Consider the following 95,333-nt stretch of genomic DNA (forward strand, 5'->3'; position numbering starts at 1 on the left):
CACACTAATCTGGACTTGATCACAAAGGAGCCGCTTTGATTGATGGAAGCGATCGACCGAAAATTTATGGAAGAGGCTTTGCGGGAAGCGGAAAAAGCTTTAGCCCGTGATGAAGTGCCGATTGGTGCGGTCGTGGTCTACCAGGGGGAGGTTTTTGCCCGCGGCCATAACTTGCGGGAAAGCCTGGGGGACCCCACGGCCCATGCCGAAATTCTTGCTCTCCGTGCGGCCGCGGCCCGGCGGGGAAGTTGGCGGCTCCATGGCATGACGCTCTATGTAACCTTGGAGCCTTGTCCGATGTGTGCGGGGGCAATGGTCAACGCCCGGCTGGACCGGTTGGTTTTTGGCGCGTTTGACCCAAAGGCGGGAGCGGCCGGTTCATTGATGAATATAGCCAATGATGGGCGACTTAACCACCGGTTAGAAGTGACCGGCGGAGTCCTGGCCGAACCGGCCGGCCGGTTGCTTACGGATTTCTTTCGGAGGAAGAGGGAGTTTCCAGGGAAAGAGACTTGACCATCGGCCGTCTTATGTGTAAAATATACAAGTGGAGTTTTCATCAAATCAAAATTACGAAATAAAGAAAAGCAAAGTCCAACTGCTGTAAAGTCAAAAAGGAGAGATGGCTGAGTGGTTGAAGGCGCCCGCCTCGAAAGCGGGTAGGGGTTTACGCCCCTCGCGAGTTCGAATCTCGCTCTCTCCGCCACTTAATTTTTACAGACTTTATTCCATTTTTGCTTCAGCTTTTACGGAGAGATGGCCGAGTGGACTAAGGCGCACGCCTGGAGAGCGTGTAGACGTTAACGCGTCTCCTGGGTTCGAATCCCAGTCTCTCCGCCATAAAAAAATAACCGGTTGCGTAACCGGTTTTTTTAAACCCCTTTTGGTCCGGGAAATTTTGGTTTCTTGTTTTTGGGTACGGAAAATGCTATAATAAATAGACTGAGTTAGATTTTGACCGTGCTAGACGGGGAGGTAGCGGTGCCCTGTAACCTGCAACCCGCTATAGCAGGGTTGAATTCCGGTGGGAGGCGGCTCTTTGCGGTGCCGGCTATGACAAGTGGTGTTGAAGATCAGGTCCTGCGCAACGGAGACCGGTGAACCCCGCCAGGTCCGGGAGGAAGCAACGGTAAGCCGATTCCTTCGTGTGCCGCGGGGCAACCTGGTTGGAGCTAACGATCATAGTACGACCGGGGGGAGTCCGTCGAAAGCCGGTGCACGGTCAAAAATAATTTACCCGCCTTTCATAGGCGGGTCTTTATACATATAGATATATTTATATAAACATATAGATATATTTACAGAAAAACGCCAAAAGCAAGCAGGTTTTTTGTCCGTGATGGCCAATGAAAAAAAGATGAGGAAAGTGAAGATTAAAGCGTTTGCCAAAGTTAATCTGGTTTTGGATGTAATTGGTCGCCGTCCGGATGGGTATCATGAAGTTGAAATGATCCTCCAATCGATCGATCTCCATGACGATCTGGTGTTTATCCCGGCGTCCACGGTTACTTTGGAGATCAAGGGTGAGCGGCTGCCGGTTGATGACCGGAATATCATCGTCCGCGCGGCAAATAAACTGTTGGCCCAGGCGGGTTTGAACGCCGGCGCACGGATTTTGCTGCAAAAAAGAATACCGGTGGGCGCGGGATTGGGCGGCGGTAGTGCCGATGCCGCCGCCACTTTGGTCGGGTTGAACCGTCTGTGGGGTTTGGGTTTATCCCGGTTGGAGCTGGAAAAGATCGGTGCAACACTCGGGGCGGATGTTCCCTTCTGTCTACGGGGAGGGACGGTCCTGGCGACCGGGATCGGGGAGCAATTGACCGATCTGCCACCCTTACCGTCCCTTCCGGTTTTCCTAGCCAAGCCACCTTTTAACGTTAGTACGGTACATATCTACAGAAATCTTGTTTTGACGGCAGCGGACCGCCATCCGGAGGTGCAGAGAATCGCCACTCTGATCCGGGAGGGCGATTATCAGGCAATTCCCCGGTATTGGGGGAACCGTTTAGAAGAGGTGACTTTAAACCTTTACCCGGCGCTTAAAGAAGTGATGGATTGGCTGCGCAACAAGGGGCTGCCGGTACGGATGTCCGGAAGCGGGCCGACCCTCTTTGTGTTCGGGGCCGACTGGGCACCAGAGAGCCAGGCGCAAGTAGTTGCCGATTTACGGCGAAAAGGATGGTGGACCTACAACGGATGCTTAACTACCGCCGGCCTTGAAGTAGATGAGTAAGCGTGAAGGGGGGATAGACATGGGAAGGGAACCTTTGGTTCCAATTAAACTTGATAGCTATAAACCCCTGCGGGAGCTGGTCTTTGAAACCCTGCGCGAAGCGATTATCAAGGGACAGTTAGCTCCGGGGGAGCGTTTGATGGAGATTCAATTGGCGGAGGAGTTGGGAGTCAGCCGGACGCCGATCCGGGAAGCCATCCGCAAACTGGAACTGGAAGGGCTCGTCTTGATGGTTCCCCGGAAAGGGGCTTATGTGGCTAGTTTCTCCCTGAAAGATGTGGTGGAAGTCTTTGAGATCCGGGGAGCGTTGGAGGGATTGGCGGCGGCGCTGGCGGCGGAACGGATTACCGATCAGGAGCTGGAGGAGTTACAGCGCCACTTGGTCCGGTCGTCGGAACTAATTGGCAATGCGGATCTCGACGGAATGGTTGAGGTGGACACCGGTTTCCACCAGATTTTATACCAAGCCAGCCGGAACGAGCGGTTAGGCCAGATTATCAACAATTTAAGGGAACAGATTCAGCGTTTTCGTCAGACCTCGCTTTCCTATCCGGGGAGAATGAAAAGAGCCTTTGAAGAGCACCGGGAGATCGTTGATGCAATCTCCGCCCGCGATCCGGAACTGGCGCGGAAATTGGCACAGGAACACATCGAAAATGCGGAGAACAGCATAATGCAAGTTCTACGGTTGGAAAAACCCAATGCGCCGACCGAAGAGTCCTAGGGGTGAGCAAATGGAGGCAATTGTGCTTGGCGGCGGGCGGAATACCGGGGCCCTTAAAAGCGTCGACCCAACCCCTTATGAAGCCGGGATCCGGATCAACAACCGTCCGATGGTGGAGTATGTGATCGAAGTGCTGGCCGGGATGGAAGAGATCAACCGGATTCTGGCGGTGGTTCCTCCGGGAATTGTTCCCGCGCAGAAATGGACGAAAGTCCAAATTATTACTCCGGGCGAAAGTATGATCGACAGCCTGATCCGGGCGGGACAACATACGCAAACGGACGACCATGTTTTGGTGGTGGCTTCGGACATTCCCTTCATTACACAAGAGGCGATTCGGGACTTTATCGACCGTTGCCGGCGGCGACCGGCGGATGTTTACTACTCGTTTGTGCCGAAAGCAGCGGTGCTGGCGAAATACCCCTCCACCAAAAGAACATATGTCCGCTTAAAAGAGGGCGTGGTCACCGGTGGCAATATCTTTTTGGTCCGCCCAAAAATTCTCCTTGACCTTCGGGACCGGATTGAACAGGCCTTTGCTTTACGGAAGCAACCGCTTAAGCTCTGTCGTTTACTGGGGATTAGGTTTATGGTGAAACTCATTGCCGGGCAGTTGGGAATCGAGGAAATTGAAGCGCGGGTCGGCGCAATCTTTAACGTGAAGGGAGCGGGGATCCGTTCCTTATACCCGGAGATCGGGGTGGATGTGGATAAACCAAGCGACCTCAGCTTAGCCCGCACGCTGCTTGGCAAAGGATAAAGCCGTTAGTCCGTAAAGAATAATTTTCACCTTTTTTACCAAATGTTTAGGATTGGCAGGATTTCCAGATCTTTTGTCGAAAGAATTATGCGCTGACTTTATTTCCAAAAAGAGGTGAAAATATGAACATCACAGATATACGGCTGAAAAAAATTGACAATGGGAGCAAAATGAAAGCGATTGCTTCCATAACCTTCGACGACGCCTTTGTTGTCCGGGAAATCAGGGTGATCGAAGGTCAGAATGGTCTGTTTGTGGCAATGCCCAGCCGCAAAACGCCAACGGGAGAATTTAAAGACATTGCCCATCCGATTAATGCGGACGCCCGCCAATTGATCCAGAACGCCATCTTAGAAGAATACAGAAAAGCCGAATAAGAACCAAATAAAGTAATTAAGCAAGCTTTGGTTGTTGACAAATCCCTGTTCTATTTGTTATAATAAACGTTGCTTGTTGGGGCGTCGCCAAGCGGTAAGGCACGGGACTTTGACTCCCGCATGCGTTGGTTCGAATCCAGCCGCCCCAGCCATTTTATTTAAGTCCAATCGAGAACTCTGCTTCGGCGGAGTTTTTTTATCTTCAGTCGTCCAAAATATGATTGGCTTCCAATTTTTTTAAGGGGGAAACATTTTGTCCGAACTAAGAGTTGTTATTTTAGCCGCGGGGAAGGGAACAAGGATGAACTCCGAGCGGCCGAAGGTCCTTTTCCCCATTTGTGGTGTGCCGATGGTCCAGTATGTGCTATGGGAAGCCGAGAAATTATCGCCCTTACCACCTTTGGTGGTGGTTGGTTATAAAGGGGAGCAGGTTATCGCGGCCCTGGGTGACGGGGTCGAGTATGTTTGGCAGAAAGAACAGTTGGGAACGGGCGATGCCGTCAAAAAAGCCAGTGCCCATTTGACCGAGTTTGATGGCGATCTTTTGGTCCTTTACGGTGATACCCCTTTAATTACCACTCAGAGTCTGCAAACCTTGGTTGATGTCCACCGCCAAACCGGGGCGGCCGCTACCGTTTTGACCGCCGAACTACAGAATCCCACCGGTTACGGGCGGATTATCCGTTCCCCGGAAGGCTGGTTGACGGCAATTGTGGAGGAAAGGGATGCCTCCGCTGATGAAAAAAAGATCCGGGAGGTCAATACTGGCATCTATTGTTTCTCGATGCCGGTTCTCCGTTCCGCCTTGGCGAATTTAAAACCGCAGAATGCGCAGGGTGAGTACTATTTGACGGATGTCATTGCTTTGCTTGCGGCGGCCGGAAAAACTTTGGCCACGGTGAAGAGCGACCGTCCGGACGAGATCATGGGTCCGAATGACCGGATTGCCCTGGCCCAAACCGAGGCGAAAATGCGGTGGCAGATTTTAGAACGGATTATGGCGGCGGGGGTGACGGTGATTGACCCGGCGACCACTTATATCGATCCCCGCGTACAGATCGGCCGGGACACCACGCTTTACCCCGGCGTGCTTTTATGGGGAGAAACCAAGATTGGCTCCAACTGCCAGATTGGGCCCTTTACCCAAATATCTTCGTCTGTGATTGGAGAAGGATCCCGGGTGGCCTTTAGTAATTTAACTGACGTTACGTTGGGCCGGGCGGTGGAGGTCGGTCCCTATACATATTTGCGGCCGGGAACGCGGGTGGCGGATGGAGCGAAGGTCGGTAGTTTTGTGGAGATGAAGAACTCAACGGTGGGCGAAAAGAGCAAGGTTCCCCACCTTAGTTACATTGGTGATACCACCATTGGTTCGCGGGTTAACATCGGCGCGGGAACGATTACCTGTAATTATGACGGTGTCCGGAAATGGCCTACGGTCATCGAAAACGGTGCCTTCATCGGAAGTAACACCAACTTAGTCGCGCCGGTGACGGTGGGTGAGGGGGCGCTGGTCGGGGCCGGCTCCACCATCACCAAGGATGTTCCCGCCCATTGCGTGGCCGTGGCCCGGGCGCGCCAGAGTTTCCGGGTGGCACCGGTGGCTTTCCAAGAGGAATACGTAGCGGCGGAAGATGTTTACCATATCCGGATCAACTGTCCAACTGCGGAGGTTGATATTCACTACACCACCGACGGCAGTGAACCGACGGAGACGAGTTTGCGTTATCAGGGAACCCTTCGTTTAGCAAGAGGAACGCTTTTGAAGGCAAAAGCGTTTAAGGAAGGGTGGATACCGAGTAAAACCGGGGTACGGAAAATCGGTGAATAATTTGCCCGTGATCGGATCTAATGATATAATAATTTAATGTTATGGTTAATATAGGTTCAAGATGATGCATATGGGGGTGGATAACTATGGATTGCGTACTGACGGCGACCGTCCGGGAAGAAACCGGGAAAGGGGCTGCCCATCGCCTCCGGCGCGAGGGATTGCTGCCAGCGGTCTTGTACGGAGAAACCCAAGCTAATCTAAGCCTAAATCTGCGTGAAACCCAAAAGTACTTTAACACTAAAGGTCTAAACCAATTAATCAACCTGCAAGTGAAAAAGGGAAAAACAACCAAAGAAATACCGGTTTTGGTGAGAGAAATCCAGTATGATCCGCTGAAAGGTACGCCATTGCATGTGGATTTTTACCAGGTCTCAATGGAACAGAAGGTTGTGGTAAAGGTCCCGGTTGTTCTGGTGGGTGAGGACCAAAGAGAAAACGACGGCTCGCTCATCGAAACCATCCTGCATGAAGTGGAAGTATCCTGTCTGCCGGCGGATATCCCGGCCAAGATTGAGGTCGATGTCTCCGGGCTAACAATGAATAACAGTATAACTGTCGGGGATTTACAACCGCCGGCGGGGGTTGAATTTGTAACGGAAGCGAGCGAACCGGTTGTGGTGGCTGCGGCACCACGGTCGGAAGCGGAAGCGGCGCCGGAAGAAGAAGCCGCGGAGGGAGCGAAAGCCGAACCCGAGCAAGAGACGGAATAGTACTGGAGGACAAGGGAATGAAGGATTTTCTCATTGTCGGCTTGGGGAACCCCGGCGAACAGTACCAGCTAACCCGGCACAATGCCGGGTTTTTGGTATTGGAGGAGTTAGCCCGGTTCTACCGGGTCCGGTGGCAAAATAACAAGCTTTATGGCAAGGCGGTGGTGACCGATGGTGAACGCCGTCTTTATCTTGTTAAGCCATTAACCTACATGAACCGTAGCGGCGAAGCGGTAAAGATTTTTTTGGATCAGTATCACTTACCTTTAGAACGGGTAATAATAATATCTGATGATATGGCCTTACCCTTTGGGAAGATCCGTTTGAAACCGAGGGGCAGTTCTGGTGGGCATAATGGGTTGGCGTCGGTGATCGCCGTTGCCGGCCCCGATTTTCCCCGGTTACGGGTGGGGATTGGTCGCCCGCCCGACCAGGAGGGGATGGTTGATTATGTTTTAGGTTGCTTTACGGCGGAAGAACAGGAGTTCCTCCCGGCGGTTACGCGCCGGGCCGCCCAGGCCATCATCTCCTGGTGCGAAGAAGGAATCGAAAAAGCAATGAGTAAATTCAATGGTCCGGTCCCGCTTGAGTAGAATATTACATCGCCTGGCGCCATATGTTTTTATGACAAGAGGTTTGGCGGTTTAAGCGTGGTGTCATAAATAAGACATCATATAGAATAATAAAAAGCACGGCCAAGGAAAGAAGGGGGTGCCTCTTCTTCCGCTTGGTTGTGTTTTCGTGTGTTTATTGTTTAGGGGGTAATTGCTTGTTCGAACAACTGCTTGCACCACTTCGTGCCTGGGCGGAAACAAAAATACTCCTTACCGCTATGCAATCAAGACAAGGGACGGTTTTAGGGCAGGGGGTCCGCGGGACGCCCAGCCTGTTCCTGCTGGCCACCCTGTGGCAAACGTTGAACCAAAAGATGTTAATCGTGACCAGCACACCGTCGGCGGCGGAACGCTTAAGCGCAGACCTGGCTGCCCTGGTCGGCACCGAAACGTGCTTGTTGTTTCCCCCTTACGACCTTTTGGCCCACGAAGAAGCCTACGAAAAAGAAGTGGCCGGACAACGTCTTCTCGTCCTCAGCCGACTTCTGGCCAACGAGCAACTGATGGTGGTCACTTCTTGGCCGGCCCTGGTGAGAAAAGTATTACCCCCCAAGGAATTGACGGCGTTCATCACCCGGGTGAAGATGGGGGAGGAGTTGGGACGGGAAAACTTCCTCCAGAAGCTTGTAACAGTTGGTTACACCCGGGTGCCCAAGGTGGAGGCCCCTGGGGAATTCAGTGTTCGCGGTGATATAATCGATCTTTACCCATTAGACCAACCCGATCCCTTACGGATTGAGTTTTTTGGGGATGTGATCGATTCAATCCGTACCTTCAATACCGAGACTCAAAAATCCATGCTGAAACTGGAAGCAGTCACAATCCTGCCCGCCCGGGAAGGATTATGGACCGCGGAGCAATTCCGCACGGCCCGCCACGCCATTGCCTCCGTCGTTCAGCAACAAAGTGAACGTTTAAGTAAACTGGAGACGAATCAAAAGTCCCAAGAAGGGGCCGCTTTTTTACAAAAACGTTTTGCCGAGTTACTGGAGAAGATCGAGAACGGGCTGAGTTTTCCTGGGATGGACCGCTTTATGCCGTTGGTCCACGACGAGCTTGTACCCTTTTGGGCTTATCTGCCGGATGCCCTTTTAGTCCTGCATGAACCGGTGCGGGGCAGTGAGTACCTGCGGTCCCTGGAAGAGGAAAACACCCGGATTATCGGGGGCTTTCTCGAACGGGGACATCTTCTTCCGGAAGAAACCCGTATTTATCTGTCTTTAAATGAAATCCAAGCAAGCTTGGCCGCCCGGGCCCGGCTTCATCTTTCCACCGTAAGCCGGACTTTGAAAGGGAGCAGGATCGATACCGTCCTAAGTTTTCCGATGCGGATGCCCCCCGACTATGCCGGCCAATTTAAAAAGCTGGTTCAAGATTTAAAGAAGCGGGTCGAAAAACGCTGGACCGTTGTGCTGGGGGTACCGGGAACGGAACGGCGGCGCAGCCTGGCGGAGGCGTTAAGAGCGGAAGATCTTTTGACCAATGACTGGCCCGGCAGCGGTGAGCTGGTGCCGGGACAGATCTATCTGGCCCCCCTTTCCCTTGGGGAAGGGATCGAACTTCCCACCGATCGACTACTGCTCTTAACCGAAACTGAGCTTTACGGCTACCAACGCCGGGTGAAAAAAAGCAAGGCCCGTTTCGCGAAAGAAGGCTTGAAACTCTCCGATCTAGAGGAATTACAGGTTGGGGATTATGTCGTCCATATCAACCACGGGATCGGGAAGTATCTTGGCATCAAAAAACTGGAGATCAATGGGGCCATCCGCGAATATCTGGAGATCGAATATGCCGATGCGGACCGGTTGTATGTACCCACGGACCAGGTGGGGATGGTCCAAAAATATATCGGGTTGGAAGAGACCCCGCCCAAGATTAACCGGTTGGGCGGAAGCGATTGGCAGAAGGTAAAGACCAGAGTTCAAGAGTCCATTAAAGAAATGGCTGACAAGCTACTCAGACTTTATGCCGACCGATTTGTCGCCAAAGGTTATGCGTATCCCCCCGATACTGTTTGGCAGCATGAGTTTGAGGAAGCATTTGTTTACGAGGAGACTCCCGACCAATTAAAAGCCATTAATGAAATTAAAAAGGATTTGGAATCCGACCGCCCGATGGACCGGCTCCTCTGCGGGGATGTGGGTTACGGCAAGACCGAGGTGGCGATGCGGGCGGCGTTTAAGGTCGTGACCAATGGGAAACAGGTGGCGGTCCTGGTCCCCACGACCATCCTGGCGCAGCAGCATTTCCAGACCTTTACCCAACGGTTCAGTGGTTATCCGGTGAATATCGGTCTGCTAAGCCGTTTTCAGTCCCCTGCGGAGCAGGAAAGAGTGGTGAAAGGGTTAAAAAACGGGACGATTGATCTGGTGATCGGCACCCATCGCCTCTTATCCAAGGACGTCGCCTTTAAAGATCTGGGCTTACTGATCGTTGATGAAGAACAGAAATTTGGCGTCTCCCATAAGGAACGCCTCAAGGAACTGAAGAAAAATGTGGACGCGTTAACCTTGACGGCGACTCCGATCCCCCGCACTCTGCACATGTCGCTGATTGGGATCCGCGATATAAGTGTGATCGAGACGCCGCCGGAAGACCGCTATCCGGTGAAAACCTATGTGATTGAATACAACGAAGAAATAATCGTCGAAGCGATCCGGCGGGAGTTGGAACGGGGCGGACAGGTCTTCTTTGTTTATAACCGGGTCAAGACCATCGACCAAATGGCCAGCTATCTGCAGCAGCTTATCCCGGAAGCGCGGATTGATATTGCTCACGGGCAGATGTCGGAGGACCAATTGGAAGAAGTGATGCTCAGCTTTTACGAAGGAGCCAGTGACCTTTTGGTCTGTACGACGATTATTGAAAACGGTTTGGATATTCCAAATGTAAATACCATTATTGTCTATGACGCGGACCGGCTGGGCCTTGCCCAACTGTACCAACTACGGGGGAGAGTCGGGCGAAGCAACCGGGTGGCTTATGCCTACTTTACTTTCCGGAAAGACAAACTCTTAAGCGAAGTGGCGGAGAAAAGACTGGCCACGATCCGGGACTTTACGGAACTTGGGTCCGGGCTGAAAATCGCCCAACGGGACTTGGAGATCCGTGGCGCCGGAAACCTCCTGGGTGCCGAGCAGCACGGCCATATTGCGGCCATTGGTTTTGACCTTTACTGCCGCTTGTTGGAGGATGCTATTACCGAGCGGCGCGGGGAGAAAAAACCGGACACCCCGGATCCCACCATTGAGGTGGCCATGGATGCCTTTATTGGGGAAGACTACATTAGTGACCCGGCCCAAAAAGTTGAGATGTACAAGAAGATTGCCGCCATCACCAGCCTGGCGGAGGCCGATGAGGTTGAAGCGGAGATGGAAGACCGCTTTGGCGAACTGCCGCCGGCCACCCGTAACCTGTTGGAGATTGCCCGCCTGAAAGTACTGGCCAAACAGCTGGGGGTCAGTACAGTGACCACGGAACGGGGTGATCTGGTTGCCCGTTTCCTACCTGGTCTGTCCTTGAATGCGGAGCGGATTACGGCGTTGCTTGTTGGTTATAAGGGTCGGGTTCGCTACCAACCGGGCCGCCAACCGGTTATGCGCTGGCGGACGGCCGGATACGAAACGGCGGATAATTGGAAATTGGTCAAAGATTCCCTCCTTTATCTGTTAGGGGAAAAGAAGTCTGTTTAGGAAGTATATTCATAGCTGGACAGGGAAATCTAATCATGACAGTTTTCCATCCGGCGTCAGTTGCAGACCGCAGCAGCAAATGAATATTCCTGCTCAGCAAGGTATATAATATCAATAAATAGCAATAAATCCTGAACAATGAAGGAAGGGTTGGCTTCGGAAACATTGACGACATTGCACCAAAAATGGCGGATGGAAGACTTAGAAGAAGGAGGGAAAAAGGATGAAGGCAACAGGTATAGTTCGGCGCATCGATGATCTGGGTCGTGTTGTGATTCCAAAGGAAATTCGCAGAACCCTCCGGATCAGGGAGGGGGACCCGCTGGAGATCTTTGTTGACCGCGAGGGTGAAGTGATCTTAAAAAAATACTCACCCATCGGGGAACTCGGGGACTTTGCCAAAGAATATGCCGATTCTTTATATGAATCGACCGGACATATTTCCCTTATTGCCGACCGGGATCTGATCATTGCTGTCGCCGGTGCCCCGAAAAAAGAGTTTATTGATAAACCGATCTCTAAAGCGGTCGAAAACGCGATTGAAGAGCGGAAGGTTGTTCTGATGCCCTCGCCCGGCGACCATAAATACTGCGAAACTTGTCCGATCCTCGAGGAGGAGGGCGAGTGTAAGTTTACCGCGCAAGTTATTGCGCCGATTATTGCCGAAGGGGATCCGATCGGGGCCGTGATTTTGGCTTCGAAAGAACCCGGGGTGACCATGGGGGAACTGGAGATTAAAGTGGCGGAAACGGCGGCGGGCTTCCTCGCCAAACAAATGGAGCAATAAGAACAATCAGCAACGAGGCTACCCCGGGTGTTCCCCGGGGTTATTGCCTAGTCCCGCGGGCGACTGGCTGCCAGCATACTGACTAAACTGGCGAGGACCGTTGGGTTTAGGCCCTGGTTACTCAGGGAAGATGTTAAAAGTGGCAACATGCTGATGAGCGGCGTCAGATTCGGATTGGCCGGGTTTTTTTGCGCGTGGTTTTTGACCGGGGCGGCATAGTTATTGATTAGTTGCAAAAGCTGCTCCGTATTGAGTTCACCCTTTTCGTTGAAGACCTTCAGTAACAGGGCAATTACTTCTTGCCCTTTTGGGCTCAGCTTTGGTGCCAATTCCTGAAAAGCAGCCAGGTCTTCCGGGGGTAAACCCTTTGCCGGCGTGGACGGTTGCGGTTTGGTCTGGGCCGCACTTCGACGGCGGTAGATCCGTTTTTTCGGGATATTTTTCACCTCATGATCGGACATCTTCAATGTTTCCTCCTTGCCCCAGTTTTACGATAGATTATGCGCTTGGCGGAAAGGTGGTGCCTGTCTTGTCACCAAGCGACCAAACTTTTCTCGTGGGGCTTCAGGTTCCAAACCGTGCCGATCTGGCACCGGCGGTCCAATCGATTATTACCAAGTATGGTGATAATATTATGGGCCGCTTTGGCTTGCCCAGTCCGGATAAGGAAAAGGGTCTGATTGTCCTGTTGATGCAGGAAGCGGCAGCGGTGGACCGTTTAACGGCCGACTTGGCTGAGATGGCCGATTTACAAATAAGAACTGTTGCCTTCGATTAACGTTAAAAGCCGGGTTTCCGGCTTTTTTTTGTTTGGTTGGCGGGCAGGGGATTTCCGGCCGGATCGCGAAATAACTCAAAGCGAGGGAAGGTGTTTGGGATGAACCCGGACGAGCTGAGAGTTATTCTATCCCGGTTGACCGCCATCGGTTACCAGACCAGAGAAGCACCGACGAAAGAAGGCTTTGTTCTTCTGGCGAAAGAAGAACCTTTTCACCGGAAATTGCTGTTGATCGGGACAAACTTGTCTCCGGCAGCCCAGTGGCGTGATTTTATCATCAAGACCGTCCTGGCGGAGCGTAACGACCGGACCCAGTTGTCGCTGGCTATTTTGTTGCTGGCGGCCGGGGAGGAGGCCGGGGAAAAGAAGTTCCTGGATTATCTGGGGGAGATGCCATGGGTGGAAGCGATCTGGGAAATGGCCGGGCCCCGGCTTTCGACGGTCAAAGACCATTTTCGCTGGCAGGTCGAGGCAAGGGTCCTTTTCTTGGCGGTCCAGTTGGCGAATGCGGTTGTGACGGAACAGCCAAGCATCCCAGGCGGTCGCCGGGAGGCGGCGGGGGGCCGTCCGCGGCTCACCTATATTCTGCTCTTCATCAATCTGCTCGTTTTTCTGGGAGAAATGCTCCGCGGGGCAACTAACCAGACCAGTTTTCTGATTGGCATGGGTGCGAAATATAATCCCCGTCTGTGGATGGGGGAGTATTGGCGGTTGCTGACCCCCCTTTTTTTACATGCGGGGTGGGAACATTTTCTCTTCAACTCTTTCGCCCTCTTTCAGTTAGGAAGTCTGGTCGAGCGCTTTTTTGGGGAAAGACGGTTTTTCTGGATTTACTTTGGGGCCGGGCTCTTAGGAACGGTGGCCAGCGTTCTTTTCCAACCGGACACGGTTTCGGTTGGCGCGTCGGGGGCGATTTTCGGACTGGTGGGGGCCCTTATCTACTTTAGTATCCGCCGGCCGCAAGTGGCGAAGGGGTTGTTCGGGCGTAGTTTTTGGATAGTGTTGGGTTTAAATCTGGTGCTTGGTTTTGTGCTCCCCGGGATCGATTACATGGGCCATCTTGGGGGCTTAATCGGTGGCTTGCTCTGGGCTTACGCTTTAGGCCTGGGGACAAGGGACCAAATCGCCGGGCGCTGGTTGTGGCGGGTTCTCCTCGTCTTGGTCATGGTTTTTACCACCATAAATGCGGTTACGCCGCCCCCGAACAAGTGGTATCTACCGTTGGAGACCGGCCGCCTCGCGCTGGAACAGGAGGATTTCGAAAAAGCCCTTGGGTCTTTGGAGGAGAGCTACCGTTTAAATCCGGAGTCATTGTTGACCAGCCGGTTACTGGCCGGTGCCTATTTGGCCGAAGGCGGGAAGGCGTTGGTGGACGAAGCGTGGGATAAGGCGGTGCATTATTTGGAGCAGAGTCAAAAGCTGCACCCCGACCTTCGTGAGACCCGTTCTTTACTGGCCCGGGCTTATCTCTACCGCAGTTTTCACCGCTATAACGCCGGTGATTTGGCCGGTGCCGAGGAAGATTGTGTCCGGGGGATTGCGCTGAACCTGAAGATTGAAGGGTTTCATTATATTTTAGGCGTGGTTTATTATCAACAGGAACGGTGGGTGGATGCCGTTAAGGAACTGGAGACGGTATTGCAGCTCAACCCGGAGAACCAAGCGGCGCAAGCCCTTTTGGCGGAACTGAAAAAAGCGGGTGAAAGTGTGAAGTAGAAAACTTAATTATGTTATTGTGAATCAACGGCGGTACGGGCCGTTTTTTTTATGCCGTTGCCAGGCGGGCGTGCGTCCGGGAGAGTAATTGACACCATGCCTTCTGACCTTTCATATCATAATAAGACCAAACACAAGGGAGATGGGAGTCATGCCCCGTCTGGCGATTTTACCGGTCAGCAAGTTACCTTTGGGGCGAAGATGGCTGACGGTGGGTGTGTGTGGTCACGATGTCCGGCAGTTGCAGATGCTCTTAACCGAGTTGGGACTTTACGACGGAGCGATTAATGGTGAATATGACCTTTTAACCCGGGAAGCGGTGAAAAGCTTTCAAAAAGCCTACCACCTTCCGGCTGATGGGGTGTGCGGTCCGGACACCCTCAAGCTTCTGGCGGAGAGTGGGATTCACAACCGCATCCTGATCACGAGCGGTGAAGGCGAGACCATTCAAACCCTGGCTGTACAGCACGGGGTAGGCGGGCAAGCCTTTAAGGATCCGGTGACCCGTTGTCGCCTCCGCCGGATTGTCCCCGGCCAGCAAATCATGGTGGAAAGGCGGGAATTGATCTGGGGTTTCGCCACCGACGGGTTGCCCGGGGCTTCGGGAGGCGAGATGCCCGGGGAAGCAAGCTTCATTTATGTAAAACCCGATCGGCTTTTGGCGTTGGCCGCGGGCTGTTTCCCCCCGGCCGGTTCGTCATTGGTGGTGGATTTGTCCGGGAAAAAACTGTCCCGCCGCGAAGGGAAAGCTCTCCGGCGGGTTCGACGGACAGTCAAGACCGAACTAATCTGGTGGCAAAACTTGGACCATTGCCGTTTGCCTACCAGTACGGAGGCGGATGCCCTCATTGTTTCCGTACCGGTCTCCATTTCCGACGCCGAAGCGCTGGCGGTTTGGCCGCGGCAAATTAAAAAGCTCTTAACCTATTATCCCTGTACGCGCTTGTTCCTCCATTTCGACCTGCACGGAAAAGGTTTGGACGATAAGGGCAGAGAGTATTGTTTAACACCGGTGGAGAAAAGGCTGGCCCGCCTCAACCGGATCGGGGAACCGAAAAGAATTGGCCGGTATGGGTGGCTCTCTTATCGTTACCGGTATAAAGACGAGACAAAAACGGTTTTCATTCCCGACCGCTTGACAATTAGAGGAATCCTGGACCAGATTGACCGTTTAAACCTGCGTGGGGTTGTCTTTACAGGGCTGGAGAATGGGTGGAAAACTTGGCAGGAGGAAGGGAACCGCTATTTTTCAGCTACCCCCCGGATGATGGTAATGAACAATGGCGGATTGGCATAAATATTCTTATAACGAAAAAAGGCGGCCTTAGAAAGGAGGGTAAGGCCGTGCGGTTTTGGCACGCAAATTTACACAAGGAGGGGGTAGCATGTTTACTTGCCATTATGGGCAGGCCGTGATGGAAAGAACCTTACACACCACCAACAAGGGACTGGAAGCGCAGGGTCAGCTCGCTTTGGCGGCCGATTGTCCGGACCTGGAAGCGGTTCTGGCGAACCACGGGTACTTGCGGGAGATTAAAGGCGAAATCATCGGGAACAAACTTTTTTTGTCCGGGACCGTTGACGTCCATCTGGTTTATCGGGGAAAGGAAAGCTTGGACCGGGTCCCCGTGTATGGAATGGTGTGGAAAGGGACGGAGGGTGCGGTTGTAAACGGCGAGGTTGAGCTGCCTGATCCGAAGGCGGACTGGGATTGGCAGGTGCGCCTGTTAAAAACAAAACTGCAACCGGAGACCGAACGAACAGTAAAATACCAATTGGAACTGGAAGTTCGGTTGCGGGCCCATGAACCGGTGGCGGTTGGCTTTGTCGAGCAGATCGAAACCGAAGCCCAGGTCCATACGGAAGCGGAGCATTTGTTGGTGGCGGAACCGCTATTACAAACCCATGTTAGTCGGGAGTTTAACAACACTTTGGCCCTCATCTATCCGCGGCCGCCGCTGAGTCGGATCATCAGTTGTCAAGCCTTCCCGGTGCAGACCGCGGTTTCTGTGGCCAGAGAAAAAGTCAACATCGAAGGGAAATTGGAAGTACATCTGGTCTACGTCACCCTGACTGAAGATGGGCTGGAGGGTGGTCTGGAGACCCAAAAATGGACCGAAGAGAACGGTGGGGCGCTCCCCTTCCAGATCTCGGTTGAAGCCCCGCTGCCGCAGGAGTCTTCGGTCTCCTATGAACTTTGGGTGGAGAGCGTGGCGTGTACTTCCTCGCATCCGGAAAGCTGCCGGGTACAGATCCAGCTTGGTGCCGACGTGTGCCTGACCAGAACCCGCCAGGTAAAGGCCATTACTGACGTGTCGGCGGAAAAAGGGATCATCGATCTTAAACGGGAAGTTGGCTCCTGGGTTGAAGTAGTTGAAGAAACGGAACGCTCCTTTGTGGTGGAAAAACTCCTTACCCTACCGGAGCAGCGGCCAAACATCAAAAACGTCTTGGAAGTGATGGTGACGGAGCCCAAAATCGAATGGGAATTGGACCATGACCAGTTGATCATCACCGGAGAAGCCCTTGCCACCCTTCTTTACCAAGCGGAAGGTGCGGGCGAAGAAGGGGACGTGATTACGGCGGCCGGTTGGGGGCAGGGCGGAACGGAAGCTTTAACCTTCGGCACCACCTTAGACCTTCCCGGGGTGGAAGCCGAGATGCAAGCCCGGGTTTTCCTCAATCCCCAGCGGCCCAAAGTGGAACTGGAGGACGAGAGAACGATCAAACTGGTTTGGGAGTTCAAGGCGATGATCACCATAACGCAAAACCGCGAGTTGTCTCTGGTTAGCGACAGCGCCTTGGTATTGCCGGAGGAAGGGCCGAAACCAAGCATGTTGTTTTACGTGGTGCAGCCGGGTGACACGTTATGGGGGATTGCCCGTCGCTATAATACGACCATGGCGGCCCTGGCTAAGGCGAACCAGTTGACCGGTACTGACCAAGAGCTGGTTTTAGGGAAAAAGCTCCTCATTCCAAAGGTCCCGATTGCCAACTAGAAGGAAGGAGGAGAAAGACACAAAAGACGCCGTAAGGCGTCTTTTTTTCCGCGCTTTTTACGGAGGGGACAATCCTTGACAAGCATCTGGAATTGGCGTATATTATTGAAATGTAGGTAAAAACCGAAGTTACATCGCCGAAACTTCTTAAAATAAGCGTTGGTGTTTAGTATGGAGGTGAGGAGATGCCAACCTACGACTATATGTGTGCAAAATGCGGCCGGTTCGAGTGGTTTCAGAAGATCACCGAAGAACCGTTGACGGTTTGTCCCCATTGTGGCGGAGAAGCCCAGCGACAGATCAGCCGCAACGTAGGGATTATCTTCAAAGGGAGCGGTTTCTATATCACCGACAACCGCAAACCCAGCCAAGACAAGGACAGTAACCAATCTTCGTCGACAAGCGAACAAAAGGTTTCATAAATTTCAGAAAGGTCCCTTCTTTAGGCGACCTTTCTTTTAATGACTATTTGCCTGTGTTCTGACTTAAAGGGGGGAGCGACGTGGCGTCAGTGGGGAAAAAGGAGCGGAATCTCTTTTTCATCTTCAAACAGACGGTTGTTGACATCTACCACCATTTAGGTTATTCGATGTTCATCAGTGTCCTTTGGTTTGGGTTGTTGGTGGTTTCCATCCTTTTTGCGCAGCCTTTCTTTAACCTATTGCCTGCTACCTTGGAAAACCAAACTCATCCATTGAACTTGTTTCTTTCTTTCCTCATGTTTGGGGTCCCTTATGCCGCCTTCATCCTCGGCCCGGTCCAAACCGTCCTGTTTTACCAGATGAATCAGGTGATCAACGACGAGGCTGAACTCAAGGGGTTGTGGGATGGGCTCAGGAAGCACTATTGGACAGCGGCGGGAGTTTATGCGCTCTATACGGGCCTCCTTCTTTTTTGCCTGGTTGATCTGGTCATCTGTTTTTTTGTGTTAAAAGATTTTACCCTGAAAATCTTAGGCTTTTTCCTGTTGTATCTTTTTCTTTTTTTGGTCTTTGCTACCCTTTATTTACCGGGGCTTCTCGTGTTGCAACGTAATACGGTGAAAAAGGTGATCAAGAAAACCTTAATTTTGTTCTTGGACAATACCCTGCTGACTGTTGGTGCCTTCTTCATCCTGGTTTTGGTTGGGGTGGTTTTCACGTTGATCGCCCCCTTACTACTGCTCTTTTTCGGCAGCTTTTTACAGGTGTTTATGATCCACTTGTTCCACGGCGTGATGGCGAAGTATCCGGATCCCGTCGTCCCGGCCCTGGAAGAATCAGCTGGAGGAAGTTTTGACCGGAATAATGGTTAGGGTTCACGAAAAAGTTAATGCTAAAACTGACTTAATAAAGATACTTTTAAAGCTAGGGGGAGAATAGTGGCTAAATATATTTTCATTACCGGAGGCGTAGTCTCCTCGTTGGGAAAAGGGATTACCGCAGCATCGATTGGACGACTTTTAAAGAGTCGAGGGGTGAAAGTCAGTATTTTAAAGTTTGACCCCTATATCAACGTCGACCCGGGAACAATGAGCCCTTACCAACATGGCGAAGTTTTCGTTACCGACGACGGCGCGGAGACCGATTTGGATTTAGGCCATTACGAACGGTTTATCGATGAGAACTTATCGAAGAATAACAACGTGACGACCGGGAAGATCTACTGGTCCGTCCTGAACAAAGAGCGGCAGGGTGCCTTTTTAGGGGGGACGGTGCAAGTGATCCCCCATATTACCAACGAGATTAAAGACCGGATCAGACTGGTGGCCGAAGAAAGCCAAGCCGATGTGGTGATTGTTGAGATTGGCGGGACGGTCGGCGACATTGAAAGTTTGCCTTTCTTGGAAGCCATTCGCCAGTTTAAATCGGAAGTTGGTCGCGATGATACCATGTATATCCATGTGACGTTGGTCCCCTACCTCCCCTCTTCTGCCGAACTAAAAACCAAGCCGACCCAGCACAGCGTGAAAGAGTTGCGCGGGATCGGGATCCAACCGGACGTGATCGTCTGCCGGTCGGAGCAGCCGATTCCGGATGACCTAAAAGCAAAGATTGCCCTTTTCTGCGATATTAAAAAGGATGCCGTGATCTCCAATCCCGATGTTGAGACCATTTATGAGGTCCCCCTTTATTTGGAAAAGGCCGGTTTGGACGAGTTTATCATCAAACGGCTCGGTTTAAACTGTGGGGAACGGGATTTAATGACGTGGCGCGCCTTTGTGGAGAAGATGAAAAACCCCCGGTTTGAGGTGAATATTGCTTTAGTCGGCAAATACGTTACGCTGCCCGATGCTTATATAAGTGTGGCGGAGGCGCTGCACCACGCCGGAGTAGCCCACGAAACGGCGGTACGGATCCACTGGATCGATGCGGAGAAGATCGAAACGGAAGGTGCGGAAAAGTTCCTCGCCGGAATGGATGGGATCTTGGTGCCGGGCGGTTTTGGTTACCGGGGTGTGGAAGGGAAGATTGCCGCGGCGGGTTATGCCCGGCGGGAAAAGATCCCTTATTTCGGGATCTGTCTCGGTCTCCAGTGCGCAATTATTGAATTTGCCCGTCATGTTTGCGGTTTGACGGACGCCAATTCTTCCGAGTTTAATCCGGAGACGGCCCACCCGGTGGTGGATCTCCTGCCGGAACAGAAAGACATTGAAAACCTGGGCGGAACCATGCGCTTAGGACTGCAACCCGTTCGCCTTCAGCCGGGGAGTAAAGCCTATGCCATCTATGGGCAGGAGGTAATTCAAGAACGGCACCGGCATCGTTACGAAGTAAACAGCCGCTATTATGAACAGTTTAAAAACCATGGCCTGTTGATTAGCGGGGTGTTGGTCGACAAAAACCTGGTTGAAATTATCGAACTACCAGAACATCCCTGGTTTATCGCGACCCAGTTTCATCCGGAGTTTAAATCAAGGCCGCACCACGCCCAACCGCTTTTCTCTTCTTTTATCGGCGCTGCTTTAGCCAAACGCAATGGAGGGCACTAAACTGGCGATAATCCCGAAAACCCGTTTTTCCCGCCTTTAACCTTTAGCAGGGAAGGGGCGGGGGCCGCAGAAAAGGGAAGAACGGGAGGGGTAACATGGAGACGCCATATCCGCTTCCTGGGAACAGGCCGGTGCGGAAGGTAAAGTCCCGGAAGGAAAAAGAGAACCTACCACTGCAAATGTTCCGGATCGTCTGCAGCCCGTTTTTACTTTTGATCGATGTTTTCCGGGCGCGGCCTTCGCGTCCGGTTTTCCGGGCTTTCCTCAGGCTGATGCTGGTGCTTTTTCTCCTCATGACCGGGTTGTTTTTTTTGGCTCGAACGACAGGAGACCCAGCTGAAGGAGGTTTTGGGGGCTTATTTTTCCTATTCAGCCGGGACGATTCCGGTAAGTACGGAAATGCACGAGATTATCCACCGTTATGCCCTCTTGTTTAATGTCAGTCCCCAACTGGTGACGGCGGTGATCCAGGTGGAAAGCAGTTTTGACCCCGAGGCTTACTCACCGAAGGGGGCCTGTGGTTTGATGCAGTTGACACCTGGAGTGTGGCAGGCTTATAACCCGGATTCGAAGTGCGACGGCCGGCACCGGCCAGGCGAAAAGAACCACGGCCGGGACTGTATTTTCAACATCGAAGCGAATATCGCCACGGGCGTGCGCTATCTAAAGGAACTGATCGACTACTATGACGGCGAAACCGGCCGGGCGCTCGAAGCATATAATGCGGGGTTGACCAATGTCGATCTGGATCAAGTCCGCCCCAAGTACAGGGAGACCCGGACTTATCTGGGGCGGCTCGGGCAGCTGCTGGCCCAAGATGAGCAGGCCCGTTTTGCCAACCTTTACGACTTGAGCCGGCGCGGCCGCACTTTCCTCCGTGGTCTCTTCCTCTGCACGCTGGTTTTGTGGGCCATCTTTTTGCTTTGGGTAAAAAAGCACCACGCCTAGTCAGAACAGTAGCCATTTCTTCCTTGTGGCCAGGCATAATTCCCGAACACGAACATAAAAGATTAAAAAAGGGAGGCGGGCACAAGGATGGAAGGAATTGGGTGGCAAATCAATGCCCTCATGTTTCTTTTTTTGACCGGTTTGGGTTGGGGGTTGCTCTACGATGGCTGTCTGTTTTTCTTTACCCGTCGGCGGCAAATGGGCGATTTCTTGTTCTGGGTCCTCTCGGTCTTTTTGATCTTTCCGGTGCTCCTCTTTACGACCGGCGGTGAACTTCGGGTTTCTTTAGGGGTCGGTTTAGTCGTTGGGGTGGCCTGCTACCGGTGGGTCTTTCATCCAACGATTCAGCTTTATTTAAAACTGTTAAGAAGAAAACTCCGTCGCCGACGGGGGTTTTTTTAGCAAAGTTTGGATCAAGGGCAGGAGTGGACGGGCGCGAAGCGAATTAAGTAAAAATGGGCCTTTTATTTTTACAGTGGCGGAAACGCTGGCGTCAAGGTCGAGGGAAGGGGAGTGCAGATGGACCGGATTGTTTATTTTCCGAAACGGGTGGAAACGGAAAATAGACGGAAACGGTTTAAGGTAAAGGGGTTGTCCCTTTTCTTGCTGTTCCTTTTTTTGATCTTGATCTATCAGATTGGGAGCGGCCTTTATAGTTATTTTATTTATAACCGGCGTTTACGCGACGCCCGGTCCCTCCTGCGGGAGAAACAAAAAATCATGGAGCAGTTAGAAAGGCAGTTGCGCCAGGCCGAAATTGACACTTTGGTCGAGACGGAAACTGGGCGGCTGAATTGAACGGCGGACAAGCAGCCTTTTTGCTTTGTAATAACAAAAAAGCCGGAAAAAGTACGAAGAAAGGGTGCGGTTAAAAACATTGGATCTGATTGCACAGTTAGCATCAGAACTGGGACTTGGGATTGAGCAGGTAAGACGAACAGTCAAATTATTTGATGAAGGCAATACTTTGCCGTTTATTGCCCGTTACCGCAAGGAAGTTACGGGCGGGCTGGATGAAGAACAACTGCGGCGGTTGGAGGAACGCCTGGGTTATCTGCGGAACCTGGAAGCGCGCAAGGAAGAGGTCCTGCGGAGCATTGCGGAGCAGGGGAAACTCACTCCCGAGCTGGAGCAGGCGATTAGAGCGGCCACGATCCGCCAGGAAGTAGAGGACTATTACCGGCCCTACCGGCCAAAGCGGCGGACAAGAGCAACCAAGGCGAAGGAACAGGGTTTGGAGCCTTTGGCCGCCTTAATCTGGGCTCAGGAACTGACCACTGGTGATCCGGAAGAGGTGGCCGCGGCCTATCTCAACCCTGAGCTTGGCGTGGAAGAACCGCAGCAAGCCCTGGCCGGGGCGCTGGATATTATTGCCGAACAGATCGCGGACCAGGCGGAGTGGCGGCGGATGATCCGGGATTACCTGTGGGAACATGCCTTGATTGCCTCGGAGTTGAAGACGGAAGAACCTGAGGCACAGGTCTACCGCCAGTATCACCAGTATAGTGAACCGGTGAAGCGGATTCCGCCCCACCGGGTGCTGGCTTTGAACCGGGGCGAAAAGGAAGGACATTTAAAGGTCAGTCTCCAAATTGACCAGGCTCCTCTTCTTCGCCGCCTGGAAGAGCTGGTTCTGAAGAACCGGGCCAGTATATTCACCCCTCACCTGATTGCTACCATCGAGGATAGTTTCGACCGGTTGCTTTTTCCCAGTATCGAGCGGGAGATCCGCGCCGCTTTAACGGAAACTGCCGAAGAGCAGGCGATTAAAGTGTTCGGCCTTAATTTGCGGCAGTTGTTGTTGCAACCGCCTGTCCGCGGTAAAACAGTGATGGGGATCGATCCCGGTTTCCGGACCGGTTGCAAAGTGGTGGTGGTCGATCCGATCGGCCGGGTGGTGGCGGCGACGACGATTTACCCTCACCCGCCCCAAAGCCAGTGGGAAGAGGCCAAATCAATCTTGACGGCGCTAATCATGGAACACCAAGTTGATTTGGTGGCCAGCGGGAACGGGACCGCCGCGCGGGAGACTGAGGAACTGGTGGCGGCGACTTTGGCCGGGATCGAACGCCCGGTTTATTATACCATCGTCAGCGAAGCCGGCGCCTCCGTTTATTCCGCTTCCAAAATTGCCCGGGAAGAACTACCCGATTATGATGTGGCCATGCGGGGGGCCGTCTCCATCGCCCGCCGTTTACAGGATCCCCTGGCCGAATTGGTCAAGATTGAACCGAAGGCTCTCGGGGTGGGGGAATACCAGCATGATGTGGACCAAAACCGCCTCGGTGAAACGCTAAAAGGCGTTGTCGAGTCTTGTGTAAACTATGTTGGTGTTGATCTCAATACGGCTTCGGCTTTCCTGCTGCAAAACGTGGCGGGTATCGGACCGACGCTGGCCCGTGCTATCGTGGCGTACCGCGAAGCAAACGGTCCGTTCCGGCGGCGGGAAGAACTTCTCAAGGTGAAGAGACTGGGCAACCACGTTTATACGCAAGCGGCCGGTTTTCTGCGTTTGCCGGACGGTGAATATAGCCTGGAGAATACGGGGATTCATCCCGAGTCGTACCATGTGGCCGAAGCCCTTCTGGCCGCGGTGGGTTACGGGAGTGCGGATTTAAGGAACCCCTCCCGGCTGGCCGCGTTGCGGGAAAAGTTAAAAGCCCTTGATTTGCCGGCGATGGCTGAAAAATTGAACGTCGGCCTGCCCACCCTGAAGGATATTGTTGACGGGCTTTGCCGCCCGGGACGTGACCCCCGTGAAGAGTTGCCGGGCCCGGTCTTCCGCCGGGATGTTAAATCGATGAACGATTTAAAACCGGGTATGATCCTAAACGGCGTGGTCCGGAATGTGGTTGACTTTGGCGCTTTTATTGACATCGGTGTTGAGGAGGATGGCCTTGCCCACATCTCGGAGTTGGCGACGCGGTATGTGCGCCATCCCTTGGATGTCGTTGCCATTGGACAAACGGTGAAAGTGCGGATTTTAAATGTTGATCCGGAGCGCAGGCGGATTGCCCTCTCCATGAAAGGAGTCGAATAGGCGATAAGATCTATCCTTATCCGTACAACCTTGACAACACATTTTTAACTGAGATATAATAGTATATATTACTTTGGAGAGTATTCTCTAAATCAAAGGGGAGGAAAAAACTGAATATGTCTTTTGCGGTGGGCCAGGTTGTAGAAGGGAAGGTCACCGGGATCACTAATTTCGGCGCGTTTGTGGAGCTTTCGCCAGGGATGACCGGATTGGTCCATATTTCCGAAGTCGCGGATGTTTATGTGAAGGACATCAAAGACTTTGTTCAACTGAACGACCAGGTTAAAGTGAAGATTTTATCAATGCAAGACGGAAAGATTGGTCTCTCGATCCGTCAAGCCCACCCGAAGCCTAGCCGACAAAGCCAGCAGTCTTTCGAAGATAAGCTGGCGAAGTTTTTAAAGGATTCTGATGAACGCCAATCCGACTTGAGAAGAAGCATGGATTCAAAACGCGGAGGAAGAGGAGGAGGGCGTTTAAGCCTTTTTAGGGGGAAATAATTGGTCAGTTGACCGGTCGCGGAAAAAAGATCTTGATAAACCAATTGATTTGTATTATAATCAGGAATGCAGTCGTTATTTGGCGGTGTAGCTCAGTTGGTTAGAGCATACGGTTCATACCCGTAGTGTCACTGGTTCGAATCCAGTCACCGCCACCAAATATGCGCCATTAGCTCAGTTGGTAGAGCAGCTGACTCTTAATCAGCGGGTCCGGGGTTCGAGTCCCTGATGGCGCACCACTAAAAAAGTTAAAGACCGTCCGGAAAGGACGGTTTTTTTGGTTTAGTTTGAGGGCTTTTTAATGGTATAATTAATAACAGGGGAAAGTAGGCAAAAGATAGAAGTATTAAGTTAACATAAGATACTCCCTCTTCAGCAGAAAAGATCTTTCCTGTGTACCTGACCCGAGGCAGTTTTCCGTGGAAAGAGTGGGAGGATTTTTAAGATGGAACAGCGTTTTACTCCATCGTCCTTTCCGGAAAAGGCCGTCCCCGAATTATTGGAAAACATCTTCACCTATGCAGGCGACGGGATGGTTTTGCTCGGACCGGATTATAAAGTAATAAAAGTGAACGACCATTTTATCCGGCAGAGTCCGACACCGGTCCGGAATTGGTATGGAGTCGACATCGACCAGCTCATTCCCGGTTTTGCTGTGAAGCTGCGTGGTCTTTGCGCCCAGGTGCAGGAGAGAAAGAAACCCTTTGTTACGGAGAGACTGAAGATTCTTCCGGTTTTCCCTCCGGGCCAGCCCTTTGCCGGGTGGTTGCTTTTGGTTTCGGCAGGGTGGGAAGAGAGTTTCGGCTTACCCGCCCGGCCTGAAGGCCAAAAGACAGAGGACCAAGGGCAAACCGGCCAAAGCTTGATCGACGCACTGCAAAAACGCCGGATTGAGCAGCTTCTCTCGGCGGAAGCGGTCCTTAATAATCTGCCGGTGGGGATTGCCGTGTATGACAGTATCTCCCTGCGGCTGAAATGGGCGAACTCGGTTTACCGGGGGTTTATGGAGGGAAACAAGGGGGCATTGGGGCGGACCCTCATGGAGACGATCCCGGGCGTACATGAGAACGGACTGGTCCGGGCGTGTGACTATGTGACGATGACGGGGGAGCCCTTTGTGGCTTCAGAATTTCGGATTGACGGTTTTCAGCGGGGCGTAGTTTACTGGCGTCTGACCATTATCCGTTTGGAGCTAACCGAAGCCGAAGCCCCCGCCCTTTTATTTATCGTCGTTGATGTGACCGAACAGGTAAAAGCCAGAAAGCAGCAGGAAGACGCGGAGAAGATTGCCGAAAGCGGCCTGGCCCAATTGGAGGCCGTGGTGAACAGCTTAAAAGAAGGGATTGTCATTACTGATCCCCGTTGCCAGGTAGTGTTTATGAACCCGGCGGGGATGAGAATGATGGGGTTCAACGCCACCGAGGAGACGCTGCGCCCGGTTGCCGAGTACAACCGGAGGTACCGGTTCAAAGAGCTTTCAGGGACCGCTTTGCCCCCGGAGGCTAGCCCGTTTGCCCGGCCGCTCCGGGGGGGAGCATTCTTTGATCTAGAACTGATCGTTGAAGATTTAAGCCAAGATCGGACTTGGATTGGGAATTTCAGCGGAACACCCGTGCGCAACCGGAAAGGCGAACTTACCCTTGGGGTGGTGGTCTTTCGCGACATTACCCACGCGAAACAAGCGGAGCAAGAGTGGGAGAAAATGCTGGCCATTGAGCAGAAGGCGTGGACCGAGGCCGAAAGGCAGGACATGCAGAAGCAGGTGCTCCTGGATAATATTGGGGAAGGGGTTTTGGTGCTCGCCCCCAACGGCCGTCTGTTGATGGCCAATAAAGTAGCGTTGGCGATCACTGGTGTTCAAGGGTGGCCGGAAACGATTGAGGAACTCCTGTCGCCGGCTGCTTTGTTCCGGAAAGACGGGTCGCGGCTGGCTCCGGACGAACTGTTGACGACGCGCCTGCGGGCGGGACAATACTTCACTGACGAAGAGTACCGGCTAAAAAGGGCGGACGGAACAGAACGGAGCCTTTTGATCAGCGGGAATGCGGTCAAAGACCGTCAGGGGCAGATTTTCATGAATCTGGTGACCATCCGGGATGTTACCGAATTGCGGAATTTGGAACAGATTAGAGAGGATTATTTACATATGGTCTCCCACGATCTCCGTTCGCCGCTGGCGGTCATCCTGTCCCATGCCCAGTTGTTGGGGTTAATTGCAAAGGAGGAAACCAAAATCGCCAACAGTGCCCAGGCGATCGCTGTTTCCGCCCTCCGTATGAATAATATGATCGCCGATCTTGTTGATTCGACACGGATCGAGTCTGGGCAGTTGGTCCTGAAGACGGTCTGTCTTGACCTGGACCGGTTTATCAACGATTTTTTACTACGGATGCAAGGCGTCATCGCCGTTAAGCGGATTCGCCTGGTCAAGAAGGAACCTTTATTGCCGGTTGTCGCCGACCCCAATCGTCTGGAACGCATCCTGGTCAATCTTTTATCTAATGCTTTAAAGTATTCGCCGCCGGATCGCCCGGTCGAGATTGAATTTTGGGTGGACGGGACCCGGATGGTGGTCGCCATTCGGGATGAAGGCCAAGGGATTAGCCCGGACGACTTGCCCCGGATCTTTGACCGGTATTACCGGGCGCCGGCCGGCGGGGAAGAAGGAATCGGCTTGGGTCTCTACATCGTGAAAAAGTTGGTGGAAGCCCATAACGGAGCGGTTTGGGTGGAGAGTACACCGGGGCAGGGGAGTACTTTCTATTTCACTCTGCCGGTGGTAGCCCCGCAGGATGAGAAGTAAGCTCAGGCTAAAGTGTTTTCAAAGGTGTCGCCCGCGCCGACCGTTGCGTCAATTATTATTTGGCAAAGGAGTTTCCCAAAAGATGAAGAGTCGTTGTTTTTACTGGAGCTTTTTTTTTTAGTATTATTTTGATGCTGGTCGTACCGGCACTTTCGGCCACCGAACCGGGCGGGGAGGAGTCCGGTTGGGGACCGGGAGTACTGGAGGGAGCCACCGGTCGCGACTGGACGGAAGCGGCCGCGGTGGAAGAGGTTTCCGCGGAGGTTGGTCCCCAGTGGATCGTGGAAACCGGACCTACGCTGTGGTACGGCCTTTCCCCGCGGGCGGGTTTTCTGGTTTCGTTTGATGCGGGTAAAACCTGGGAGGCCCGAAACGAAGGTCTCCCCGGCCGCCTGATGACTGGGGGGGAACAGCCGGCGCTGCTCACCGCAATCGGGGTGGATCCGGTCCGGCCTGAGCGGGTCGCCGTGACGACCACGACTCAGATCTTTCTTTCCGAAGACTATGGTGTAACCTGGCGGCGCATTCCCTTTAACAACGGCAGTGTGATCACGGCGGTTGCGCTTGCGCCGGGACATGAAGAAAGAATGATGGTTGGAACCTCATTTGCCGGTTTTTATGAAACAACGAACCTCGGACGCCACTGGACCAAGCTGTCCGGGGAGTTAAGTTTCCTTCAGCAGACACCATATGAGGAAGAGATTGCCGCTTTGGCCTACCATCCTGAAAATCCCGACAAGCTCGTTTTGGCCTGCGGCTTTGGTAATGGCCTCTATCTCTATAATAAGGCTTTGCAGATCTGGGAAGAACTGGAGACGGAACATGCCCGTCGCCGTTTGGTGAAGAACCTGTTGTTCCGGCCGGTGCCACTCCCTGCGGTGCCTGACGATTCCCCTTCGCCCGGCTCATCCTGGTGGTTACAGATTACATATGATGATGGGCAAGAGATCTACGCTTGGCCCGCTTTTGAACTGGTCTCGTTAACGTCCGCGCCGGTAAGACCGGAGGTCGACCGGGCGAAGGATGAACGAATGGCCTTGGCTGCCGGCAAATACGGGATTTATGTCCGTTCCGATTTTGCTTCCGGCCGCCGGCTGGACAACCACATCCGGTTTTTAAAGGAAAACGGCTTAAACGCAATGGTCGTTGACTTTAAAGATGACATGGGCTACATCACCTACGACACCGGAGTCGCCTTGGCCCACCAAATCGGGGCTGTCCAAAAAAGGTTCGAGGCCAAAACGCTGATCAAAAAAGCGAAGGAAAACGGGATCTATTTAATCGGCCGTTTGGTCGTCTTTAAGGACAGCCGTCTGTACCGGTACGACAACCACCGCTACGCGGTCTGGGACCGCAACGGGGGTGGACCCTGGCGTAATCTGGTGGCAACGCGGACGGCCGACGGTGAAACCACATATGTCCAGAGGGAACACTGGGTTGATCCCTTTGCCCGTGAGGTTTGGGAGTACAACCTGGCCATCGCCGAAGAGCTGCAGGCCTTGGGCGTGGACGAGATTCAGTTTGATTACATCCGTTTTCCCACCGACGGGGACCTCAGCCGTTGCTACTACCGGTACCAACCGGCCGGGGCCCGGCGGGTTGACGCCTTGGAAGGATTTTTGGCCTTGGCCCGGACGCGGCTTAAGGTGCCAATCAGTGCCGACCTGTACGGTTACCACTGTTGGTATCTGATGGAAGGATTAACCGGGCAGAATATTCGCATCTTCGCCCAGTACGTGGATGTGATCTGTCCCATGTATTATCCGTCCCATTTCCCCGCCTCCTTTTATCCCGGTGATTATCTGGAACGGGCCGAATTCATTTACCGGGAAGGTTCGTTCCGGGCGCAGTTTTTGACGGGGGGAGAAAGCATTATCCGTCCGTATGTTCAAGCCTTTCGCTTAACCGGGCGGGAATTAAGGATGACCGCGCCCGTTTATACCGAATACTTGCTTAAACAGGTTACGGGAACGCTTGCTTCGCCCGCCTCCGGTTTTACCTTGTGGAATAACACCAACGATTATTATATGGTAAAGAGACCCTTAACCGACATAATTTACCAGAATGGCGAAGAGAGGGAAATCCTTTTCGATTAACGAATCTGGCATATAATCGGCGAAGGGAGTCGCGCTAAAGAAAGGAAGGAGGAGACAACCATGAGAAAGTCCTTTTTCGTCGGTTTACTGGTTGTTAGTCTGTTGCTTATCCCCCAGGTCGCCCTCGGTCTGAACTCGCCCGAGGTCCAGGCACGGGGTGGCGAGACCACCTTAATGTTTATTGGGGATAAGGGTTTGCAACTTGACACCGAGTACGGCATCACTTCGGAAGTCGGCTTATGCGTGGCGATTAGAAAAGACGCGACTAAAGTCGGGGCGAAGTATGAATTCGATTCCAACCTGGCCTTGCTTTTAGGGGTGATTGAACAGGCCCCCTTTATCGGTGCCAACATCGCCATGCCGCTCGATCAATACATGGGGTTCGTCGGCGACCTCAGCCTTTCTCTGGCCAGTAACCGGCTAGCCGCCGTCTTGGAACTGGGAATGGTGCTCGCCTTGGCTGACAACCTGGATCTGCGGGGCGGGTTGTTGGCCGAAACCGACCAGTACGGGAAGAATTTCAGTTTTCAGATCGGCTTGGGTGTGAACTACTAAAGCACCGGATTTTCTTCGTTCGCTAGGCTTGTCCGATGTTGGACCGTAAGTGGCCGGGCGTTGTATTCAAGTTTCCAAAGAAATAAAAGTCGGGAAAGAGCGTCGTTTAAAGTAAGCGAAGACAAAAAAGGGGGCCTGGCTAAGGACCCTTTTTTTCGAGCATAATGGGAGTAGTGGGCGGGAGGATGGAACTTTAGATTAACCTCTGCGTTTAACCAAGGGATATGACGTTTCAGGCCGGCGAAATGAGCGCTGGGAAACGGGTTCAAGGCGGGCCGGGAAGAAGGCCTTTTGGTCCTGGTGTAGAAAAGGAGGATCGGGATGAACATTTTAATCGCCATTTTGGCTTTGAATTTAATTGTGATCTTGCATGAATTGGGCCATTATTTAGTGGCAAAAGCGGCAGGGATTAGCGTCTTGGAGTTTTCGCTCTTTTTTGGACCAAAGCTGTTCAGTACCAAAAAGGGGGAGACCACCTTTTCCCTGCGGCTTTTCCCGGTCGGTGCTTATGTGCTCCTCGAAGGGGAAGAGGAAGCTTCCGACAGTGAGCGTTCTTTCAGTAAGAAACCATTGGCGGTCAGAATGGCGGTGGTTGCCGGTGGCCCGGTCATGAATTTCCTTGGGGCCCTGGTCTTTATCTGCGTGGTCTTTGCCGTGATCGGGTACAGCTCAATGGTTCTGGGGCCGGTTCCGCCCGGCTCCCCGGCGGCCGAGGCCGGCCTGATGGCCGGAGACCGGATTCTCCGGTATGACGGGCGGCGGGTGTACCAACCTTCCGACTTATATTCTTTTATGGCAATTAACAATGGGAAGCCCAGCGTGATCCAGCTCCAACGGGGGAACGAAAAGAAGCAGGTGTTGTTTGTTCCGGATGTTATTCCCGCGGAACGTTATGTTCTAGGTTTTGGGGCCGTCGAACCTTACGGCGAAGAATCCACCCTAGTCCAGTATATTGTACCCGGTTCCCCGGCCGAGGAAAGCGGGTTGTTGCCGGGGGACCGGATCATCCGCCTTGATGGACAGCCCGTATCGACCAAAAAAGAGATCAGCCGGTTGGTCCAGGAGAAGCAGGACCAACCGATTACCGTAACCGTTTTAAGGGCGGGGCGGGAGGAGACCTTGCGGCTTACCCCCCGTCTGGAGAAGGGCGCCACCTATTTCGACACTGGGTTTTCCTTCCAGACCCTCCGTGGTGGAAGCGGTACGATCTTAAAACAAGGCGTCGTTTATATTTACGCCGTAATCCGGAGCGTGGTTTACAGTTTCGGCTGGTTGTTGACGGGTAAAGTTTCCCTGACGGAATTGGCGGGACCCGTACGGATCGTCAGCATAATGAGTGAGGCGGTCAGTTACAGCCCGACCCTGTCTTTAATCCTGCTTAACCTGCTGAATATTTCGGCTTTGATCAGTATTGCCATCGGGGCGACCAACCTCTTGCCATTACCCGCCCTGGATGGGGGCCGCCTCTTGCTCTATGTCTTCGAGGCGGTCAGGGGGAAACCGCTTTCCCCGGAGCGGGAAGCCAGTATCTCAATGGTCGGTTTTGCGTTGTTAATGGTGTTGGCCGTCTTTGTCCTTTTCAATGACATCATCCAACTGGTCCGGGGTTGACTGCGGTTTACCTTTAGTAAACAAATTCGCAACAACGGCGATTAGAGGGAAAAGGTTACCGATAGAGAATTCATCTCTATTGGATTGAATTTGGCGGTGTCAGGAGGGAGGGGAAGATGAAATATCTGCCGTTAAAAGAGATCACGGAAGATATGTTTCTGGCGCATGCGGTCATTGGGAATGACGGGCGCGTCCTGCTGAATAAGGGGACAAGACTGACCCCTGCCTACCTGCATCGTTTGGCGCGGATGGAATATACCCATTTATATGTTTATGAATCACCCGCTGAGGACTGGGACTGCACCGGTCCCCTCAGCGACAAGATTCGGGTTGAAGCCATCCGGGTTTTACGCGAATCGCTCATTCGCGTTGTGGAACACAAACCCCTTAACGAGCCGCTAATCTCTTTCGTCATCGAAGGTCTTTTAAAGGATGTGTTGCAACAGGAGGACCGGGTTTTTGATATTATCGATGTAAAGACCCCCGACAACTATCTTTATAACCACTCCCTCAATGTAGCGGTGATCTCCGTTTTGATGGGAAGACAGCTCAAGCTTAACCGGGAAGAATTGAAGGAGATCGCCCTGGGGGCCTTCCTCCACGATCTGGGTAAAGCTTACATTAAGACGGCGATTAAGAAGCTTCAAGCCCTTTCGGCCACCGACACGGTCCAGATTAAACAACATACGATCAGAGGGTTTGAGACGATCCGGGCAAGTTTTTCGCTGAAAGTTGCCAACATAGCCTATCAGCACCACGAACGGGAAGACGGTTCCGGGTACCCCCTTGGGCTGATCGGAGTCGATATTCCCCTGGCGTCAAAGATTGTCGGGGTGGCCGATTCATTTGATGCCATGGTTTCCAACCGTACTTATAAAGTTCGCCTCTGGAACGACCAAGCGCTCAAGGAGTTAACGGCGGAGAGTCCGGCCAAATATAATCCGGCAGTTGTGCGGGCTCTGCGCGAAGCGGTGGCCCTCTACCCGGTGGGGAGTGTGGTCCAGCTCACCGGCGGGGAACAAAGGGTGGTGGTGGCGGTTTCGACCACAAAAATGGTGCTGCAAAACCCAAAACAACTTTCGGACCTGCTGGAGTTACCGGTGACGGAGTTTTCCCGCATTGCCAAACGGGTGCTTTAGTTGCTCTACTGAACCATTTCAACAGGTTTAATGATAGGAGGAGACTCAATGGTTGAATTATTCCACTCCGTTTGTATCCCAAAAGACTACCGGTCACTCCTGGGGATTAAGGATACCCAAATCGCCATCAAGAAACTGAAAGATTACTTTGAAAATGCGTTGGCGAAAGAATTGGGTTTGGTCCGGGTTTCGGCTCCCTTATTCGTGACACCTGAATCGGGGTTAAACGACAATCTGACCGGTACGGAGCGACCGGTCAGCTTTGATGTGAAAGCTTTAAACGGGCAAAGGTGTGAGATCGTCCAATCTTTAGCCAAATGGAAACGGATGGCCCTGCAAAAATACGGTTTTGGCCCCGGTGAAGGTTTATACACTGATATGAATGCAATCCGCCGGGATGAAAATCTGGATAATTTGCATTCGATCTACGTGGACCAGTGGGACTGGGAGAAGGTGATCCGGCGGGAGGAAAGGACGGTTGAGACCTTAAAAGAGACCGTTCGGGCCATTTACCGGGTGTTGCAATCGACCGAGGCCTATATTCGCCAGTATTTTCCGGAACTTCCCGTGGAATTGCCACCGGAGATTAAATTCATCACTGCGCAGGAGTTGGAAGACCGCTATCCCGACGCAACTCCCAAAGCGCGGGAAGACCTGATCGCCCGGGAATGGGGGGCGGTATTTATCATGAAGATCGGGGGAACCCTGAAGTCAGGGCAGCGCCATGACGGGCGCGCTCCCGATTACGACGACTGGAATCTCAACGGGGATATCATTCTCTGGTATGACCTGCTGGGGAAGGCGCTGGAGATCTCGTCGATGGGGATTCGGGTTGACGCAGAAAGCCTGCGTCGACAGGTCAAGGAAGCGGGCTGCGAAGAACGGTTGGCCTTGACTTACCACCAGGATTTACTGGCGGGCAGGCTCCCTTATACCATTGGGGGCGGGATCGGCCAGTCCCGGTTATGCATGTACTTTCTGAAGAAGGCCCACATCGGGGAGGTCCAATCCTCCGTTTGGCCCGACCACATGATCAAAGCCTGCCGGGAAGGGGAGATCTTCCTCTTGTAAAGTAGAGCAGGCAAGGAAACGGTCTATTTACAATCTTAACATAAAGAAGAAAAGCGATGTAAAGTTGGGGGAATGAACATGGGAGAAGTATTGGTAAAACAGATTTTCCGGGATCCCCAATCCTATTTGGGCCGCCCAGTCCAGGTTAGTGGTTGGGTCCGGACGATCCGGGTCTCGAAGAGTTTTGGGTTTATCGAACTTAATGACGGCTCTTTCTTCCACAACATACAGGTCGTATTTGACGACAAACTACCTAATTTCCAGGAGATTGCGAAACTACCCATCGCCACCGCCCTGCGGATCGAGGGTGAACTGGTGGAAAGTCCGGGGGCGAAACAACCGTGGGAGATTAAAGCCGACAAAATCACCATCGAAGGCCTGTCCGCGTCGGATTATCCCCTGCAAAAGAAACGCCATACCCTGGAGTACTTACGGACCATTGCCCATTTGCGGCCGCGTTCAAATACTTTTTCCGCGGTCTTTCGCCTGCGTTCTTTGGCCGCCTATGCGATCCACCGGTTTTTCCAAGAGCGGAATTTTGTCTATGTCCACACGCCGATTATTACTGGGAGTGACTGCGAAGGGGCCGGGCAGATGTTCCGCGTGACGACCCTTGATTTTGATGACCTTCCCCGGGATGAAGAAGGCCGGGTTGATTTTCGCCAGGACTTTTTTGGCCGGGAGACCCATTTAACCGTGAGCGGGCAGTTGGAAGCGGAGACTTTCTGTATGGCCTTCCGCAATGTTTACACCTTTGGACCAACCTTCCGGGCGGAAAACTCCAATACCCCGCGGCATGCCGCCGAATTTTGGATGGTGGAGCCGGAGATTGCCTTTGCCGACCTGAACGACAATATGGCTTTGGCGGAAGAGATGTTGAAATACATCATCAACTATTGTCTGGAGCAGGCCCCGGAGGAGATGCAGTTTTTCAACCGGTTTATCGATCCGGACTTGCTGGCGCGGCTGGATAATGTGGTCAACTCCGACTTTGGGGTGATTACCTATACGGACGCCATCGAGCTCCTTAAAAAAGCGGACCAGGATTTTAAATACCCGGTGGCGTGGGGAGCCGACCTCCAGACCGAACATGAACGTTACTTGACTGAGAAGGTCTTTAAAAAACCGGTGTTTGTGATCGACTATCCCAAAGAGATCAAAGCTTTTTACATGCGGCTTAATGATGACGGGCGGACCGTGGCCGCCATGGATCTCTTGGTGCCGGGGGTTGGTGAGATCATTGGCGGCAGCCAAAGGGAGGAGCGCCTGTCGTTGCTGGAAGCCCGGATGAGAGAGTGCGGGTTGGATTTTGCCAACTACTGGTGGTACCTTGAACTGCGTAAATACGGCGGGACCAAACACGCCGGCTTCGGCCTTGGTTTCGAGCGCGCGATTATGTACCTGACGGGGATGGCCAACATCCGGGATGTGCTCCCCTTCCCGCGGACGGTCAATTCGGCCGAATTTTAATAAATCCGTTTTTTCGCGGGATAATTTTTGTTGCATTGGACGATACTATAAATAACATGGGATGTCACCAATGTTTTTGGTAGGGAAACCGTATTAAACCCGGCAAAGGAGGGCGCCAATGAAAAGCCAGGTCGAGCTGGTGGTTGACAGCAAAACCTTAATGGGGGGAAATCCTTGTTGGGAAGAGGAGACCCAAACCTTTTACTGGGTGGACCTGATGGGGACAAAAGTCTATACTTACCAGCCGACCACTGGGGAGCGGCACTGGCTGGAAGTAAACCAGCATGTGGGGGCGTATCTTCCCCGGCAGGGCGGCGGGGCGGTCATTGCGCTCCAGAGCGGTCTTTACCTTTTGGATCCCCAGACAAAAGAAGTGGCACCCGTCTTTCTTCCGGATCCTTCCGAGAACCGCTTCATCAGCGGAAAATGTGACCTGACCGGCCGGCTTTGGGCCGGAACTTCCGATCTTTTGGGCCAAAAGCCCTGGGGAACCCTTTACTGTATGGAAAAGGACCATACGGTCCGTCCGGTGCTGGTCAATGCCACCCTGCCGTGGGGGTTGGGCTGGAGTCCGGACTACCGGTTGATGTATTATGTGGACACGCCGACGCGGGAGATTGTCGCTTTTGATTTTAACCCGGAGAGCGGTGCGTTAAACAACAGACGGACGGTGGTGAAATTCCCGGAAGGGGTGGGCTTGCCCGCCGGCATGACCGTCGATGCCGAGGGGAAACTTTGGATCGCCCACTGGCAAGGCGGCCGGGTGACCCGTTGGGATCCGGAGAGCGGTACGTTGCTTGCCACTGTTCAGCTCCCGGTTTCACTGGTCACAGCTTGTCAATTTGGCGGGAGTGCCTTTGAAGAACTGTATATTACCACCGCCCGTTATCCGTTGAACCCCAAAGAATTAGCCCGGCAACCGCACGCCGGCGGGATTTTCTGTTGCCGGCCGGGGGTGAACGGGCTTCCTACTCCGAAATATGCTTCTTAAAGGTTGGGGGCGGTGGTGTTGCTGAAGTCAGGGTAACGGTTCATCGCCAAGAAGCGGGGCTCTTCGGCCGCTTCGTAACCGGCTTTAAGATTCTCCCTGATTTGAACAGGGTCAAAAGAAAGGGCATGACCTGATAAAGGCTTGGTGGGTGCGATAATCTGGATCGGAATTGGTCTTTTCCCCGGATAGCGCCACCAAGCCTTATTTATTGCCTGGGCCAGTTGCAGATCATTGACCGCGATCTCACTGAGCAGGATCTCCACCGTGCGCAGGATGGCCTGGAGGGCGTTGCCGGGCCGGGCTGGTGGCAAAGTTGCCTCTAAGTTGGGGCTGAGGGGGAACGTGGTAATCACGACAATCTCATCGGGGTTTTCCTTAATTGCGGTCGCCAAAGGGGTTAGATCGCGTAAGCCCCCGTCGTACCAATGTTGGCCGGCGATGGGGACGGCCGGGAAGAAAAAGGGCATACTGGCGCTGGCCAAAACATACAAGAGATAATCCTGGTGGAAAGCGGGCTTACGGCTGTCGGCGCACAAGAGATTTCCGGTTTCAAAGGAAACGACTGTCACTTTGACGACGGTTCGCGGATGAAAGAGGCGCTCCGGGTCGATTTTCCGGGAAATGAGATCCTGTAGACCGCTGGGGTTATATAAAGCGCCGTGCCGGAAGAACCGCCACAGATTACCGAACAACCCGCTGCGGTAAATGCACCGGTTACCCTTGATCCCCAACCAGATCGCCGTTAGTTCTTTGACTAGTTCCTGCAGTTCCTTGAAGTTTCGGGCCTGGCCGAGGAAGGCGGCGTTTAACGCGCCGACGCTCGTCCCGGTGAACAGTTGGAAATCCAGCTTCTTTTTGCTGACCAGGTTGGCAATGGCGCCAACCTCGAATGCGCCTTTACTCCCCCCTCCGGATAACACCAACGCGCGTTTCATTTTTTACTCCCCCAATTAATCAGGTATTAACCAACGGATACAGCTTATCTGTTCGGATCAATCTATTTTATGAGCAAGCAGGGGAGTTGTTGCCGGGTTGTTTCCTTATCCGGAGATGGTTACACCATACGCATGGATCCAAGGTAAAATGGCCGAGCCAAAGTCGATACGTTCCTGCGAAACAGCCAGGATCGACTGAAAGAGGGTGATCAGATTACCGGCGATCATCGTTTCACTAAGCGGATATTGAATGGTGCCGTCTTCAATGTAGAAACTGTTCTTGGCGACGCCGGAAAAATCTCCGTTTGGGCTGGGGGCCCCTCCGGAAAAACGGTTCAGGAGGAGACCCTTTTTTACTTTTTTCAAGATTGTCGCGAGGGGTTGGTCACCCGGGGTGACGACAAAGGCACCGCCATCATTGGCTGCCCGGGGCAGACCGGTTTTTTTCGCGCCATACTGGCTCAACAGAAAGCTTTTCAAAACGCCGTTTTCAAAGATGGTTGCGTTTTGGGCTTCATACCCGTCACTGGTGATAAAATAGCCACTGCTAATCTCCGGGGAAACCGGGCGGCAGTCCAAGGTCAAGCGGGAACTGACCACCTGTTGATTTAACTGATGCCGAAATGGGCTGGTTCCGGCGATCAATGGTCCGTCGCTGATGGTGATCTCCAGTAAAGAGTGGAGAAATTCTTCGAGGCAATCCGGGGTGATGATCACCTCGCCGGTAAACTTGCCCGGGGCCTTCCGCGGTGTCTGCCCTCGGTTGGCCTGGTCAAAAAGAATCCGGAGGGAACCACAGTTCAGCAGTTCTTCTTTCAAGTCCAAGGTAAAAAAGCCCGTGTTATTAAAGGAGGAGGAGCCGTGGCCTTCTCGGGCCGAGAAGGTGACGGCAAAGCGGTATCCGCCTTGGTTGACGGTAAAATCGACGCCGTTGGAATTTTGGAAGAACGTGGTCTGCCTGGTAAAATCCAAGTGGGCGTTGAGCAGTAGAATCCGGGGAAATTCCGCAGCCACGTCGCTGGTGAAAGTTTTGAACCTTTGGTACATCAAGTCGAAATCGGGTGCGGTCCCGCCCTTGTTGAAGATTTTGGGCGGTTGGTACTCTGCGATATCATGGGCGGGGTCCGGCGCGGAGGAGGCGGCGATCGCCAATACTTCCTGGACGGCCGGATCCAAGGCGGTCCGGTCGATTTTGTTCAAAAGCAGACTTCCCCGCCGCTGGTTTTTTAGGGCCGTCAACCGCAGATGATGATCGACGGTTGTCCGGATTAGCTTCAATGCCCCGTTTTCCAAATTCATCTCCGTCTTTTCGGTCCGGGTCAGGATCGTTTCGGCTTTTTCGGCACCGGCCTGTTTTAAAGCGTGCAGTGCGTAGGTGGTTAATTCCTTTGTCGACATCTTTACCGACCTCCGATCATTACTTGGCATTTGAGCGCGGGTCCGCCTAAGCCGACCGGGATCAGTTGTTTTTTGCCGCACATGCCCCCGCTTAACCATTTAAACTCCCGTGAAACTTCACTTACCGTCTGCAAAACCTGAAAAGCCAGGCCGGAGATGGTCGTGTCTTTGATCGCCCGGCCCAGCTTACCGTTTTTCACTTCATAGCCCAACGTCACCCCAAACATAAACTCGCTGGTCGCGTCGGCCTGACCATTGCTGGGCCGCATCAGATAATAACCGTCGTCGAGGGAAGCGATCATCTCCTCCAGGCTGGCCTCACCCGGCAGGATGGCGGTATTGCGCATCCGGATTAAAGGTTCATCCGAAAAACGAAAAGCACGGGCGTTACCGGTCGGTGGGACCTGAAAGTGGCGAGCCGTTTCCTTGTTATGGAGAAACCCCTTGAGGATGCCATGGTCAATCAAGACTGCATCGGTGGCGGTGGTTCCTTCATCGTCAATGAAGATGGGAACCGGGCAAATTTCGCCCAAGGCGGTATGGGCAAAATCAACGAGGGAGACCAAAGGGCTGGCCACGGGCTGCCCGAGTTTGGTTCCGACCACCGATCCGCCCAGCACCAGATCGGCTTCACAGGTATGGCCGATGGCTTCATGGGCCAAAATTCCGGTCAATTCGGGCGCGAGAATACAAGTCTTCAGCCCGGCTGCGGGGTAAACCCCTTCCCGCTTGCGCATCAAATGTTCGTATAACTGATCGATCTGGGGATAGAGCGCATCCGGAGTCGAAAAATGATCTTCAAATTGGCCGCGGCCGCCGAAGACTTCCTGCAGACTGACGGGTGCGCCGTCGTGCTCGACCGTTAAACCAATCAAAATTAAAGACCGGGTAAGCAAGGAAAAGGCGGCAGCGCCTTCGGAAGTGAGGAGCGATTTTTTCAGTTCGGTCCGGTTGAAGGTCACTGTGCGACTGGCCAGATTGGGGTATTTTTCCGCGATATACTGGTCGATTTCTTGAAGGAAAGCCACTAGCTGTTCCGGGTTGGGCGGCGGCGCGGTCATGGGCGGATCGTAATGGGTGGTCACTTCACCGCGGGGTAAAGGAGCGGCGCTTAATCTTTCTTTTGCAGCGAGAAAAGAGGCGTTATCGGTGGCGGTGGTAATCACAAACTTAACACCGTCGTGGGTTGCCTCGGGGGAGGAGGCAAAACCCCAGACCCCGTCTTTATAAACCCGGGCGGAGACGCCGCTGGTCGTCAACCGGGTGTTTGTCGTGTTATTACCTTTTAAAAAACTAATGACCAGGCTGTTATTTTCTTGACAACGTAATTCGGTGTAATCCGTGAACAAATTTCTAAAGGAAGACAAATCTATGTTCATCCGGACTTCCCTCGCTTTTTAATTTCTGGTCGGATTATAAAGGATTATAACATTAAAATAAACTCTTTACCAATCTTTATAGAAAAAACAATCAATTTGATTTATACTTGAGATAGTAAGTCTTTTGCCCCCGCGTAGGGGATGGCCTTTTAATCGTTAGTTTCCCATTCTGATTAATATTTATGAACAGACGGAGGACTGGAGATTGCGCTACTTACCGCTGGAAGAGATTGAAGAAGGAATGATTCTAGCCCGGAGCGTCTTTGCCGAAGACGGGAGAACGCTACTGGCCAGAGGTGTAAAATTGACCAAGAACTACCTGGAAGAACTGAAAGCCTTGCACTTTACCCACCTTTTTGTGGGGGAGGGGCCGGAAGATTTTGAAGTGAATGGGATCAGCGAGCAAACCTACAGCCAGGCGCTGAGATCCGTACGGGAAGTTTTTCTGAACGCGGCGAAAAAACAGAACCTTGATTATAAAGAAGTCCTGGATGTGGTTGATTTCATGGTGGATGAAGTGTTGAATGAAGATGTTCTGTTCAATATCTTTGAGATGAGAAGCCATGATAACTATACTTACCTGCATTCGGTGAAGGTTGGGATCATCGCCAGCATTATGGGGAAAAACCTGGGTTTGGCCAGGAAACAAATCAAGGAGCTGGCGGTCGGGGCTTTACTTCATGATATTGGCAAAATGTGCATTGAGAATTCGATTTTGGAAAAGAGCGGGCACCTTACTTATCAAGAGTACGAAAAGATGCGTTTGCACCCGAAATACGGTTTTGAGATCTTACGCGGGGCACCGGGGTTGAGTCTCCTCTCGGCGCACGTTGCTTATCAGCACCACGAGCGTGAGGATGGATCCGGGTATCCCCGTGGCCTGAATAGTGAACAGATCCATCTCTACGCCAAAATTGTGATGACAGCGGATTCTTATGATGCGATGACTTCGGGGCGCAGTTACCGGCGGACACTGTGGAGTCATGAGGCTTTGGCGCAATTGGCTGCGGAAGCACCGGAAAAGTACGATCCCAAGATGATCAAGCTCTTGGCACAGTCCGTCGCGTTGTACCCGGTTGGCAGCGTTGTTTTACTAAACAATTTGGAGGTGGGGTTGGTCACCGATGTAACCCGCGAAAGCGTCAAGGTCGAATTTTTGACCGGGACGGACAAAGGGAAAAAGATCGCCTTAAAGGCAAACGATTTATTAAAGATTGAAAGGCGGCTGTCTTAAAGTAAAGATATATTAACATAAAACTGCCTTGACAAGCCGTGCGCTCTTCATTATAATAGCGAAGGCAGTTTTTCCTAATTATCTTATTAATGCCAATATAAGAGTTATTCATGTTAATCTATGACCGGCTTTTTACGTTTTTTTTTCTTTATTTATTAGCGGGGAAGGAGAAACAGTCCTGGAAGAGATTATCGCCTTTTTAGAGAAGAATAGAACCGGTGATTGGCAAAAGAACATGGCTTACCTAAAGGAAAAAGGCCGCCTCCGGCTCTTGGAAGCCGGACGTGATCTCCGTGTTTATCAATTTGTTTCCTTTAAAGGTGAACGGTTGAAAGTTCGGTTTTTCTGGGATGGAAAAAAAAGCCATACGGAGATCGTCTAGAAACGAGTATAACATAGTGGTCGATGCCGACCACTTTTTTATTGCTTTATTTTTTGGCATAATTAAACCAAGAGGGAAAACCAGAGCACAAAGGAGCAATTCTTGATGAACGAAGAAGAACTGAGGACAATCCCCACGACACCGGGGGTTTATTTGATGAAAAACGAAGCGGACCAGATCCTCTATGTCGGAAAGGCCAACTCCCTTCGCCACCGGGTGCGTTCCTATTTTCAGCCGGCCAAAAAACACCCGCCGCGGATTGCACGGATGGTAGAACAAGTTGCCAAAGTTGATTTCATCACGACCGCCTCCGAAATTGAGGCATTGGCCTTGGAATGTAATTTGATCAAAGAACATCGTCCAAAGTATAACGTGCGCCTTCGTGATGATAAGCAATATCCATGGTTGAAAGTGACTTGGCAAGAACCTTATCCGCGGGTGTATATCGTCCGCCGGCCACAACGGGATGGAGCCCGTTATTTTGGCCCGTTTACGGAAGCAGGAGCGTTACGGGAGATTCTTCGGCTTTTGCAAAAAATCTTTCCCCTCCGTTCTTGTAAAAGAAGCTTGAAACCGGAGGAACGACTCCGGCCCTGCCTTAACTATCATATTGGGCGTTGTTTGGCCCCTTGCGCCGGTGAAGTCGACCCCGAAACTTACCGCCAGATGGTCCAGGAATTTTGTCGAGTTTTAGAAGGTCATACCGAACAACTGGAGGCCAAGCTCAAGGAAGAGATGGAAGCGGCCGCTGCACGGCAGGAATATGAAGAAGCGGCGGTGTACCGGGATAAGTTACGCGCTTTGCAAAAGGTGGTCCAGCGGCAGACGGTGGTTTCGACGGCGCCCATCGACCGGGATGTTTTCGGGTTGGCCCTGACGGACGAGGGCAGTTTTATTCAGGTGCTCCAGATCCGCCGGGGGAAACTCATTGGCAAAGAGGGCTTCTTCTTTACGGATCTGGCCGGTGAAACCGAGGAGTTTCTCCGGAGTTTTCTCCTCCAATACTACGATGAGCTGGATTACATCCCCAAAGAGGTTATTCTTCCGGTGGCTCTCCCCGACCAGGCGGCGATCGCCGCTTGGCTGACGGATCGGAAAAAACAGAAAGTAGACTTAATCCACCCGAAACGGGGCGAAAAGTTTCAGCTTTTACAGATGGCCCGGGAAAATGCGGAACTTCTCCTCGACAGGGAACTGGCCCGGCGGAAACAGGCCGCGGCGGCCACCCGGTTGGCTTTGGAACGGTTGCGTGAACTATTGGCCCTTCCCCAGATTCCACGGCGGATCGAAGCCTTCGATATCTCCCACTGGCAAGGGGAAGAACCGGTGGCTGCGATGGTGGTTTTCCTCGATGGACGGCCGGCTCCGGAAGCCTACCGGCGGTTCCGGATCCGTGGGATCGCCAAGAATGATGACTATGCGGCCCTCCAGGAAGCGGTCGGCCGCCGGTTTTTGCACGGACAACAGGAGCAGGAGGAAGCGGAGGAGAATCCCAGCTTTCTGCCATTCCCCGATTTACTGGTGATCGACGGCGGAAAGGGCCAATTGAACGCAGTCTATACCAAGCTGGCGGCGCTCGGTTGGGCGGAACAGCCGGTGATCAGCCTGGCGGAGAAGGAGGAAGAAATTTACCAGCGCGGTCAGGAACAACCTTTGCGCTTACCCCGGGACGATCAGGCCTTGCACCTTTTGCAGCATCTGCGGGATGAAGCCCATCGTTTTGCTTTGACTTTCCACCGTGCCCGGCGGCAAAAACAGAGCTTCGCTTCGGCTTTAGACCGGATCAAGGGGATTGGCCCCAAGCGGAAAAAGGCGTTACTGCAGAAATTCGGATCGCTCCGGCAGATTCGGGAAGCATCACTGGAGGAGTTGTTGTCGGTCGAGGGGATGACGGTCACTGCGGCCCGGGCTATTTTGGAGGGTTTGGAGGAGATGGAGTAGATCCTTTCCCCCACTGTTTCTGCTGTTTTCTGGGTAAATGCTTAAATAATACTATTGGAGTCAATATATACATTATGGGGTTTAGCAGGAGTTATGTTTTAAAAAGCGAAATAGTAGGGCAGAACAACGGACCCTAAAAACTGCATAACACCACCCAAGAAACAGTCAAGTTCAAAGTTTACTACACCTGCGATAACCGTCCGGTGTAAAGGAGGTGAAAACGACTTAGGCATTGGACGGAGACACAGGGGTAGTAATTCATCGCACTACCGTTCGTTGCCGGAAAAGAGGGAGAATTGAGGAAACATGACCACTCAGTTCGGTTCTTTTCCTATCGCAGCACCAATTCTAATAAAAGAAAACCAAAATCGAAGAAAAAATCGCAGAACCTAAGGAGGAACCAATCGATGAAACGAGTTGTCGCATCATTACTTGCCCTATTACTAATCGCAACAATGACTCCCGTTGTGATGGCTGCCAATTTAGACTTTTCTGGTAAAGTGATTACCGAAGCCACTTATGGTGAGAACTTCGGCGGAAATTCCGAGATTGAACTCTCCGCCAAGATAGGTGAAGGTCTGAAAGCCGGTCTTGGTTTCGGCAGTTCGGAACAGTCGTTCCCCTGGTCGAACTGGGAACTGGGCATCAACGCATTATGGCTGGAGACCAACGGCGCTTTAATTCCGGGAACCCCCGAGTTTACCACCAGAATCGGGTCCTTGAACCACAGCTACTCGGATTTCGTGGCGAAAGGGATCAAAACCACCGGGATCAGCATTGACCAACTGGCCATTGGCCCGGTTACCCTTGGTGGTTACTATTCCCTGGCCGGCGAGAGCATTCTGGACCGGGGCGCTTACGTCAAAATCAATCCGATGGACGGGATTGAGGCCCAAGCGACCGTGGTGAAAGCCGACGAGCAGCTCTCCTACGCCTTGTCCACCACCGTGCAACCGCTGGCCGGAGCCGAAGTCTCCGGGACGTATGCGGCGGTGCATGAAGGGGCCAACGCTTACCGGGTGAAAGGTAAGTACCAGGTACTGGAAGGCCTTGAGGTTCGGGCCGGCTATCAAGATATCCCGACCGAATTTAACGCTACCCATCGGAACACCAAAGACGATGACAAAAATAACGTTAATCCGGGAACCGGTTTCACCGTTGGCGCGACCGCTAACCAATTCGGTTTCGAAGTGGTAGCCGACTATGTGGACTATGAAAAGACGGTTGATTACTCCGTTGCCCGTACGGTCAACATTGCCGGGCTGGATTTCAACACCAAGCTGGCTGGTAATTATGATTTTGAGACCGCGGAAGCGGAAAAACTGGAAGCCACGGTTGGTTACAGTGCACCGAACGGACTGGAGCTTACGGCCGGTTACAACTTCATCGAGAACCAGCCCACCATCTCCGCCGGTTTGGAGCTGCAATTCTAAAACACATGTAACATGAAGCGTTGTGCCTATCCGCACTAAGCTTTGCCAAAAAGTAAAAGGAGAAACCCCGGACTGGTCCGGGGTTTCTCCTTTTGTACTGTTTTTTGTTGACTCTTGCAGTCTTTGGACATATTTTTCGTTTCCAACCATAAAAATTAAATGGGGAAAGGGCTAAGGAAAGAACAGGTATTTCGTGGCAGGAAAATTTGGGTTTATGTCGAATATATAAAACCAAGAAAACTGAAAAGCTCGAGCGAAAAGTAATACATCGACCAGCATATATTGCGAAAAATGACTCCTTCTTCATAATAGACAAAAAAGACTACTGGTCACCATGGGGGGTGGAGAAACAACCGCTAAATGTCGATCGCGATTGACATACAATGGAGTAAATGAACGAGATTCGATATAAATTTTTTAGGAATAATTAATTTAATTGGATTTGGGAGGTAGACAACATTGGCAAAGGTAGTCTTTGAGCACGTTTATAAGAAGTTCCCCAACGGTGTTGTTGCTGTCAACGATTTTAACTTAGAGATTAAAGACAAAGAGTTTGTGGTTTTGGTTGGTCCCTCCGGTTGCGGTAAAACCACCTCTTTACGGTGTGTTGCCGGTCTTGAAGAAGCTAGTTCCGGTAATATTTACATCGGTGACACTTTGGTAAACGATGTCGCGCCGAAAGACCGGGACATCGCGATGGTTTTCCAGAACTACGCCCTCTATCCCCATATGGATGTTTACAATAACATGGCTTTCGGTTTGAAACTGCGGAAATTCCCGAAGGCCGAGATTGACCGCCGGGTGAAGGAAGCCGCGAAGATTCTTGGGATTGAAAACCTCCTTGATCGTAGGCCAAAAGCGCTTTCCGGTGGTCAGCGGCAACGGGTAGCGTTGGGCCGGGCCATCGTTCGCGAACCCAAAGTCTTCTTGATGGATGAGCCCCTCTCCAACCTTGACGCCAAATTGCGGGTGCAGATGAGGGCGGAGTTGCAGAAACTACATAACCGTCTCCAGACCACCGTCATCTATGTTACCCATGACCAGATTGAGGCGATGACCATGGGTGACCGGATCGTGGTTATGAAAGACGGCGTCATCCAGCAGGTCGGTCGGCCGCTTGACATTTACGATCATCCGAATAATGTGTTCGTGGCCGGGTTTATTGGGACACCGCCGATGAACTTCTTGGAGGGTGTGCTCCGGAAAGAAAACGACCGGTTCTATGTTGACTTTGGCACCTTCAAGATTTATGTTCCGGAAGGTAAATTCAGAACGGCCAATATGTATGTGGATAAAGAGGTTATCTTCGGAATCCGTCCGGAGAACATCTCTGAACTGGCGGATACGCCCAACGCGAATCCGGAAGATGTGGTTACCGCGACCGTTGACGTCAGCGAGCTTATCGGGTCCGAGACCTATCTCTGGGTTTCCAATGGACCGCACAGCTTCACTGCCCGGGTGGATGCCCACACGAAAGCGGCTGATGGTGACCAGACGCAACTGGTCTTCAATACCCAGAAGATTCACCTCTTTGATAAAGAAACGGAGAAAGCCATTCCATAAGGGCAAAACTCGATTTCAGTAATCCCCCATCGCTCCGGTGGGGGATTATTTAAATGTTTAATAAGTTTAACAAGAGGCGTTTATAGAAGGGGAGGACATTATGTATTATTTGGGTATCGATTTGGGGGGGACCAATATTGCCATCGGGCTGGTGAACGAAGAGGGAGAAATCGTTGAGCGCGGAAACGCCCCGACCGGAAGAGAGCGGAGCGCCACCTTGATCCTGAAGGACATGGCCGATCTGGCGCTCGAAGTGATGGCCAAAGCCGGGGTTGGTTTTGACCAGATTACAAGTGTCGGGGTGGGTTCACCGGGCGCCCCCGATGTGGAGAATGGAGTTATCATTTATAATAACAATCTTGGCTTTCGGAACGTACCGGTCCGCGCCGAACTGCAAAAATACCTGCCCTTACCGGTATATGTCGACAATGATGCCAACTGTGCTGCGCTGGCTGAGGGGTTACTCGGTGCGGCCGGCGGGGTTCGTCACTCAGTCACAATTACGCTGGGGACCGGGATCGGAGGCGGGGTCATTATTGACCATAAAATCTATAGCGGATTTAACAATGCCGGTTCTGAACTGGGTCACATGGTGATCGAGGCGAGCGGGAAATTATGCTCCTGTGGCCGGAGAGGCTGTTGGGAGGCGTACGCCTCCGCCCGGGGCTTGGTTGAAATGGCGAGGGAGGCGGCGGCCCAAGCGCCCGCTTCTTTGCTCTATACGATGGTTGACGGGGATTTATCTAAAATCACCGCGAAGACTCCCTTTGATGCGGCCAAGCAAGGCGATGCCGTGGGTGCGGCGGTGGTGGACAAGTATTTGGATTACTTGGCGGTTGGGGTGGTGAATATCATCAACATTTTACAACCCGAAGTGATCGTTATTGGCGGCGGCGTTTCGAAAGAAGGCGAAAATCTATTGGTTCCGCTGAAGGAGAAAGTGGCACGGGAGTGTTACGGCCAGGAAGGGATCCCCACGGCCGAGTTGCGCTTGGCCCTCCTGGGTAATGACGCGGGAATCGTCGGGGCGGCACTTTTGGGTTTCCCGCCGGAGAAACGCGCTCTGGTCAGCCTATTTGGTCCGGGCCGTAAATAGCGCGGTTTCTGGCTGAGTTGCTTTCGGTGGTTGGAAAAAGCGGCGACAACTGTTGATCAGTCCGGTACCGATCACCTCCGCCATCCGCATGACCAGGCTTAAACGGGTGTTTTGGAGGACAAGGTACTCCATAAAGCCGCCGACATTCACAACACCGATGATATGCATCTGCCCTACTGCGGGCAGATGTTTATTTACACCCGTCCCGGGACGTAGCGGGCCGGGTTTAATGTTAATGTAGCCAATGTTTTCCGTCCGTCCCAGACAGGCGTCAACAGCGATAATGAACGGGTTGGCAAATTTTTCTTCAATCTCTTGGATCGTTGCTTCGAGGTTTACCGCGTGCACGGGACGGTCCAGCGTACCGTAGACAGTAACCTGGGGGGGGAAGCTGACCTTTAACTTTGGTTCCGACCAGCGGACCCAAGCTGTCGCCTGTTGAGCGGTCGGTGCCGATACATAAAAGAACAAGGGATGAATCTTTACTGCACAAATGGGTCAAGGATTTATAAAGGCGTTCCGTACATAACTGGGCTGCTTGTTCACTGTTGCTGTCAATGCGGTACGGAAGTAATGGTTGTAGTTGAGCGGCTTTGCGCGCGAGCGAGAACCACAAACTTACCCCTCCACCTTTCCGGTAAATTAACACATTGTATCTTATGTAGTTTGGGTGGCGGGTATACATGCTTTTTCAATTTTGCTTTGAAACTTTGCTTTTCCGGCGCGGAAAGGGACGGACAACCTGGTTTGTTATGTAACAAAAAAGAACAAAAGGAGAAGTTCTTGGCGTCTTCGGGGCAAACGGATGGGGGATACTAACTATGCTTCATCCCTACGGTATAGACGGAGAAGTGGATGTCTAAGTTTAAACGAAGAAATCCGAAGTGAAGGGGAGAAAGAAAGTGAATAGTGGTCGCGAGTTGGAACGGTTGGAAGAGATTATGCGTACTCTAAGAAGCGAACGGGGGTGCCCTTGGGATCGGAAACAGACCCATCGTTCTTTAAGACCATATTTACTGGAAGAGGCGTACGAAGTTTTGGAAGCACTGGAGGAAGAATCCCCGGCCCACCTCCGGGAAGAACTGGGGGACCTTTTGTTACAAGTCGTCTTCCATGCACAGCTGGCAGCGGAGAGCGGCCACTTTACCCTGGCGGATGTCCTTGCGGACCTTAACGCCAAACTGATCCGTCGCCATCCCCATGTCTTTGATAATCAGGAGGTGACCGGAGCCGAGGCGGCGGTGGCCAACTGGGAAGCGATTAAGGCGCGGGAGAAAGAAACGGAGCCCTGCTCGGCTCTTTCCGGGGTGCCGACTACATTTCCGGCTTTAATGCGGGCGGAGAAGGTACAAGCAAAAGCCGCCCGGGTTGGTTTTGATTGGCCGGAGGTACGGGGACCACTCGCGAAGATTAAGGAGGAAGCGGAAGAATTGGTGGCCGTCTGGGAAGCCGGGGTAAAGAGCGAAGCCGACCAGCGGAGACTGGAGGAAGAATTCGGGGATCTCCTTTTCTCCCTGGTTAACCTGGCCCGTTTTCTTAAGATCCGGCCGGAACTGGCGTTGCTACGCAGTACCGAAAAGTTTGTCCGCCGTTTTCGTTGTTTGGAAGAACGGGCTGCCGCGCGGGGGCAGGACCTTTCCGCACTGACGTTGGAAGAAATGGACCAGCTTTGGGAGGAAGAAAAGAAGCGGGTATAAACGCGGTCTGTATAATCCTCCGCCCTTCGGTTAAGTTAATCCTAGAACCAAAGAAGGGGGAGGAATTAAGATGTTGCCGCCCAAACACATCCGCAAGTTTTTTTCGTTTGCCTGTGCGCTGTTATTACTGGTTCCGTTTTTAATGGGCTGTCCAGGTGCGGAAGGGAACGTGGCTAAAAAACTGAATAAAGAGCCGGAGATCACCGTCTATTTCCACAAAACAAAAGAGACGAAGAAGATGCCGATCGAAGAATACCTCATGGGTGTGGTGGCCGGTGAGATGAGGCCGGACTGGCCCGTGGAGGCTTATGCGGCGCAGGCGATTGTCGCCCGGACTTTCACGATGGATTTTATCGCCGACGGTGGGACCAAGAAGCAACATAATACCGATATTTCCACGGATGAGGAAGAAGCACAAGCGTATAACGCCGACGCCATTACGCCGGAGATCCGGCGCGCCGTCCAGATGACGGCGGGACAAGTTATGACTTACCGCGGGCGGTATGTGAAAGGGTGGTTCTCGGCCAGTTGTGGTGGGCGTACCGCCTTAGCCAAAGACGGGTTGGCCTATAAGGATCCGGAACCCCCGTATATGCGCTCGGTCTCCTGCCCGGAAGCGGAAGTAATTCCCGATGAAGAATTGTTTTGGAAAAAGAAATTCACCTTCCAGGAGCTCACGGCCGCCCTTTCCGAACTGGGCCAAAAAATCGGCACCGTTTCCCGGATGGCGGTGGCTTCCCGCAGTAAAGATTCACACCGGGCGCGGGAACTGAAATTCACCGGGTCTGACGGGGAAGCGACCGTCCCGGGGGCCGATTTCCGGATTGCCATCGGTCCGCAAGATATGCGTTCCATCTGGCTGACCGATATAAAGCACGAAGCCGACGGGATCACCTTGGAAGGCCGGGGTTTTGGCCATGGCGTCGGGTTATGCCAGTGGGGGGCCCATGCCTTGGCTAAAAAAGGGAAAAAACCGGAGGAGATTATTAAGCACTATTACCCGGAAGTAAAGATCGAGAAATTGTGGTAGATAAATACCGGACGAGGTAATTTTCATCTAGTAAACCGAAAAGGAAAGAAAAAGCTGTCAACCGGTTACGGTTGACAGCTTTTTTGGCGACAAAACCCCAAGCCAAGCGGGGATTACTTCAGGGTTCCCGCGGCTGGGTAGGTACTTGGTTTGTACTCTATAGCTCTTTTTGTTCCAAATGCCCATCTTTGCTCATATGATAGTTTGTAAGAAAAATCTGATCAGAGGTGGCAAGGATGGAGCAGAAGGGAGTAAAGAACAACCATCAATTAACCCTGGTCCACCGGGAAAAATTAACCATCGACGGGGTCACCAATGTGGGTAGTTACGACCCGACTGCCCTTTTACTGGAGACCACCGCGGGAGTGCTGTTGATTAAAGGCGAAAATCTTCATTTAACCCTGTTGAATCTGGAACAAGGGAAAATCGGGTTGACGGGAGAGATTAATGCCCTCACCTACAGCAATGAATCGCTCAGCCAAAGAAGCAAAGGTCTTTTAGGTAAGATCTTTAAGTGAGGGAAGCCTTGCTACTAACTTGTATAAACCAATGGTTGGCTTTGTTTAGCCGTCACGGAAAAAAGAGGAAACGACCTCTTTTTTTGTTTTAATTTCCGGCAGGAATTGCTGTCGCTTTATGGAAACATATAAAAGACTGACCAGACCAGGTGAATATTTCGAAAAACATACTTTGAGGTGCAGGATGAAGAAACACCGCCGTCTCCCGCTCTTTTTTTTCTTGCTGCTTTTGGCCAGTTTCGCTTTGACTTTTCCCGCCCAGTCGGCGGTGGAGCTAAGTAGAACCGGGGCCGAATACCGTTTTGGACGCGTGAAAGCGCTGCCCCGCCCGTTGGAATGGAAAAAACTGGTCACACCCCATTTTGAGATCTTCTTCTACCAGGGCCTGGAGGAACTGGCGGAACGCAGTGCCCGTATCTTGGAAGAAGATGCCTTTGGCCGCGTCTATCCTGATTTTCGCAACCTTTTTACCCTAAACCCATACCGGAAAATCCGGGTGATTCTCTTTGCGTCGCGGAAGGAGTACCAGAATTCACAAGCCAGCGGAGTATCGTTCGATGACACTTCCGAAGGGGTTGCCCACATACTGGTCAACCGGCTGGTGGTGATTGGACAGCCGACTTACCGGGACTTGCGGGGCGTTTTGACCCATGAGATCACCCATTTGATTACGATTGGCCCTTTCAAAAACCACATTTTGTACGGGATGGGGAACAACGTACCGGGTTGGATTGCGGAAGGGCTGGCCGAATACTATATGCCGGCGGAGACCAGATTCCCCAACCGGGAGGTTGCCCTCCGCGACGTGGTCCTACGGGACCAGGTGGATTCGCTTAATGAGATCTCGGCGGTCAGTGGCAATCTTCACTACGCGGAAGCCTGGTCCCTGATTGATTACATCGCCCGGAAATATGGCCAAGATAAGCTGTGCGTAATGCTGGAAGCGGTGGTGAAGGAAGGCCACCGGGACCGCACCTTCGAAAAACTCTTCGGCCGGACGCTTAAGGAACTGTGGAACGACTGGCGGGAGGAACTGCCCCAGATCTACCGGGCGGGAGCGGAGGCGCCCGCCTATACTGAAAAGGCCGATCCGCTCTATCCAGACTACCGCAACCAATTGATGGTTAAGGTTGGCCCGGACGGTCAAATTTTTTTCCTCTCCACCTGCCAGGGCCGGCTCTATGATCTATTCCAGGCCGATGGCGACCAAGTCAGGGCACTGACCAAACGGACTGTGTTTGCTTACGACTTGGCACCGGACGGGCGGCAACTGGTTTTTCTCTCCGACGAAGAAGGCGACCGGCGGCTTTACCGGTTAGATTTGGCCTCCGGCGTGGAGACGCCGGTGGAACTGGAGATCACCAATCCCATTGGCGTGGCCTGGTCCCCCCAGGGGGACCGGTTGGCTGTAGTGGCCAATATCAAGGGTGATGCCGACCTTTTCCTGGTTGATCCAGAGGGACGACTTTTGGGAGTGATTGCCGACTCTGAAGTCGACGAGACGGATCCGGCTTGGTCCCCCGACGGTTCGCGGCTGGCGTTTGTTTCCCCCCGGGGGCAATTTGACCAGCTTTACCTCTGGGACGGCGATAAAGTGCGTTTGCTGACCCAGGGCGCTGCGCACCACCGGGACCCGGTCTGGAGCCCCACCGGGGACCTTTATTGCTTGACGGGGGAGCGGGGTTACTACCGGGTGGCGGTCGTTGATTCAGCCCACGGGACCACGAACCCTCTTTGGCCTTACCGCGAATCCGTTCTTGGGGTGGTCCCGACGGCCGGTGATTTTCTGGTTACCCTTTATAACGACCGTAATTTCGAGCTTTATCGCTACCAACCGGGGGAGGATAAATATGATGAATAAACAAAATAACCGGTGGCGCTGGTCAGGCTTACTGCTGGTACTCCTTTTCTTCTTTGTTGGTGTCGTCCCCGTCCGGGCGGTGGCAATGGAGTATGAAGAGTACCGTTCCCAGCTGGAGTTGGAGTATTTTATCCCCTTCATCATGTACGATGGTGTTTTTTACGCGGCGACTTACGGAAAGATGAGCAGTATCCTCCGGGATCAGGAGTTGGAGTTTATCCTTCTGGCGCAGGGGGAGGAGACCATCAACCTGGTGTTGGGCTATACCTATCATACTCCCTACTGGTCCTACGGACTAAACTTTTATCAGATGCCGGTTTTCACCGGCCCCCCCTGGGGTCTTGGCTTTTGGGAGCTGCAAAGAGGTGTCAGTCTACTGGCCAGCCGTCATTACAGCAATGAGGATCGTCTCGATTTAAGGTTACAGTGGGAGAGTTTTTCTCCTTTGGAAGACTTCCGATATCCGGTGGACGACGCTTCGCTTTTTGGGGTCGAGGCCACCCTTACCCACGATGATTTTTCTTTTCTCCGGCAAGCGGGCTCCCGGGGGTATGTCAGTTTAGGCGGAGCCTATCCGCTCCTGGGGACCGCTTATGAAAATATTAAAGTGGAAGGGGATTACCGGCGTTACTGGTCGGGAGACCGTACTTCTCTGATCTTTTGCCTCCGTACCGGGAAGATCTGGGGGTACTATCCAAGCCACCGGGGGTTTGCGCTCGGAGGAATTCAACAGGTGAATGTCAGTAGTTTGGGTACCGTGACCAACCAAGGGCTTTTAGGCACCTTGGCCGATACCGTCCTCCGGGGTTATCCCGCCTACCGTTACCGGGGTGACGGCTTTATCCTGACCAATCTGGAGCTACGATTGTTGGCATGGCCGCGTTCTTACCAAGAACGCCGCCGTACCGCTTTTTCCCTTGGTGCGTTTGCCGATGCAGCTTGGGTTTGGGACGGGGACCGGCGTGTTTCGGCCAGTCCGTCGGTGGGTGTGGGCTTTGGTTTTAAGTTTTTCTTGTTCGGGTTAAATATTGGTTTTGACTATGCGGTCCCGCTCAATTCCGAAGACAGGGCTCCACGCTGGCACTTTAGTTTAGGGGAAGTTTTTTAAAGGATAGACCAAGATTGACCGCAACCGTTCGTTACGGATAGCGTAAGATAATTTCGGTGGCTGAGGTATAACCCCCCTTATTTTGGCCGAAACTGGGAATAAGGGGTGGTTAGCCGATGAAACAAAAGCTTACATGGGGAACGGTTATTTTCTTTATAATTTTGATTGGATTACGGGCGGAAGCCATGGCCAACGTTTTCGGTTTCCCCAGCCGTAACCAGGTCGAACAAGCCCTCCACAGCGCCACCGAAAACTGGGGACCGTTGGTCTGCCTTGAAGGAGAGATTACGGACGTAACGGCGGACGGGTTCCGTTTCCGCGCCAGCGACCACGAGGAAAGTTTCTTTTCCCATCAGGACGCGGAGGTTTTTGTCAATGGCCGGGCCGGGCTTTGTACGGCTCTGCGGCCGATCGCACCCGGTTTTAATTTTGATGCCCGTCTTTATCTTGACCGGGCAGGCGTTCTTCGTTTGGTGGATGGTTGGTACGTCGGGGTGGAAGCGGAAGTCCTCACCATTGACCCGGAACGCGGTCTCCTGACGGTTCAACCCCTTGACCATGCCCAAGCCAACCAGTTCCGCCTCTCACCGCTCTTCTCCGCCACCAGTCCTCTACCAGCCCCGGGCGAGGTTTGTTTTTTCCTTTTTGATTGGGAGTACCAGGTGCGCCGGATTATCTGTGCGCCGTGACACAAAAACCGGGCTTTACCCGGGAAAAGCAGGATCACAGGGGAGTCTCGCGAATAGAAACTGAGAGGTAATGCCGACTAGATTCGAAGAAAGGACGAGCGAGCGTGGCGATTACCGTTCTGGTAGTAGATGATTCTGCCTTTATGCGTCAACTGATCAAGCAAATGCTGGAGTCGGATCCGGGGATTAAAGTGGTAGCAGTGGCGACCGACGGGATTGACGCTTTGAACAAAATTGACTTTTACCGTCCGCAAGTGGTAACGTTGGATCTGGAGATGCCGCGCATGGATGGCCTTACGATGCTGGCCGAATTGATGCGGCGACATCCCCTGCCGGTTGTGGTCGTCAGTTCGATTGCGGTGGAGGGGGGCGAACAAACCCTTCAAGCTTTGGAGCTGGGTGCGGTTGATTTTGTGACCAAACCGGTGGCCAAGCCCTCGCAAGAATTGTGGCAGATCCAGGATGAGCTGGTCCTGAAGGTAAAAGCGGCTGCCGAGGTCCGGCCCGAGATTATAGAACAACTGCCGGTGGCGGAGCCGGTTCCGGAACAAGACTTTGATAATGTACCATCCACTGGGATTGTGGTCGTTGGGGCTTCCACCGGCGGACCCCGCGCCCTGCGTTATCTGCTGTCTCAAATTCCGCCGGATTTTCCCTGGGGGATGATCATTGCCCAGCACATCCCGGCTGAGTTTACGCAGAGTTTTGCCGCACGGTTAGGTTCGCTTTCGGCCTTGAAGGTAAAGGTGGCCGAGGAGAACGATGAAGTGCGGCCCGGGCAAGTCTTGGTGGCCCCGTCCGGACTCCAGACCGGTGTGGTGCGGAAAGACGGGAAAACCCGGATTAAACTGGAGCAAAGTGATGCGATCTATCGCCCCTCCGTCGACTACCTCTTCAACTCTGTGGCGGCTGTGTATAAAGAAAATACGGTAGGAGTACTCTTAACCGGGATGGGGGCTGACGGTGCTTATGGCTTAAAGCTCATCAAGGAAGCCGGTGGGATTACCATTGCCGAGGCGGCGACTTCCTGTGTCATTTACGGGATGCCCCGGGTCGCCGCAGAAATTGGCGCCGTTCACTACCAATTACCCCTCGCTGAAATTCCAAAGTGTCTTTCCTCAGTGTTGGCCCGTTATAAGCAAAAACAGTAATGGGAGTTGGCGAAGATGACCCCCCTTGATCTTGTTGAACGGAGGATGCGGGAGCTTCCGACGCTGCCGTTGGTGGCCCAACGGGTGGTCGGCCTCCTTGACAACCCCAGTTCTTCCGCGGCGGATCTGGAGCAAGTCATCAAACATGATCAAGCCTTAACCGCCCGCGTCCTAAAACTGGTCAACTCCGCTTATTATGGCTATCCCCGTCACATTACCACGGTAGGCCAGGCGATTGTGATCCTGGGCTACAAGACCCTGAAAGAACTAGTTTTAAGTATCTCCATTGCCGACCTTTTCCGGATGAGGGGAGAGGCGAAAGTTTTTAACCGGGCGGCCCTTTGGCAACATGCCGTCGTTACCGCAATTGGGGCCAGGATCTTGGCCCGCCGCGCCGGGCTGCCGTTTGAAGAAGATGTCTTCATCGCCGGGCTCCTGCATGATATCGGGGTTCTCTTTTTGGATCTATGCTTAAATGCCGAATTTGACGAGATCGTTGCTTTAACGACTACCGCCGGGGTCCCGTTGGTCCGGGCCGAGGAAAAAGTTTTAGGCTTCAACCACACGCAGGTGGGGAAGATGGTGGCGGAAAAATGGAACTTTCCTCCCTTTTTGGTTGAGGTCATCCGCCACCACCACCGGCCGGTCCAAACCAGAAACCACTGGGTGGCGGTGGCGCTGGTCTTCCTGGCTGATAATCTGGCTCAGGAAACGGGCGTTGGTTTTTTGGAAGGTTACGATGCCGGACCGGACTTTGTAACAACTGTTTGGACCTGGCTTGAACTGAAACCTGAGCAAAAACCCGACGTTTTGCAGCAAATTAAGCGGGAACTGCAGGGTGCGGGTGAATTTTTAGCTTTATGTTAGAATGGACAAAATTAACGTAATTGGGGTGAGCAGATGCAATTGGCCGATTTTGAAGCAAAAACTCTGGTCGAACTACAGAGAATGGCCAAGGAATTTGGGATTGACAATTATAACCGGTACCGGAAACGTGAACTCATCTACGAGTTGCTCAAAGTCCTGGCGACTCAGGAAGGAAGGATCTTTTCCCAGGGCGTGCTGGAGATTTTGCCGGAAGGCTACGGCTTTTTAAGGGTTGATAACTACGAACCGGGGCCGAATGATGTTTATGTTTCCAACTCCCAAATCCGCCGTTTTCACCTGCGGACCGGCGATCTGGTTGCCGGTCAGGTTCGACCGCCGAAAGAAAATGAACGTTACTTTTCGCTCCTGAAAACCCAGGCCGTCAACCACCTTGATCCCGATTTGTACCAGGAAAGAGACTATTTTGAGGAGCTGACCCCCATTTATCCGCAGGAACGGTTGGTCCTGGAAACCCAACCGAATGAGATCGCCATGCGTCTGATGGATATCATCGCGCCGGTGGGCAAAGGACAGCGGGGGATGATTGTCGCGCCGCCAAAGGCGGGAAAGACAACCTTGCTGAAGAGCATTGCCAACAGTCTGACCCGGAATCATCCGGAGATTCACCTGATTGTGCTCCTCATCGATGAAAGGCCGGAGGAAGTTACCGATATGGAGCGGTCGGTCTCGGGTGAGGTTGTGAGCTCGACCTTTGACCAACCGGCCGAGAACCACGTCCGCGTGGCCGAACTCGTCCTGGAACGGGCCAAGAGGCTGGTGGAACTGAAAAAAGACGTGGTGATCCTTCTTGATTCCATCACCCGGCTGGCCCGGGCGTACAATCTGGTGGTTCCTCCCAGCGGGCGAACACTCTCGGGGGGTGTGGACCCCGGTGCCCTGCATAAACCGAAACGGTTCTTTGGGGCCGCCCGGAATATTGAGGAGGGTGGCAGTTTAACCATTATGGCCACCGCTCTGGTTGAGACCGGAAGCCGGATGGATGACGTCATCTATGAGGAATTCAAGGGTACCGGTAATATGGAACTCCATCTCGACCGCAAACTAGCCGACCGGCGGATCTTCCCGGCGATCGATATTGTCCGTTCCGGCACCCGCAAAGAAGAACTCCTCCTTGACCCGAAAGAGTTGGAGATGACCTGGGTGCTGCGGAAACTCTTAAGTTCACTTGGTCCGGCGGAGACAATGGAACTGCTTCTGGACCGGTTGGCCCATACCAAAGACAATAAAGAATTACAGAGTCTGATCCTCAATTCTTCTTTTGCCGAAAATGTCCTGAGTAAAAGAGGGCAAAACTGAAACTGCCCTTTTTTACTTTTCCTCCGTGGCCGCTTTTTCCCACCTCCAAACATTTACACCTGTCCAGCTGGAAATGTTATAACAGAAAACCTGGTAAATCAGGCAATCCTTGACTATGTATGAAATATATTAGTTATGGTCATGATAAAGTAAGTAATTTTCACTTTTTACGGCCATAACGGTTATAACAGCATGGGTGGAGTTTTGGAGGTAGGCAATAGATGGATGAGAACCTAAAGATTGATTTAGGTCGAAAAAGCATCGGTTTCTTCCTGGTGTTGTTCCTCTTTTCAGCTCCGGCCGCAGGTAAAGGACTGAACAATCTCCAGGAGAAAACCCTTTACGATCTTTTGCGGCCGGTGGTGAAGACGGTCATGCTGACGGTCGAGCCCGACCCGGCGGGCGTAGTAGCAAACGAACCTCCTGGCCGGGTGGAACCCACGGGTCCGCCCGCCGCAAACGGGGAGGACGACAACCGTGCTCTTTACCGCATCTGTTGGGGCGACACCTGCTGGTCGATTGCCCGGCGCCACGGTATGAGTCTTAATGAACTGACGGCGCTCAACCCTGGCTTAAATCCGGAAAAGATTAAATCCGGTGATTATATATTCGTGCGTCGGATGACGACGGTGGCGACCAGTCGGGGACGGAGTGGGCCGCGCAGTTTACCGTTGGCTTTATCCCATCCGCTGCCGGGCGGGCGCTTGACGTCCCGGTACGGAAAACGGTGGGGCCGGATGCACTGGGGAATTGACCTGGCCGCCCCGGCCGGGACGCCGGTGCGCGCCGCCGCGGCCGGAATTGTCACTTTTTCCGGGTGGCAAAACGGATACGGCTTGATCGTGGTGCTTGATCATGGTTCCTACCAAACCAAATACGCCCATAATACGGAAAATTTGGTGCGGGTTGGCGATGAAGTCAGGCGGGGCCAGCCCATCGCCAAAGTAGGAAAAACCGGTAACGCCACGGGGAACCATCTCCATTTTGAACTGGTGATCAACGGCGAAAGAGTCGATCCCTTGCTCTATCTTTAATAACCTCCCAACCTTCTTTTTTTTTCCCTAAAATTAACCAAAAAAGTGCTTGCTTCTTGGCGTAAGAAGGTTTAAAATAAAGACGAAGGTCAGGAAAGGTCAGAAAAGGGGTGGTTGCCAAGATGAGTTCGCTTTCTGACCTCATCGAGCAGTATCTCCAGGATCTGTTGGCGAAAAGAGACAGCATTGAGATTCAACGGCGGCAGTTGGCCCAGATGTTCCGGTGTGCCCCTTCGCAGATTAATTACGTGTTGGAAACCCGCTTTACCATGGATCACGGCTACCTGATTGTCAGCCGGCGCGGCGGCGGCGGTTACATCAAGATCACCAGGGCTAACTGGCACGAGGATCCTGATGTACTTGAGAAAATCAAGGAGTTGATCGGCACCGAAATCACCCAGGAAGGGATGGCCGCTCTGCTCCGGCGTCTGGTTCGTGAAGAACTGCTTGAAGAGAAGGATTCCTGGCTTTTGTGGCAAGTGATCAATAAGGAACTGGAGAATCCGGTTTTCCCGGAAGAGAAGAAGGATAAGCACCGGGCCATTTTGCTCCGCACCGCCCTGTTGGTGCTCTGCGGACGGGAGAAACCAATTGCTTAAACTGAAGGGGTGAGTTGAATGTGGTGTGAACGGTGTAAACAGCGGCCGGCGACGGTTCATGTGACGAAGATCGTCAATAATCACAAGACTGAATCCCACTTGTGCGCGACCTGCGCCCAGGAAAGCGGGATTGATCCCGGTAAAGAACTGGGATTCCTCTTTGAGCCGAACTTTTCTTTCCATAATTTGCTGGCCAGTTTGCTCGAGCATGAATTCGGGCCGGAAAGTGCCTTCTCACCTTACCAGGCGGCGATTGAGAAATGTTCCAGTTGTGGACTGACTTTTACTGACTTTAGGAATATCGGCCTTTTGGGTTGCGGCGATTGCTACCAGGCATTTGGTCGATCCCTCGGGCCGCTTTTCCAACGGATCCATGGGCACGTTAACCATACGGGAAAAGTCCCCAAGCGGACCGGAGGTAAAGTCAGGATTAAAAAAGAGATTGAAGACCTCCGTCGCAGATTGCAGGAGGCCATCCGGCGGGAGGCATATGAAGAAGCCGCCCAGATCCGGGACGAGATTAGAGCTAAAGAAGAAAAGTTAAATAAGGAATAAGCCCAGAGAGGCGACCAATTATAGACGAGTGGTTTTTAGTATCGGAGGTGGACGGATTGGACCTTAAGAAGAGAATGAAAGACTTACTCCCCGGTTGGCTGCACGGGCCGGCACCCGAAGGGGATGTGGTCGTGAGCAGTCGGATCCGTTTGGCCCGTAATTTACAAGGATATTCCTTCCCGCACCAGGCCGATGAGCGAGCGCTGGAGGCGGTTATTACGAAAGTTGAGAACGCTCTGAAAAAGACCGGTTTTACTTTGAAACGTCTGGACGGAATGGCCCAGGGGGAACGGTTGCTTCTGGTCGAACAGTACCTGATCAGTCCTGATTTATTAAAAAACCCGTCCCACCGCGGGGTGATGCTTAACCAGGACCAAACCGTCGCGATTATGCTGAATGAAGAGGACCACATCCGGATTCAAAGTATTCTTCCCGGATTGGCGCTCCACGAAGCCTGGGCGGCGGCCAACCACATTGATGATGTATTAGAGGCAGAGGTGGATTATGCTTTTGCCGAGAAGGTAGGGTATCTGACCACCTGCCCGACAAACGTCGGGACTGGTCTGCGGGCTTCGGTGATGCTGCACCTGCCTGCCCTGCATATGGTGGATCAGGTCAAGAAGGTTCTTTCCGTCCTTCCCCACGTTGGATTTAGCGTACGGGGGATTTATGGCGAGGGTACGGAGTCGACGGGTAATTTGTATCAGATCTCCAACCAGGTTACCTTGGGTTTGAGTGAGGACGAGATTATCGGGAAAATTATCTCCGTGACCAAACAGGTGATTGACCAAGAACGTTCAGCCCGCGAAGCGCTCCTGGCCAAAGAATCCCGCCTGCAGCTGGAAGACCGGGTGTACCGGGCCTATGGGGTTTTGAGTGAAGCACGTTTAATCTCTTCGGAAGAAGCGTTTCGGCTCTGGGATAATGTGTTATTGGGCGTTAATTTAGGGTTAATCCCTGAAGTTAGCGCCGAACAGATTAATGAGTTGTTTTTCCTCATCCGTCCGGCTATTCTCCAACATCTCGTGGGTAAAGACCTTGCTCCGCATGAACGGGATTACTACCGGGCGGAGATTATCCGGAAACATTTGAAAACGAAGCGGGGATAATAACAAAGAAGTCAAAGAGAGGTGAAGATTGATGTTTGAAAGATTTACGGAACGGGCGCGGCGGGTTGTGCTTCATGCGCAAAAGGAAGCGGCCAGGTTAAGACATAATGTGATCGGAACCGAACATCTCCTGCTTGGTCTAGTCAGAGAGGGAGATGGTGTTGCCGCAAAAGCTTTGGAATTATTGGGAGTCGATCTCAATAAAGTCCGGAATGAAGTAGAGAAGATTATCGGCGTGGGGGAAGAGATGGTCTTTGGGGAGGTTCCCTTTACCCCACGGGCCAAACGCGTTCTGGAACTGGCTTGGGATGAGAGCCGGCAGATGGGCCACAATTACGTCGGAACAGAACATATTCTTTTGGGGTTAATCCGTGAGGGCGAGGGGGTCGCCGCCCAGGTGCTGAAGAACCTGGGGGTGGATTTGGAAACCGCCCGCAAACAGGTCTTTAGTCTGCTTGGGGGTAACGTTGGTGCCGGTCCCGCCGGTAAGGGGGGTGGCCCCAGTAAAACCCAGACCTTGAACCAATTCGGGCGGGATCTGACCGAATTGGCCAGAGTCGGGAAATTGGATCCGGTGATTGGCCGGGAGAAGGAGATTGAACGGGTGATTCAGGTCCTCTCCCGCCGGACGAAAAACAACCCGGTGTTAATTGGGGAACCGGGGGTGGGCAAAACCGCGATTGTGGAAGGGTTGGCCCAGCAGATCGTCGCGGGAGATGTGCCTGAGGTTTTGAAGAACAAACGGGTGGTCACCCTTGATCTGGGTTCGATGGTTGCCGGTTCCAAGTACCGGGGTGAATTTGAGGAACGGATGAAGAAGGTGCTGGAAGAGATTAGAAGCGCGGGCGATGTCATTCTCTTCATCGATGAATTGCATACCCTGGTCGGGGCGGGCGCGGCGGAAGGGGCCATTGATGCGGCCAATATCCTCAAGCCGGCGCTGGCCCGGGGCGAAATGCAATGTGTTGGGGCGACCACTCTGGACGAATACCGCAAGTATGTGGAGAAGGATGCCGCTTTGGAACGGCGGTTCCAGCCGATCATCGTTGGGGAGCCGACCCGGGAAGAAACGATCCAGATTCTGAAAGGGCTGCGGGACCGCTATGAGGCACACCACCGGGTGAAGATCACCGATGAAGCGATCCGGGCGGCGGTTGACCTCTCCGACCGCTTTATCTCCGACCGTTTCCTGCCGGATAAAGCCATTGATCTGATTGATGAAGCCTCTTCCAAAGTACGGTTAAAAACCACAGTGACTCCGCCCAATCTGAAGGACCTGGAAGACAAAATTGAGCAGGTGCAAAAGGAGAAAGAAGCGGCGATCCGTAATGAGGAATTTGAAAAAGCAGCCAGTCTGCGGGATGAGGAGCAGAAACTCCGGGCTAAGCTGGCCGCGGATCAGAATGACTGGAAAAACCGGCAAAGCCGGTTGGAGCCAAACGTGACCGAAGATGAGATCGCCGAGGTGGTGGCCAGTTGGACCGGGATTCCCGTCACTAAACTGCAGGAAGGAGAGGGCGAGCGTCTCCTGCGGCTGGAAGAGATTCTCCACCAGCGGGTGATCGGCCAGAACGAGGCGATCAATTCGGTGGCCCGGGCGGTGCGACGGGCCCGTGCCGGCCTCAAGGATCCGAAGCGACCGGTGGGTTCCTTCATTTTCCTGGGTCCGACGGGAGTAGGGAAAACTGAACTGGCCAGAGCATTGGCGGAGGCTCTTTTTGGGGATGAAAACGCCCTGGTGCGGCTGGATATGTCTGAGTACATGGAGCGACATACCGTCTCCCGTCTGGTGGGCGCACCTCCGGGCTACGTCGGCTATGATGAAGGCGGCCAGTTGACGGAGAGGATCCGCCGTAAGCCATACAGCGTTATCCTCCTCGATGAGGTGGAAAAGGCCCACCCGGAGGTCTTCAACATCTTGCTGCAGGTCCTGGAGGACGGACGCCTTACCGATGCCCAAGGGCGGACGGTTGACTTTAAAAATACGGTGCTGATTATGACCTCGAACGTGGGTGCCAACCTGATTGAACGTTCCGGGCCGATCGGCTTTAAGGTCGACAGCAAAGATGATGAGGGAACCGTTGATTATGAACGGATGAAAGAACGGGTCTTGGATGAACTCAAACGGACCTTCCGGCCGGAGTTTTTAAACCGGATTGACGATATTATCGTCTTCCACCCGTTACGAAAAGAGGAACTGGAGCAGATCATCGAACTGATGCTCAAAACGCTCCGGAAGCAATTAGAGGAAAAAGGAATTAAACTGGAAATCTCGCCGGAAGCCAAAGAAATCATCTACAAAGAAGGCTATGATCCACTCTTTGGCGCCCGGCCGCTAAGGCGGGCGATCCAGAGGTTGATCGAAAATCCGCTCTCCGATGAGATCTTGCGCGGCCGTTTCCGCGCCGGGGATCTGATCCGGGTGAAGGCGGAGGAGAATCAGCTCAAGTTCGAAAGGGATGAAGCCTCCGCCGAAGCCTCTTCCCTAGTGTAAACAGCAAGAAAAAAGCCGGAAAATACGAAAAAATCCTTCCCGGTGGGGAAGGATTTTTTCGTGATCTTAAGAAGATTTTACTAAGAGATCCACCGGCAACCAGGGAGAAAAGGAACGGGGGCAACACCGAAGGTCCGGTTTGGCGGGAGACTGGCTCTACGCCAAAAGGCCGTCCGGTGGCTTGGTGCGTGGTTCGAGAGCAAGGTATGATCCGCTTTTCAATGGGACATATTACCAGAAGCAGGGTCTTGAGCGGCCCTAAAACCAATAGGCATAAGCACGGTTGAAGCGTCAGAGGAGGTGTGATGTGAGGGTGGCAGGGGATGATTCCGGAATCATAAAGATATTACAAATGGTCGCGCCGGGAACAGCCCTTTATGAAGGCTTGGAAAACATTTTGCGCGCGCGAACCGGAGCGCTGATCGTTGTGGGGGACAGCGAAAAGGTGATGCAAGTAGTGGACGGGGGCTATCAGATCAACGCGGAGCTTAACCCGGCGAACCTCTACGAGTTGGCCAAGATGGATGGTGCCATCATCTTAAGCAGCGACGCGAAGCGTATTCTTTACGCCAACACCCATTTAACGCCGGACTCCATCATTCCGACCCGGGAAACCGGTTCCCGACACCGCACGGCGGAACGGGTGGCGATTCAAACCGGAGAAATGGTGATTGCCATATCCCAGCGGCGTAATCTGATTACCCTTTTCAAGGGGAACTTGCGTCATGTCCTTCGTGATGTGAGCACAATTTTAGTGAAAGCAAACCAAGCCTTGCAAACCCTTGAGAAATATAAAAGTGTGCTTGACCAGGCGCTGGTTAATTTAAGTGCCTTGGAGTTTGAAGACCTGGTGACCATTACGGAAGTGGCCACCGTGGTGCAGCGTACGGCGATGGTCTCGCGGATTGCGAAGGAGATCGAGATCTACATCTATGAACTGGGGACGGAAGGCCGTTTGGTGAACATGCAGTTGGAAGAGTTGATGTATGATGTGGAGGAAGAAGGACTCCTGGTCTTGAAGGACTATATTCCCAATCTTGAACAGTTGGAAAAGGTCCAGGAGGAACTGTTCGGTCGGAGTTATGAAGAGTTGGTGGATTTAGCGGGAGTAGCTAAAGAGATGGGCTTTTCGGTCCAGTCTTTGGATGTGCCGGTCACTCCACGTGGTTACCGGATCTTAAAAAAGATTCCGAAACTTCCCTTCCCGGTCATTGAAAACCTGGTTCATCGGTTTGGCAACCTCCAGAATATTGTGGGGGCTTCGATTGAGGAATTGGATGAAGTGGAAGGGATCGGCGAGGTAAGAGCCCGTTCGATCAAAGATGGGCTGCGGCGTCTGCGGGAACAAGTCTTGTTGGACCGCCATATCTGAAAAGACGAAAATAGCCTGGGTGTAAAAAAATATCTTGACTTTATACATTTAATCTGTTAAAATCTATTATTTTATATAAATTGACATAATGACCGGTTTCGTGGTATACTATTTAATGTTGAAACTTTTCCTTTGGAGGTAGCTTAATGTTTAATGTTGGAGACAGGATAGTATACCCCATGCACGGGGCCGGAGTCATCGTGGGCATCGAGCAGCGGAACGTATCCGGAACCCCGGAAGATTATTATATAATCAAGCTCGCCAGCGGAGAGATGAAGGTAATGATTCCTGTTTGCAACAAAGATCTGGTCGGTCTACGGGAGATTATCAGCAAGGATGAAGTGGAGAAAGTCCTTGAAGTGCTCAGAAATAAAGAGATGGATATGTCGTCGAACTGGAATCGGCGTTACCGGGAAAACATGGAGAAGATCAAGTCTGGCAATATTTATGATGTGGCTGAGGTCGTCAGTGGTTTGTCCTTGCGGGACCGGGAGAAAGGACTCTCGACTGGGGAACGAAAAATGCTGGAGAACGCCAAAAACATTCTTTACAGCGAATTAGCGATGGTGGAGGACCTTGACGAAGAACAGGTGCAGTCAATGGTGGAGGAATGTCTAAATTAGCGCCAGGAAGACTGGCTTTTTTTTTTCGCTCCCCTTCCATAACGGTGATTTTTTAAAGTTTTTTCCAAAAGATTGTATCCGGCGAGGGATATTATTTATCATTATGGATAAATTAAGAAGAAAGGAGGTGCCAAAAGTTGTTTACAAAGATTTTAACAGTTTTATTTGGCTTATCTACCGGTTTTGCTGGTTATTATTTTGTCTTTTCCTTCTTTCCCCATCTCCACTGGCTGGTTATCTCCGCTTGTGCTTTTGTGGGTTTGGTCTTGGGTTATCTTTTGGCGAAGTTTCTCATCCCCGCCTTGTGGTTAAAGATTGAAGAGAGCTTTCAGAAGACGACGGTTCCGGAACTGATCATCGAGGGATTGGGCATCTTTTTTGGGTTACTCCTCTCTGGTTTGTTTGTTGTGGCCATGCCCCTTACCCGCTTGCCCGGTCCGTTGGGCAACACTTTGGCGTTACTGATTATTCTGATGATCACCGGCACGATCGGCCGTCTGACCCACCGCAAAAAGGATGAGATCCTTAATTTCCTGGGCGCAACCACGAGAATAGGTGAAAGAGGTGGAGGTAAAGGGCGTTTCCCCGCGGGGAAGGCGTCTTATAAAGTTTTGGATACCAGTAGTATTATTGACGGGCGGATTATGGACGTGGCCCAGACCGGTTTTATGGAAGGGATCTTTATCGTTCCCGGCTTTGTCGTGGCGGAACTACAAAGAATTGCCGATTCGTCCGATTCGCTCAAACGGAACCGCGGACGCCGCGGGTTGGATATATTAAACAAAATGCAGAAAGACAGCAGTATTACGATTCGCATTTACGACCAGGATTTTGAAGATTTAAGCGATGTGGACACCAAAATTGTCCGCCTGGCCAAAGTTTTGGGCGCGAAGGTGATCACCAACGATTTCAACCTGAATAAGGTGGCTGAGTTATACGGGGTTCAGGTCCTGAACATCAATGAACTGGCCAATGCGATCAAGCCGATCATCCTCCCCGGGGAAGAGGTTGTGATCCAGGTGATCAAGGACGGGAAAGAAATGGGGCAAGGCATTGCCTATCTGGAAGACGGCACCATGATTGTGGTTGATGGCGGACGTCAGTATATTGGCGAAGAGATTACGGTGACGGTCACCAGTGTCCTGCAGACCGCCGCCGGACGGATGATCTTTGCCAAGCCCAAAGAGGGTATAGTGGCGAAGGCTTCCTCCCTTTCGTAGAAGTGGAATTATAGCTTTTCTTAAAAAAAGTGGCAGGGGTGTGGGCGGAAAGTCCCCTGCGGTTGTATGGAGATGGGTCAAGCGGGGTGACCCGCTTTTTTTATTTTTTAAAACCCTCCGGCTTTAAGGAACGGAAGAGAGAAATTAACGTTAAACGATAAATTTTTATTGACAAAGATAAAATATTCTTATAGAATGGGTCTAGACGACCTGCGAAATTAACCTGACTGGAGGGAGCTTTATGGAGATCAGCCTGGATAAGGTGAGAAAAGCCTCGATAATGAAAAGAATATGATGTAACCCTTTGAAGGAATGGTGATCAAGATTGGCAATTATCACAAGACTGGACCGGGTGCTGGCCGACCGGAAAATGGCCCTTAATGAGCTGGCGGAACGGGTCCAGATTTCCGTAGTTAATCTTTCAAATTTAAAAACGGGCAAGGTGAAAGCAATTCGCTTTTCCACCCTGAATGCCATCTGTCGTGCACTAAACTGCCAACCGGGTGATCTCTTGGAATACGTGCCGGATGAAGCAGGAGAAGTTGAAAGTAGGAGCTAAAGGCGCATGTGGGAGCACATTTTAAGACAGGTGAAAACAAGTAACGAACAGAATCTAGTTGATGGACGGTGATGGCAAATGGAGAAGCGGACCGATTGGCAGGTGGTGGCCATAATCCCGGCGGCCGGTTCCGGGCGGCGGATGCGGACACCAGGACAGCCCAAGACGCAGAAACTACTCCTTCCTTTAGCGGGGAAAACCATTTTGCGGCGTACCCTGGAAGCGTTGTCCCTCCCGGAGATCACCGCCTTTTTCCTTCCGGTGGCCCCGGAAGACCAGCCGTTCTTTGCCGAAGAGCTAAAGGCGGCCGGTCTTGGGCAAGAGGTGATTTTCTGTGCGGGGGGACCGGAACGGCAGGATTCGATCGCCAATGCCCTGGCGGCCGTGGAAAGTTGGTCGGGTTGGCGGGTGCCGCCGGAGCAGCGTTTGGTGGTGATCCATGACGCCGCCCGGCCGTTGGTGGAAACGGAGACCATACGCCTGGCCCTTGCCGTAGCCCAAGAAACCTGGGCGGCTTGCGTTGGGGTTCCGGTGAAAGACACCATTAAAGTGGTGGGGCCCGACGGGGTTATAACACAAACCCCGGACCGGCGAACCCTGTGGGCGGCCCAGACGCCCCAGGTCTTTTCCTGGCCGCTTCTGCGGCAGGCCTATGCTCAGGCCCAGGCGGGTGGGGAGAAAATGACCGATGATGCGGCGTTGGTGGAAAGGACCGGCCATCCGGTCCGGATTGTTCCCGGTTCCTACCGGAACCTAAAGATCACCACCCCGGAGGATATCCCGGCGGCCGCTGCCCTGCTAAACGCGGTAGAAGCGGGCCAAGCGACGGGGGAAATGACGGGGGAAGAGGCCCCGGTGTTGACGGCAGAAACGGCGGCGTCCGGGTCGCGGCCGGCGCCTACAGTGCCTGCGCTCCGGGTGGGGCAAGGGTTTGATGTCCACCGGCTGGTGACAGGACGCCGTTTGGTCCTAGGTGGAGTGGAGATCCCCGCTCCGGTGGGGTTGGCCGGTCATTCCGACGCGGATGTCCTAATCCACGCGGTGATGGATGCCCTCCTGGGGGCCGCCGGGGCGGGCGACATCGGGGAACTGTTTCCGGATACCGATCCGGCTTATTGCGGGATCGACAGCACGCTGCTTTTAAGGGAAGTAATGGCCAAACTGAAGGCGGCGGGCTGGAAACCGGTTAACCTGGACGTGACCGTGATTGCGCAGAAACCGAAACTGGCCCCTTACCGGGGCAAGATCCGGGCGCGGCTGGCGACCCTGCTGGGACTGCCGGAGACGGCCGTCAATGTAAAAGCAACCACCACTGAGGGTTTGGGTTTCACCGGACGGGAGGAAGGAATTGCCGCCCAGGCGGTGGTGCTCCTTGAATCCATTTCCTTTTCTTCTCCGGCTTCTTGCCCCGAGGCATAAAATATGGTACGATAAGTGTAAATTAAAAGGGGTGCTCGAAAGGGCTGAGATTATACCCTTGGAACCTGATCCGGGTAATGCCGGCGTAGGGAGTTTAGCTTGTGGTCCCCTTTTATGGGGTTTTTTTCTTTAAGCCCTGTTTCGTGGTTGCATCCCGTAAGGAGGAATTGATGATGGTTTTAAAAAGAAGGGGCTTACTTTTGGTGCTGGTGTTGGTTTTAGTTTTGGTGTTTTCGCTTCTTTGGCGCGGGTATTTCGGCCGGCCGGAACGGCCGCTCACGGTGTATACCTACGCCAGCTTCCCACCGGTCTTGGTGGAGCAGATCGTCAACCATTTCCAAAAGGAATACGGTGTCAAAGTGGAATTCCGGTCGTTCTCCGACACGGGGCCGCTTCTGAACCAACTGGCTCAAGAGAAGGAGAAACCCCAGGCCGATGTGGTGATTGGCCTTGACAACAACTACTTGCCCAAAGCTTTGGAGCTGGGAATTTTTACCCCCTATAAACCGCAGGCGGCGGACCGGATCCGTCCCGATCTGATTTTTGATCCAGAGTTTCATATGACCCCCTTTGATTACGGGTATGTGGTCTTCAACTACGACAGTGAACGTTTAGAAAGCGTTCCCGCTTCCCACCGGGATCTGCTCAAGCCGGAGTATAAAGGGAAGATCGTGGTGGAGAACCCGCTGACTTCCTCACCGGGACAGGTCTTTCTCCTGACCACCATTGCCCTTTTTGGCGAAGAAGGCTATCTTGATTTCTGGCGGGCCTTAAAACCCAATCTGCTTACGATCACCCCGGGCTGGGATGAAGCTTATGGCATCTTTACCAGCGGCGAGGTACCATTGGTGGTCTCTTACGGGGCCAGTCCGGTTTATCACCTGATCGCGGAGGGAACGGAAAGATATAAAGCACTGGTTCTGGACGGCGGGGCCTACGCCCAGATCGAAGGGGTTGGGATCGTAAAGGGAACCCCCAATTTGCAAAACGCGGAGCGCCTGGTTGATTATATCCTGTCCCCCGAATTCCAGGCGCTGATCCCGGAAAATCAGTTTATGTACCCGGTACGGAGTGACGTCAAACTGCCCGATAGCTTCCGGGTGGCCGCCCAGGCCGATCGGCTGTTGAATCTTCCGCCCGATCAGGTGGCGGCCAATCTTGAACGGTGGTTGTCCGCCTGGGAGCAAGTGATCAACGAATGACCGGCGTCAGAAACCGGCCAAACACCTTGTCCCTGATCTTGCTCGTTCTTTTTTTCCTTCCGGTGCTGGCCGTTCTCGGCCAGGCCTTCCTGCGTCCGCAGGCCTGGCCGGAACTGCTGGCCTTTCTTCGTTCCGGACAGTTCCGGCGCGTTTTGGCCTTCAGCGTGAGCCAGGCCTTTTGGAGCGCCTTTTTCAGTTTAGTCTTGGCCGTACCCGGGGCTTATTTTTTCGGGCGCTACGAGTTTCCAGGGAAACAACTCCTCCGGAGTGTGATGGTTCTTCCTTTTATGCTTCCGGGGATCCTGGTTGTCCTGGCCATGGTCGTCTTTTACGGACAAAACGGCATCCTCAACACCTGGCTGGCGCGGCTTTTCCCCGGACGCAACTTGGCTTTCACCGGATTGTACGGGTATAAAGGGATTGTGTTGGCGCACGTTTTTTACAACTTCGCCTTTTGTCTGCGGATGTTGGGGGAGCGCTGGGAGCGGATCAGTCCGAAGTTGGAGGAGGCCTCGACCGCTTTGGGCGCGGGGCGGATGATCACTTGGCGACGGGTGATCCTGCCGCTTTTGGTGCCCACCATTGGTTATCTGGGGATCCTGGTCTTTCTCTATTCCTTCCTCAGTTTTACCGTCGTCCTGGTACTGGGCGGCTATCTGTACCAGACTTTTGAAGTGCTGATTTATATCGAATACAATAATAAACTCCGTTTTACCCATGCTTCCATGCTGGCCGGGGTGCAAATGCTGCTGCTGGCCGGAGTCCTCGCCCTGCAGCGGTGGACTCAGCGGCTGGCCCAGCGGGAAAGCGGCGAACTTAGTCCGCTGCCGCCTTTGCAATTGAAAAAATATCCGGTTAAAACCGTGCTTTTCCTCTTTTATCTGGCCGGCAGTCTGCTTTTCTTTTTTATGCCCCTGTTTTTTGTCCTCTTCCGCTCCTTTAAAAAAAGAGGGCTGCCCGACGGGAGCTGGACGTTGGATAATTACCGGCAACTGTTCGGGACGAGTTTCCGTTTTGTGGTGGGGCGTGAGTTATGGGCGGTGGTCGGGACCAGTCTCGTCTTGGCGGTTACCGTGGGTCTGCTCACGATGGTCCTCGCCTATATACTGGCCCGGGCGCGGCGGCAAAAGCCATGGGGAGGAATTGACCTTTGGCTGCAATTGCCGATGGGGATCTCCTTTTTGACCTTCGCCTTTGGCCTGTTGAAACTGGTTGGACCCACCCTGCCGCCGGTGTTCTTAATCGTTTGGGCTCAGGTCTTTCTGGCTTTTCCTCTGGTCTATGCGCTTTTACGTACGGCGCGGCGGGAGTGGGGGGAAGAATTGATTGAAGCCGCCCAAAGTTTAGGTGCGTCCGGGTGGGAACTTTTCCGCACGGTGGAACTGCCGTTGATGCGGAAAGCATTAAGCAGTGCTTTTGCTTACGGGGCCGCCCTCTCGTTGGGCGATCTCTCGGCGGTTTTAGTGTTAGGCCAGGGGAAAGTGATCACACTGTCGGTGGCGGTCTATCGTTTGATTGGACATTACAATTTTCCGCAGGCGATTGCGTTGGGGACCATCTTTATCTTGCTGGCGGCGGCGCTCTTTTCAGTGGTCGAGGTGGGTTATCCCGGTTCGGAACCCGGCGGGCACGGGGAAGGGAGGAGGCAATGACGAAAAACTTTTTACAGATCGATGTCACCAAGGATTACCCGGAGTTTCGGTTAACGGCCAACCTGACCGTGGGGGAGGGCGAGTTTTTCTCGTTGGTCGGACCCAGTGGCTGCGGGAAAACCACCCTGCTCCGGTTGATCTCCGGTTTGGTCCAGCCCGACCAGGGGCGGATTGTTCTCGACGGCCGGGATCTGACCACGGTTCCCGTGGCCGACCGGCGGATCGGTTTTGTTTTTCAGGATTATGCGCTTTTTCCCCACTTGACTGTAGGCGAAAACATCGAATATGGCCTTAAGGTCCGGCGTCTGCCCGCGGCGCGACGCCGGGAGCGGGTCCAAGCCATGCTGTCGGTCTTCGAGATTACCGCGCTGGCCGACCGGCGGGTCCAGGAGCTTTCCGGCGGGGAAAGGCAGCGGGTGGCTCTGGCCCGTGCTCTGGCTCCCGAACCTTTGCTTCTCCTCCTGGATGAACCTTTTGCCGCTCTAGATTATAGCTTGCGGCGGCGTCTCCGGCGCGAACTGAAAGAGCTCCAGATTAAACTGGGCTTTACCGTCATCTTCGTCACCCACCAGCAGGAGGAAGCCCTCGCTCTTTCGGAAAGGTTGGCGGTGATGCAAGCCGGCCGGATTCTTCAGGTGGGGACGGCAACCGAAGTCTATACCAGCCCGGCACATCCTTTTGTGGCCACCTTTCTTGGTGATGCCAACCTGATTCCGTGTAACGCCTTGCCCACCGCCGAAGGGCTGCTGATTCGCCCCCGGGACGGACAGGAGTTTATCATTCCGGCCGCGGAAAACCAGGGGAACGACGCAGGGGAGACGGAGAAAACCGGCGGGTGCTATTACCTGATGGTCCGCCCCGAAGATGTGATTCTTGAGACCGAAACCCCCATTTACCGCGGGACAATTACCACCTGGGAGTATCTGGGATACGCCTCGTATGCCGAGGTGAAAACCGACCACGGCTTGACCATCAAAGTTTTAACCGGAAAAGAGACCCGTTATGCACTGGGAGCAAGGGTCGGTTTTTCTTTCCGGAGAACTGCCTTGAAATTGCTCCCCATAAATGAGCATCCATCATCATAGAATGGTGAAAAAGACCTTTTGTTAAAAATTATAGAAATTTATAGAGGAAAAAGGCAAGGATCCGCCAAATAGTATGGTGTAAGGGGAGTTTTTCAAGGGGGGAGCGTAGTGTTGGCAAAGATGGACTTGGGTGGGATCTGGGAGCTGCATCCGGTGGCGGAGTTTAGTCGCCTCTGGTTGAGTGAGGAGGTTCCCGCTGAAGGCTGGGTCCAACAAGAGATTCCCGGTCAATGGCAGGAGCTTAAGGAATTTTCCGGGTACGCCGGGAAAATGGTCTACCGGCGGAATTTCCGATTTACACCGGAAGCGGACCGGATTTACCGCCTGGAGATCGGGGGCGTTTTCTATAAATATCGGGTTTACCTTAATAACTATGCGATCGGGGGCCAGGAGGGCTATTTCTATCCTTCCTCCTATAACATCACCCCTTATTTGCGGGAAGAGAACCAGATCCTCTTGGAGGTGGAGTCGCCCGGGAAAAAAGGCGACGGGGCGACGGTGCCGGTTTTAACCGGAATTTTTACGGGCCATCCCGTTTTCCCGGAAGGGTTCAACCCCGGTGGTATTTGGCGGCCGGTGCGGATCCTCAGCAGCGGCCCGGCTTTCATCGAAGGCTGGCATTTACGCACGGAGGAGTTGGCGGAGGATGTCGCAACCCTCAGTTTAAAGCTGGAGGTATACGCAGCCCGGCCGGCGGAGATCAACGTCCATTTGCAACTTGTTCCCCATAATTTTGACGGTCAGAGTTACCAACAGGTTTTTCCGCTCAAATTGGAGAAAGGGACTAACCAATTTGCGACCCGCTTTATACTTCACGGTGTCCGTCCCTGGCAGACCTGGGATCGGGGGCAACCTTGTCTCTACCGGACCAGTCTGACCTTGCAGGCGCTGGGGGAAACTTGGGATGCCCAGGAAATGCTCTTTGGAATCCGGACTTTTACTCTCCAGAATATGATCCCCTATCTCAACGGCCAGCGCCTGCTGGTGAAAGGGAGTAATTATCTCCCGCCCGCGCTTTACCTGAGCAAGGTGGAGAAGGATGACTACCAGCGAGAGATTGACCTGTTGCGGCAGAGCCACCAAAATATGGTCCGTTGTTACCAGCACATTGAGAAGCCCGAATTTTACCAAGCTATGGATGAGGCCGGAATTCTTGTTTGGCAAGATTTTCCCCTCCCGGGCGGGTCGACTTTTAACAACCTGACCAACCTTTTGCAGCAGGTGGAAGCAGCCTATAACCTACTGGGTAATCACCCGTCGGTGGCGATCTGGACGATCTGCAACCAGAGCGGGTTTGAAGCGTTGCCGCCGGAACGGCCCAATGTCAACTTCTACCGGGTCGTGCAGAAGTTGGCCCAGCGCCTGGCGGAGATCGATCCGGGGCGGCCGGTGATCTCCGTTTCGGGCCAAGGATCGTTTCGGACGGCGGTCGATACCGGGTTCAATTTCCAGTACCCGGAAGAGATTCACCGGTTTGACCAGTACCGGCGGGGCGCAAAACAACGCCGGATCCGCTTTGTCTCCTGGTTTGGCCGGGCGGCACTCGGTTCGGCCGAACCGGATGAAAAAACACGCGTCCGCAGCCAGAAGCAACAGGCGGAAACCCTGCGCTTTTACATCGACCGCCTGCGCTTTCATAAATATAAACCTACCGGTGGCATGCTTTTCTTCTGTTTCCGTTCTTTGGACACGGGGCTCTCCTGGTCGGTGGTGAATGGAGAAGGCCGCCCCAAGGAGGGTTTTGCTATGGCGGCCCTTTGTTACCGGCCGGTTTATGTCTTTGCCCTTTTACCCCGGGAAAAATACCGGACCGGTACACTTCTGCAGGCTCCGATCTGTTTCAGTAATGACCGGATTGATTCCGAACAACCGCCGGTCCTGGTGAAAGCCCGGCTGACCGACCCCCGGGGGCAACTGGTCTGGAAAGACCAGTGGACCGTCCAGCCCCGTCCGGACGAAGAGACCCGGATCCTCGGCGAAGTCTCCGTCATGCTGATGACCAAGGGTGTCTACCGGTTGAATCTCCAATGGCTGGACCAGGAAGAAACCGTGGAGAACAACTACCAGATTAACGTGGTTTAGGACTTTTTGCAAAAACGTCAAAAATTTGATATTGACATTAATCGCCGGCGCCCTTATAATTACAAATAACATTTAATAGGAATAATTATACATTTGTTTGGGTAAAGGCGAGGAAGGACTTTGTTTTTACCGTTTGGGACCTAGAGAGCAGGCGGTTGGTGTAAGCCTGTACCGGCGGTAAAAATGTTCCCGGTCTGGAGCTGCCGGAAGGAACCCGCAGACGCTTGCGGCGTGGGGCGGTTAGTAATTCCGGCCGGAATGATCCGTTACGATTTGATCCGGAAAGCAGTTTCCGGGTCGCTAAGTCTCTGCCGGCGGCAGAGAGAAGTAGGGTGGCACCACGAGCCTCTCGTCCCTATGGGATGAGGGGCTTTTTTTATATGGCTTTGCCAGAGGGAATATGTGACGGAGGTGTTGATGGATGAAAGTTCTGGTGCTTGATAATGTTTCAGAGCAGGCGGTGGCGATTCTGCGGGAGCAGGGGATCGAGGCCGAAGTCTCCCCGACGCTGCCGGAGGAAGAACTGATCGCCAAGATTCCGCCCTACGAGGGGATGATTGTCCGCAGCCAAACAAAGGTCAATGCGCGGGTGATCGCGGCGGCCACCAACCTGAAGGTGATCGGACGGGCCGGCGTGGGTGTGGACAATGTGGATCTGGACGCCGCCACCAACAAAGGGGTGATCGTCCTGAACGCGCCCGATGGGAACACCATCTCCACGGCGGAGCACACGATTGCCATGATCATGGCCTTGGCGCGAAAGATTCCCCAGGCCCACAGTGCGCTCAAGGCGGGCCACTGGGACCGGAAGAGTTTCACCGGGGTGGAGATCAACGGTAAGACCTTGGGGATTATTGGGATGGGGCGGATTGGCACCGAAGTGGCCAAGCGGATGCAGGCGATGGGGATGACCGTTTTGTCCTTCGACCCCTTCCTCACCGAGGAGAAAGCGGCAAAACTGGGTGTCCGCCTGGTCACCTTGGATGAGTTACTGACGGCCGCCGATTTCATCACGGTCCATACTCCGTTGACCAAAGAGACCAAAGGACTCCTCAATGCCGAGTCTCTGCAGCGGACCAAGCCGGGCGTGCGGATTGTCAACTGTGCCCGCGGCGGGATCGTGGATGAAGAGGCCTTGGCCGACGCGATCGAGGCCGGGCACGTGGCGGGGGCGGCGCTGGACGTGTTCAGCGAAGAACCGCCCACCAACCAAAGATTGCTTGCGCTTCCCCAAGTGGTCGTCACCCCGCATCTGGGGGCTTCAACCGCGGAGGCCCAGGTTAACGTGGCGATCGACGTGGCGGTGGAGATGGCGAAAGTGCTGAAGGGCGAGCCTTTCAAGAACGCAGTCAACCTGCCGACGATCCGGCCGGAAGTGATGAAGATCCTGGCCCCCTATTTCCCGCTCGCCGAAAAACTGGGCTGTCTAATCGGACAGTTGACCGAAGGCCGTTTACAGCGGGTTGAGGTGGAGTACAGCGGGGAGATCACCGAATATGACCTGAACCCGTTGACCACCTTGGTGGTAAAAGGACTGTTGCAACCGGTTCTCAACAGCGAGGTGAATATCGTTAACGCCCGTGTCCTGGCGAAACAGCGCGGGATCAAAGTGGCCGAGCGGCGTGAGGCCAGCGATCCGGACTATAACAATAAAATCCGGGTCAAGACCATCTCCGACCAGGGCGAGCGGGTAGTAGCGGGGGCCTTTTTCCGCCAGAACGACCAGCGGGTGGTGGAGATCGACGGTTACCACTTTGACGTGGTTCCCCATGGCCACCTTTTGATCGCTCCCCACCAGGACAAACCCGGGATCATCGGCCAGGTCGGAACGATCTTGGGCCGGGCCGGGATCAACATTGCCTACATGCAAGTGGGCCGGAAAGAAGTGGGCGGAACGGCGATTATGGTCCTCACGGTCGACCATGAGATTCCGGCGGCGGTCTTGGATCAGATCAATCAAGTAGAAGGCATGGACAAACCGGTTCAGGTTTGGCTGTAAAAACCAGCAAGTATAAGCTGGGAATTGTCCGGCAGCTAAAAATTCCTCCCGCTCCGTTTTGAGCGGGAGGTTTCTTTTTCGGCCGTAAAAAACCGCATAAAATGGGCAAAATTAAGACAATAGCCGATCCACGCAGGAATTACCGCCGCCGTGCCGAAGAAAATATACTGTTTGTAAACCACGATAGAGACGGAGAAACGGAGTGACATACTTGGATTTAAAAGCGCTCATCCGGGAGATCCCGGACTTTCCCCAACCGGGAATCAGTTTTAAAGACATTTCCACTGTGATCGGCAATGCCCAAGCCTTCCACTATATCATTGAAGAGCTGGCCAAGGGCTTCCGGGCGGACCGGCCGGAAGTGGTGGTCGGGATCGAATCCCGCGGCTATATTATCGGCGCTCCCCTGGCCTACGCCTTAGGAGCCGGGTTTATTCTGGTCCGCAAACCGGGAAAGCTGCCGGCGGCCACCGAACGGATCGATTATACCTTGGAGTACGGCGAGAACTCCCTTGAGATTCATAAAGATGCGATCCGCCCCGGACAAAGGGTGCTGATCGTTGATGACATTCTGGCGACCGGCGGGACCGTCTCCGCCACGGCGGAACTGGTCCGGCGGCTCGGGGGCGAAATTATTGGTTATGCTTTCCTGGCCGAACTAGATGCGCTCCAAGGCCGGACCAAATTGGACGGGGCGCCCATTATCTCGCTGGTCCATTACGAAGATTAGGACATTTACCCTCATGACAAAAAGTCCACGGCCAAACGCACAACCGGACCCAAATGACCATATGATGTAAGAAAAAAAGAAAAAGCTGGAGGGATACCGGATGGATGTGGAAAACTATGGCCGTAGAGACCGTTACGAGGGGTTGGTGTTTCTCCTCTTGCTTTTGCTGATTATCTTATTAACCTGCGAATAGTTTATAGTCTATTGTACTGACTGCTTAACTAACCCCGCCATGATAAAAACCCGGATTAGTTGACGGGGGGTTAACCTGCAAACCGTGGTCTCCACGGTTTTGTTTTTGCTGGACCAATCGAGGGAAGGGGTAAAAAGGATGATTTTACTGACAACTTTAAACGCCCACTATGTCCATACCGCATTGGCGCTCTACAGTTTGCAGGCCTATTGCCGGAAGGATCTTCCGGACCTGCAGGTGGTGGAGTTCAATATCAACCAGAACCTGGACTGGATCCTGGGAGAGATCTACCGGAAAAAGCCACGGATCCTGGGGGTCTCGACGAATATTTGGAATATAACTGAATCTTTGGAGTTGGTCGATCGGTTAAAGAAAGTACGGCCGGAGACGGTGGTGATTCTGGGCGGGCCCGAAGCCACCGCTGATTACGCCGCCATTCTTCAGCGGCCGGGGGCACCCGATTTTATTGTCCTGGGGGAAGGCGAAGAAACCCTCCGCCAGCTCCTGCTCCAACTGGAAAAGGGACAAGCCGACTTTTCCAGCATCGCCGGGTTAGCCTGGTGCCAAGGGGGAAAGGTGCTCCGGACCCCGGACCGGCCCCCCGTCGACCTGGCGGCGATCCCCTTTCCCTATCCCGATCTGTCCGCCTTTCGCCACCGGATCCTTTACTACGAAGCTTCCCGGGGTTGCCCCTTCCGCTGCACCTACTGCCTGTCGGGCTGGGAAGAGGCCAACCTCAGGACTTTACCGCTGGAGCGGGTCAAAACCGATTTGAAAAAATTCATTACGGCGGGCGTCCGGACCGTAAAACTGATCGACCGGACCTTCAACCTGGACCGGGCACGGGCGGCCGCCGTCCTCCAGTTTTTGCTGGAGCAGGAGGGCGAGACGGAGTTTCATTTTGAACTGGTGGGTGAGCTTTTGGATGAAGAACTGATCCGGCTCCTGAAGGCCGCTCCGTCCGGGCGTTTCCGGGTGGAGATTGGTGTCCAGTCCACCTGTGGCGCTGCCCTGAAGGCGGTCCGGCGTTATTATAATTTAGCTGCCTTGCAAGCCAACTGTTTGGCCCTGACCGCCAAGGATGAGGGGTTAGAGCAGCCCCGCCCCCTTGTGCACCTGGATCTGATCGCCGGGCTCCCTTACGAAGATCTGGCGACCTTTGGCCGTTCTTTCGACTGGACATTCCGCTTGCGTCCCGACGAATTACAACTGGGCTTTCTGAAGCTGCTGAAGGGTTCGCCCCTCCGGGAACAGGCCAAGGAGTACGGCTATGCCTTTACCGCAACGCCTCCTTACGAGATCCTCCGGAACAAATGGCTTTCCTATGAAGACCTCTTGGTACTGAAAGGCGTGGAGGAGATGGTTGAGAAATTTTTTAATTCGCGCCATTTCCGCTACACCCTGGCCTATCTTTTTAGGGACGAGACCCTATCCCCCTGGGCTTTCTTTGTGGCGCTGGCCCGTTTTGGTCAAGCTCAAGGCTTTAGCGGACATGCCCGCACACAAACCGCCCTCTATGACGGGTTGTGGCGGTTTTTAACCGGCGAATTTGTGGCAATAACCGGACAAAAACTGTGGCCTGAGGAACACCTGCGGTCCCTCTTAACCTTTGACTATTACCTGAGTGGTACCGGCGGAGCCGCCCCCGCGTGGTTGCTACCCCAGGCGACGGGGCTGCGGGAAGCGGTGAAAGAGTTGCTGAACGATCCGGTGCAGAAAGTCGTTCCGCTCCCGCCGGACCGGCCCGTTAGTGAAGTACGCCGCCGGATGCTGGTCTTTAATTTCGGGCTGGATCCGGCGACCGGGGAGGAAGGCCGCTGTCCGATTCTGATTTACCGGCCGGCGCAAGGCCGTCCCGTTTGGTTTCGGCTTCCATCGACGCTGGTGGCGGCAGAAGCGGTTCCAATCCAAGTCGCCAGCCAATCCGGAGGTGAATCCGATGAGTGAAGAACGGTGCTCACGGGCGGCTACGGACCGTTTGGGCCTGGGAGACCTGCGGATCAAGCAACACCCGTCCATCTTCAAGTTTACGGTCGACCCGATTCTGCTGGCCGGTTTTGTCCGGATCCGGCCGGGTGCTTCCGTCCTTGACCTGGGGACTGGTGCCGGCGTGATCCCCCTCTGGCTGACCGGTTACCGGGGTGTTGAACGCGTGACCGGGTTGGAGATCCAGCCGGAAGTGGCCGCGTTGGCCCGTGAAAATGTCAAGCTCAACGGTTTGGAGGACCGGATCCGGATCCTCACCGGCGACTTGCGAACGCCCCCAGCCGACCTGGCGGCGGCCAGTTTTGACTGGGTTTTGAGTAACCCGCCCTACTGGCCGGCAACAGCCCACCTTCTGCCTGAGACGCCGGCCCTTGCCCAAGCCAAATTCGAGTTGACCTGTACCCTGCGGGATGTCGTGGCGGCGGCGGCCTATTTTTGCCGTAACGGCGGGCGGGTGGGTCTAATTCACCTGCCGGAACGCCTGCCGGACCTCCTGTGTGCGCTGCGCGACTTCAAACTGGAACCCAAAAGGCTCTGCTTGGTGCAGCCGAAACCGGGCGCGCGGCCCCACCGGGTGTTGGTGGAAGCGCAGAAGTTGGCCCGTCCCGGCCTCAAAGTCATGGCCCCCTTTTCGATCCAGGGGGCGGACGGGAACTTCAGTCCGGAAATGGTCCAAGTGTACCAGGGGAAACAGCTGGGCGCGGGTAGCGGGTAAGTCCGGGCGGATCCGGGCTTAATGTAGAAGATGAACCACCTCCGTTCCCTTTCCTCCCGGTCAGCAATAAATTGATAGGGAGAAGTTTATCTGACGGAGGTGTGCAAATGTTTCAACACCGATTGAAGCGGGCCGTTGCCCACCGCTTGGCACCCACCCTGGCCCAGAAGGTGCTCAACGGATCCCCGCCGGAAACGGTCCAAGTGATCATGGAGTTTCCCACCCTCCACTCCTGCCGTTCCCAACGCCTGCGGGAACTGATCCAGAAAGAAGGAGGGCGAATCGTATATGAACTACCCCTCATCAACAGTCTGGCGGTGGAGTTGCCCTCCGAAGCTCTCCTGAGGGTGATCCCGGAGGCGCGGGTGAAAATGGTGTGGCCCGATGCCAAGGCGGCACCCTGTCTTGATGTGGCGGTCCCCGCCATTGGGGCGGATCAAGTTTACCGGACCGGGTTGACCGGGAAGGGTGTAGTCGTGGCCGTGATTGATACGGGGATCGCCCCCCATGTTGACCTGATGAAACCGGAACCCCGGATTGTAGGTTGGTATGATCTGGTCAACGGAAAAAGCGAACCCTATGATGATGAGGGTCATGGTACGCATGTGGCCGGGATTATCGCGGGGAACGGGTACGAATCGGAGGGGAAATATACCGGCGTAGCCCCGGGGGCGCTGTTGGTTGGGGTGAAGGCTTTGGATCACCGGGGGAGCGGGCCCATTTCCCGGGTGATCGCCGGGATCCAGTGGGTGGTTGAGCATAAAGAGGAGTACCGGATTAAAATCCTTAACCTGTCGCTTGGTGCGCCGCCGGAAGAGGGTTACCGGACCGATCCGGCGAGTAAAGCGGTGGAGGCGGCTTGGCGGGCCGGGCTGCTGGTTTGTGCCGCCGCCGGTAACATGGGACCGCGGCAACGGACCATTACCACTCCGGGGATTTCACCGCGGGCCTTAACCGTCGGGAGCATCAACGACCAGGGGACCATTCCCCGGGAGGACGACGTGATCAACGATTTTTCCAGCCGGGGTCCGACCATCGACCGGCTGGCCAAACCGGACTTGGTGGCACCGGGGGCCAATATCACTTCCTTGAGGGTAGATGGCGGTTATGTGTCCCTGTCGGGGACTTCAATGGCCACCCCAATGGTGGCGGGGGCGGCGGCTTTGCTTTGGGAGAAGGATCCGGCCCTAACGCCCAACCAAGTCCGTGAACTATTGGTCGCCACGGCCGAAGACCGGGGTTACAACCGGTTAATCCAAGGAGCCGGTTATCTTAATGTCGGTGCCGCTTTGGAAAAGTTGGCGGGTAACCAGGCGGCGCCGCCCTCCCCCAGTGACGATCTACTTTTTACTTTTTTTCTCACCCTTGGTCTCCAGTTTGCCCCGGGCGAACGGCGGCAGGAGTTGCTCACGGTCTTGACCAACCATTTGTCGGCCGCACTGCAAAAGGCCGGTTGGTTTCAGACGGGTGACACCAGCTTTTACCAGGAACATCTTCCCCAGGTCCTTTACACCCTTGGCGAGTGCTTGTTCCGGCAACCGGCCGCCGAAAAATAAAGGCCTCATGCAAGGCCTTTTTCTTTTTGGGCTGAAAAAGCCTACAGAATGGTTTTTAACCAAAGACCGGCAAAGAGCGACAGGCAAAAACTGGTTAAAGTGCCGACCAGATAATACTCGGCAAAATCCCGTTTGTTCAGTTCCTGGTACCGGGCGAGGGATTTGGCGGCCAGGACAAAACCAACGGCCGAAATAGCGTCAACGGCCACCAGTGTAATCAGGATTAAGCGTTCCATTATCCCAATGGCGCTGCTCAACCGCCGGGTCTTTTCTTCCTGGGCGTCTTCGGTGAGCCAGGCCAGGATCCGGTTGGTTAAGACTGCACCACCGAAGACGGCGGCAAGGTAAGTAACGGCGACCCAGAGGATTTTTTCCAAGGGAAGGACGGCAAGGGAAGCGGGTGTTGCCGTCGCAAAAACGGGTACCGCCGGGCGGAGGCGTTGGTAGAAGGCGATCACTTTCGGGTCCGGGACGTCTGCGGGCAAAAGCGGGGAAAAAGCGAGCAGTGCAAGGAGATGAAGCCCTTGGTCCAGCAGAAACAGGAAGAGTTTGGTTCCGGCCGCTTTACCCCTTTCCAGCCAGGATTTGGCGCTGTCGAGCAAAACATGGGCGAGACCCACCAGGACCGCATAGAAGAAAGCGGCCTTCAACCCGTAACAGTGGACTGCCAGCCAGGTTAATCCGGTGATGAGCAGCCCGTGTTTCAGATGGGCCCAGATCCGGCCGGCGTTTTTTGCGGCGACCAGGTGGTCGTTCTGCAGGAGAAAATCGCCGATGAGATGGGCGCAGAGCACCAACAGAAAAAGAGTCATTCCATTCCCCTCCAATTCAACTGGTTAGGGGTGAAACGCTATTATTCACCTAAAACCAGGTTAAGATCAGTGTATTGGGTTAAAAGCAACGGAAAAGCTGCTTCTGCTTCGCGGATCACCCACCAGCGGGCGGCCCGGCAGCGTTTCTCCACGTTTTGGAAGGCGACCCCGAGCCGTTGGCCGGCTTCCTGGTAGGAACCGGTCGCTTCGTAAACCATGACCCCTTCCCATTGGGAAAGCGTCCAACGGCTTTGAATGACATCATACAAGTTGAGCAGGGTGTTCACCATCTGGTCGAGCCCCGGGTCGCCGCTGACCAGCCGCGTGCGCCAGTGCCGGTGCTGTTTAAGTTCGTCCAAAGCCTGCCGCGCCCGGTGGAAGGCGGGTCCGTTCATCTCCCAGGAGCTATTGGCCCCCAGTCCGGAGGTGATCCGCCCGAACCCGATCCCGATTCGCAACTGCAAGGGCAGGCAATAGTAGCGTAATTTCCGCAGGAGTGCCGGTGAACTCAAAGCACCGGCCACTACCGCCTGGATCTCATCCCCCCGGGAAAAGGTAAAGGGCGTGACCAAAGCGGCGTCGGTGAGTTCATGGAGGCGCGCCTTTTTGGCCGCTACCAGCGTTTCTTGACGCCGGGAATCGATCACATCGGCGGTCAAAACCGTATATAGTTCCATCCTGAACCCTCCCCATCCCCCGTCCAAGCCATTAATTTTGCGGCCGCGGGTGAGCAAGGCGGGGGAAAGTTACAGGTTGTATATTCTTCCGTTTCCTGTCCTTTCCTGCTTTAATTCATTTTTCCCAGTAAACAGGAATAATATTAATTTTAGCGAAAAATATGGGGGGCAGTTCCTTGCCACGGGGTTTTCACCTTTTCCTCCTGACCTGTTTCTGGGTGGGCCTGCTCGGCGGCTTCAGCTCCGATCTGGAGCTCAGCGGTGATCCGGCGGCGCAACTTTTTTTTCAGACCAATTTTCAGAACAGGCGGGGACTGGCCTACCGGTGGGTGCCCCCCGGGGAGGACACTTACCGGCTCCGCTACGGAACCGGTTTCTCCCCGACGGAAACCGTGTTGGGTCAGGTGCCCTTGCTTTGCATCGTTAACTTTTGGAACCCGGTGGAAGCGGTGGGGAGTGCTACTTTGGAAGCGGTTTGGCGCGGGGAGATCACCAACTGGTCGGCTTTGGGCGGGGAAGACCGCCCCATCGAAGTGTTGACGTACAACCACCCGGATCTGCCCCGGTTGCCCGGCACCGACCGGCCCGGTCTCCGGCAAGTTCGCTCACAGGAGGCGATGGTGGCGGCGGTGGCGTTTCCGGCGTGAACTCGCGGCGAGCTTTTCGCCGGCCAAAGATCTGGGCGGGCGGTCCGCCTTCACTTTAGCCGCGGCCGGTGATATGATGTTCAGTCGCCGTGTCGCCGCCACCAGTATCAGCCAGGGTGATTACCGCTATCCCCTTCTGAAGGTTGCACCGATCCTCCGCCGGGCCACGCTGGCCATGGCCAATCTGGAAGGTCCTTTGAGCGACCGGGGAAAACAGTTGAATATGTTCCGTGGCGATCCCCGCTTTTTGGAAGGGATCCGGTACACCGGGATTGATCTGGTCTCGTTGGCCAATAATCATATTATGGACTATGGGACCGTTGCTTTTCTTGATACGATGGAACGCCTGACCGCCGCCGGCGTTATGTACGTGGGGGCAGGAACCAACCTGACTAAAGCACGGCAAGGACGCCTTTTGAATTTGGGCGGTGTGAAAGTGGGTTTTCTTGCCTACACCGAACTGGGGCCCGGTTTCACTTATACACGGGTCCCGCAACACTGGGCAGCCACCGATGAGCTGCCGGGCGTTGCCCCGGCCCGTGCCGATTAAATGCCCGAAGCTACACGGCAGGGCTTGATTTTGGAGGTGGCCGGGGACCGTTATGGCATCCGTCAGCTGCGCTGCATTCCAGTGCTGATCGAGAACGAACAGCCGCAAGTGGCGGAGGGGGAGGCCGCCCGGCGGATTATGAGACTGCTCCGTACCGCCTCGCAAGGGTTATAAACTTAAAGAAAGAGGAGGCATCTTCATGAAACCGCAGGATTTAGCGAAAGAACTGGCCAATTCCATCCGGGAGAGCCCGGAGTATCAAGCCTGGGAAAAGGCCAAAGCCGAAGTGGACAAGCATGAAGCGGCCAAAATCATGCTGGAAGATTTCCGCAAGAAACAGTGGGATCTGGAGAAAGCCCGTTTAAACGGGGAGGAGATCAAGCCCGAACAGGAAGAACAGTTTAAAAAACTGGCGGAGATTATACAGTATAACCCTTATGTCCGCGATTTTCTTGTGGCGGAGTACAATCTCAACCTGATGATTATGGAGATCCAACGGATTATTGCTTCCGCCGTTGGCGTCAAGCTGCCGGAGGAAGAAAACATGGAGAAAAAAGATGACGGCAAATAAAAGAGTGTGGGTGGAGATCACGGTCGAAACCACCGCGGCGGCCATGGAGTTGGTGGGGGAACTTTTGGCCGAATGCGGCTGTACCGGGGTGGTTTATCATGATCCGCGGCTGTTTACGGAGTTGGAAGGGAAGCCCGCCGAGTTACTGCCCGACGTACAACCGGAGGACCAGGCCTACCGGGTCGCGGGGTACCTGGCGATGGAACCCGGCTGGGAAGATCAGGTGATGAAACTCCGGACCCGGATCGAGGAGGTCCGGGCGTTTCTGCCGGTGGGCAGCGGGTCGGTTACCTTCCGCCAGTTACACGAGGAAGACTGGGCGAACGCCTGGAAAGAATATTACCGCCCGGAACGGATTGGCCCCTTTCTGATCATTCCTTCCTGGTTGTCGCCGCCAGTCCTGGCGGACGCAATCCCGATCCGGCTTGACCCCGGGATGGCCTTTGGGACGGGGGCCCACCCGACGACACAGCTCTGTTTGGCAATGCTTCCGACGGTGGTGCGCCCCGGCCACCTGGTTTATGACATCGGCACCGGTTCCGGGATCCTGGCGATTGCCGCCGCGAAACTCGGCGCGAAGGTACGCGCGGTTGATAAGGACCCGGTGGCAGTGCGGGTGGCGGCGGAAAACTGCGCCCTTAATCAAGTCGCGATTCCGGTGATGAGTGGGGATCTCCTGGCGAACCTGGCAGAACCGGCGGATTTGATTATCGCCAATATCCTGGCGGAAGTGGTCATCGAACTGATCCCGCAGGCGGTGGCAAAATTAAAGCCCGGTGGGGCGGTGCTTGCCTCCGGGATTATTGAACAAAAAGCCGCAAAGGTTCGGGCGGCTTTAGCTTCTGCCGGGTTTAAGATCGTCAATTCTTTACAGAAGGAAGACTGGGTCGCCTATCTGGCGGTCTGGGACGGGAAAGAAGATGCCTAAATTTTTTATTGAACCTTCCGCCCTCCGCACCGAAGACGGGCGGCAACAAGTGACGATTACCGGGGAGGATGCCCACCACCTGGGCCGTGTCCTCCGGGCGCAACCCGGGGACCGGATTAAGGCCACCGACGGACGGGGGAACCTTTATGAAGTGGTATTGACTGTGGTGACGCCGGAAACGGTCCGGGGCGATGTGCTTGCCGTCGGCCCCGATCAAGCCGAGCCGGCGCTTAAAATCACCCTTTTCCAAAGTATTCTCAAAGGGGAGAAGATGGACTGGGTGCTCCAGAAGGGCACCGAGATTGGGATCACCGCTTTTGTTCCCTTTCTCTCGGCCCGGACCATCGCGCGGCCTGCTCCCAACCAGTATGCCAAGAAACAGGAACGCTGGCAGAATATTGTAACGGCCGCGGCCAAACAAAGCGGGCGCGGTTTGATCCCCAAGGTTTACCCGGTGACGCCATGGTCGGCCGTGCCGTCGATGTTGGCCGGCCAATTTACGCTGGTGGCGTGGGAGGGGGAGACAACCTGCTCCCTCCGGCAGGCCTTGTCCCAACGGGAACAACCGACTGCGGTGCAATTGGTCATCGGCCCGGAAGGCGGTTTCAGCCCGGAAGAGGTGGCCGTTTTGGTGGCTCAAGGAGCCCTTTCGGTTTCGCTGGGGCCGCGGATTTTACGGGCGGAGACCGCCGGACCCTTGGCCGCCGGCCTGCTGCTCTTCCACTACGGTGCGCTGGAACCGGCACCTTCCACCTTGGCCAACAACGGTAGGTAGCGGAGGACGGTTTTTCTTTTCCGGCCCGTGGCCGGAAGCGTATACACCAGCTCCGGCAGGTATAAAAGCCCCACATTGACCAGGCGGACCAGGACACGCGGGCGGAACTTGTCATAAAGGTCAAGCGCGCGATTTTGAAAATCGGCGAAATCCCGCCGGTCTTCCTGGTAATACTGGTAGAGGCAGGCGAGTTCCTCTTCGTAGCGGGTACGGGCGTCGTCGACCCAGCGCCGATCTTTGGTGGCTACCAGCTTTTCCAGGTAGCGGTGGAGGAGGGGAAAAGCTTCTTCCAGGGAGCAGCCGGGCTTTTCTACTGCCGTAGCGGGAACGCCCGGGACAGCTTCCGCCTCGTTTAAGAAGCGGAGAAAATCCGGTGTGATTGTGCCACTTGTCATATCCAACCCCAGACTCACCAGTTCCTCATGGAGCTCGTCGGTCTGGTAGGAGAGGGTATAGTGGGCCAGCAAATAGGGGCGGGCTTGGACGGTTGGGGCCGGCAGCGGAAACAATCTCTTGAGCTCGGGACAGAGCTGTCCGAGGGCGGCCTCCGTCTCGGCCGGTGTCCGCTCGTATTTAAAAGAATGCAGGGTGTAGTTTCCCCGTTCTTTAAGTCCGTCGATGAACCAGCTCAGCCGGAAGCTTCCGGGGATGACCAGTTCAGAACCGGGGTAGTTTGCACTGGCCTCGGGCGTGAAAACCAGATTCAAAGTCTGTTTCTCCAGCCGCGCCGGCGTAAAAAACATGGGCGGGATTTCCACGGTGACTTCCGCGATCAACAAATCATCATCCACCTGGCGGTAGCTGGCACCGGAAACCCGCAAGGTTTCAATGATAAAGTCTTTGATCTCTTCCGGCGAGTGGGTGGCCACCGAATCACCTCCGTTTGCTTTTTTCGTCCTCATTTCCTTGTCCCCATTTTGTTCTGTGGGTGTGTGTGGTAGCCTACGAGTGCAACTATATTTTCTCCCTCCAGCTTAGCCTTGAGCTTCTACAGCCCGGCCTTGCTCCTCAGCGGGCACTGTAAGCAGGTCATCGATGCTTAACCGTCCCGGCTGGTTTAGCCCGGCCAGGATTTCATCGCCCAACCGCTCCAGGTTCCGGCTAAGCTCTCTTTCGTCTTCCGCGGCGACCAAAGCCCCCATGACGCGGGACTCAAAAGATTTTTCCCTGGTAAAGTAGTTGACGATCCTTTCCGTATCCCCGATTACCATCTCAAAGAGGCGGATCTTCTCCAGTAATAATTTGAGCAGGTGTTCCTCGATGGTCCCCCGGGTGACCAGGTTGTAGATGTAGACCTCCCGGGTCTGGCCCAACCGGTGAATACGGCCGATCCGTTGCTCCAACCGCATGGGGTTCCAAGGGAGATCGTAATTGATCATGGTCCGGCAAAATTGCAGGTTTACGCCCTCGCCTCCCGATTCGGTACAGATGAGGACCCGGTGCGCCGGATCCCGGCGGAACCGGCCGATCGTAAAATCCTTTTTGCTGGCCGACATTGACCCGTCGAAGGTTAAGGCTTGGATGCCGTTGCGCTTCAGACGGGCGTGGATATAACGCTGGGTGGCCAGAAACTCGGTAAAGATAATCACCTTTTCCTCGCCGGTTTGACGCAGGATCTCTTCCACCAGGTTCATCTTGGAGTTCTCCTTCAACTGCCTGCCCAGTTCCATCAGGGCGACAATTTTCTCCGCGTCTTCAACACCGGCCTTTTGCGCCAGATTAAACAGGGTGGTGACGGCCGCGAAGGAACTGGAACAAACCTCCCGTTGAAGGGTGATCAGGGTCAATGGGTTGACATTCGCCCGTTCCCCTTTCCGGTATTCGGCTTTGACAAAAGCGGTTACTCTTTGGTATAATTCCTGTTCGGCCGGGGACGGGGCCAGCGGCATGGTCGCCACTTTGCGCGGGGGCAACGTGATCTGCGGCCCCCGTTTATTCCGGATCATTACGCGGCTGAGTAACGAACGCAACTCTTCCGGATTTTTCGCCGTGCGCTTGTCGGCGACAAAATTCCGTTTAAACTGGCGGTAACTGCCCAGTTGTCCCGGGCGGAGCAGGGAGATGAGGTTAAAGAGTTCTTTCAGGTCATTTTGCAGGGGTGTCGCCGTCAGTAAGAGGAAGAATTTCTTTCGGATGCGACTCACCAACTGCCAGTTCTTGGTGGTCGGATTCTTCAGTTTATGGGCTTCATCGACGACCAATAGATCATAATAGAGGTTTTCAATCACCTTCCGGTTTTTCTCCTGTTTGGCCAGATCCAGGGAGGCGATGACCAGATCGTACCGTTCCCAGTCGAAATCACCCTTGGCCAGGACCGGATAGAGGGCGAACTTTTGGGAGAGCTCCGCCGCCCACTGCCGGCAGAGGGAGGCCGGGGTCAGGATGAGAATCTTTTTGGCCAGACCGCGGAGGATGTATTCTTTAATGATCATGCCCGCTTCGATTGTCTTTCCTAACCCCACTTCATCAGCGAGGATCGCCCGCCCCCGGAGTTCGCCGATGACCCGCTTAACGGTGGCTTGCTGGTGGGGGTAGGGGACCAGTCCAACTTGACGCCAGCGTTCCTGAAGATGGGGAAAGATGAGCAGTTGGTCGTCAAAACCGGTAAAAAGCGAAAGTTCAGCGGCCCGGACCCGTAGCCGGAAAGCCGCCCAGGAGTCCCACTCTTGACGGTGAATTCCTTTGATAATTTCCGCCGGATCCGTCAAAAATTCAAGCTGGGGAGTGAACTCCCGCTCCGTGGTTAAGAATGATTTCATTTTCATCCTCCTGGTTCAACTTGTTGTTACCAATTGGCTGCGGATCAATTCTTCGTTGACAACGCTATTTATTCTGCCCAGGTTGGGCGGGAGGTATTAGTAGCGAAGGCCCCGAAGAAGTTTATGTCAACAACCAAATTACACAAAGGATGGATCATCGTTGCAGATAGGCGATCTTAAGCTGGCCAACCCGGTAGTGACCGCCCCGATGGCGGGCGTCACCGACCTGCCTTTTCGCCTCCTCCTGAAGGAGCAAGGGTGCGGCCTGGTCTGTGGCGAGATGGTAAGCGCCCAGGCCTTGGTTTACGGCAACCGGAATACTTTAAACTTGTTGGCGACCGATCCCCGGGAGCGGCCGGTCAGTATCCAGCTTTTCGGCTCCGATCCGGAGACGATGGCCCGGGCGGCTGGGATTCTTGCCACCTACCCGGTGGATGTGATTGATATCAATATGGGGTGTCCGGTACCGAAGGTCGTGAAAAACGGCGAAGGAGCGGCCCTCCTTAATGACCTGCCGCGGGCAGCGCGGATCGTCCGCGCCGTAGTGGCCGAGGTGGATTGTCCCGTCACCGTCAAAATGCGGCGGGGCTGGGCGCCCGGAGCGGAGGTCGCTCCGGAACTGGCCGTTCTTTGCGCCGAAGCCGGAGCGGCCGCCGTTGCGGTGCACGGACGCTTCCGCGACCAGTTTTATAGTGGCCAGGCCGATTGGGACGTGATCAGAAAGGTGAAAACGGCGGTCAATATTCCGGTGATTGGAAACGGCGACATTTTTACGGCTGCCGATGCCCTGCGGATGCGGGCCGAGACCGGATGTGACGGGGTGATGGTAGGCCGTGGGCTCCTCGGTAACCCCTGGTTGGTGCGGGAGACGGTGGCGGCGCTGACTGGTGCGCCGGTGCCCCCGCCACCATCCATCGAAGAGCGTTTCGCTTTCATCCGCCGTCACTTGTCGGCCCAGATCGCGTTCTGTGGCGAAGAACGGGGGGTCAAAGAAATGCGTAAGCACCTTACCTGGTACCTGAAGGGCTTTCCGGGGGCGGCCCGCGCCCGGCAACGGATTAACGAAGCCGTGAGCCTGGGCGAGCTTTTGGCTTTGCTTGATGCCTATGAGGAGGATTTGAAGAAGAATTTCCGCCCCAATTGCCCAGAAATTAGTCCTTCTTCATCTTGACACTGCCATTATGCTCGGGTATAATGTTGGTACAAAAAATGGGCATTTTGCGGTTGCTCATCATCTTCCCTGTTGAACGGTCTTTCCTTAAAGGTTTTAAGGAAGCCTTTTTTTACGGAATTTTATAGTCCCGCGTGTCGGCAAAGAAATCAAATTGGTCAAAAGTAGAAGTTGATCAATTAAAAGGGGATAAGCTAAATGGAGGAGAAAGAAAAAGAAGTTATATTAACACTGGAAGGACTAAATAAACTGGAAAAAGAGTTGGAATATTTAAAAACGGTCCGCCGGCGGGAGGTTGCCGAGCGGATCAAACAAGCCCTCGAGTTTGGGGATATCAGCGAAAACTCCGAGTACGAAGATGCCAAGAATGAACAGGGTTTTATCGAGGGGCGGATCCTGGCCATCGAAAAAATGCTCCGTAACGCCCGGGTCATCGATGAACAGGATGTTACCCTTGATGAGGTGAGTGTCGGCTCCAAAGTCTCCTTGTTTGACCTGGAAACCGGTGAACAAGTGGAATACACGATCGTCGGTTCGACGGAGGCTGATCCGGCCCATTTTAAGATCTCCAATGAATCACCGGTGGGGAAAGCCCTGCTTGGCCGAAAAAGCGGTGAAGAGGTTGAAGTACGGGCGCCAGTAGGGACCCTTCGTTACCGGGTAACAGCGATCAGCAAATAAACTCGAAACAATGGCGCGTCACACGGAAAGGGAGGGGTTTGCCCCTCCCTTTGGTGTTTGGTATATAATATCCTTTAGAGTAGATTGACCAATTTGACTATGTCGAAAAGCTGATGAGACACGGGAGGTAAGATTATGGACGAACATAATACTTTCAACAATGTAGTCCGGACCGAGGAGATGGAGAACCGCCTGGCAAAAATGAAAAAGATCAAAGCCGAAGGGCGCGATCCCTTTGGCCGCCGTTATGAACGGACCCACCAGCACAAGGAGATTGTGGACAACTTTGACCAACTGGAAGGACAGCAGGTGGCCATTGCCGGCCGGGTAATGACCATGCGCGGCCACGGCAAAGCCTGCTTTGCCAATTTATCCGACCGCAGCGGCGAGATCCAGATCTACGCCAAAATTGATGTGCTGGGGGAAGAATCCTACCGTTGGTTTACCGACCTGGATCTGGGGGATCTGATCGGCGTTTCCGGTACCGTCTTCCGGACTCAGCGCGGACAAATTACCGTGATGGTTGAAAAGTGGGAACTTCTGGCCAAAGCCCTCCGTCCCTTACCGGAGAAATGGCATGGGCTGAAAGATGTGGATACCCGCTACCGCCAGCGTTATCTTGACCTGATTGTCAACCAGGAAGTGCGGGAGACCTTTATCAAACGAACCCGGATTATCTCGACGATCCGCCGGTTTCTGGACGAGCGGGGCTTTCTTGAGGTCGAAACGCCGGTCCTCAGCTTGATCGCCGGAGGCGGACATGCCCGCCCCTTTAATACCCACCATAACGCCCTCGATCTCGACCTGACCCTCCGGATTGCTCTGGAGCTTTACCATAAACGGCTGATCGTCGGCGGGTTGGAACGGGTTTATGAGATTGGCAAGTGCTTCCGGAACGAAGGGATCTCCACCAAACATAATCCGGAATTCACGATGATCGAACTTTACCAGGCCTACGGTGACCTTAACGATATGATGGAATTGGCCGAACAGCTTTTTGCCCATGTTGCCCGGGAAGTCCTCGGCACCACCAAACTGACCTATCAGGGGACGGAGATCGATCTGACTCCACCCTGGCCCCGGTTGTCGATGGTCGAAGCAATTAAAAAGGAGACCGGGATCGACTGGTTAAAGGAGGCCACCGACGACGAAACTGCCATTACCATCGCGAAAAAGCTCGGCCTCAATGTCAAGGATCTGAAAACCAAAGGACAAGTCTTGGATGAGCTATTCGGTGAATTTGTTGAACCGAAGCTGATCCAGCCCACCTTTATTGTCGATTATCCGATTGAAGTCTCACCGCTGGCCAAGCGGAAGCCGGACCAGCCCGAACTGACCGACCGCTTCGAATTGTTTATTTACGGACGGGAAATGGCCAACGCCTTCACCGAACTGAATGATCCGTTGGACCAACGGGAACGGTTTATCGCCCAAGCGCGGGAAAAGGCCAAAGGAAATGAAGAAGCGATGGTCTGGGATGAGGATTTTCTGGTTGCTTTGGAACACGGGATGCCGCCGACGGGGGGCATGGGGATCGGGATTGACCGGATGGTCATGCTTATGACAGATTCGCCTTCGATCCGGGATGTCATTCTCTTCCCCTTGATGCGGCCCAAAGAATAGGCAGAAAATTAACAAAATAAAAACATTAACCTTTTCTTACGGTGAAAGAAGGATTTATTGGTAGTAAATAGAATAAATAAAGCGTTTGTATTCTTTTGCTCAGATTTGCTACTAAAAATTTCCCGTTTCGGAAGGAATAACAGGCAATTTGGAGAATAAGAGAATTACATCCGCGAAGTGGTAAACAATCTCTTTCAGGATGTATTTCCAAGAAGGAACGTATACGCTTGTTTCCGAAACTCAGGAGGTGGTAAATGGGTAAATATACATAGGATGTGAATGTAATCTTTTATACCAAAACAATTAACTTATGAAACAATTACTTAGGAGGGGTTTGATTTGAAAAAGGCGTTAGTTTTAGCGCTTAGCGTTTTTATGGTTCTTGCTTTGGCAACCGCGGCTTTTGCGGCTGAGGTTTCCTACAGTGGTAAAGTCCAGGTTAAATGGGCTGGCGAAACTGATGTTGAGCCCGGCTTTGCAGCTGGCGATTTAGAAGCTGGGGTTACGATTGACTTCACAAAAGATTATGGTGATGGTGTTACCGCTGGGGTTACAACCAAAATTCAAGCCCACGGTGACTCGGTTAAAGAATTCGATTTTGACGGCGCTGGCTGGATTAAATTAGACTACGATATCCTTGCCGTAACTGCGAAGACCGAGATTGACGGAAACGCTGCTAATGATCTCGCTGCCGAGTGGGGTCTCGCTGGTGCTCCTGGTGTTCAAGTTGACGTGACCGCAATCGATGGCTTGGCCATTACAGGCCTGATCAACGCTGGTCCTACATACAACTTCTTGACCAAAGCTGAGTACAGCGCAGATGCTCTTGCCTTGGGTGCTGGCTTCCAGAAACACGGTTTAGCGGATGATGCTTATATTGAGGCAGAATTAGATGAAGAAGGTGAAGTAGTATTCAAAAACACCGTTAAAGACGCTTTTGCCATCTGGGGTTCCTATGAAGTTATTGACGGCTTGACCATAGCTGGGGAGTTTGCCAGCCGGACTGAAAACTATAAAATCAAAAAAGAAGACGAAGATAGATTCAAAAAGCCTGAAGCAATGAATGCGATCTTGGTTAAAGCCTCTTATGAGGGCGGCGGGTTGACTGTTGACGCTGCTTTCTTGAACCAGGATCTGGGCTTTGTTACTCAAAATGAGGACGATGCCGACGATTTCTTGGCAAGGGACTTCATGAAGCTCGGTGGGTTTGAGGGTAACGTGCTTTATGTCGATGCATCCTACGCACTTACCGACGCTCTGAAAGTCAGCGGTGCTTTCGACTATGTCCTAAGTGCTAAGGTAGGGAAAGCAGATGTGCTTAAAAATTTCAAAGATTTGTTTGATGAAGACTTTGCTTTAAGCTACAAAGTAGCTGCCGATTATGACCTAACCGAGGAAATTGCCCTTGGTGCCTGGTATAAAGGATACGGCTATGCAAGCGAGTTCGGTGGAAAAGCCGTCTACACCTTTGCCGAAGGCGTCACTGGTACCCTCGAGGTTACCAATGGTAAAGGTCATAAAGTTATTGACGAAGACGCGGGCGAGCTTGTAGAACCTAAAGCTGTCACTAAATACTCGTTCGTTCTGTCTGCTGAATTCTAATTACAAGACAGCAATAAAAGAGATAAAAGACGCTCCTTTCCAGGAGCGTCTTTTATTTTTCGAAATGTTCACATTAGGAATATGATTGCTTCTACTTATTTATCATAATCTAAAATGTTGATGTTCTTATGATTATAATAATACAAGGCAAACTCAGTTTGTAATGTGGCGTTGTTAATTCCAAAATTTGATATAGACAAAGCCGCAAAAATATGATAAGATAAAATTCGCCTTCCGGGAGCGGAGGACAATCCTGGGAGGAGAGGAAACGACTGAACCCTGAAAACTAAACAGCCAAGACAGGTAAGAGAAGGTAAGGGCTTGTTGCTTTACAA

Annotated in this window: 84 protein-coding genes, 5 tRNA genes, 1 other RNA gene and 1 riboswitch; of the genes, 80 read left to right on the forward strand and 10 right to left on the reverse strand. The window is 53.5% G+C overall.

The genetic code is table 11. The features are described 5' to 3' along the window. Positions 1-42: 42 nt before the first annotated feature. The 14 genes from tadA to spoVT all read left to right on the forward strand — a co-directional run bounded on the left by tadA (position 43) and on the right by spoVT (position 11,731). Complete coding sequence (gene tadA / locus G5B42_RS09110; protein WP_181340167.1) at positions 43-516, forward strand: tRNA adenosine(34) deaminase TadA; 474 nt, start codon at positions 43-45, stop codon at positions 514-516. A gap of 100 nt (positions 517-616) precedes the next feature. After that, positions 617-706, forward strand: a tRNA-Ser gene (locus G5B42_RS09115). Between the two features lie 44 nt (positions 707-750). Beyond that, positions 751-840: transfer RNA gene (locus G5B42_RS09120), tRNA-Ser, on the forward strand. A 118-nt stretch (positions 841-958) separates the two neighbouring features. Continuing rightward, positions 959-1,222, forward strand: an RNA gene (ffs, locus tag G5B42_RS09125) — signal recognition particle sRNA large type. 135 nt (positions 1,223-1,357) lie between these two features. After that, on the forward strand, positions 1,358-2,233 hold the full coding sequence (gene ispE / locus G5B42_RS09130) for a 4-(cytidine 5'-diphospho)-2-C-methyl-D-erythritol kinase (protein WP_231133419.1): 876 nt from the start codon (positions 1,358-1,360) through the stop codon (positions 2,231-2,233). Positions 2,234-2,252: 19 nt separating this feature from the next. Continuing rightward, a complete protein-coding gene (locus tag G5B42_RS09135) occupies positions 2,253-2,957 on the forward strand; it encodes a GntR family transcriptional regulator (protein ID WP_181340169.1) in 705 nt (234 codons plus the stop codon). Positions 2,958-2,967: 10 nt separating this feature from the next. Next, on the forward strand, positions 2,968-3,717 hold the full coding sequence (locus G5B42_RS09140) for a nucleotidyltransferase family protein (protein ID WP_181340170.1): 750 nt from the start codon (positions 2,968-2,970) through the stop codon (positions 3,715-3,717). A 122-nt stretch (positions 3,718-3,839) separates the two neighbouring features. Then, the gene (gene spoVG / locus G5B42_RS09145; protein ID WP_181340171.1) at positions 3,840-4,094 is read left to right on the forward strand and encodes a septation regulator SpoVG; all 255 of its coding nucleotides are present in this window, start codon (positions 3,840-3,842) and stop codon (positions 4,092-4,094) included. Positions 4,095-4,171: 77 nt separating this feature from the next. Next, positions 4,172-4,246, forward strand: a tRNA-Gln gene (locus tag G5B42_RS09150). A 101-nt stretch (positions 4,247-4,347) separates the two neighbouring features. Continuing rightward, a complete protein-coding gene (glmU, locus tag G5B42_RS09155) occupies positions 4,348-5,925 on the forward strand; it encodes a bifunctional UDP-N-acetylglucosamine diphosphorylase/glucosamine-1-phosphate N-acetyltransferase GlmU (protein ID WP_181340172.1) in 1,578 nt (525 codons plus the stop codon). An 86-nt stretch (positions 5,926-6,011) separates the two neighbouring features. After that, positions 6,012-6,638, forward strand: coding sequence for a 50S ribosomal protein L25 (locus G5B42_RS09160; RefSeq protein ID WP_181340173.1), 627 nt, complete (start codon positions 6,012-6,014; stop codon positions 6,636-6,638). A 17-nt stretch (positions 6,639-6,655) separates the two neighbouring features. Beyond that, positions 6,656-7,231 (forward strand): aminoacyl-tRNA hydrolase, encoded by a 576-nt coding sequence (pth, locus tag G5B42_RS09165; protein ID WP_181340174.1) that lies wholly within the window; start codon positions 6,656-6,658, stop codon positions 7,229-7,231. A 239-nt stretch (positions 7,232-7,470) separates the two neighbouring features. After that, positions 7,471-10,944 (forward strand): transcription-repair coupling factor, encoded by a 3,474-nt coding sequence (gene mfd / locus G5B42_RS09170; protein WP_231133421.1) that lies wholly within the window; start codon positions 7,471-7,473, stop codon positions 10,942-10,944. A 223-nt stretch (positions 10,945-11,167) separates the two neighbouring features. After that, the gene (gene spoVT / locus G5B42_RS09175) at positions 11,168-11,731 is read left to right on the forward strand and encodes a stage V sporulation protein T (protein ID WP_181340176.1); all 564 of its coding nucleotides are present in this window, start codon (positions 11,168-11,170) and stop codon (positions 11,729-11,731) included. Positions 11,732-11,778: 47 nt separating this feature from the next. Here the strand turns inward: spoVT and G5B42_RS09180 are convergent, their stop codons facing one another. Further along, positions 11,779-12,192 (reverse strand): hypothetical protein, encoded by a 414-nt coding sequence (locus G5B42_RS09180; protein WP_181340177.1) that lies wholly within the window; start codon positions 12,190-12,192, stop codon positions 11,779-11,781. A gap of 68 nt (positions 12,193-12,260) precedes the next feature. Here G5B42_RS09180 and G5B42_RS09185 point away from each other — a divergent pair, with 68 nt between their 5' ends. From G5B42_RS09185 to G5B42_RS09290, 22 genes are all read left to right on the forward strand, one after another. Further along, positions 12,261-12,509: a hypothetical protein gene (locus G5B42_RS09185; protein ID WP_181340178.1), complete on the forward strand. Its 249-nt coding sequence runs from the start codon at positions 12,261-12,263 to the stop codon at positions 12,507-12,509. Between the two features lie 99 nt (positions 12,510-12,608). Further along, the gene (locus G5B42_RS09190) at positions 12,609-14,225 is read left to right on the forward strand and encodes a rhomboid family protein (protein ID WP_181340179.1); all 1,617 of its coding nucleotides are present in this window, start codon (positions 12,609-12,611) and stop codon (positions 14,223-14,225) included. 151 nt (positions 14,226-14,376) lie between these two features. Then, a complete protein-coding gene (locus tag G5B42_RS09195; RefSeq protein ID WP_181340180.1) occupies positions 14,377-15,522 on the forward strand; it encodes a peptidoglycan-binding domain-containing protein in 1,146 nt (381 codons plus the stop codon). A gap of 88 nt (positions 15,523-15,610) precedes the next feature. Continuing rightward, a complete protein-coding gene (locus G5B42_RS09200) occupies positions 15,611-17,224 on the forward strand; it encodes a LysM peptidoglycan-binding domain-containing protein (RefSeq protein ID WP_181340181.1) in 1,614 nt (537 codons plus the stop codon). A gap of 185 nt (positions 17,225-17,409) precedes the next feature. Then, positions 17,410-17,646: an FmdB family zinc ribbon protein gene (locus tag G5B42_RS09205; RefSeq protein ID WP_181340182.1), complete on the forward strand. Its 237-nt coding sequence runs from the start codon at positions 17,410-17,412 to the stop codon at positions 17,644-17,646. An 80-nt stretch (positions 17,647-17,726) separates the two neighbouring features. Next, positions 17,727-18,518, forward strand: coding sequence for a hypothetical protein (locus G5B42_RS09210; protein WP_181340183.1), 792 nt, complete (start codon positions 17,727-17,729; stop codon positions 18,516-18,518). A gap of 66 nt (positions 18,519-18,584) precedes the next feature. Further along, complete coding sequence (locus tag G5B42_RS09215; RefSeq protein WP_181340184.1) at positions 18,585-20,195, forward strand: CTP synthase; 1,611 nt, start codon at positions 18,585-18,587, stop codon at positions 20,193-20,195. 348 nt (positions 20,196-20,543) lie between these two features. Beyond that, positions 20,544-21,143 carry a lytic transglycosylase domain-containing protein gene (locus G5B42_RS09220; protein ID WP_181340185.1) on the forward strand — a complete coding sequence of 200 codons (600 nt, stop codon included), beginning with the start codon at positions 20,544-20,546 and terminating at the stop codon, positions 21,141-21,143. An 87-nt stretch (positions 21,144-21,230) separates the two neighbouring features. Beyond that, entirely contained in the window at positions 21,231-21,545 is a 315-nt protein-coding gene (gene yabQ, locus G5B42_RS09225) for a spore cortex biosynthesis protein YabQ (protein ID WP_181340186.1), read from the forward strand. 117 nt (positions 21,546-21,662) lie between these two features. Next, positions 21,663-21,941 carry a hypothetical protein gene (locus G5B42_RS09230; protein WP_181340187.1) on the forward strand — a complete coding sequence of 93 codons (279 nt, stop codon included), beginning with the start codon at positions 21,663-21,665 and terminating at the stop codon, positions 21,939-21,941. Positions 21,942-22,005: 64 nt separating this feature from the next. Next, positions 22,006-24,183, forward strand: a complete 2,178-nt coding sequence (locus G5B42_RS09235; RefSeq protein ID WP_407926909.1) for a Tex family protein — start codon at positions 22,006-22,008, stop codon at positions 24,181-24,183. Between the two features lie 116 nt (positions 24,184-24,299). Continuing rightward, on the forward strand, positions 24,300-24,683 hold the full coding sequence (locus G5B42_RS09240; RefSeq protein WP_181340189.1) for a S1 RNA-binding domain-containing protein: 384 nt from the start codon (positions 24,300-24,302) through the stop codon (positions 24,681-24,683). Positions 24,684-24,764: 81 nt separating this feature from the next. Next, positions 24,765-24,841, forward strand: a tRNA-Met gene (locus tag G5B42_RS09245). Between the two features lie 5 nt (positions 24,842-24,846). Further along, positions 24,847-24,922: transfer RNA gene (locus G5B42_RS09250), tRNA-Lys, on the forward strand. A 206-nt stretch (positions 24,923-25,128) separates the two neighbouring features. Beyond that, on the forward strand, positions 25,129-27,486 hold the full coding sequence (locus G5B42_RS09255) for a PAS domain-containing sensor histidine kinase (RefSeq protein WP_181340190.1): 2,358 nt from the start codon (positions 25,129-25,131) through the stop codon (positions 27,484-27,486). 131 nt (positions 27,487-27,617) lie between these two features. Further along, complete coding sequence (locus G5B42_RS09260) at positions 27,618-29,582, forward strand: putative glycoside hydrolase (RefSeq protein ID WP_181340191.1); 1,965 nt, start codon at positions 27,618-27,620, stop codon at positions 29,580-29,582. 60 nt (positions 29,583-29,642) lie between these two features. Next, positions 29,643-30,137, forward strand: coding sequence for a hypothetical protein (locus G5B42_RS09265; RefSeq protein WP_181340192.1), 495 nt, complete (start codon positions 29,643-29,645; stop codon positions 30,135-30,137). 321 nt (positions 30,138-30,458) lie between these two features. Continuing rightward, on the forward strand, positions 30,459-31,748 hold the full coding sequence (gene rseP, locus G5B42_RS09270; RefSeq protein WP_181340193.1) for an RIP metalloprotease RseP: 1,290 nt from the start codon (positions 30,459-30,461) through the stop codon (positions 31,746-31,748). Between the two features lie 116 nt (positions 31,749-31,864). Beyond that, complete coding sequence (locus tag G5B42_RS09275) at positions 31,865-32,887, forward strand: HD-GYP domain-containing protein (protein ID WP_181340194.1); 1,023 nt, start codon at positions 31,865-31,867, stop codon at positions 32,885-32,887. 48 nt (positions 32,888-32,935) lie between these two features. Then, on the forward strand, positions 32,936-33,958 hold the full coding sequence (gene asnA / locus G5B42_RS09280) for an aspartate--ammonia ligase (protein WP_181340195.1): 1,023 nt from the start codon (positions 32,936-32,938) through the stop codon (positions 33,956-33,958). 78 nt (positions 33,959-34,036) lie between these two features. Next, positions 34,037-35,428, forward strand: a complete 1,392-nt coding sequence (gene asnS / locus G5B42_RS09285; protein ID WP_181340196.1) for an asparagine--tRNA ligase — start codon at positions 34,037-34,039, stop codon at positions 35,426-35,428. Between the two features lie 118 nt (positions 35,429-35,546). Continuing rightward, entirely contained in the window at positions 35,547-36,419 is an 873-nt protein-coding gene (locus G5B42_RS09290; RefSeq protein WP_181340197.1) for an SMP-30/gluconolactonase/LRE family protein, read from the forward strand. On the opposite strand, the gene G5B42_RS09295 is transcribed toward G5B42_RS09290, so the two are convergent. From G5B42_RS09295 to G5B42_RS09305, 3 genes are all read right to left on the reverse strand, one after another. After that, positions 36,416-37,354 carry a patatin-like phospholipase family protein gene (locus G5B42_RS09295; protein WP_181340198.1) on the reverse strand — a complete coding sequence of 313 codons (939 nt, stop codon included), beginning with the start codon at positions 37,352-37,354 and terminating at the stop codon, positions 36,416-36,418. The genes G5B42_RS09290 and G5B42_RS09295 overlap by 4 nt on opposite strands. Positions 37,355-37,459: 105 nt before the next feature. Then, positions 37,460-38,752, reverse strand: coding sequence for a TldD/PmbA family protein (locus tag G5B42_RS09300; protein WP_181340199.1), 1,293 nt, complete (start codon positions 38,750-38,752; stop codon positions 37,460-37,462). Positions 38,753-38,754: 2 nt separating this feature from the next. Further along, a complete protein-coding gene (locus G5B42_RS09305; RefSeq protein WP_181340200.1) occupies positions 38,755-40,131 on the reverse strand; it encodes a TldD/PmbA family protein in 1,377 nt (458 codons plus the stop codon). A 205-nt stretch (positions 40,132-40,336) separates the two neighbouring features. Here G5B42_RS09305 and G5B42_RS09310 point away from each other — a divergent pair, with 205 nt between their 5' ends. The 6 genes from G5B42_RS09310 to G5B42_RS09330 all read left to right on the forward strand — a co-directional run bounded on the left by G5B42_RS09310 (position 40,337) and on the right by G5B42_RS09330 (position 47,780). Further along, the gene (locus tag G5B42_RS09310; RefSeq protein WP_181340201.1) at positions 40,337-41,365 is read left to right on the forward strand and encodes an HD-GYP domain-containing protein; all 1,029 of its coding nucleotides are present in this window, start codon (positions 40,337-40,339) and stop codon (positions 41,363-41,365) included. A 235-nt stretch (positions 41,366-41,600) separates the two neighbouring features. Further along, on the forward strand, positions 41,601-41,747 hold the full coding sequence (locus tag G5B42_RS11950) for a hypothetical protein (protein WP_231133422.1): 147 nt from the start codon (positions 41,601-41,603) through the stop codon (positions 41,745-41,747). A gap of 105 nt (positions 41,748-41,852) precedes the next feature. Further along, a complete protein-coding gene (uvrC, locus tag G5B42_RS09315) occupies positions 41,853-43,688 on the forward strand; it encodes an excinuclease ABC subunit UvrC (RefSeq protein ID WP_181340202.1) in 1,836 nt (611 codons plus the stop codon). 407 nt (positions 43,689-44,095) lie between these two features. Then, the gene (locus G5B42_RS09320) at positions 44,096-45,121 is read left to right on the forward strand and encodes a hypothetical protein (RefSeq protein WP_181340203.1); all 1,026 of its coding nucleotides are present in this window, start codon (positions 44,096-44,098) and stop codon (positions 45,119-45,121) included. 459 nt (positions 45,122-45,580) lie between these two features. After that, on the forward strand, positions 45,581-46,684 hold the full coding sequence (locus G5B42_RS09325) for an ABC transporter ATP-binding protein (RefSeq protein ID WP_181340204.1): 1,104 nt from the start codon (positions 45,581-45,583) through the stop codon (positions 46,682-46,684). 100 nt (positions 46,685-46,784) lie between these two features. Then, positions 46,785-47,780 (forward strand): ROK family protein, encoded by a 996-nt coding sequence (locus G5B42_RS09330; RefSeq protein WP_181340205.1) that lies wholly within the window; start codon positions 46,785-46,787, stop codon positions 47,778-47,780. On the opposite strand, the gene yyaC is transcribed toward G5B42_RS09330, so the two are convergent. Beyond that, the gene (yyaC, locus tag G5B42_RS12285; RefSeq protein WP_331274098.1) at positions 47,757-48,128 is read right to left on the reverse strand and encodes a spore protease YyaC; all 372 of its coding nucleotides are present in this window, start codon (positions 48,126-48,128) and stop codon (positions 47,757-47,759) included. The two genes, G5B42_RS09330 and yyaC, sit on opposite strands and share 24 nt — an antisense overlap. Further along, positions 48,088-48,465, reverse strand: a complete 378-nt coding sequence (locus G5B42_RS12290) for a DUF1256 domain-containing protein (RefSeq protein ID WP_331274099.1) — start codon at positions 48,463-48,465, stop codon at positions 48,088-48,090. Before G5B42_RS12290 ends, yyaC begins: the two co-directional genes overlap by 41 nt. A gap of 217 nt (positions 48,466-48,682) precedes the next feature. Between G5B42_RS12290 and mazG the strand changes: the two genes are divergently transcribed. From mazG to G5B42_RS09475, 28 genes are all read left to right on the forward strand, one after another. After that, positions 48,683-49,477 (forward strand): nucleoside triphosphate pyrophosphohydrolase, encoded by a 795-nt coding sequence (mazG, locus tag G5B42_RS09340; RefSeq protein ID WP_331274100.1) that lies wholly within the window; start codon positions 48,683-48,685, stop codon positions 49,475-49,477. Positions 49,478-49,547: 70 nt separating this feature from the next. Beyond that, on the forward strand, positions 49,548-50,507 hold the full coding sequence (locus G5B42_RS09345) for a SpoIID/LytB domain-containing protein (RefSeq protein ID WP_181340206.1): 960 nt from the start codon (positions 49,548-49,550) through the stop codon (positions 50,505-50,507). Between the two features lie 236 nt (positions 50,508-50,743). Further along, positions 50,744-51,025: a sporulation protein YabP gene (yabP, locus tag G5B42_RS09350; protein ID WP_181340207.1), complete on the forward strand. Its 282-nt coding sequence runs from the start codon at positions 50,744-50,746 to the stop codon at positions 51,023-51,025. 184 nt (positions 51,026-51,209) lie between these two features. After that, positions 51,210-52,886, forward strand: coding sequence for a peptidase MA family metallohydrolase (locus G5B42_RS09355; RefSeq protein ID WP_181340208.1), 1,677 nt, complete (start codon positions 51,210-51,212; stop codon positions 52,884-52,886). Beyond that, the gene (locus G5B42_RS09360; protein ID WP_181340209.1) at positions 52,879-53,994 is read left to right on the forward strand and encodes a BamA/TamA family outer membrane protein; all 1,116 of its coding nucleotides are present in this window, start codon (positions 52,879-52,881) and stop codon (positions 53,992-53,994) included. The genes G5B42_RS09355 and G5B42_RS09360 overlap by 8 nt, the downstream gene beginning before the upstream one ends. A gap of 161 nt (positions 53,995-54,155) precedes the next feature. Next, positions 54,156-54,683, forward strand: a complete 528-nt coding sequence (locus G5B42_RS09365) for a hypothetical protein (protein ID WP_231133424.1) — start codon at positions 54,156-54,158, stop codon at positions 54,681-54,683. Between the two features lie 104 nt (positions 54,684-54,787). Next, complete coding sequence (locus tag G5B42_RS09370) at positions 54,788-55,834, forward strand: protein-glutamate methylesterase/protein-glutamine glutaminase (RefSeq protein ID WP_181340211.1); 1,047 nt, start codon at positions 54,788-54,790, stop codon at positions 55,832-55,834. A gap of 15 nt (positions 55,835-55,849) precedes the next feature. Then, positions 55,850-56,701, forward strand: coding sequence for an HDOD domain-containing protein (locus G5B42_RS09375; RefSeq protein WP_181340212.1), 852 nt, complete (start codon positions 55,850-55,852; stop codon positions 56,699-56,701). A gap of 33 nt (positions 56,702-56,734) precedes the next feature. Then, positions 56,735-58,018 (forward strand): transcription termination factor Rho, encoded by a 1,284-nt coding sequence (gene rho / locus G5B42_RS09380; RefSeq protein ID WP_181340213.1) that lies wholly within the window; start codon positions 56,735-56,737, stop codon positions 58,016-58,018. A 221-nt stretch (positions 58,019-58,239) separates the two neighbouring features. Continuing rightward, entirely contained in the window at positions 58,240-59,052 is an 813-nt protein-coding gene (locus tag G5B42_RS09385) for a peptidoglycan DD-metalloendopeptidase family protein (protein ID WP_181340214.1), read from the forward strand. Positions 59,053-59,174: 122 nt separating this feature from the next. Next, entirely contained in the window at positions 59,175-59,651 is a 477-nt protein-coding gene (locus G5B42_RS09390; protein ID WP_181340215.1) for a CtsR family transcriptional regulator, read from the forward strand. 18 nt (positions 59,652-59,669) lie between these two features. After that, entirely contained in the window at positions 59,670-60,206 is a 537-nt protein-coding gene (locus G5B42_RS09395; protein ID WP_181340216.1) for a UvrB/UvrC motif-containing protein, read from the forward strand. 74 nt (positions 60,207-60,280) lie between these two features. Beyond that, positions 60,281-61,315 (forward strand): protein arginine kinase, encoded by a 1,035-nt coding sequence (locus G5B42_RS09400; protein WP_181340245.1) that lies wholly within the window; start codon positions 60,281-60,283, stop codon positions 61,313-61,315. Between the two features lie 31 nt (positions 61,316-61,346). Next, entirely contained in the window at positions 61,347-63,809 is a 2,463-nt protein-coding gene (locus G5B42_RS09405) for an ATP-dependent Clp protease ATP-binding subunit (protein ID WP_181340217.1), read from the forward strand. A gap of 352 nt (positions 63,810-64,161) precedes the next feature. After that, entirely contained in the window at positions 64,162-65,181 is a 1,020-nt protein-coding gene (disA, locus tag G5B42_RS09410; RefSeq protein ID WP_181340246.1) for a DNA integrity scanning diadenylate cyclase DisA, read from the forward strand. 146 nt (positions 65,182-65,327) lie between these two features. Next, positions 65,328-65,804 carry a CarD family transcriptional regulator gene (locus G5B42_RS09415; protein ID WP_181340218.1) on the forward strand — a complete coding sequence of 159 codons (477 nt, stop codon included), beginning with the start codon at positions 65,328-65,330 and terminating at the stop codon, positions 65,802-65,804. Between the two features lie 137 nt (positions 65,805-65,941). Then, positions 65,942-67,024 carry a PIN/TRAM domain-containing protein gene (locus G5B42_RS09420; protein WP_181340219.1) on the forward strand — a complete coding sequence of 361 codons (1,083 nt, stop codon included), beginning with the start codon at positions 65,942-65,944 and terminating at the stop codon, positions 67,022-67,024. A gap of 325 nt (positions 67,025-67,349) precedes the next feature. Then, positions 67,350-67,583, forward strand: coding sequence for a helix-turn-helix domain-containing protein (locus G5B42_RS09425; protein ID WP_181340220.1), 234 nt, complete (start codon positions 67,350-67,352; stop codon positions 67,581-67,583). A gap of 78 nt (positions 67,584-67,661) precedes the next feature. After that, complete coding sequence (gene ispF, locus G5B42_RS12170) at positions 67,662-69,002, forward strand: 2-C-methyl-D-erythritol 2,4-cyclodiphosphate synthase (protein ID WP_181340221.1); 1,341 nt, start codon at positions 67,662-67,664, stop codon at positions 69,000-69,002. A 17-nt stretch (positions 69,003-69,019) separates the two neighbouring features. Then, positions 69,020-69,112: riboswitch (TPP riboswitch) on the forward strand. Positions 69,113-69,175: 63 nt separating this feature from the next. Then, positions 69,176-70,204, forward strand: coding sequence for a thiamine ABC transporter substrate-binding protein (locus tag G5B42_RS09435; RefSeq protein WP_231133426.1), 1,029 nt, complete (start codon positions 69,176-69,178; stop codon positions 70,202-70,204). Continuing rightward, a complete protein-coding gene (locus G5B42_RS09440; protein WP_181340223.1) occupies positions 70,201-71,856 on the forward strand; it encodes an ABC transporter permease in 1,656 nt (551 codons plus the stop codon). The genes G5B42_RS09435 and G5B42_RS09440 overlap by 4 nt, the downstream gene beginning before the upstream one ends. Continuing rightward, complete coding sequence (locus G5B42_RS09445; protein WP_181340224.1) at positions 71,853-72,941, forward strand: ABC transporter ATP-binding protein; 1,089 nt, start codon at positions 71,853-71,855, stop codon at positions 72,939-72,941. The genes G5B42_RS09440 and G5B42_RS09445 overlap by 4 nt, the downstream gene beginning before the upstream one ends. 108 nt (positions 72,942-73,049) lie before the next feature. Further along, the gene (locus tag G5B42_RS09450; RefSeq protein ID WP_181340225.1) at positions 73,050-75,023 is read left to right on the forward strand and encodes a glycoside hydrolase family 2 protein; all 1,974 of its coding nucleotides are present in this window, start codon (positions 73,050-73,052) and stop codon (positions 75,021-75,023) included. 421 nt (positions 75,024-75,444) lie between these two features. Continuing rightward, positions 75,445-77,022 carry a phosphoglycerate dehydrogenase gene (gene serA, locus G5B42_RS09455; protein ID WP_181340226.1) on the forward strand — a complete coding sequence of 526 codons (1,578 nt, stop codon included), beginning with the start codon at positions 75,445-75,447 and terminating at the stop codon, positions 77,020-77,022. Positions 77,023-77,233: 211 nt separating this feature from the next. After that, entirely contained in the window at positions 77,234-77,752 is a 519-nt protein-coding gene (locus tag G5B42_RS09460; RefSeq protein WP_181340247.1) for an adenine phosphoribosyltransferase, read from the forward strand. Positions 77,753-78,083: 331 nt separating this feature from the next. Further along, positions 78,084-79,892, forward strand: a complete 1,809-nt coding sequence (locus G5B42_RS09465; RefSeq protein ID WP_181340227.1) for a B12-binding domain-containing radical SAM protein — start codon at positions 78,084-78,086, stop codon at positions 79,890-79,892. Then, on the forward strand, positions 79,885-80,646 hold the full coding sequence (locus G5B42_RS09470; protein ID WP_181340228.1) for a tRNA1(Val) (adenine(37)-N6)-methyltransferase: 762 nt from the start codon (positions 79,885-79,887) through the stop codon (positions 80,644-80,646). Before G5B42_RS09465 ends, G5B42_RS09470 begins: the two co-directional genes overlap by 8 nt. Positions 80,647-80,753: 107 nt before the next feature. Further along, on the forward strand, positions 80,754-82,202 hold the full coding sequence (locus G5B42_RS09475; RefSeq protein ID WP_181340229.1) for a S8 family peptidase: 1,449 nt from the start codon (positions 80,754-80,756) through the stop codon (positions 82,200-82,202). Between the two features lie 41 nt (positions 82,203-82,243). Here the strand turns inward: G5B42_RS09475 and G5B42_RS09480 are convergent, their stop codons facing one another. Both G5B42_RS09480 and G5B42_RS09485 read right to left on the reverse strand, forming a co-directional pair. Next, on the reverse strand, positions 82,244-83,014 hold the full coding sequence (locus G5B42_RS09480; protein WP_181340230.1) for a DUF3307 domain-containing protein: 771 nt from the start codon (positions 83,012-83,014) through the stop codon (positions 82,244-82,246). Between the two features lie 41 nt (positions 83,015-83,055). Then, entirely contained in the window at positions 83,056-83,691 is a 636-nt protein-coding gene (locus G5B42_RS09485; protein ID WP_181340231.1) for a SatD family protein, read from the reverse strand. A gap of 176 nt (positions 83,692-83,867) precedes the next feature. On the opposite strand from G5B42_RS09485, the gene G5B42_RS09490 reads away from it, so the two are divergent. The 6 genes from G5B42_RS09490 to G5B42_RS09515 are packed head-to-tail and all read left to right on the forward strand — an operon-like array spanning position 83,868 to position 87,162. Further along, complete coding sequence (locus G5B42_RS09490; RefSeq protein WP_181340232.1) at positions 83,868-84,338, forward strand: type 2 periplasmic-binding domain-containing protein; 471 nt, start codon at positions 83,868-83,870, stop codon at positions 84,336-84,338. Positions 84,339-84,369: 31 nt separating this feature from the next. After that, on the forward strand, positions 84,370-84,888 hold the full coding sequence (locus G5B42_RS09495; protein ID WP_269206203.1) for a CapA family protein: 519 nt from the start codon (positions 84,370-84,372) through the stop codon (positions 84,886-84,888). Next, complete coding sequence (locus tag G5B42_RS09500; RefSeq protein ID WP_181340234.1) at positions 84,889-85,062, forward strand: hypothetical protein; 174 nt, start codon at positions 84,889-84,891, stop codon at positions 85,060-85,062. Positions 85,063-85,087: 25 nt separating this feature from the next. Beyond that, complete coding sequence (locus G5B42_RS09505; protein ID WP_181340235.1) at positions 85,088-85,459, forward strand: YlbF family regulator; 372 nt, start codon at positions 85,088-85,090, stop codon at positions 85,457-85,459. Next, positions 85,446-86,387, forward strand: a complete 942-nt coding sequence (gene prmA, locus G5B42_RS09510) for a 50S ribosomal protein L11 methyltransferase (RefSeq protein WP_181340236.1) — start codon at positions 85,446-85,448, stop codon at positions 86,385-86,387. The genes G5B42_RS09505 and prmA overlap by 14 nt, the downstream gene beginning before the upstream one ends. Then, entirely contained in the window at positions 86,380-87,162 is a 783-nt protein-coding gene (locus G5B42_RS09515; protein WP_181340237.1) for a 16S rRNA (uracil(1498)-N(3))-methyltransferase, read from the forward strand. The genes prmA and G5B42_RS09515 overlap by 8 nt, the downstream gene beginning before the upstream one ends. Here the strand turns inward: G5B42_RS09515 and G5B42_RS09520 are convergent. Both G5B42_RS09520 and G5B42_RS09525 read right to left on the reverse strand, forming a co-directional pair. Next, positions 87,111-88,064, reverse strand: a complete 954-nt coding sequence (locus tag G5B42_RS09520; RefSeq protein ID WP_181340238.1) for a YqhG family protein — start codon at positions 88,062-88,064, stop codon at positions 87,111-87,113. The two genes, G5B42_RS09515 and G5B42_RS09520, sit on opposite strands and share 52 nt — an antisense overlap. A gap of 72 nt (positions 88,065-88,136) precedes the next feature. Beyond that, positions 88,137-89,921, reverse strand: coding sequence for a DEAD/DEAH box helicase (locus G5B42_RS09525; protein ID WP_181340239.1), 1,785 nt, complete (start codon positions 89,919-89,921; stop codon positions 88,137-88,139). A 160-nt stretch (positions 89,922-90,081) separates the two neighbouring features. Here G5B42_RS09525 and dusB point away from each other — a divergent pair, with 160 nt between their 5' ends. The 4 genes from dusB (at position 90,082) to G5B42_RS09545 (ending at position 94,998) form a co-directional block, all read left to right on the forward strand. After that, a complete protein-coding gene (gene dusB, locus G5B42_RS09530) occupies positions 90,082-91,092 on the forward strand; it encodes a tRNA dihydrouridine synthase DusB (RefSeq protein ID WP_181340240.1) in 1,011 nt (336 codons plus the stop codon). Positions 91,093-91,290: 198 nt separating this feature from the next. Then, on the forward strand, positions 91,291-91,773 hold the full coding sequence (gene greA, locus G5B42_RS09535; protein ID WP_181340241.1) for a transcription elongation factor GreA: 483 nt from the start codon (positions 91,291-91,293) through the stop codon (positions 91,771-91,773). A gap of 135 nt (positions 91,774-91,908) precedes the next feature. After that, positions 91,909-93,396 carry a lysine--tRNA ligase gene (gene lysS, locus G5B42_RS09540; protein WP_181340242.1) on the forward strand — a complete coding sequence of 496 codons (1,488 nt, stop codon included), beginning with the start codon at positions 91,909-91,911 and terminating at the stop codon, positions 93,394-93,396. Positions 93,397-93,735: 339 nt separating this feature from the next. Then, positions 93,736-94,998 (forward strand): hypothetical protein, encoded by a 1,263-nt coding sequence (locus tag G5B42_RS09545; RefSeq protein ID WP_181340243.1) that lies wholly within the window; start codon positions 93,736-93,738, stop codon positions 94,996-94,998. Positions 94,999-95,333 lie beyond the last annotated feature (335 nt).

Source organism: Capillibacterium thermochitinicola, from assembly GCF_013664685.1.
GTDB lineage: Bacteria > Bacillota > UBA4882 > UBA10575 > UBA10575 > Capillibacterium > Capillibacterium thermochitinicola.

Bases quoted from the DNA above. Each gene is read 5' to 3' on its own strand.
- disA (WP_181340246.1), top strand. From the start codon at position 64,162: ATGGTCGCGCCGGGAACAGCCCTTTATGAAGGCTTGGAAAACATTTTG.
- G5B42_RS09305 (WP_181340200.1), bottom strand. From the start codon at position 40,131: ATGAACATAGATTTGTCTTCCTTTAGAAATTTGTTCACGGATTACACC.
- G5B42_RS09160 (WP_181340173.1), top strand. From the start codon at position 6,012: ATGGATTGCGTACTGACGGCGACCGTCCGGGAAGAAACCGGGAAAGGG.
- G5B42_RS09485 (WP_181340231.1), bottom strand. From the start codon at position 83,691: ATGGAACTATATACGGTTTTGACCGCCGATGTGATCGATTCCCGGCGT.
- G5B42_RS09345 (WP_181340206.1), top strand. From the start codon at position 49,548: ATGTTGCCGCCCAAACACATCCGCAAGTTTTTTTCGTTTGCCTGTGCG.
- G5B42_RS09300 (WP_181340199.1), bottom strand. From the start codon at position 38,752: ATGTCGACAAAGGAATTAACCACCTACGCACTGCACGCTTTAAAACAG.
- ispE (WP_231133419.1), top strand. From the start codon at position 1,358: ATGAGGAAAGTGAAGATTAAAGCGTTTGCCAAAGTTAATCTGGTTTTG.
- G5B42_RS09415 (WP_181340218.1), top strand. From the start codon at position 65,328: ATGTTTAATGTTGGAGACAGGATAGTATACCCCATGCACGGGGCCGGA.
- rho (WP_181340213.1), top strand. From the start codon at position 56,735: ATGCAATTGGCCGATTTTGAAGCAAAAACTCTGGTCGAACTACAGAGA.
- G5B42_RS09480 (WP_181340230.1), bottom strand. From the start codon at position 83,014: ATGACTCTTTTTCTGTTGGTGCTCTGCGCCCATCTCATCGGCGATTTT.
- G5B42_RS09435 (WP_231133426.1), top strand. From the start codon at position 69,176: ATGGTTTTAAAAAGAAGGGGCTTACTTTTGGTGCTGGTGTTGGTTTTA.
- prmA (WP_181340236.1), top strand. From the start codon at position 85,446: ATGACGGCAAATAAAAGAGTGTGGGTGGAGATCACGGTCGAAACCACC.
- G5B42_RS09265 (WP_181340192.1), top strand. From the start codon at position 29,643: ATGAGAAAGTCCTTTTTCGTCGGTTTACTGGTTGTTAGTCTGTTGCTT.
- G5B42_RS09290 (WP_181340197.1), top strand. From the start codon at position 35,547: ATGAAAAGCCAGGTCGAGCTGGTGGTTGACAGCAAAACCTTAATGGGG.
- pth (WP_181340174.1), top strand. From the start codon at position 6,656: ATGAAGGATTTTCTCATTGTCGGCTTGGGGAACCCCGGCGAACAGTAC.
- G5B42_RS09260 (WP_181340191.1), top strand. From the start codon at position 27,618: ATGCTGGTCGTACCGGCACTTTCGGCCACCGAACCGGGCGGGGAGGAG.
- G5B42_RS09360 (WP_181340209.1), top strand. From the start codon at position 52,879: ATGAATAAACAAAATAACCGGTGGCGCTGGTCAGGCTTACTGCTGGTA.
- G5B42_RS09205 (WP_181340182.1), top strand. From the start codon at position 17,410: ATGCCAACCTACGACTATATGTGTGCAAAATGCGGCCGGTTCGAGTGG.
- G5B42_RS11950 (WP_231133422.1), top strand. From the start codon at position 41,601: ATGGCTTACCTAAAGGAAAAAGGCCGCCTCCGGCTCTTGGAAGCCGGA.
- G5B42_RS09520 (WP_181340238.1), bottom strand. From the start codon at position 88,064: ATGAGGACGAAAAAAGCAAACGGAGGTGATTCGGTGGCCACCCACTCG.
- G5B42_RS09470 (WP_181340228.1), top strand. From the start codon at position 79,885: ATGAGTGAAGAACGGTGCTCACGGGCGGCTACGGACCGTTTGGGCCTG.
- lysS (WP_181340242.1), top strand. From the start codon at position 91,909: ATGGACGAACATAATACTTTCAACAATGTAGTCCGGACCGAGGAGATG.
- G5B42_RS09190 (WP_181340179.1), top strand. From the start codon at position 12,609: ATGAACCCGGACGAGCTGAGAGTTATTCTATCCCGGTTGACCGCCATC.
- yabQ (WP_181340186.1), top strand. From the start codon at position 21,231: ATGGAAGGAATTGGGTGGCAAATCAATGCCCTCATGTTTCTTTTTTTG.
- G5B42_RS09140 (WP_181340170.1), top strand. From the start codon at position 2,968: ATGGAGGCAATTGTGCTTGGCGGCGGGCGGAATACCGGGGCCCTTAAA.
- G5B42_RS09330 (WP_181340205.1), top strand. From the start codon at position 46,785: ATGTATTATTTGGGTATCGATTTGGGGGGGACCAATATTGCCATCGGG.
- G5B42_RS09400 (WP_181340245.1), top strand. From the start codon at position 60,281: ATGAAAGACTTACTCCCCGGTTGGCTGCACGGGCCGGCACCCGAAGGG.
- G5B42_RS09525 (WP_181340239.1), bottom strand. From the start codon at position 89,921: ATGAAATCATTCTTAACCACGGAGCGGGAGTTCACTCCCCAGCTTGAA.
- asnA (WP_181340195.1), top strand. From the start codon at position 32,936: ATGGTTGAATTATTCCACTCCGTTTGTATCCCAAAAGACTACCGGTCA.
- G5B42_RS09405 (WP_181340217.1), top strand. From the start codon at position 61,347: ATGTTTGAAAGATTTACGGAACGGGCGCGGCGGGTTGTGCTTCATGCG.
- G5B42_RS09465 (WP_181340227.1), top strand. From the start codon at position 78,084: ATGATTTTACTGACAACTTTAAACGCCCACTATGTCCATACCGCATTG.
- G5B42_RS09230 (WP_181340187.1), top strand. From the start codon at position 21,663: ATGGACCGGATTGTTTATTTTCCGAAACGGGTGGAAACGGAAAATAGA.
- G5B42_RS09135 (WP_181340169.1), top strand. From the start codon at position 2,253: ATGGGAAGGGAACCTTTGGTTCCAATTAAACTTGATAGCTATAAACCC.
- greA (WP_181340241.1), top strand. From the start codon at position 91,291: ATGGAGGAGAAAGAAAAAGAAGTTATATTAACACTGGAAGGACTAAAT.
- G5B42_RS09505 (WP_181340235.1), top strand. From the start codon at position 85,088: ATGAAACCGCAGGATTTAGCGAAAGAACTGGCCAATTCCATCCGGGAG.
- G5B42_RS09385 (WP_181340214.1), top strand. From the start codon at position 58,240: ATGGATGAGAACCTAAAGATTGATTTAGGTCGAAAAAGCATCGGTTTC.
- spoVG (WP_181340171.1), top strand. From the start codon at position 3,840: ATGAACATCACAGATATACGGCTGAAAAAAATTGACAATGGGAGCAAA.
- tadA (WP_181340167.1), top strand. From the start codon at position 43: ATGGAAGCGATCGACCGAAAATTTATGGAAGAGGCTTTGCGGGAAGCG.
- G5B42_RS09240 (WP_181340189.1), top strand. From the start codon at position 24,300: ATGTCTTTTGCGGTGGGCCAGGTTGTAGAAGGGAAGGTCACCGGGATC.
- mfd (WP_231133421.1), top strand. From the start codon at position 7,471: ATGCAATCAAGACAAGGGACGGTTTTAGGGCAGGGGGTCCGCGGGACG.
- G5B42_RS09355 (WP_181340208.1), top strand. From the start codon at position 51,210: ATGAAGAAACACCGCCGTCTCCCGCTCTTTTTTTTCTTGCTGCTTTTG.
- G5B42_RS09275 (WP_181340194.1), top strand. From the start codon at position 31,865: ATGAAATATCTGCCGTTAAAAGAGATCACGGAAGATATGTTTCTGGCG.
- rseP (WP_181340193.1), top strand. From the start codon at position 30,459: ATGAACATTTTAATCGCCATTTTGGCTTTGAATTTAATTGTGATCTTG.
- G5B42_RS09180 (WP_181340177.1), bottom strand. From the start codon at position 12,192: ATGTCCGATCATGAGGTGAAAAATATCCCGAAAAAACGGATCTACCGC.
- G5B42_RS09195 (WP_181340180.1), top strand. From the start codon at position 14,377: ATGCCCCGTCTGGCGATTTTACCGGTCAGCAAGTTACCTTTGGGGCGA.
- G5B42_RS09440 (WP_181340223.1), top strand. From the start codon at position 70,201: ATGACCGGCGTCAGAAACCGGCCAAACACCTTGTCCCTGATCTTGCTC.
- G5B42_RS09390 (WP_181340215.1), top strand. From the start codon at position 59,175: ATGAGTTCGCTTTCTGACCTCATCGAGCAGTATCTCCAGGATCTGTTG.
- G5B42_RS09295 (WP_181340198.1), bottom strand. From the start codon at position 37,354: ATGAAACGCGCGTTGGTGTTATCCGGAGGGGGGAGTAAAGGCGCATTC.
- G5B42_RS09475 (WP_181340229.1), top strand. From the start codon at position 80,754: ATGTTTCAACACCGATTGAAGCGGGCCGTTGCCCACCGCTTGGCACCC.
- uvrC (WP_181340202.1), top strand. From the start codon at position 41,853: ATGAACGAAGAAGAACTGAGGACAATCCCCACGACACCGGGGGTTTAT.
- asnS (WP_181340196.1), top strand. From the start codon at position 34,037: ATGGGAGAAGTATTGGTAAAACAGATTTTCCGGGATCCCCAATCCTAT.
- ispF (WP_181340221.1), top strand. From the start codon at position 67,662: ATGGAGAAGCGGACCGATTGGCAGGTGGTGGCCATAATCCCGGCGGCC.
- yabP (WP_181340207.1), top strand. From the start codon at position 50,744: ATGGAGCAGAAGGGAGTAAAGAACAACCATCAATTAACCCTGGTCCAC.
- G5B42_RS09200 (WP_181340181.1), top strand. From the start codon at position 15,611: ATGTTTACTTGCCATTATGGGCAGGCCGTGATGGAAAGAACCTTACAC.
- G5B42_RS09255 (WP_181340190.1), top strand. From the start codon at position 25,129: ATGGAACAGCGTTTTACTCCATCGTCCTTTCCGGAAAAGGCCGTCCCC.
- G5B42_RS09500 (WP_181340234.1), top strand. From the start codon at position 84,889: ATGCCCGAAGCTACACGGCAGGGCTTGATTTTGGAGGTGGCCGGGGAC.
- G5B42_RS09395 (WP_181340216.1), top strand. From the start codon at position 59,670: ATGTGGTGTGAACGGTGTAAACAGCGGCCGGCGACGGTTCATGTGACG.
- G5B42_RS09515 (WP_181340237.1), top strand. From the start codon at position 86,380: ATGCCTAAATTTTTTATTGAACCTTCCGCCCTCCGCACCGAAGACGGG.
- G5B42_RS09445 (WP_181340224.1), top strand. From the start codon at position 71,853: ATGACGAAAAACTTTTTACAGATCGATGTCACCAAGGATTACCCGGAG.
- G5B42_RS09320 (WP_181340203.1), top strand. From the start codon at position 44,096: ATGAAACGAGTTGTCGCATCATTACTTGCCCTATTACTAATCGCAACA.
- serA (WP_181340226.1), top strand. From the start codon at position 75,445: ATGAAAGTTCTGGTGCTTGATAATGTTTCAGAGCAGGCGGTGGCGATT.
- G5B42_RS09375 (WP_181340212.1), top strand. From the start codon at position 55,850: ATGACCCCCCTTGATCTTGTTGAACGGAGGATGCGGGAGCTTCCGACG.
- spoVT (WP_181340176.1), top strand. From the start codon at position 11,168: ATGAAGGCAACAGGTATAGTTCGGCGCATCGATGATCTGGGTCGTGTT.
- G5B42_RS12290 (WP_331274099.1), bottom strand. From the start codon at position 48,465: ATGTATACCCGCCACCCAAACTACATAAGATACAATGTGTTAATTTAC.